Origin of the sequence: Micromonospora carbonacea, assembly GCF_014205165.1 — a bacterium.
GTDB lineage: Bacteria > Actinomycetota > Actinomycetes > Mycobacteriales > Micromonosporaceae > Micromonospora > Micromonospora carbonacea.
Genome location: NZ_JACHMZ010000001.1, coordinates 1,718,843 through 1,834,185, shown reverse-complemented (window position 1 = coordinate 1,834,185; position 115,343 = coordinate 1,718,843). Strand labels below are relative to the sequence as shown.

Annotated in this window: 97 protein-coding genes and 2 pseudogenes (1 of these 99 cut by a window edge); 43 read left to right on the top strand and 56 right to left on the bottom strand. The window is 73.6% G+C overall.

Annotation, left to right across the window (positions count from 1 at the left end):
* The first annotated feature begins 97 nt into the window (after window positions 1-97).
* Both HDA31_RS08260 and HDA31_RS08255 read left to right on the top strand, forming a co-directional pair.
* On the top strand, window positions 98-523 hold the full coding sequence (locus HDA31_RS08260) for a thioesterase family protein (protein ID WP_178065722.1): 426 nt from the start codon (window positions 98-100) through the stop codon (window positions 521-523).
* Complete coding sequence (locus tag HDA31_RS08255) at window positions 520-1,350, top strand: MBL fold metallo-hydrolase (RefSeq protein WP_178065723.1); 831 nt, start codon at window positions 520-522, stop codon at window positions 1,348-1,350. The genes HDA31_RS08260 and HDA31_RS08255 overlap by 4 nt, the downstream gene beginning before the upstream one ends.
* Before the next feature lie 36 nt (window positions 1,351-1,386).
* On the opposite strand, the gene HDA31_RS08250 is transcribed toward HDA31_RS08255, so the two are convergent.
* Window positions 1,387-2,322 carry a carbohydrate kinase family protein gene (locus tag HDA31_RS08250; RefSeq protein WP_178065724.1) on the bottom strand — a complete coding sequence of 312 codons (936 nt, stop codon included), beginning with the start codon at window positions 2,320-2,322 and terminating at the stop codon, window positions 1,387-1,389.
* A gap of 360 nt (window positions 2,323-2,682) precedes the next feature.
* Between HDA31_RS08250 and HDA31_RS08245 the strand changes: the two genes are divergently transcribed.
* Window positions 2,683-3,798 (top strand): lytic polysaccharide monooxygenase, encoded by a 1,116-nt coding sequence (locus tag HDA31_RS08245; protein WP_178065725.1) that lies wholly within the window; start codon window positions 2,683-2,685, stop codon window positions 3,796-3,798.
* A 127-nt stretch (window positions 3,799-3,925) separates the two neighbouring features.
* Here HDA31_RS08245 and asnB read toward each other — a convergent pair whose 3' ends face one another.
* Entirely contained in the window at window positions 3,926-5,887 is a 1,962-nt protein-coding gene (asnB, locus tag HDA31_RS08240) for an asparagine synthase (glutamine-hydrolyzing) (RefSeq protein WP_178065726.1), read from the bottom strand.
* Window positions 5,888-5,999: 112 nt separating this feature from the next.
* Here asnB and HDA31_RS08235 point away from each other — a divergent pair, with 112 nt between their 5' ends.
* The 3 genes from HDA31_RS08235 (at window position 6,000) to HDA31_RS08225 (ending at window position 11,054) form a co-directional block, all read left to right on the top strand.
* On the top strand, window positions 6,000-7,481 hold the full coding sequence (locus HDA31_RS08235; protein WP_074474298.1) for an aminopeptidase P family protein: 1,482 nt from the start codon (window positions 6,000-6,002) through the stop codon (window positions 7,479-7,481).
* Between the two features lie 274 nt (window positions 7,482-7,755).
* Window positions 7,756-9,303: an autotransporter outer membrane beta-barrel domain-containing protein gene (locus tag HDA31_RS08230; protein WP_184871944.1), complete on the top strand. Its 1,548-nt coding sequence runs from the start codon at window positions 7,756-7,758 to the stop codon at window positions 9,301-9,303.
* Window positions 9,304-9,569: 266 nt separating this feature from the next.
* Window positions 9,570-11,054: an autotransporter outer membrane beta-barrel domain-containing protein gene (locus HDA31_RS08225; RefSeq protein ID WP_178065728.1), complete on the top strand. Its 1,485-nt coding sequence runs from the start codon at window positions 9,570-9,572 to the stop codon at window positions 11,052-11,054.
* Between the two features lie 90 nt (window positions 11,055-11,144).
* On the opposite strand, the gene pulA is transcribed toward HDA31_RS08225, so the two are convergent.
* From pulA to HDA31_RS08205, 4 genes are all read right to left on the bottom strand, one after another.
* A complete protein-coding gene (pulA, locus tag HDA31_RS08220; RefSeq protein WP_178065729.1) occupies window positions 11,145-16,643 on the bottom strand; it encodes a pullulanase-type alpha-1,6-glucosidase in 5,499 nt (1,832 codons plus the stop codon).
* Between the two features lie 205 nt (window positions 16,644-16,848).
* Entirely contained in the window at window positions 16,849-17,604 is a 756-nt protein-coding gene (locus HDA31_RS08215) for a cellulose binding domain-containing protein (RefSeq protein WP_178065730.1), read from the bottom strand.
* A 143-nt stretch (window positions 17,605-17,747) separates the two neighbouring features.
* Window positions 17,748-18,137: a DUF6841 family protein gene (locus tag HDA31_RS08210; RefSeq protein ID WP_178065731.1), complete on the bottom strand. Its 390-nt coding sequence runs from the start codon at window positions 18,135-18,137 to the stop codon at window positions 17,748-17,750.
* A 78-nt stretch (window positions 18,138-18,215) separates the two neighbouring features.
* Window positions 18,216-18,974 (bottom strand): hypothetical protein, encoded by a 759-nt coding sequence (locus HDA31_RS08205; RefSeq protein ID WP_178065732.1) that lies wholly within the window; start codon window positions 18,972-18,974, stop codon window positions 18,216-18,218.
* A 57-nt stretch (window positions 18,975-19,031) separates the two neighbouring features.
* Between HDA31_RS08205 and HDA31_RS08200 the strand changes: the two genes are divergently transcribed.
* From HDA31_RS08200 to HDA31_RS08180, 5 genes are all read left to right on the top strand, one after another.
* Complete coding sequence (locus HDA31_RS08200) at window positions 19,032-19,235, top strand: hypothetical protein (protein ID WP_246384015.1); 204 nt, start codon at window positions 19,032-19,034, stop codon at window positions 19,233-19,235.
* 389 nt (window positions 19,236-19,624) lie between these two features.
* The gene (locus tag HDA31_RS08195) at window positions 19,625-20,086 is read left to right on the top strand and encodes a DUF5956 family protein (protein ID WP_178065733.1); all 462 of its coding nucleotides are present in this window, start codon (window positions 19,625-19,627) and stop codon (window positions 20,084-20,086) included.
* A 173-nt stretch (window positions 20,087-20,259) separates the two neighbouring features.
* Window positions 20,260-21,267 carry a helix-turn-helix domain-containing protein gene (locus HDA31_RS08190; protein WP_178065734.1) on the top strand — a complete coding sequence of 336 codons (1,008 nt, stop codon included), beginning with the start codon at window positions 20,260-20,262 and terminating at the stop codon, window positions 21,265-21,267.
* 166 nt (window positions 21,268-21,433) lie between these two features.
* The gene (locus tag HDA31_RS08185) at window positions 21,434-21,682 is read left to right on the top strand and encodes a hypothetical protein (protein ID WP_178065735.1); all 249 of its coding nucleotides are present in this window, start codon (window positions 21,434-21,436) and stop codon (window positions 21,680-21,682) included.
* 156 nt (window positions 21,683-21,838) lie between these two features.
* Entirely contained in the window at window positions 21,839-22,993 is a 1,155-nt protein-coding gene (locus tag HDA31_RS08180; RefSeq protein ID WP_311774346.1) for a helix-turn-helix domain-containing protein, read from the top strand.
* A 74-nt stretch (window positions 22,994-23,067) separates the two neighbouring features.
* On the opposite strand, the gene HDA31_RS08175 is transcribed toward HDA31_RS08180, so the two are convergent.
* Window positions 23,068-24,411, bottom strand: a complete 1,344-nt coding sequence (locus HDA31_RS08175) for a CBM96 family carbohydrate-binding protein (protein WP_178065736.1) — start codon at window positions 24,409-24,411, stop codon at window positions 23,068-23,070.
* 241 nt (window positions 24,412-24,652) lie between these two features.
* Between HDA31_RS08175 and HDA31_RS08170 the strand changes: the two genes are divergently transcribed.
* Window positions 24,653-25,696 (top strand): glycerophosphodiester phosphodiesterase family protein, encoded by a 1,044-nt coding sequence (locus tag HDA31_RS08170; RefSeq protein WP_246384016.1) that lies wholly within the window; start codon window positions 24,653-24,655, stop codon window positions 25,694-25,696.
* A gap of 45 nt (window positions 25,697-25,741) precedes the next feature.
* Here HDA31_RS08170 and HDA31_RS08165 read toward each other — a convergent pair whose 3' ends face one another.
* Window positions 25,742-26,401, bottom strand: coding sequence for a DedA family protein (locus tag HDA31_RS08165; RefSeq protein ID WP_178065738.1), 660 nt, complete (start codon window positions 26,399-26,401; stop codon window positions 25,742-25,744).
* 241 nt (window positions 26,402-26,642) lie between these two features.
* Here HDA31_RS08165 and HDA31_RS08160 point away from each other — a divergent pair, with 241 nt between their 5' ends.
* Window positions 26,643-29,498: an aconitate hydratase gene (locus HDA31_RS08160; protein ID WP_178065739.1), complete on the top strand. Its 2,856-nt coding sequence runs from the start codon at window positions 26,643-26,645 to the stop codon at window positions 29,496-29,498.
* A gap of 62 nt (window positions 29,499-29,560) precedes the next feature.
* On the opposite strand, the gene HDA31_RS08155 is transcribed toward HDA31_RS08160, so the two are convergent.
* From HDA31_RS08155 to HDA31_RS08120, 8 genes and pseudogenes are all read right to left on the bottom strand, one after another.
* The gene (locus HDA31_RS08155) at window positions 29,561-30,169 is read right to left on the bottom strand and encodes a GTP-binding protein (protein WP_074474310.1); all 609 of its coding nucleotides are present in this window, start codon (window positions 30,167-30,169) and stop codon (window positions 29,561-29,563) included.
* On the bottom strand, window positions 30,150-30,536 hold the full coding sequence (locus HDA31_RS08150) for a DUF742 domain-containing protein (protein ID WP_043967572.1): 387 nt from the start codon (window positions 30,534-30,536) through the stop codon (window positions 30,150-30,152). Before HDA31_RS08150 ends, HDA31_RS08155 begins: the two co-directional genes overlap by 20 nt.
* A gap of 5 nt (window positions 30,537-30,541) precedes the next feature.
* On the bottom strand, window positions 30,542-30,964 hold the full coding sequence (locus HDA31_RS08145) for a roadblock/LC7 domain-containing protein (RefSeq protein ID WP_007072006.1): 423 nt from the start codon (window positions 30,962-30,964) through the stop codon (window positions 30,542-30,544).
* Window positions 30,965-31,071: 107 nt separating this feature from the next.
* Window positions 31,072-33,684 (bottom strand): sensor histidine kinase, encoded by a 2,613-nt coding sequence (locus HDA31_RS08140; RefSeq protein ID WP_178065740.1) that lies wholly within the window; start codon window positions 33,682-33,684, stop codon window positions 31,072-31,074.
* A gap of 97 nt (window positions 33,685-33,781) precedes the next feature.
* Window positions 33,782-35,487 (bottom strand): annotated as a pseudogene (locus HDA31_RS32895) (prenyltransferase/squalene oxidase repeat-containing protein).
* The gene (locus tag HDA31_RS08130; protein WP_246384018.1) at window positions 35,484-36,398 is read right to left on the bottom strand and encodes a terpene synthase family protein; all 915 of its coding nucleotides are present in this window, start codon (window positions 36,396-36,398) and stop codon (window positions 35,484-35,486) included. The pseudogene HDA31_RS32895 and the gene HDA31_RS08130 overlap by 4 nt, the downstream one beginning before the upstream one ends.
* The gene (locus HDA31_RS08125; protein WP_376701367.1) at window positions 36,395-37,774 is read right to left on the bottom strand and encodes a cytochrome P450; all 1,380 of its coding nucleotides are present in this window, start codon (window positions 37,772-37,774) and stop codon (window positions 36,395-36,397) included. The genes HDA31_RS08130 and HDA31_RS08125 overlap by 4 nt, the downstream gene beginning before the upstream one ends.
* Window positions 37,775-37,936: 162 nt before the next feature.
* Window positions 37,937-38,851 carry a GNAT family N-acetyltransferase gene (locus HDA31_RS08120; RefSeq protein ID WP_178065741.1) on the bottom strand — a complete coding sequence of 305 codons (915 nt, stop codon included), beginning with the start codon at window positions 38,849-38,851 and terminating at the stop codon, window positions 37,937-37,939.
* A 106-nt stretch (window positions 38,852-38,957) separates the two neighbouring features.
* Here HDA31_RS08120 and HDA31_RS08115 point away from each other — a divergent pair, with 106 nt between their 5' ends.
* On the top strand, window positions 38,958-39,203 hold the full coding sequence (locus HDA31_RS08115) for a DUF2630 family protein (protein ID WP_178065742.1): 246 nt from the start codon (window positions 38,958-38,960) through the stop codon (window positions 39,201-39,203).
* An 88-nt stretch (window positions 39,204-39,291) separates the two neighbouring features.
* On the opposite strand, the gene HDA31_RS08110 is transcribed toward HDA31_RS08115, so the two are convergent.
* Together HDA31_RS08110 and HDA31_RS08105 are read right to left on the bottom strand one after the other, a co-directional pair.
* Window positions 39,292-40,239 carry a serine protein kinase RIO gene (locus HDA31_RS08110; RefSeq protein ID WP_178065743.1) on the bottom strand — a complete coding sequence of 316 codons (948 nt, stop codon included), beginning with the start codon at window positions 40,237-40,239 and terminating at the stop codon, window positions 39,292-39,294.
* Window positions 40,240-40,459: 220 nt separating this feature from the next.
* Complete coding sequence (locus tag HDA31_RS08105; protein WP_178065744.1) at window positions 40,460-41,104, bottom strand: HAD family hydrolase; 645 nt, start codon at window positions 41,102-41,104, stop codon at window positions 40,460-40,462.
* 231 nt (window positions 41,105-41,335) lie between these two features.
* Between HDA31_RS08105 and HDA31_RS08100 the strand changes: the two genes are divergently transcribed.
* The 7 genes from HDA31_RS08100 to HDA31_RS08070 all read left to right on the top strand — a co-directional run bounded on the left by HDA31_RS08100 (window position 41,336) and on the right by HDA31_RS08070 (window position 47,828).
* On the top strand, window positions 41,336-41,908 hold the full coding sequence (locus HDA31_RS08100; RefSeq protein ID WP_074474316.1) for a TetR/AcrR family transcriptional regulator: 573 nt from the start codon (window positions 41,336-41,338) through the stop codon (window positions 41,906-41,908).
* 64 nt (window positions 41,909-41,972) lie between these two features.
* Entirely contained in the window at window positions 41,973-42,896 is a 924-nt protein-coding gene (locus HDA31_RS08095; protein WP_178065745.1) for a TIGR04222 domain-containing membrane protein, read from the top strand.
* Window positions 42,893-43,717, top strand: a complete 825-nt coding sequence (locus tag HDA31_RS08090) for an MbnB/TglH/ChrH family RiPP precursor modification enzyme (protein WP_178065746.1) — start codon at window positions 42,893-42,895, stop codon at window positions 43,715-43,717. Before HDA31_RS08095 ends, HDA31_RS08090 begins: the two co-directional genes overlap by 4 nt.
* A 50-nt stretch (window positions 43,718-43,767) precedes the next feature.
* Window positions 43,768-44,229: an SCO6045 C-terminal-like domain-containing protein gene (locus HDA31_RS08085; protein ID WP_178065747.1), complete on the top strand. Its 462-nt coding sequence runs from the start codon at window positions 43,768-43,770 to the stop codon at window positions 44,227-44,229.
* 51 nt (window positions 44,230-44,280) lie between these two features.
* Window positions 44,281-45,042, top strand: a complete 762-nt coding sequence (locus HDA31_RS08080; RefSeq protein WP_074474318.1) for an SDR family oxidoreductase — start codon at window positions 44,281-44,283, stop codon at window positions 45,040-45,042.
* A complete protein-coding gene (gene mug / locus HDA31_RS08075) occupies window positions 45,042-45,677 on the top strand; it encodes a G/U mismatch-specific DNA glycosylase (RefSeq protein ID WP_376701366.1) in 636 nt (211 codons plus the stop codon). Before HDA31_RS08080 ends, mug begins: the two co-directional genes overlap by 1 nt.
* Window positions 45,678-45,758: 81 nt before the next feature.
* Complete coding sequence (locus tag HDA31_RS08070; protein WP_178065749.1) at window positions 45,759-47,828, top strand: hypothetical protein; 2,070 nt, start codon at window positions 45,759-45,761, stop codon at window positions 47,826-47,828.
* Here HDA31_RS08070 and HDA31_RS08065 read toward each other — a convergent pair.
* The 3 genes from HDA31_RS08065 to HDA31_RS08055 all read right to left on the bottom strand — a co-directional run bounded on the left by HDA31_RS08065 (window position 47,825) and on the right by HDA31_RS08055 (window position 50,998).
* On the bottom strand, window positions 47,825-49,804 hold the full coding sequence (locus HDA31_RS08065; protein ID WP_178065750.1) for an ABC transporter ATP-binding protein: 1,980 nt from the start codon (window positions 49,802-49,804) through the stop codon (window positions 47,825-47,827). The two genes, HDA31_RS08070 and HDA31_RS08065, sit on opposite strands and share 4 nt — an antisense overlap.
* A 152-nt stretch (window positions 49,805-49,956) precedes the next feature.
* The gene (locus HDA31_RS08060) at window positions 49,957-50,724 is read right to left on the bottom strand and encodes an enoyl-CoA hydratase/isomerase family protein (RefSeq protein WP_074474320.1); all 768 of its coding nucleotides are present in this window, start codon (window positions 50,722-50,724) and stop codon (window positions 49,957-49,959) included.
* Between the two features lie 46 nt (window positions 50,725-50,770).
* A complete protein-coding gene (locus tag HDA31_RS08055) occupies window positions 50,771-50,998 on the bottom strand; it encodes a helix-turn-helix domain-containing protein (protein WP_007072022.1) in 228 nt (75 codons plus the stop codon).
* Between the two features lie 204 nt (window positions 50,999-51,202).
* On the opposite strand from HDA31_RS08055, the gene HDA31_RS08050 reads away from it, so the two are divergent.
* A complete protein-coding gene (locus tag HDA31_RS08050) occupies window positions 51,203-51,805 on the top strand; it encodes a cadmium resistance transporter (protein WP_246384020.1) in 603 nt (200 codons plus the stop codon).
* A 154-nt stretch (window positions 51,806-51,959) separates the two neighbouring features.
* Here the strand turns inward: HDA31_RS08050 and HDA31_RS08045 are convergent, their stop codons facing one another.
* Window positions 51,960-53,564 carry an ABC-F family ATP-binding cassette domain-containing protein gene (locus tag HDA31_RS08045; RefSeq protein WP_074474321.1) on the bottom strand — a complete coding sequence of 535 codons (1,605 nt, stop codon included), beginning with the start codon at window positions 53,562-53,564 and terminating at the stop codon, window positions 51,960-51,962.
* 244 nt (window positions 53,565-53,808) lie between these two features.
* Between HDA31_RS08045 and ypfJ the strand changes: the two genes are divergently transcribed.
* Together ypfJ and HDA31_RS08035 are read left to right on the top strand one after the other, a co-directional pair.
* The gene (gene ypfJ, locus HDA31_RS08040) at window positions 53,809-54,726 is read left to right on the top strand and encodes a KPN_02809 family neutral zinc metallopeptidase (RefSeq protein ID WP_074474518.1); all 918 of its coding nucleotides are present in this window, start codon (window positions 53,809-53,811) and stop codon (window positions 54,724-54,726) included.
* Between the two features lie 315 nt (window positions 54,727-55,041).
* A complete protein-coding gene (locus tag HDA31_RS08035) occupies window positions 55,042-56,112 on the top strand; it encodes a polysaccharide deacetylase family protein (protein ID WP_178065751.1) in 1,071 nt (356 codons plus the stop codon).
* Between the two features lie 131 nt (window positions 56,113-56,243).
* Here the strand turns inward: HDA31_RS08035 and HDA31_RS08030 are convergent, their stop codons facing one another.
* From HDA31_RS08030 to HDA31_RS07985, 10 genes are all read right to left on the bottom strand, one after another.
* On the bottom strand, window positions 56,244-56,885 hold the full coding sequence (locus HDA31_RS08030) for an acVLRF1 family peptidyl-tRNA hydrolase (protein WP_221486586.1): 642 nt from the start codon (window positions 56,883-56,885) through the stop codon (window positions 56,244-56,246).
* A gap of 163 nt (window positions 56,886-57,048) precedes the next feature.
* On the bottom strand, window positions 57,049-57,672 hold the full coding sequence (locus tag HDA31_RS08025) for a LysE family transporter (RefSeq protein ID WP_178065752.1): 624 nt from the start codon (window positions 57,670-57,672) through the stop codon (window positions 57,049-57,051).
* Window positions 57,673-58,155: 483 nt separating this feature from the next.
* Window positions 58,156-58,635 carry a metal-sulfur cluster assembly factor gene (locus tag HDA31_RS08020; protein WP_178065753.1) on the bottom strand — a complete coding sequence of 160 codons (480 nt, stop codon included), beginning with the start codon at window positions 58,633-58,635 and terminating at the stop codon, window positions 58,156-58,158.
* The gene (sufU, locus tag HDA31_RS08015; protein ID WP_074474326.1) at window positions 58,632-59,105 is read right to left on the bottom strand and encodes a Fe-S cluster assembly sulfur transfer protein SufU; all 474 of its coding nucleotides are present in this window, start codon (window positions 59,103-59,105) and stop codon (window positions 58,632-58,634) included. The genes HDA31_RS08020 and sufU overlap by 4 nt, the downstream gene beginning before the upstream one ends.
* Complete coding sequence (locus tag HDA31_RS08010) at window positions 59,105-60,409, bottom strand: cysteine desulfurase (protein WP_074474327.1); 1,305 nt, start codon at window positions 60,407-60,409, stop codon at window positions 59,105-59,107. The genes sufU and HDA31_RS08010 overlap by 1 nt, the downstream gene beginning before the upstream one ends.
* Before the next feature lie 6 nt (window positions 60,410-60,415).
* The gene (sufC, locus tag HDA31_RS08005; RefSeq protein WP_074474328.1) at window positions 60,416-61,189 is read right to left on the bottom strand and encodes a Fe-S cluster assembly ATPase SufC; all 774 of its coding nucleotides are present in this window, start codon (window positions 61,187-61,189) and stop codon (window positions 60,416-60,418) included.
* Window positions 61,189-61,533, bottom strand: coding sequence for a non-heme iron oxygenase ferredoxin subunit (locus tag HDA31_RS08000; protein ID WP_178065754.1), 345 nt, complete (start codon window positions 61,531-61,533; stop codon window positions 61,189-61,191). Before HDA31_RS08000 ends, sufC begins: the two co-directional genes overlap by 1 nt.
* The gene (gene sufD / locus HDA31_RS07995; protein ID WP_178065755.1) at window positions 61,533-62,732 is read right to left on the bottom strand and encodes a Fe-S cluster assembly protein SufD; all 1,200 of its coding nucleotides are present in this window, start codon (window positions 62,730-62,732) and stop codon (window positions 61,533-61,535) included. Before sufD ends, HDA31_RS08000 begins: the two co-directional genes overlap by 1 nt.
* Window positions 62,733-62,781: 49 nt before the next feature.
* Window positions 62,782-64,212: a Fe-S cluster assembly protein SufB gene (gene sufB, locus HDA31_RS07990; RefSeq protein WP_178065756.1), complete on the bottom strand. Its 1,431-nt coding sequence runs from the start codon at window positions 64,210-64,212 to the stop codon at window positions 62,782-62,784.
* Window positions 64,209-65,000 carry a helix-turn-helix transcriptional regulator gene (locus HDA31_RS07985; RefSeq protein WP_178065757.1) on the bottom strand — a complete coding sequence of 264 codons (792 nt, stop codon included), beginning with the start codon at window positions 64,998-65,000 and terminating at the stop codon, window positions 64,209-64,211. Before HDA31_RS07985 ends, sufB begins: the two co-directional genes overlap by 4 nt.
* A gap of 98 nt (window positions 65,001-65,098) precedes the next feature.
* Here HDA31_RS07985 and HDA31_RS07980 point away from each other — a divergent pair, with 98 nt between their 5' ends.
* Window positions 65,099-66,067 (top strand): COX15/CtaA family protein, encoded by a 969-nt coding sequence (locus HDA31_RS07980; RefSeq protein WP_178065758.1) that lies wholly within the window; start codon window positions 65,099-65,101, stop codon window positions 66,065-66,067.
* Window positions 66,068-66,085: 18 nt separating this feature from the next.
* Here HDA31_RS07980 and HDA31_RS07975 read toward each other — a convergent pair whose 3' ends face one another.
* The 3 genes from HDA31_RS07975 to HDA31_RS07965 form a co-directional block, all read right to left on the bottom strand.
* A complete protein-coding gene (locus HDA31_RS07975) occupies window positions 66,086-67,012 on the bottom strand; it encodes an ATP-grasp domain-containing protein (protein ID WP_178067646.1) in 927 nt (308 codons plus the stop codon).
* Window positions 67,013-67,020: 8 nt separating this feature from the next.
* On the bottom strand, window positions 67,021-67,356 hold the full coding sequence (locus HDA31_RS07970) for a hypothetical protein (protein ID WP_074474333.1): 336 nt from the start codon (window positions 67,354-67,356) through the stop codon (window positions 67,021-67,023).
* A gap of 229 nt (window positions 67,357-67,585) precedes the next feature.
* Window positions 67,586-68,545 (bottom strand): heme o synthase, encoded by a 960-nt coding sequence (locus HDA31_RS07965; protein ID WP_178065759.1) that lies wholly within the window; start codon window positions 68,543-68,545, stop codon window positions 67,586-67,588.
* 264 nt (window positions 68,546-68,809) lie between these two features.
* Here HDA31_RS07965 and tkt point away from each other — a divergent pair, with 264 nt between their 5' ends.
* The 7 genes from tkt (at window position 68,810) to pgl (ending at window position 77,473) form a co-directional block, all read left to right on the top strand.
* Window positions 68,810-70,948 carry a transketolase gene (gene tkt, locus HDA31_RS07960; RefSeq protein ID WP_178065760.1) on the top strand — a complete coding sequence of 713 codons (2,139 nt, stop codon included), beginning with the start codon at window positions 68,810-68,812 and terminating at the stop codon, window positions 70,946-70,948.
* Between the two features lie 17 nt (window positions 70,949-70,965).
* Window positions 70,966-72,144, top strand: coding sequence for a transaldolase (gene tal, locus HDA31_RS07955; RefSeq protein WP_178065761.1), 1,179 nt, complete (start codon window positions 70,966-70,968; stop codon window positions 72,142-72,144).
* Window positions 72,141-72,269, top strand: a complete 129-nt coding sequence (locus HDA31_RS32040) for a hypothetical protein (protein WP_260422022.1) — start codon at window positions 72,141-72,143, stop codon at window positions 72,267-72,269. The genes tal and HDA31_RS32040 overlap by 4 nt, the downstream gene beginning before the upstream one ends.
* Entirely contained in the window at window positions 72,266-73,897 is a 1,632-nt protein-coding gene (locus tag HDA31_RS07950) for a glucose-6-phosphate isomerase (RefSeq protein ID WP_178065762.1), read from the top strand. The genes HDA31_RS32040 and HDA31_RS07950 overlap by 4 nt, the downstream gene beginning before the upstream one ends.
* Window positions 73,898-74,021: 124 nt before the next feature.
* Window positions 74,022-75,536 (top strand): glucose-6-phosphate dehydrogenase, encoded by a 1,515-nt coding sequence (gene zwf, locus HDA31_RS07945; protein ID WP_074474338.1) that lies wholly within the window; start codon window positions 74,022-74,024, stop codon window positions 75,534-75,536.
* A 31-nt stretch (window positions 75,537-75,567) separates the two neighbouring features.
* A complete protein-coding gene (locus HDA31_RS07940) occupies window positions 75,568-76,584 on the top strand; it encodes a glucose-6-phosphate dehydrogenase assembly protein OpcA (protein WP_178065763.1) in 1,017 nt (338 codons plus the stop codon).
* Window positions 76,585-76,702: 118 nt separating this feature from the next.
* Window positions 76,703-77,473, top strand: coding sequence for a 6-phosphogluconolactonase (gene pgl / locus HDA31_RS07935; protein ID WP_074474340.1), 771 nt, complete (start codon window positions 76,703-76,705; stop codon window positions 77,471-77,473).
* A 99-nt stretch (window positions 77,474-77,572) separates the two neighbouring features.
* Here the strand turns inward: pgl and HDA31_RS07930 are convergent, their stop codons facing one another.
* The 8 genes from HDA31_RS07930 to rapZ form a co-directional block, all read right to left on the bottom strand.
* Window positions 77,573-77,917, bottom strand: coding sequence for an RNA polymerase-binding protein RbpA (locus HDA31_RS07930; RefSeq protein WP_178065764.1), 345 nt, complete (start codon window positions 77,915-77,917; stop codon window positions 77,573-77,575).
* Window positions 77,918-78,050: 133 nt separating this feature from the next.
* Window positions 78,051-78,317, bottom strand: a complete 267-nt coding sequence (gene secG / locus HDA31_RS07925) for a preprotein translocase subunit SecG (protein WP_043967510.1) — start codon at window positions 78,315-78,317, stop codon at window positions 78,051-78,053.
* Window positions 78,318-78,412: 95 nt separating this feature from the next.
* Window positions 78,413-79,204, bottom strand: a complete 792-nt coding sequence (gene tpiA / locus HDA31_RS07920; RefSeq protein ID WP_074474342.1) for a triose-phosphate isomerase — start codon at window positions 79,202-79,204, stop codon at window positions 78,413-78,415.
* Window positions 79,204-80,403 carry a phosphoglycerate kinase gene (locus tag HDA31_RS07915; protein WP_074474343.1) on the bottom strand — a complete coding sequence of 400 codons (1,200 nt, stop codon included), beginning with the start codon at window positions 80,401-80,403 and terminating at the stop codon, window positions 79,204-79,206. The genes tpiA and HDA31_RS07915 overlap by 1 nt, the downstream gene beginning before the upstream one ends.
* A complete protein-coding gene (gene gap / locus HDA31_RS07910) occupies window positions 80,400-81,404 on the bottom strand; it encodes a type I glyceraldehyde-3-phosphate dehydrogenase (RefSeq protein WP_043967506.1) in 1,005 nt (334 codons plus the stop codon). Before gap ends, HDA31_RS07915 begins: the two co-directional genes overlap by 4 nt.
* 315 nt (window positions 81,405-81,719) lie before the next feature.
* A complete protein-coding gene (whiA, locus tag HDA31_RS07905) occupies window positions 81,720-82,700 on the bottom strand; it encodes a DNA-binding protein WhiA (protein WP_074474344.1) in 981 nt (326 codons plus the stop codon).
* Between the two features lie 54 nt (window positions 82,701-82,754).
* Window positions 82,755-83,783: a gluconeogenesis factor YvcK family protein gene (locus HDA31_RS07900; protein ID WP_074474345.1), complete on the bottom strand. Its 1,029-nt coding sequence runs from the start codon at window positions 83,781-83,783 to the stop codon at window positions 82,755-82,757.
* The gene (gene rapZ / locus HDA31_RS07895; RefSeq protein WP_178067647.1) at window positions 83,780-84,685 is read right to left on the bottom strand and encodes an RNase adapter RapZ; all 906 of its coding nucleotides are present in this window, start codon (window positions 84,683-84,685) and stop codon (window positions 83,780-83,782) included. The genes HDA31_RS07900 and rapZ overlap by 4 nt, the downstream gene beginning before the upstream one ends.
* A gap of 394 nt (window positions 84,686-85,079) precedes the next feature.
* Here rapZ and HDA31_RS07890 point away from each other — a divergent pair, with 394 nt between their 5' ends.
* The 4 genes from HDA31_RS07890 to HDA31_RS07875 all read left to right on the top strand — a co-directional run bounded on the left by HDA31_RS07890 (window position 85,080) and on the right by HDA31_RS07875 (window position 88,548).
* Complete coding sequence (locus tag HDA31_RS07890; protein ID WP_178065765.1) at window positions 85,080-86,165, top strand: hypothetical protein; 1,086 nt, start codon at window positions 85,080-85,082, stop codon at window positions 86,163-86,165.
* Between the two features lie 29 nt (window positions 86,166-86,194).
* Window positions 86,195-87,058, top strand: a complete 864-nt coding sequence (locus HDA31_RS07885; RefSeq protein ID WP_178065766.1) for a DUF3592 domain-containing protein — start codon at window positions 86,195-86,197, stop codon at window positions 87,056-87,058.
* Window positions 87,059-87,120: 62 nt separating this feature from the next.
* Window positions 87,121-87,420 carry a hypothetical protein gene (locus tag HDA31_RS07880; protein ID WP_178065767.1) on the top strand — a complete coding sequence of 100 codons (300 nt, stop codon included), beginning with the start codon at window positions 87,121-87,123 and terminating at the stop codon, window positions 87,418-87,420.
* Between the two features lie 135 nt (window positions 87,421-87,555).
* Complete coding sequence (locus HDA31_RS07875) at window positions 87,556-88,548, top strand: hypothetical protein (protein WP_178065768.1); 993 nt, start codon at window positions 87,556-87,558, stop codon at window positions 88,546-88,548.
* A 100-nt stretch (window positions 88,549-88,648) separates the two neighbouring features.
* Here HDA31_RS07875 and HDA31_RS07870 read toward each other — a convergent pair whose 3' ends face one another.
* The 3 genes from HDA31_RS07870 to HDA31_RS07860 form a co-directional block, all read right to left on the bottom strand.
* Window positions 88,649-89,548 carry an SWIM zinc finger family protein gene (locus HDA31_RS07870; protein ID WP_178065769.1) on the bottom strand — a complete coding sequence of 300 codons (900 nt, stop codon included), beginning with the start codon at window positions 89,546-89,548 and terminating at the stop codon, window positions 88,649-88,651.
* A gap of 65 nt (window positions 89,549-89,613) precedes the next feature.
* The gene (locus tag HDA31_RS07865; RefSeq protein WP_178065770.1) at window positions 89,614-89,817 is read right to left on the bottom strand and encodes a DUF397 domain-containing protein; all 204 of its coding nucleotides are present in this window, start codon (window positions 89,815-89,817) and stop codon (window positions 89,614-89,616) included.
* A 21-nt stretch (window positions 89,818-89,838) separates the two neighbouring features.
* Window positions 89,839-90,687 (bottom strand): helix-turn-helix domain-containing protein, encoded by an 849-nt coding sequence (locus tag HDA31_RS07860; protein ID WP_178067649.1) that lies wholly within the window; start codon window positions 90,685-90,687, stop codon window positions 89,839-89,841.
* Window positions 90,688-90,828: 141 nt separating this feature from the next.
* Between HDA31_RS07860 and HDA31_RS07855 the strand changes: the two genes are divergently transcribed.
* Window positions 90,829-91,338, top strand: a complete 510-nt coding sequence (locus HDA31_RS07855) for a hypothetical protein (protein ID WP_221486583.1) — start codon at window positions 90,829-90,831, stop codon at window positions 91,336-91,338.
* Between the two features lie 20 nt (window positions 91,339-91,358).
* Here the strand turns inward: HDA31_RS07855 and HDA31_RS07850 are convergent, their stop codons facing one another.
* From HDA31_RS07850 to HDA31_RS07840, 3 genes are all read right to left on the bottom strand, one after another.
* Window positions 91,359-93,590, bottom strand: a complete 2,232-nt coding sequence (locus HDA31_RS07850; RefSeq protein ID WP_178065772.1) for a S8 family serine peptidase — start codon at window positions 93,588-93,590, stop codon at window positions 91,359-91,361.
* Between the two features lie 142 nt (window positions 93,591-93,732).
* Window positions 93,733-95,685 carry an excinuclease ABC subunit UvrC gene (gene uvrC, locus HDA31_RS07845; RefSeq protein ID WP_178065773.1) on the bottom strand — a complete coding sequence of 651 codons (1,953 nt, stop codon included), beginning with the start codon at window positions 95,683-95,685 and terminating at the stop codon, window positions 93,733-93,735.
* Between the two features lie 10 nt (window positions 95,686-95,695).
* Window positions 95,696-97,039, bottom strand: a complete 1,344-nt coding sequence (locus HDA31_RS07840; protein WP_178065774.1) for a jacalin-like lectin — start codon at window positions 97,037-97,039, stop codon at window positions 95,696-95,698.
* Window positions 97,040-97,272: 233 nt separating this feature from the next.
* On the opposite strand from HDA31_RS07840, the gene HDA31_RS07835 reads away from it, so the two are divergent.
* Window positions 97,273-100,518: a penicillin acylase family protein gene (locus HDA31_RS07835; RefSeq protein ID WP_178065775.1), complete on the top strand. Its 3,246-nt coding sequence runs from the start codon at window positions 97,273-97,275 to the stop codon at window positions 100,516-100,518.
* A gap of 51 nt (window positions 100,519-100,569) precedes the next feature.
* Here HDA31_RS07835 and HDA31_RS07830 read toward each other — a convergent pair whose 3' ends face one another.
* The 3 genes from HDA31_RS07830 to rsgA all read right to left on the bottom strand — a co-directional run bounded on the left by HDA31_RS07830 (window position 100,570) and on the right by rsgA (window position 105,535).
* Window positions 100,570-101,037 carry a Rieske (2Fe-2S) protein gene (locus HDA31_RS07830; protein WP_178065776.1) on the bottom strand — a complete coding sequence of 156 codons (468 nt, stop codon included), beginning with the start codon at window positions 101,035-101,037 and terminating at the stop codon, window positions 100,570-100,572.
* Between the two features lie 217 nt (window positions 101,038-101,254).
* A complete protein-coding gene (uvrA, locus tag HDA31_RS07825; RefSeq protein ID WP_178065777.1) occupies window positions 101,255-104,200 on the bottom strand; it encodes an excinuclease ABC subunit UvrA in 2,946 nt (981 codons plus the stop codon).
* 282 nt (window positions 104,201-104,482) lie between these two features.
* Window positions 104,483-105,535 (bottom strand): ribosome small subunit-dependent GTPase A, encoded by a 1,053-nt coding sequence (gene rsgA, locus HDA31_RS07820; RefSeq protein WP_074474355.1) that lies wholly within the window; start codon window positions 105,533-105,535, stop codon window positions 104,483-104,485.
* A gap of 179 nt (window positions 105,536-105,714) precedes the next feature.
* On the opposite strand from rsgA, the gene HDA31_RS07815 reads away from it, so the two are divergent.
* Together HDA31_RS07815 and HDA31_RS07810 are read left to right on the top strand one after the other, a co-directional pair.
* Window positions 105,715-106,431, top strand: a complete 717-nt coding sequence (locus HDA31_RS07815) for a maleylpyruvate isomerase family mycothiol-dependent enzyme (protein WP_178065778.1) — start codon at window positions 105,715-105,717, stop codon at window positions 106,429-106,431.
* Window positions 106,432-106,438: 7 nt separating this feature from the next.
* Complete coding sequence (locus HDA31_RS07810; protein ID WP_178065779.1) at window positions 106,439-107,092, top strand: MBL fold metallo-hydrolase; 654 nt, start codon at window positions 106,439-106,441, stop codon at window positions 107,090-107,092.
* 25 nt (window positions 107,093-107,117) lie between these two features.
* Here the strand turns inward: HDA31_RS07810 and HDA31_RS07805 are convergent, their stop codons facing one another.
* Together HDA31_RS07805 and HDA31_RS07800 are read right to left on the bottom strand one after the other, a co-directional pair.
* Window positions 107,118-107,741 (bottom strand): DedA family protein, encoded by a 624-nt coding sequence (locus HDA31_RS07805; RefSeq protein ID WP_178065780.1) that lies wholly within the window; start codon window positions 107,739-107,741, stop codon window positions 107,118-107,120.
* Between the two features lie 10 nt (window positions 107,742-107,751).
* A complete protein-coding gene (locus HDA31_RS07800) occupies window positions 107,752-108,525 on the bottom strand; it encodes a class I SAM-dependent methyltransferase (protein ID WP_178065781.1) in 774 nt (257 codons plus the stop codon).
* Window positions 108,526-108,707: 182 nt separating this feature from the next.
* Here HDA31_RS07800 and HDA31_RS07795 point away from each other — a divergent pair, with 182 nt between their 5' ends.
* The gene (locus HDA31_RS07795; RefSeq protein ID WP_007462771.1) at window positions 108,708-108,911 is read left to right on the top strand and encodes a cold-shock protein; all 204 of its coding nucleotides are present in this window, start codon (window positions 108,708-108,710) and stop codon (window positions 108,909-108,911) included.
* A 134-nt stretch (window positions 108,912-109,045) separates the two neighbouring features.
* Here HDA31_RS07795 and HDA31_RS07790 read toward each other — a convergent pair whose 3' ends face one another.
* On the bottom strand, window positions 109,046-109,561 hold the full coding sequence (locus tag HDA31_RS07790; RefSeq protein WP_178067651.1) for a MarR family winged helix-turn-helix transcriptional regulator: 516 nt from the start codon (window positions 109,559-109,561) through the stop codon (window positions 109,046-109,048).
* 182 nt (window positions 109,562-109,743) lie between these two features.
* Here HDA31_RS07790 and HDA31_RS07785 point away from each other — a divergent pair, with 182 nt between their 5' ends.
* Window positions 109,744-111,897, top strand: a complete 2,154-nt coding sequence (locus HDA31_RS07785; protein ID WP_178065782.1) for an MMPL family transporter — start codon at window positions 109,744-109,746, stop codon at window positions 111,895-111,897.
* A gap of 75 nt (window positions 111,898-111,972) precedes the next feature.
* Here HDA31_RS07785 and HDA31_RS07780 read toward each other — a convergent pair.
* Window positions 111,973-113,391 (bottom strand): annotated as a pseudogene (locus HDA31_RS07780) (DedA family protein).
* A 137-nt stretch (window positions 113,392-113,528) separates the two neighbouring features.
* On the opposite strand from HDA31_RS07780, the gene typA reads away from it, so the two are divergent.
* Window positions 113,529-115,343 carry the 5' portion of a translational GTPase TypA gene (gene typA, locus HDA31_RS07775; RefSeq protein ID WP_178065783.1) on the top strand. 54 nt of this gene lie beyond the right edge of the window, so only the first 1,815 of its 1,869 coding nucleotides appear in the window; its start codon is at window positions 113,529-113,531; the stop codon falls past the right edge of the window.

The window sequence follows — 115,343 nt, the reverse complement described above, 5'->3', positions numbered from 1 at the left end:
GGCGCGGGCGGCGGTCCTCCCCGTGGCGCGGGCGACGGCCCCGCCCCGTGCGTGGCGGCGACCGGAACGGCGGACGCCGACCACCTAGGCTGTGGCCATGCAGGAGCAGTCGGAGCACTCCCTCGCGCCGGGCCGGTCCGCCCGCGTCGAGCTGACCGTCACCGACGCCGACACCGCGCTCGCCGCCGGCTCCGGTGACGTCGAGGTGCTGGGCACCCCCCGGGTGGTCGCGCTGGCCGAGGCGGCCACGGTCGCGGCGACCGCCGGGGCGCTGCCGCCCGGCGGCACGACGGTCGGGACGCGGGTCGAGCTGGACCACCTCGCCGCCACGCCGGTCGGGCGGACGGTGGTGGCGCAGGCGCGGCTCACGGACGTCGACGGGCGGCGGCTGGGCTTCGAGGTGACGGTCACCGACGACGCCGGCCGGGACGTGGCGCGGGGGCGGGTGGAGCGGGTGCTGGTCGACCGGCGGCGCTTCGTCGCGCGGGCCACCGGCGCGCCGGCCGGGGCGGGCACGCCGTGACGGCGCGGTTCGTCGAGGCCGCCGACCGGGTGTACGTGCTGCGCGAGCCGCTGCTCGACGTCAACGTCACGCTGGTCGTCGGCGACGACGCGGCGCTGGTGGTGGACACCCTCTCCACCGCCGGGCAGGCCGCCGAGCTGGTCGCCGCCGCCCGCGCGGTCACCCCGCACCCGTGGACGATCGTGAACACCCACCACCACTTCGACCACTGCTTCGGCAACGCCGTCGTCGCCGGTGACCCGGCCCGACCGGTCTACGCGCACGAGGCCGCCGCCGTGGCGCTGCGGGACCGCCCCGACGAGCTGCGCCGGGCCGCGTACGAGGAGATGCGCGCCGACCGGCCGGAGCTGGCCGCCGAGCTGGCCGGCACCCGGCTGCTGGCCCCGACCCACGTCGTGCGGGCGGAGACGGTGCTGGACGTGGGCGGCCGGCGGGTGGTGCTGCGCCACCCGGGCCACGGGCACACCGACGCCGACCTGGTGGTGCACGTGCCGGACGCGGACGTGCTGGTCGCCGGGGACCTCGTGGAGCAGAGCGGCCCGCCGGCCTTCGAGGAGTCGTATCCGTTGCAGTGGCCGGACGCGCTGGCCGAGGTGCTGCGGCTCACCACCCCGGGCACGGTGGTCGTGCCGGGGCACGGCGAGCTGGTCGACCCGGAGTTCGTCCGGGCCCAGCACGCGCAGCTTGCCGAGCTGTCCTGGCTGATCCGGGCCGGTCACACCGGCGGGGCCCCGCCGGAGCGGGTGGCCGCCGAGGCGCCCTTCGGTGCCCGCGCCGCCCTCACCGCCGCCCGCCGCGGCTACGCCGAACTGGACGGCACCGGCTGACGTTCCGCCCGCCGGCACGGGCCGCCCCGCGCCGGGTCAACCGGGGAAGCGGGTCAGGACCTCGGCGCGGGTGGGCATGGCGACCGCGCCGCCCGGCGACTCGCAGACCAGGCCGGCCACGCGCAGCGCGAACGCGACCCGGCGGTGCCAGTCGGCGGGGTCGGTGGGCTCCCCGTCGGCCAGCAACCCGGCGACGAGCGCGCCCATCACCGAGTCGCCCGCGCCCGTGGCGTCGACCGCGTGCACCTTCGGCGCGGGCACGCGTACCGGATCGGCGGTGGCGGCGGCGACCAGCGCGCCGTCCGCGCCGAGGGTGACCACGACGGTGGCCGCCCCCAGCTCCCGCAGGTACGCCGCGACCCCCTCGACCGGCTCGCCGGGATAGAGCAGCTCCGCGTCGGCGGCGCTGAGCTTGACGAGGTGGGCGGAGGCGGCGAACTCCGCGACCGTCCCGCGCAGGGCGGCCAGCGCGGCCGGGCCGTCGAGCAGCCGGGGCCGGACGTTCGGGTCGAACACCCGCAGCCCGCCCGCGACGGACCAGGCGCGGCGCGCGGCGGCGAGCACGCCGGGCGACAGCAGCACGATCGAGCCGCAGTAGAGCACGTCCGCTGCCCCGACCAGGTCCACGTCCAGGGCGTCGGCGGTGAGCAGCCCGTACGACGGCGGCTCGCCGTAGAAGCGGAAGTCCGGCTCCGCGCCGGAGTGGGTGGCCACCGCCAGGGCGGTCGCGGCGGGCAGGGTGACCGCGCCGGCCAGCCCGACGCCCGCGTCGGTCAGGAAGGCGCGGATCCGGTCGGCGAGCGCGTCGTCGCCGAGCGACCCGACGAACTGCACCGACCCGCCGAGGCGGGCCACCCCGACGGCGACGTTGAGCGGGCCGCCGCCGATCGCCTGCCGGAAGACGGGCTGCCCGTCGCACTCCCCGTCGAGCAGGTCGATCAGTGCCTCGCCGAGCACCACCGCGTATCCCATCGTGGCCCTTCCGTCGCCTCCGCTGTCGTACCCCGATCCTTTCCTACCTGGCGGCGACGCCGGCACCGAACCCCCACCTGGCAGGGCCACGGACCGGGCGGGACCCGGATATCATCGACAGTCAACTATTGCGGCGGTCGGCTTCGGCGTGGTGAGATGACGCTGCCGGTCGATGCGAGGGGCTGTCGCGTCCGCCGGCGCCGGGAGAGAGCCAGCGCGAGGGGCACACCGGTCCGCCGAGGCGGACCGTCGGTGACGCGCGCCGTCGGCCCACGGGCATGGGCGCGGCACCGCGATCGTGACATCCGCTCGTCCCAGCGGAACGGCCGGTGCGGTCGTTCCGCGAGTCAGGAGAACCCCGTGACCCGTTCCCGCACGGCCGCGCTGCTCATCGCGGCCGCAACCCTCGCCGCGGGTGCCGCCACCGTGGTGGCCAGCCCCGACCCGGCAGAAGCACACGGCGCGTCGATGACCCCCGGCGCCCGCACCTACCTGTGCTGGAAGGACGGCCTCGCCCCCACCGGTGAGATCAAGCCGAACAACCCGGCCTGCTCGGCCGCGGTCGCCCAGAACGGGGCCAACTCGCTGTACAACTGGTTCAGCGTGCTGCGCTCGGACGCCGGCGGCCGCACCGTCGGCTACATCCCCGACGGCAAGCTGTGCAGCGGCGGCAACACCGGCTTCAGCGGCTACGACGCCGCCCGCAGCGACTGGCCGCTGACCCACCTGACGGCCGGCGCCCGGTTCAACTTCACGTACAGCAACTGGGCCCACCACCCGGGCACCTTCTACTTCTACGTGACGAAGGACAGCTGGAGCCCGAACCGGCCCCTGGCCTGGAGCGACCTGGAGGAGCAGCCCTTCCTCACGGTGACCAACCCGCCGCAGAGCGGTGGGCCGGGCACCAACGACGGGCACTACTACTTCAGCGGCAACCTGCCCTCGGGCAAGAGCGGCCAGCACATCATCTACTCGCGCTGGGTCCGCTCGGACAGCCAGGAGAACTTCTTCGGCTGCTCGGACGTGACCTTCGACGGCGGCAACGGCCAGGTGACCGGCATCGGCCAGGGCGGCACCCCGAACCCGACCACCCCGGCGCCGACCACCCCCGCCCCCACCACGCCGGCTCCGACGACGCCGGCGCCCACCACCCCCGCCCCGACGACGCCGCCGGCCGGCGGTGACTGCATGGCGACCTACAAGGTGGTCAGCTCCTGGTCCGGCGGGTTCCAGGGCGAGGTGGCCGTCATGAACCACGGCTCGACGCCGTTCACCGGCTGGAAGGCGACCCTGACCTGGTCGACCGGCCAGACCATCAACAGCCTGTGGAACGGCACGTACACCACGTCGGGCTCGACGGTGACGGTCACCAACAGCCCCTACAACGGGACGGTCGCGCCGGAGGGGACCACCGCCTTCGGCTTCGTCGCCAGCGGCACGAGCTCGCTGCCGACGGTGAGCTGCTCCCGCGTGTGACCCCGCGCCCGCCCGTCGGCCGAGCCGGCGCGCGGTGAGCGGAAAGGGCCCCCGCCGCAAACGGCGGGGGCCCTTTGGCGTGCCGGCCCCCGGCCACCCCGCTCAGCGGGGCGCGGGGCCGCCGGGCTCAGCGGACCATGGAGCCGACGACCGGCTTCGTCAGCAGCGCCGACTGGTTGCGCTGGATGCCCGGGTCGAGCGTCTTGGCCACGAAGATCGCGTGCCAGATGCAGAAGATCAGCACCGTCCACACCTTGCGGGAGTGGTCGGCCTCCTCCCGCTTGTGCTCCTCCAGCAGCCGCATCGCGTACGACAGGTCGATCAGGTCGCCCGCGCCGGAGTTGGACAGCACCCAGCGGGCCCACTCGTACATCTCGCCGCGCAGCCAGACCCGCGTCGGGGTGGGGAAGCCCAGCTTCTTGCGGTTGACGATGGCCGGCGGCACGACGCCCTGGAGGGCCTGGCGCATGGCGTACTTGGTGGCGTCGGAGCGCGGCGGGAGCTTCAGGTCCACCGGGATGGTGGCCGCCACGTCGAACACCTCCTTGTCGAGGAACGGCACCCGGACCTCCAGCGAGTGCGCCATCGAGATCCGGTCGGCCTTGACCAGGATGTCGCCGCGCAGCCAGGTGTAGAGGTCGACGTACTGCATCTTGGTGACGTCGTCGAGCTCGGTGCACTCGGCGTAGATCGGGGCGGTGACGTCGGTGTAGCGCACCGAGGGGTCGTAGCGGCGCAGCAGGTGCTGCTTCTCCTCCTCGGTGAACATCCGGGCGTTGCCGTAGTAGCGCTGCTCGATCGGGGTGGTGCCGCGCTCCAGGAAGCTCTTGCCCTTGACCCCCTGCGGGATGGCCTTGGAGACCGCGCGCAGCCCCTTCTGCACCCCGCCGGGCAGGCCGTTGACCGTGCCGAGCGACAGCGGCTCGCGGTAGATGGTGTAGCCGCCGAAGAACTCGTCGGCACCCTCGCCGGAGAGGACCACGGTGACGTGCTCGGCGGCCTTCTTCGCCACGAAGTACAGCGGCACGAGCGCCGGATCTGCCACCGGGTCGTCGAGGTGCCAGACGATCTTCGGCAGCGCGCCGATCATGTCCTGCGGCCCGATCTTGGTCGGGATCGTGGTCACGTCGAGGTGCCGGGCCGAGTCCTGGGCGACGTCGATCTCCGAGTAGCCGGGGACGTCGTAGCCGACGGTGAAGGTGAGGATGTGCGGGTTGAACTCGCGGGCCAGGGCCACCACGGCGGTGGAGTCGATGCCGCTGGACAGGAAGGAGCCGACCGGCACGTCCGAGCGCATGTGCATCCGGACGCTCTCCCGCAGCGTCTCCCGGATCTGGTGGTAGAGCCGGGACTCGTCGCTGACCGGGGTGGGCCGGAACACCGGGCGGTACCACCGGCGCACGTCGATCCGGCCGCCCGGGGTCCAGGTGAGGTACTCCCCCGACCCGATCCGGCTGATCCCCTGGTGCAGGGTGCCGGGCTCCGGGACGTACTGGAGGGTCAGGTAGTGGCTGAGGTTGGCGGTGTCGATGCCGGCGTCCCCGGCGAACGCCGACTGGGCGAACGGCAGCAGCGCCTTCTTCTCGGAGGCGAGGTAGAGCCCGTCGACGGTCTCCAGGTAGTGCAGCGGCTTGATGCCGAAGTTGTCGCGCGCGCCGAACGCCCGGCGCTCCTGCCGGTCCCAGATGACGAAGGCGAACATGCCGCGCAGCCGGGTGAGCACCTGCTCGCCCCAGTAGTGGTAGCCGGCGACGATCACCTCGCCGTCGCCCGCGGTGGCGAACTGCGCGCCGAAGTTGCGCACCAGCTCCTCGCGCAGCTCGATGTAGTTGTAGATCTCGCCGTTGAAGGTCAGCAGGTAGCGCCCGCCCGCGTAGGGCAGCGGCTCGTGGCTGGACGCCACGTCGATGATCGCCAGGCGCTTGTGCGCGAAGACCCCGTCGGCGTACTGACCGCCCGCGTCGCCGACCACCTCGACCCCGGTCTCGTCCGGTCCGCGGTGGTGCAGGCATTCCAACGCCCCCGCGATGTGGTCGCGGTGGGCGGCGGCGTTGCCGTTAGCGCTGAAGAAGGCCAGAAGTCCGCACATGGTGGTCATCTTTCCACGCGGCGCGGGCGACCGTCGCGGGCACCGCAGGGTCTCCGCTCGCGCCTGCGCCGGGGTACCGTCTGGACCAGCGACGAGGCGGAGGGAGCGGATCATGAGCGAGGACCGGACGGACGGCCAGCCGGCGGACGGCACCGAGTCGCACGACCCGGATTTCCCGGAGGCGTTCCTGTCGTTCATGCGCCAGGGCTGGCGGGACACCACCCTGCCGGTCGGCCCCCGGGTGGAGGTGCCCAACCACGCCAAGCGGCGGGCCGCGCTCTCCGCGGCCTTCCCCGGCGAGACGCTGGTCATCCCCACCGGCGGGGAGAAGACGCGCGCCAACGACACCGAGTACCGGTTCCGGCCGGGCAGCGACTTCGCGTACCTGACCGGCGACCCCGACCCCGACAGCGTGCTCGTGCTGCGCCCGAACGGCTCGGGGCACGACGCCGTGCTCTACGTGCGGCCCCGCTCCTCGCGGGACAACGACGAGTTCTTCCGCAGCCGGCACGGCGAGCTGTGGGTGGGCCGGCGGCACACCCTCGCGGAGAAGTCGACCGAGCTGGGCCTGCCCACGGCCGACCTGGCCGAGCTGGACGCGGCGCTGGCCAACCTGGCCCCGGGGCGCACGCGGGTGCTGCGCGGCTTCGACGCCCGCGTCGACGCGGCCGTGCGCCCCTACGACGGGCCCCGCGAGGAGGGCCAGCCGGCCCGCGACCGGGAGCTGGCCATCGCGATCTCCGAGCTGAAGCTGGTCAAGGACGAGTGGGAGATCGCCCAGCTCCAGGACGCGATCGACGCCACCGTGCGGGGCTTCGAGGACGTGGCCCGGGTGCTGCCGGCCGACCGGGGCGTCTCGGAGCGGCTGCTGGAGGGCATCTTCGCGCTGCGGGCCCGGCACGACGGCAACGACGTCGGCTACGGCTCGATCGTCGGGGCCGGCGAGCACGCCACGATCCTGCACTGGGTGCACAACCACGGCACCACCCGGCCGGGCGAGCTGCTGCTGATGGACATGGGGGTGGAGAACCGCAACCTCTACACCGCCGACGTCACCCGGGTGCTGCCGGTCGGCGGCCGGTTCACCCCGCTGCAACGCCAGGTCTACGACATCGTGTACGCCTCGCAGCAGGCCGGCATCGACGCGGTCCGGCCGGGAGTGGCGTTCAAGGACGTGCACCGCACCTGCATGCGGGTGCTCGCCGAGGGGCTGCACGAGCTGGGCCTGCTGCCGGTGAGCGTGGACGAGGCGATGGACGAGAAGTCGACGGTCTACCGCCGCTGGACGCTGCACGGCTTCGGGCACATGCTCGGCATCGACGTGCACGACTGCTCGAACGCCCGTAAGGAGACGTACCGCGACGGCACCCTGGGCGAGGGCTACGTGCTCACCGTGGAGCCGGGGCTCTACTTCCAGCCCGAGGACGACCTGGTCCCGGAGGAGCTGCGCGGCATCGGCATCCGGATCGAGGACGACGTGCTGGTCACGGCGACCGGCGCGGTCAACCTGTCGGCGGGGCTGCCGCGCCGGGCCGACGAGGTGGAGACCTGGCTGGCCGAGCAGCGCGAGGCGGGCCCCCGCCTGCCCGGCTGATCCCGGTCCCGGCCCCGACGGGCCCCGCCGCGGGCGTGTGACGGTCCCGACCGTCGCCGCGCCCGGGGCGGGGCCCGTCGCCGTGTGGCGACCGGTCCGGCGGGTGCCGTTGATGCCCCTTTCGGGGCGGATGCGGGCTTTACTCGGATATGACCTCCTCGCGAGGAAACCTCTCATACGGTGGGCATCAGAACGCTGCAACCGATTTGTAGCTGGTCGCGCCCCTTCGCGCGGTGCGGCCCCTTCTGGTAGCAGGAAAGGGCGGAAGGCTCTGATGTCCCACGACGAAACGACTCCCGAAGGCGGGGTGCACACCGTCCCGCCGGCACCCGCGAAGAGGCGGCGGGCGCTCTGGGTCGCCACCGGCGTGGCCGGCTTGACCGGCGTCGTCGGCCTGGCGGCGCTCGGCGGGCTGGCCGCCCGCGACGACCCGTCGGACGACGCGCAGCGGCTGTCCGACCAGCACTCCGCGACGGCCCGGCAGAACGTCAGCGACGCCGGCCGGGCGCAGGACGAGGGCAGGAACGCCGACGAGGACGCCGAACGGCACGGCGGCCAGGATCCCGGCGGGGAGGACGAGTGGTCCGGGCAGGACGACTGGTCCGCCGGAGGCGGCCGGGCCGACGGCAAGGGCGAGGACCGCAGGGACGCCGAACAGGCGCGGGTGCAGGACGTGCCGTGCGACCCGGACCGGTTGATCGCGGCGATCACCCGGGCCAACGCCGACAACGGCGGCACCCTCAAGCTGGCCCGGGGCTGCACCTACACCCTGACCGTCAACAACGGCCCCGGCGGCAGCGGCCTGCCACCGATCACCCAGAACATCACCATCAAGGGCGAGGACTCCACCCTCGTCCGCGCCGCCAACGCGGCACCGTTCCGCTTCTTCGACGTCGTCTCCGGCGGCCACCTGCGCCTTGCCGACGTCACCCTCACCGGCGGCCAGGCACCCCAGGGCGGCGCGATCCGGGTCGCCTCCGGCGGCGCGGCCGACCTGGAGAAGGCGAAACTGGTCAACAACAACGCCATCGCCCTGATCGGCACCGGCGGCGCCGTCGACAACGCCGGCACCACCACCCTCGACCACACCACCGTCACCGACAACGCGGCCGTCCTGGCCGGCGGCGGCATCAACAACACCGGCCTGCTCAAGGTCAGCGACTCCAAGATCGCCGGCAACGCCGCCGGCGCGGCCGGCGGGGCGATCAACAACTTCACCGGCACCGTCGTGGTCCACAAGACCGCGATCACGGGCAACCGCTCCGTCGGCGCCGGCGGCGGCATCGCCAGCGAGGGCGGCATCGTGAACCTCGACGACACCGAGGTCACGGACAACACCACAGGCGTCACCGGCGGCGGCATCGGCGTGCTCAACAGCCAACTCACCCTGCGCCACAGCACCGTCGCCCGCAACGCCTCCGTCGGCGGAGGCGGCGGCATCGCCAACACCTCCGGCCTCCTGCTGTCCAGCACCGTCACCATCGAAGACAGCAAGATCGCCGAAAACCTCACCGACGGCATCGGCGGCGGCGGCATCCTCAACGTCGACCTCACCCCGGCAGGACCCGGCGGCACCGCCAGCCTCACCGTCCGCAACAGCGAAATCGTCAAGAACAAGGCCACCCTCGGCGGCGGCATCCGCAACATCAACGGCACCGTCGCCCTCACCAACGCCAAGATCGTCAACAACACCGCCCTCGCGCCCAACGGCGGCGGCGGCATCAACACCAACACCAACATCACCGCCGTCGACCCCACCACGGTCATCGTCGGCAACCGACCCAACAACTGCACCGGCACCGTCACCAACTGCTTCGGCTGAGACACATAGCGATCGGGCCCCTCCCGCCGTCCGGCGGGAGGGGCCCGACACCGTCGCCCGGCCCGCCGCCGCGCCGACCGATCCGGAGGGCGGTAGCGCCGCCACCGGGAGCCGCGTACCGAATGTGGGGTTTCTTCTGATAAGCGCCCGTAGTGAAGAAGACTCTCATACGGTGTTCTTCAGTAGCTACAACCGATTTGTAGCAAAGGGCGCCTCGCCGTAGCGGAGCGACCTTGTCTGATACGAAGAGAGGGCAGAGAACTCCGATGTCCAATTTCCTTCGGAAGAACCACGACGCCGCCGGGGAGACGACCTCCCGGACACGCGGCCGGAAGCTGTGGCTGGCCTCCGGCGTCGCCGGCCTGACCGGCGTGGTCAGTCTCGCCGGGGTCGGCTTCGCCACCAGCGCCGGCGCTGCCGGCATGGACCGGCTGACCGACCTGAAGTGGTCGACCGCCGAGCAGGTCGCCAAGGACGACGGCGGCTACGGTCGGGACGAGCGCGAGGGCCGCAAGGAGCGCGACGAGCGCGACGAGCGCGGTGGCCAACGGCCGGGCGAGGACGGCAAGGCCGAGGACGGCAAGGGCGAGGACTGGGGTCGGGTGCAGGAGGTGCCGTGCAACCCGGACCGGTTGATCGCGGCGATCACCCGGGCCAACGCCGACAACGGCGGCACCCTCAAGCTGGCCCGGGGCTGCACCTACACCCTGACCGTCAACAACGGCCCCGGCGGCAGCGGCCTGCCACCGATCAGCCAGAACATCACCATCAAGGGCGAGGACTCCACCCTCGTCCGCGCCGCCAACGCGGCACCGTTCCGCTTCTTCGACGTCGTCTCCGGCGGCCACCTGCGCCTGAGCGACCTGACCCTCACCGGCGGCAACGGCCTCACCGGCGGCGCCATCCTGGTCGAGCGCGGCGGCACCGCCGAGATCGCCAAGTCCAGGCTCGTCAACAACGACGCCCTGGCCGCCGGCGGCGCCATCGAGAACGAGGGCACCACCGTCCTCGACCACAGCGTCCTCACCAACAACACCGCGATCCTGGCCGGCGGCGCCATCAACAACACCGGCCTGCTCAAGGTCAGCGACTCCAAGATCGCCGGCAACGCCGCCGGCGCGGCCGGCGGGGCGATCAACAACTTCACCGGCACCGTCGTGGTCCACAAGACCGCGATCACGGGCAACCGCTCCGTCGGCGCCGGCGGCGGCATCGCCAGCGAGGGCGGCATCGTGAACCTCGACGACACCGAGGTCACGGACAACACCACAGGCGTCACCGGCGGCGGCATCGGCGTGCTCAACAGCCAACTCACCCTGCGCCACAGCACCGTCGCCCGCAACGCCTCCGTCGGCGGAGGCGGCGGCATCGCCAACACCTCCGGCCTCCTGCTGTCCAGCACCGTCACCATCGAAGACAGCAAGATCGCCGAAAACCTCACCGACGGCATCGGCGGCGGCGGCATCCTCAACGTCGACCTCACCCCGGCAGGACCCGGCGGCACCGCCAGCCTCACCGTCCGCAACAGCGAAATCGTCAAGAACAAGGCCACCCTCGGCGGCGGCATCCGCAACATCAACGGCACCGTCGCCCTCACCAACGCCAAGATCGTCAACAACACCGCCCTCGCGCCCAACGGCGGCGGCGGCATCAACACCAACACCAACATCACCGCCGTCGACCCCACCACGGTCATCGTCGGCAACCGACCCAACAACTGCACCGGCACCGTCACCAACTGCTTCGGCTGACGGACGACGCAACACAGCCGGCCCCCGCCACGGAAGTGGCGGGGGCCGGTCGCGTCCACCCGGGGTACGCCGGGCGGACGCCGACGGCGGTTACCGCTGCACGAAGACCGCCACGCTGCGCGCCGGCACCGTGAACGTCCCGCTGCCCCGGTCGAACGAGGCGGTGCGCAGCACCGGATCGGCCGAGGCCCGCAGCACCGGGTGCAGCGCCACGTCCGACCCGCGCAGCCCGGTCACGGTCTGCTGCGCCGCCTGCGGGGTCGCGTTGAACACGACGGTCACCGACCGCCACTGTCCGCCGAGCCCCCGGGCGTCGAGGGTCATGGTGAGCACGCCCGGCGTCTCGGTGACGCCGGACAGCGGGAACGCCACGCGCTTCTGCACCTGCTCGGCGGTGTCCAGCCCGAACACCGGCGACGACTCGCGCACCCGCAGCAGCTCCGCGTACCGGGCGTCGGCCAGGTCGATCGCCGCGCAGTCCGGCACCAGCTTCGCATCCGCCAGCAGCGGCTTCGCGTACGGCCACTTGTCCTGGTTGTCCTGCGCCGGGGGCAGGCCCGCGCCGAACCCGTTGCCCTGGGCGCAGTCCCAGCGGATCTGGTTGAACCAGTCGCCGGAGTTGTAGGAGTTGCGGTCCAGCGACTTCGACCGCAGCCGCTCCGAGCCGGCCGTCACGAACCCGGTCCCCTGCCCCAGCGCCACCGTACTCAGGGCGAGCACCTGCATCCGGGCCCGATCCGTCGCCGAGGTGGCCTGCGGCAGCTTGTACGCCAGCGCGTCGTACAGGATCTCGTTGTCGTGCGCGTCGACGTAGGTGACCGCCTCGCCGGGCGCGGCCGTGTAGCCGGCCGGCGAGCCGTTGTAGTCGACCTGGCCCCCGGTGACCTGCCTGCCCGACGAGTCGGTGAACCGGTAGCCGCGCAGGTTGCCGGTCAGCCCCACCTTGATCAGGTCGTGGGCGTGCAGCAGCCGGGCCTTCTGCTCGGCGGCCGTGCCGTTGACGGGGTCGCCGTTGGGGTCGGTGAACAGGCCGGAGGCGAAGCCCTGCACGCGCGGGTTGGCGTCGAACGGGCCGCCGCCGCGCACCGCGTCGCGCAGCCGGTCGTTGAAGGTGCCGACGCCGGTGCCGGCCATGTTGGCCTGGGTGGCCTGCGTGAACCGGGCGTCGTCGGCGACCTCGCCGAAGTTCCAGCCCTCGCCGTAGAGCAGGATCTTCTTCCCGTCGACGCCGTCGCGGGCGACGGTGAGCTGGTCCAGGGCGGCGCGCACGGCCAAGATGTTGGCCTTCGGGTGGTGGCCCATCAGGTCGAACCGGAAGCCGTCCACCTTGTACGCCTTGGCCCAGGTGACCAGTGAGTCGACCACGAGCTTGCCCATCATGGCGTGCTCGGGGGCGGTGTTGGCGCAGCACGTGGAGTTGGCGACCGCCCCGTCGTCGAGCAGCCGGTGGTAGTAGCCCGGCACCACCTGGTCGAGCACCGACCTGGCGTCGGTGCCGGCGGCCGAGGTGTGGTTGTAGACGACGTCCATGACGACCCGCAGGCCCGCGCCGTTGATCCCGGCGACCATCCGGCGGAACTCGGCGGTGCGCGCCGCCCCGGCCGGGTCGACGGCGTAGCCGCCCTCCGGCACGGTGTAGTGCAGCGGGTCGTACCCCCAGTTGTAGCCGTCGGTGTCGGCGACGGCCGCGACGCAGCGCTGCTGCTCGTCGGAGTCGGCCGGCAGCGTGGCCAGGTCGCACGCCGGCTGCTGCTGGTCGGCCCGCCGCTCGGGGATGGTGGCGAAGTCGAACGCGGGCAGCAGGTGCAGGTAGTCGACGCCGGCGTCGGCGAGCGACCGCAGGTGCTTCATGCCGGTCGTGCCCGGGTCGGTGAAGGCCAGGTAGGTGCCGCGCCGCTCGGCCGGCACGCTTGCGTCGGCGACGGAGAAGTCCCGCACGGAGACCTCCTGGATCTGCGCCTTCGCCGGGGGCACGGCGGCCGGCTTGCGCAGGCCCGCCCAGCCGGCCGGGGCCAGGGCCGGGTCGGCCAGGTCGACGAGCTGGCTGTGCGTGGAGTCCGGCGCGAGGGCCACCGAGTACGGGTCGGTCACCGACGCGGTGACGACCCGCTGCGCGGCCGGCTGCCACGCGGACACCCGGTACCGGTAGTACTTGCCGGTCCAGCCCGGCTCGCCGCGCACCGACCACACGCCGGTGCGGTCGTCGCGGCGCATCGCCACGACCCGTGGCGCGGCGGTCGGGGCGTCGGAGAGCTCCAGCGCCACCGACCGGGCGGTGGGCGCCCAGACCGACAGCGTGGGCACCCGGCCGGCGAAGGTGGGGCCGAGCCTGGCGGCGGTCGCGGCGGCGTACACGTCGTCGAGCACGCCCGGGACCTGCACGCCGGTCGCGCCGAGCAGCTTCCCCTCGGCGTCCCGCTCGGTCACCACGAGCTGCCCGCGCAGCGCCGCCGGCACCTTCGCCAGGTCGCCCCGGTCGAGGGTGAAGGCGCGGTGCGCCCACAGGTGCGGGAACCGCGCGCGCTGGGCCTCGGTGAGCCCGTCGCGCTGCGCCCGCAGCGGCAGCGAGGTGTACGTCCCGGACAGCTCTCCGTCGACGACGCTCACCCCGCTGGAAGGGGCGGTGACCAGGGCGTACGTCCGGCCGTCGGTGTCGGGAGTCTGCCAGGCGACGGTGGACCGGTCGATCCACTGCGCCCGCTGCTTGGTGATGTCCACGTCCCTGGATACCCCGGAGGAGGTCGTCGGCAGTAGCCGGCCCGGCGTGGCGGCGAGCAGCCACACCTCCCGGCCGGCGGTGGCGAAGTCGAGCCGCTGGTCGTCCGGCAGGTCCTTGGTGTCGCCGTTGTGGACGATGTAGCTCAGGCCGGTCGCCCCGGCGGCCAGCGGCACCCGGAAGACCGCGCCGAAGGGGTCGACCTTCTCCGGCTTCAGCGGGCTGGCCCAATCGGTGGGGTTGGCCGCGCCGTCCCACAGGTGCAGGCCCCAGCCGTCGTAGTCGTTGTCGGCGCGGCGGTAGTGGATCAGCGCGGTGTCCTCGGCGACGGGCGGGTCGGGCTCGCCGGTGGCGGCCTGCCTGCTCGGATAGAGCGCGGCGTCGCCCTGCTTCACCCACACCTCGCCGGTCTGCGTCACGTCGACGGTGCGGTCGGTGGCGACGTCCTTGTTGCCGGCGGAGTCCACCACGAGGAACCCGACGGACTCCGCGCCGGGCTTCAGCTTCACCCAGGCGAACCGGCCGTACGAGTCCTCGCCCGCGAACGGCTGCCCCTTGGGCCACTCGGTGACATACGCGGGGTCGATGTCGCCCCACGCGTACAGGCCCCAGTCGGCGTAGCCGCCGGCCGGGCGCTGGTAGTGCACGACCAGCCAGTCCCGCGACGCGCTCTGGGCGGGGGTGCCGACGGTCGCGGTGGAGCGGGTGGCGGCGACGCGGCCCCGGCCGTCGCGGACGACCGCCTTGTACTCGACCTTCGTGCCGCCGGCCAGGCCGGTCAGGTCGTGGTGCACGGTGTACGGGGCGGTGTGCGCGCTGCCCAGCAGGGTCCACCGGCCGCCGGCGACCCGGGCAGCGACGGTGATGGTGGCGAGGGGATCGCCGGTGACCTTGGCGGTGACGGCGGCCCGGGTGGCGACGGGCGTGCCCGGGGCGGGGGCGGTGACGGCGATCGTCGGCTTCGCGGCGGCCTGCGGGATGGCCCTGGCGGCCCGGTGGACCACGGCGGACATCGCCGGCACGGTGACGGTGAGCTTGCCGTCCGCCCCGGCGGTCGAGGTGCCGGTGCCGCCGTGGATGCCCGCGAACGCGGTGCCGGGCGACCAGGTGTCCACGGTGACGGTCTGCGCGGTGTCGGCGTTGTTGACGGCGACGACGTACTCGACGCGCTGGCGGGGGTCGACGCGGGAGAACGCGAAGACGCCGGGACCGTCGGCGGCGTACCGGGTGACCTGCACGCCGTCGCGCAGCGCCGGGTGGGCCTGGCGCAGCGCGCCCAGCCCGGCGATCGTGCGGTAGAGCGGGTGCGTCGCGTCGTACTGGTCGGCGGCGTGGGTGCGGTCGGTGCCGATCAGGTCGTCGTCGAGGTAGTCGGCCGTCTTCGAGGCGAACATGTCCTGCCGGGCGTCCTTGTCGCCGCCGGGGCCGGTGAAGCCCTGCTCGTCGCCGGAGTAGACCACCGGCTGTCCCCGGGTGAGGAACATCAGCTCGTGGGCGAGGGTGGCGCGGCGCAGCTGCGCGGCGTCGTCCCCGCCGGCCGCGGCGACGAACGAGCCGATCCGGCCCATGTCGTGGTTGCCGAGGAAGGTCGTCAGCCGGTTGGCGTCGGTGTCGCGGGCGGCGTACAGGTCGTCGCGGGCGTACACGTCGGCGAGGGCCTTCGCGGAACCACCGGCGGCGGTGTAGCCGCGCGCGGCCTCCTGGAACGCGAAGTCGAGGGTGGCGGGCAGGCCGCCGCGCCGCACGTACGTGGAGGTGATCTCCGGGTCGGCGCTGTAGACCTCGCCGAACATGAAGAAGTCCTTCTTGCCGGCCTTCTCGGCGGCCCGCTCGATGCCCCGGCTGAACTGCGGCCAGAACTCCAGGTTGGCGTGCTTGACGGTGTCGAGCCGGAACCCGTCGACGCCGGTCGCGCCGATCCAGTCGCCGTAGACCTTGGTGAGGCCGGCGACGACCTCGGGGCGCTCGGTCCACAGGTCGTCCAGGCCGAAGAAGTCGCCGTACTCGCTGTTCTCGCCGGCGAAGGTCGAGTCGCCCCGGTTGTGGTACATGGTGGCGTCGTTGAGCCACGCCGGGACCTTGACCTTCGCGTCGGCCGGGCTGTCGAAGGTCGGGGTGTACGGAAACGAGTCGGCGTCCACCTTGGGGAAGCCCCGGGTGCCGTCGGCGTAGTTGCGGTCCTCGAAGGCGCGCCCCTGCGCGTCGGTGTAGGGCGCGGTCAACTTGTCGATGTAGGCGTACTTGTCCTCGGCGTACTTGATGACGTCGGCGGTGTGGTTGACGATGACGTCGAGGTAGACCTTGATGCCCCGCCGGTGCGAGAGCTGCACCAGCTTCTTCAGCTCCTCGTTGGTGCCGAAGTGCGGGTCGACCTGGGTGAAGTCGGTGATCCAGTAGCCGTGGTAGCCGGCGGAGACGTCGTCGCCGGCGCCCTGCACGGGCCGGTTCTTGAAGACCGGGGCGAGCCAGATGGCCGTCGTGCCGAGCCCCTGGATGTAGTCGAGCTTGTCGATGACGCCCTTGAGGTCTCCGCCGTGGTAGAAGCCCTTGTCGGTGGGGTCGAGGCCGGTGGTCAGCCGGTCGCCGGTGAGGCCGCCGGCGTCGTTGCGCGGGTCGCCGTTGGCGAACCGGTCGGGCAGGACGAAGTAGAACTGCTCGGCCCGGGCATCGGCGGAGCCGGCCGCGAGCAGGGCATCGGCGGAGGGTTCGGCGCGCCACTGCGTCGCGCCGGCGGCGGCGAGGGGGTCGGTGCGGGTGCCACCGTCGGCGTCGCCGCCGAGCTGGCGCACGGCGACGGGGGTGCCGACGAGGGCGAGGGTGAGGGTGGAGACCAAGGCGAGCATCGCCTTACGGGACATCGGCGGGGGTGTCATCGACGGCCTTCCTCTGGTCGTGATTGGCCCGCACGCTAGCCCTTGCCGAAACGTTCTGCAATACCTTGCAAACGGAGTCGCAACAAAGCAGTCATCTTGCAAGCGCCTGCGGACGACGGCGTGCCCGCCCGCCCCCGGGGACGGCAGACGCGTGCCTACGGCGCAGGAAGGAGCCGGCCACGGCCGGTGGCGACGGAGCGGGCCGTCAGCGCAGGCCGGAGCAGCCGGCCCCGTCGACGGTGCAGGTCGTCGGCCGGGTGGCCCGCGTCTGGTCGAAGTGGAACCGCAGCGGCACCGACGCGCCCGCACCCAGGTCGACGCCGCTGGTGAAGGTCCAGGTGTCGCCCGAGCGGCTGATCCGGCCCTGCGGCGCGCCCTCGATCCACGCGGTCACCAGGTGGGCGCCGGGGAAGGTCATCCGGACCGTCCAGTCCTGCGCGGACCGGGACGCGTTGCGCACCAGGACCTCGCCGATGAACGCCCCGTCGTAGGAGTTCATCACCCGGTACGCGCCGCTGACCGACGGCGACGCGGGCGGCCTGGCCGGGGTGGTCGGGGCCGGCGGCTCGGGTTCGGGCGCGGGCGGGGCGGCCGGCGGCGCGGCCGGCTCCGCCGGCAACGGCGCGACGCCGCCCCCGCCGACCGGGGTGGTCGCCACGGCGTGCCCGGCGGGCTGCGCCCCGCTGGGCGACAGGGTCGAGCGCGGGGAGAGGCCCGGCACCACCGGCGCGGGCGGCTCGGTCACCGACCGGCTCACCGTCGGCGGCAGCGTCGGCAGCGGCATCGTCCACTCGGGAGCCGGGAACGCCTCACCGACGGGACCCCGGCTGCGGTACGTGCCGAGCGCCACGAACAGCAGCACCACCATCACCACCACCCCGACCGAGACCACGATCCAGGGCGAACTGGCGATGGCGGCGTTGGTCCCGGGGGTGGGTTGCGCGCGACGTGTGCCCGACATGTCCCTCCCTCATCGGTCCCGCCGGGAGAGCGTAGCGATCATCGGCAATGTCGGAAAGGGCCGGAGCCCACTGAACCGTCCTAACAGTCCAGTGAGCCCGGTTCCGGCGATGCCGCGGGCCCCCGAAGGTCGCCGCGACGCGGTCAGGCGGTGCGGATCACCGTACAGATGGCCGGGCCGTCGTCGGTACTCCGCAGCAGGTAACGGTACCGCTCGCCCGGAACGCGCCGGCCCCGGCCGTCCAGGAACTCCCACTCGACGGCGACCTCGGTCAGCAGCGCCGACACCGGCTGCACGTCCCCGATCACGGCGTGCGCCGCCACCAGCTCACGCTCCCGGTAGTCCGGGGCCGCGCCGACGAACGACAGCGCCACCGCCGCCGGGGACGCGAACGAGAAACTGTAGGTGTCGGCGACGACCAGTCCCGGCAGGGCGTAGCAGGCGGCCACGGCCGCCACGTCGCCGGTGGTCAGGGCCACGCCGTACCGGTTGAAGAAGTCGGTCAGCGCGTCGAGATCGGTGGATGCTGTCACGAGGACTCTCAGTTGCCGGGCGTCCGCCCCGACAAACCCCGTCGGCGGCGGCACCCCGCAGCGCGCCGCCCCGACCGCTCACCGTGGCGGGATCCGCACCTCGATCTCGGCACCGAGCTGCGCCCCACCGGTCAGCCCCAGGTCGTCGCCGCTCCAGAACCGGCCCGGGTCGTACCAGTTCGGCCGGCGGCCCGCCGGCAGCAGGCCCATCGCCTCGTACGTCACCGCGACGACCTCGGCGCAGTATGCCGTCTCCAGCGCCCGGTCCCGCACCGCGACCCCGCCCGCCCGCTCCGCCTGCGCGGCTCCCCGGTCCGGCTGGTCGACTGCCCGCTGCGCCTGGTCGGCTCCCCGCTGCTCCGACAGGTCGGCCGCCCGGTCGCGCCGGCCGGGCAGCGGCAGCGGCAGCCGCACCTGCGGCACCCGGCCCCGCGCCCACCGCCAGGCGAGCTGGGCGGTCGACGGGAACGGCGTGCCGTCGAGGCGGGCGACGGTGCGCAGCACCGCCTGCTCCATCGTCGCGTCGGCCGGCGGTTCGAGCTGGCGCAGCCAGGCCCGCTGGCCGTACCGGTTGGCCCAGACGCAGACCGCGTCCCGCAGGTCGTGCAACTGCACGCCGCGATGGTGGGTGCCGGTCCACATGTCCCGCAGCGACCGGCCCAGCTCGGCGTGCCACATCAGCGGCGGCAGGTCGTCCAGGACCACCGCCATGCCCACGTGGTTGACCGGGCTGTTGGTGGTGAGCTGGATGGCGCGGTCGGGCACGCTGCGACCCCGGAACACCCACACGTCACCGGTGCGGGTCAGCTCCACGGCCTCGTCCAGGCCGATGCTCATGCCGTCACCCCGTCGCCGCCGACGATCTGCTCGCTCATGGAGGTCTACCCTAGGCGCATGCGGCAACGGATGCAGTGGTGGAAGTGGCTCGGGCTGGCCGGTCTCGCGGGTGTCGCCGCGACCGGCGTGGTCGTGGCCCGCGCCGAGCGGCGGCGGCGGGCGTACACCCCGGAGGAGATCCGGGCCCGGCTGCGCGACCGGCACGCGGAGGCCACGGCCACCGGCGCGGTCGGCACCCCGCCACCCGACAGCCCGGCCTGACCGACAGCCCGGCCTGACCGGCGGGCCGGCCTGACCGGCGGGCCGGCCTGACCGGCGGGCCCGCAGGCCGGCGGAACAAGGTCACGCTCGATCAGGGAAAGAGTGGCAACGCCCGGAATGGGAGGCCACTGGATCCACGATCGAGCACGACCTTGGCCGGGCCGTCCCGGCTTGCATCCCGAGGTCGCCGGTGATCAGCCCATCGACCCCGCGATGGGATAGCGACGCCGCCTACGGCAACAAGCCGATGGACGCCAACGACTACTTCGTAACCGTGACCACGCAACGACGTGAACTGCGTGTTTCCCGCACCCCTCGCGGTCCTCAGGAGCACACTGGGCTGAGGTTCGCCACGTCGGCGGGCCCAGCCCTCGTGTCGAGAGGTGATCATGAACAGCCGCTCGGACGCGGGCCGTTGGGACGACGTGCCGCTGTCACCCACGCCCCTTACAGGCGACGAGTACGTCGAACTAACGGAGAACGGCTGGGGGGCCCTGATCGGCTGGTACGCGGGCCCAGCCAGGCTCATCCGCGTCCCCGATCAGGTTGAGGCGCACACCACGCGCGTGTCCTGCAGCAGCCCGGCCGGCGATAAGCAGTACAGCCGCCCGCGCACCCATGAGGAGCAGGTCGACATCGACGCCGACATCAACGACTACCTGCACGACTGCGGCGCTCCAGCCCGGCCGGCGGGGTACCGATGGTTCCTGCGCCTGCCCGGCGGGTACGGCCAGGACCGGTTGTGGGCCGACCTGAACGCAGCCCTACCCTCATCAGCGATTCACCCGGCCGACATCGCCCCCCGAATCAGCGAAGTCGTGCAGGGGATCTACACCGACAGCGGGCGTTAGCGGCGCTCCTGCAATCCGATCGGTCTCCCGGTAGCGGTGCGCCCACGGCCCATGTCACGCCCGTCTCACCGCATCGAGCAGGGTGACCGTACGGGGGCGTACCGTTGCAGAAGGTGGGCCGCCGGTGTTAGCGGTGGGCAGCCCGCCGCCCAGACCGCTACCTGGGAGCCCCGATGCCTGCTCGCATTCGTACCGTCGTAGACCCTCGCTTCCCCGCCGAGCTGGGCCGCCTGCGCCGCGCTCATGGCATGTCGCTGCGGGACCTGGCCCGGCGCGCCTTCTACGGCAAGAGCTACCTGCACGACCTCGAATCGGGGCGCACCCGTCCCACCCTCGACGTCGCCCACCAGCTCGACGAACTTCTGCACGCTGGCGGCTCCCTCGCCGCCATGGTTACCGCCCTGCCGACCGTCACCACACCCGACGACGACGAGCGACTCGCGTACGTGAGCGCGGAACCGACCAGGCTCGACGGCACCAGCGTGCGACTGCTCGCCGATGTGCTGGCCGCGCAGCGGCGTCTCGACGACGTGCTGCCGGCCCCGGTGACGCTGCCCGCAGTCCTCGCGCACTGGCACACCGCGCAACAGCTCGCCCGACATGCCGCCGGGTCGCACGCCACCGAACTGCACTACGTGGTTGCCGAGTGGACGCAGTTCGTCGGGTGGCTGTATGCCGAGGCGCGCAACGACGCCGAGGCCGTGCGGGTCCTGACCGAGGCCGCTGCCCAGGCCGACGCGGTCGACAGCGGGCCGCTCGCAGCCCAGGTCGAGAACTTCCGCGGCTACCTGGAGCGCCAGCGCGGCAACGCGCGGGGCATCGTGCGGCACTTCATCGCCGCCTACCACACCCCGGGCGCGACAGCCCTGCAGCGCGTCGGCGACGCGGTGCAGGCCGCCCACGGGTACGCCCTGCTCGGCGACCGGACCGCCGCCGGGCGGCTACTCGCCGAGGCGAGCGACCTGACCACGGTTGCGGAGTCGCAGCAGGCACCGGCCCTCGCGTACTGGCTGACGCCGACGTTCTCCCGGATGGGCCTTGGGCTGGCCTACCTCGCGCTCGGCGACGTCGTGGCGGGTGCGGACAACCTGCGTGCGGGCCTGGCTGGCCTGCCCGCCGACCAGGCACGCGCGGAGTGGACGCAGGAGTACCGGCAGGCGCTGGCGGTCGCCACTGGCTGACGTGTCCGCCATCCGTTCCGGACGTGTCGCGGACACCTGCCGTCGCCACGGATGCGCTCTGTCACCGCAGGATTCTCCTGGGTGGCGGCGGCCCTTCCCGTATCCCGCACAATGTATACGAACCGCCGTCGCCGCCCATCCCACTCCGCGAGCAGAGGGAGGCGACGTGGCAGCCTGGTCCAGGGTCTGCACCGAAGTCCGGGCCATCACCAGGTGGGCGCTGCGGCGGCCCGAGCCGCCCCCGCCGCCCGGCACCGGGCAGGCAATCCAGGTGGCCGAGCAGGCGGCTGCCCGTCGGCAGATCCTCGCCGACGCCCAGGCGGCGCGCGCCACCCCGCAGCACTGCCAACCGACCGAGATCCTCCCGACCGTAGCTCTCGATCCCGAGGCCACCCACGGCAGGGCCGACCGGTGAGTCAGGCTGTCAGCGACCGGGAAGCGACGTGGTGGCAGCGGGACCTGGACGCCCACCGGCAGCGCGACGGCCGGTGCCCGGTCTGCCGTACCCCGAAACGGTGCTGGCCATGGGCGAACGCCAACTCGGCGCGCATCGTGGCTCGGCTGGTGCAGGGTGGGTGAGCTGCCGGTGGGTCGCCGGGTGGCGTACTGGCGGAGGCGGCGGAACATGTCGCAGCAGGTGTTCGCCGACCGGCTGGGCAGGTCGAAGTCGTGGGTGGACAAGGTCGAGCGGGGCGTCCGCGCCCTGGACAAGGTGTCGACCCTGCGGGAGGTCGCCGCTGTGCTGCGTATCGACCCGGACGTGCTGATCGCCCGCGACGAGGCCGTCGGGCCCGAGCGTGAGCCGGCCGCCGACGGCATCGAGGTGGTCCGGGCCGCGCTCACCCGCCATCCCGGCCTGCTGAGCGCGCCGGCCGCCCCGACCGATCCGGTCGTCTACCGGACCCGGGTGGCGCACGCCGGTGCCACCTATGGACACGGCCGGTACGCCGATCTGCTGCGGCTGGCCCCCGCGCTGCTCGTCGACGGCCACCGGCTCCCGGGCGGGCAGGGTGAGCAGCTCGTCTGGGCGTACCGGCTCGTCGCATTCGTGCTGGTGAAGTTCGACGCTGCGGAGCTGGCGTGGTTGGCTGCCGACCGGGCGCTGGCCGCCGCGGGCGACGATCCGGTGCTGGCGGCGGTCGCCGTCGTGCCGCTCGGTCAGGCCCTGCGGGCCAGCGGTCGGCCGCAGGCCGCGTTCGAGCTGGCCGTGGTCGCTGCCCATCAGGTCGCCCCGCTGGAGCCGGGCGGGGGCACGGCCGCCGAACGGGCGGCGTGCGCGGCGGCGCTGCTCCAGGCCGCGCTGGCCGCCGCCGGGGCGGGTGACCGGTCGACGGTGGAGGAGATGCTCGACGACGCCACGGCGGTCACCGAGCCGGACGGGCCGGAGCGGGCGGCGGTCGACGCCGCCCGGGTCGCCGCCGCCGTTCTGCTCGGGGACGGCCGGCGCGCGGTCGACCTCCACGAGGCGTTCGTCGGTGGCCCGGCGTGGGGGCGGCTGCCCATCGAGCATCGGGCCGCGCACCTGGTCGACGTGGCCGGCGCGTACGTGCGGGCGGGCGACGCGGCCGGGGCGGGCGCGGCGCTGCTGCACGCGGACCGCCTGGTGTCCGCCGAGGTTCGGATCAGGCCCGCCGGGCGGACCGCGCTGGCCGACGTGCTGGCCGGGGCACAGCGGCCGGATCCGCACCTGCTCGCGCTGGCGGAGGCGACCGGGGTGGCACGGTGACCGAGCACGCGGACGTGCGGACCGGGCGGTCGCACCGCATGTCTGTTGTGGTCCTGGCGTGATCCGCGGTGGAGTCAGTGGCAGGTGCCGGCGCCGCTCTCGGTGAAGGTCTGGTTCGCCACCGGCAGGAAACGCCACTGGTAGATCCCGGGGACCAGGGTCAGCTTGAGCACCCCGTAGGTGGTGCCGTTGCGGACCTCGCTGTTCGGCACGATGGTCCCGAAGTCCGGTTGGAGGGAACGGCCGCCGGTGCCGACCACGAAGTTCCGGATGCCCTGCGTGGGATCGTCCACCCGGTTCGGGGTCTGCGGGGCGAACCGCTCGTACTGGTGGGCGTGGCCGCTGAGGAGGATCTCGACGTCCGCCTCGTAGAGCGCCCGGAAGAGCGGGAGCAGTTCCGGGCGTTCCCGGTCACCGGAGCTGAAGATCGGGTGGTGCCAGTACGCCAGGGTGCACCGGGCCGGGTTGGCGGCCAGGTCGGCGCGGAGCCAGCGTTCCTGGGGCGAACCGACCTGACATCCGCCGACCTTGCTGCAGTTGGAGTTCAGCACGATGATGTGCCAGCCGCCCGCCGGCATGTCGTAGGAGTACCAACCCTGGCTCGGCGGGCCGGCCTGGGGGCCGAAGTATCCGAAGTAGCCGGCCGCGTTGGCGGTGAGGTACTCGTGGTTGCCGACGGCGGGTCTGGTGCGTGCCTTGTGCCGCCCCCACGTCGGCCCGTAGCAGTTGGTGAACTCGGCCGGGGTGCCCGTCTCGTAGACCAGGTCACCGAGGGCCGCCACCGTGCCGGGTTCCCGGTCGAGGATCCGCGCGGTCTGCTCGTCGTTGTCCCGGTCGCAGGAGGCGATGTCGCCGGCCGCCAGCAGCACGTTCTCGCCGGTGCCCGGAATACCGGTCTCCACGAGTAGCTGCGGTGCGGTGGTCGAGCCGCTCTCCCGGGTGTCGTAGTAGGCGCCGTTGGCGTCGGCGGAGCTGATCCCGAAGCTGACGATCCCGTTGACCACCGCCGCGGTGACCTCGACGTCGTACCAGGTGTTGGCGGCCACCTGACCGTAGGTGCCGAGCGGCGCGCCGGTCAGGGCGGGACGGTTTGCGTAGGTCAGGGTCGTCTCCAGCCAGCTGGTCCCGGACCGATAGACGGTGCCGCCGGTGCGGCTGCCGGCGTCGGGGATGGCCGACACGTGGATGCGCAGCCGGGCGTGGATGACGGGATCGAGGAGACCGGTGACCGCGAACTTCAGGTAGGAGATCCGGGTCGGGTTGGCGGCCACCGCCAGCACCGACTGGTTGTCGAAGTTGCTGTTCGGCGAACCCGCACTCACGTAGCTGTCGTTGGTGGGAAAGAAGACGAAGTTTCCGTTGGCCCGCGCCGCAGGGGCGAAGGTGAGGGTTCCAGCCAGGACTACGAGAGCCAGCACCGCAGCGTATCGGGATCTAGGCACCTGTCGTCACCTCTTCAAGCGAGTTGTGCAGCCAGTCCACTCCTCTCCCCGTCACAACCGGGGCACGAGGTGACCCCGCCGGTTGACGGCGGATTGACGATCGGGGCGGCCGACCGGTGGAGCCCCTTGAATGCCTGCGGTGGCCCCTGGCCAGAAGCGACGGCGCCTCGGCCTGCGCCGCTTGCCGGTGGCCGGTGCCCGCTGGCAGGCTGCCTCGGTGACCGAACGGGGAACGGGATCTACCGCAAGTGACAGCGCGCCCGGGGGCGAGCGGCCGGGGCGGGGCCGGCGGTGGCGACGTCGGCTCGAGGTCGCGCTGGCCGTCGTGCTGCTCGCCGCCGCCGGCCTGTACGTCGGCAACAGCTCCACACTGGCCGGGACGCCACCGGGCGGGCCGTTCCTGCTGGCGCACCGGGGGCTGGCCCAGACGTACGACCTGGCTGGCGTCACCAACGACACCTGCACCGCCGAGCGCATCCACCCGCCGCAGCATCCGTACCTGGAGAACACGCTCGCGTCGATGCGGGCGGCGTTCGCGGCGGACGCCGACCTGGTGGAGTTCGACGTGCAGGTCACCCGCGACGGCCGCCTGGCGGTCTTCCACGACGCGACGTTGCAGTGCCGCACCGACGGCACGGGGACGGTGCGCGAGCACACCCTCGCCGAGCTGCGCGGGCTCGACCTCGGCTACGGCTACACCAGCGACGGCGGACGGACGTTCCCGTTCCGGGGCATGGGGGTCGGGCTGCTCCCGACGGTCGAGGAGGTGCTGGCCGAGTTTCCCGACCGGGAGCTGTTGATCCACCTGAAGGTCGAGGGGGCCGCCGAGGGCGAGGCGCTGGCCGATCTCCTGGCGACCCTGCCGCAGCAGCGGCGCGACACCCTCACCGTGTACGGGGGCGACGTGGCGGTGGCCGCGTTCGCCGCCCGGCTGCCCGACGTCCGGGTCACCTCGAAGAAGATCATGAAGGACTGCATGGTGGCGTACCTGGCGGTCGGCTGGACGGGGCACGTCCCGGACGCCTGCCGCCACCGGCAGTTGCACCTGCCGCAGCGTTACGGGCGGCTGATGTGGGGCTGGCCGAACCGGTTCGTGGCCCGGATGCGGGAGGCGGACACGCGGGTGATCGTGGTGAACGGGTCGGGCGAGTTCTCGGAGGGCTTCGACGACCCGGGCGACGTCGACGCGATCCCGACTGGCTGGACGGGCGGGGTGTGGACCAACCGGATCGACGTGGTCGCGCCGCTGCTGCGCCGGTGAGGCGTGGCCGCGCCCCTGCTGGGCAGGTGACCGGCCACCGCCGGGTCAGCGGTCGCCGGCGGTCGCGCCGACGGGCTCGGCCTCGCCGGACGTGTCCGCCTGCTCCAGGCGGCGGGCCCGCCGCCGCAGCCACCAGGTGCTGCCCAGGCCGGCGAGGACGGCGAGGACCAGCCCGGCCCAGGAGATGTCCTTGAGCCAGTGCTCGGCGGCCCGGCCGACGCTGTAGAGCAGGTAGGTGGTGCCGAAGGCCCAGACCAGGCCGCCGGCCGCGTTGGCCAGCAGGAACCGCCGGTACGGCACGTGCAGCGCGCCGGCCAGGGGGCCGGCGAGGATGCGCAGCAGCGCCACGAACCGGCCGAAGAAGACGGCCCACACGCCGTGCCGGGCGAAGCTCTGCTCGGCGCGGGCGAGCTGGGCGGGGCCGAGGTGTTTCGGGAAGCGCCGGCCCAGCCGGGCGAGCAGGGGCCGCCCGCCCCGGCGGCCGACCGCGTACCCGATGGAGTCGCCGACGATCGCGCCGAACGCCGCGGCGGCGGCCACCCACTCGGGTTGCACGACGCCGGTGGCGGCGAGCAGGGCGGAGCTGACCAGGACGATCTCGCCGGGCAGCGGGACGCCCATGCTCTCCACGCCGATCACCCCGGCGACGATCAGATAGACCGCGACCGGGGGCAGCGCGGTCAGCCAGTGCTGTACGTCGACCACGGAGCATCCCTTCAGGTCCGGCCTCGAACCCTACCCGGGCCGCCGGGACGGGGCGGCCCCTCGCCGCCGGGCCACCCGGGCGGGCGCTCGCGGGCCCGTCCCGAAGCCTGGCGTCAGGTTGCGCGACTAGCAAGACGGACGTACGGTTTTGTTGAAACGGGAATCGCGGTAAGTGTCACCTAACCGGGGCGTCGCCCCGGCCGGTGCGACAGACTGCTCAGGACTACTCACGGTCGCTGGTGTGAAGGAGTACGACGTGGCGAGCCTCGACACCTTCGGTGCGAAGACCCAGCTACGCGTCGGAGACGCGAGCTACGAGATTTTCAAGATCAGCAAGGTGGAGGGGCACGAACGGCTCCCCTACAGCCTGAAGATCCTGCTGGAGAACCTGCTGCGGACCGAGGACGGCGCGAACATCACCGCCGACCACATCCGCCAGCTCGGCGGCTGGGACGCGACCGCCGACCCGAGCGTGGAGATCCAGTTCACCCCGGCGCGGGTGCTGATGCAGGACTTCACGGGCGTACCCTGCGTGGTCGACCTGGCCACCATGCGCGAGGCGGTCCGCGAACTCGGCGGCGACGCCACCAAGGTCAACCCCCTCGCGCCCGCCGAGCTGGTCATCGACCACTCCGTCATCGCCGACCTGTTCGGCCGTGCGGACGCCTTCGAGCGCAACGTCGAGCTGGAGTACGAGCGCAACAAGGAGCGCTACCAGTTCCTGCGCTGGGGCCAGACCGCGTTCAACGAGTTCAAGGTCGTCCCGCCGGGCACCGGCATCGTGCACCAGGTCAACATCGAGTACCTGGCCCGCACGATCATGGAGCGCGGCGGCCAGGCGTACCCGGACACCGTGGTCGGCACCGACTCGCACACCACGATGGTCAACGGCCTGGGCGTGCTGGGCTGGGGCGTCGGCGGCATCGAGGCCGAGGCCGCGATGCTCGGCCAGCCGGTCAGCATGCTGATCCCCCGGGTCGTCGGCTTCAAGCTGCACGGCGAGATGCCCGCCGGCACCACCGCCACCGACCTGGTGCTCACCATCACCGAGATGCTGCGCAAGCACGGCGTCGTCGGCAAGTTCGTCGAGTTCTACGGCCCCGGCGTGAGCGCCGTGCCGCTGGCCAACCGGGCCACCATCGGCAACATGTCGCCGGAGTACGGCTCCACCGTGGCGATCTTCCCGATCGACGCCGAGACCGTCCGCTACCTGGAGCTGACCGGGCGCGACCCGCAGCAGGTGGCGCTCGTCGAGGCGTACGCCAAGGAGCAGGGCCTCTGGCACGACCCGGCCGCCGAGCCGGACTACTCGGAGCGCCTGGAGCTGGACCTGGGCACCATCGAGCCGTCCCTGGCCGGGCCGAAGCGCCCGCAGGACCGGGTGCCGCTGGGCAGCGCCAAGACGCTGTTCCGCTCGGCGCTGACCGACTACGTGGCCGCCGATGCCACCGGCGGCGACGCCGGCCGCACGCCCGGCGTGCCGCAGCAGGAGAAGCCGCTCGGCGTCGCCGGCCCGGCCGACGAGGCGTCCGCCGAGTCCTTCCCGGCCAGCGACGCCCCGGCCAACGGGGTCAACGACTCGGCCGACGCGCCGCGCGACCTGGTCACCGCCGCCGTGGGCGCGGGCGGCCGGGCCAGCAACCCGGTGCGCGTCACCGGCGCCGACGGCGTGGAGTACGAGCTGGACCACGGCGCCGTGGTGATCGCCGCGATCACCTCCTGCACCAACACCTCCAACCCGCAGGTGATGATCGGGGCGGCGCTGCTGGCCCGCAACGCCGTCGACAAGGGCCTGGCCCGCAAGCCGTGGGTGAAGACCACCCTCGCGCCGGGCTCGAAGGTCGTCATGGACTACTACGACCGCGCCGGCCTCACGCCCTACCTGGAGAAGCTCGGCTTCAACCTGGTCGGCTACGGCTGCACCACCTGCATCGGCAACTCCGGCCCGCTGCCGGAGGAGGTCTCCGCCGCCGTGAACGAGGGCGACCTCGCCGTCGTCTCGGTGCTCTCCGGCAACCGCAACTTCGAGGGCCGGATCAATCCGGACGTGAAGATGAACTACCTGGCGTCCCCGCCGCTGGTGGTGGCGTACGCGCTGGCCGGCACGATGGACATCGACCTGGCCAACGAGCCGATCGGCGAGGACGGCGCGGGCGAGCCCGTCTACCTGCGCGACATCTGGCCCAACAGCGCCGAGATCCAGGACGTCATCGCCCAGGCGATCGGCGCGACCGGCTTCAGCGCCGCGTACGCCGACGTGTTCGCCGGTGACGAGCGGTGGCAGTCGCTGCCGACCCCGACGGGCGACACGTTCGCCTGGGAGGGCGAGAGCACCTACGTCCGCAAGCCCCCGTACTTCGAGGGCATGCAGCAGGAGCCCGCCCCGGTGCAGGACATCGCCGGCGCGCGGGTGCTGGCCAAGCTGGGCGACTCGGTCACCACCGACCACATCTCCCCGGCCGGCTCGATCAAGGCCGACTCCCCCGCCGGGAAATACCTGGCCGAGCACGGCGTGCCGCGCCACGAGTTCAACTCGTACGGCTCGCGCCGGGGCAACCACGAGGTGATGATCCGGGGCACCTTCGCCAACATCCGGCTGCGCAACCAGCTCGTGCCGGGCGTGGAGGGCGGCTTCACGGTCAACCACCTGACCGGCGAGCAGACCACCATCTACGACGCCTCCACCGCCTACCAGGAGGCGGGCGTCCCGCTGGTCATCCTGGCCGGCAAGGAATACGGTTCGGGCTCGTCGCGGGACTGGGCGGCCAAGGGCACCATGCTGCTCGGCGTGAAGGCGGTCGTCGCCGAGTCGTACGAGCGGATCCACCGGTCGAACCTGATCGGCATGGGCGTCCTGCCGCTGCAGTTCCCGGTGGACACCACCGCCGAGTCGCTGGGCCTGACCGGCACGGAGACGTTCTCGATCAGCGGGGTGACCGCGCTGAACGACGGCGAGACCCCGCGCACGGTGAAGGTCACCACCGACACCGGCGTCGAGTTCGACGCGGTGGTCCGCATCGACACCCCCGGCGAGGCGGACTACTACCGCCACGGCGGCATCCTCCAGTACGTCCTGCGCCGCATGATCGCCAGCTGAGCGCAAGGAAGGGCCCCTTGTTAACAGGCGTCTGTTAACAAGGGGCCCTTCCTTGCGTGCGGTCAGTTGCCGGCGGCGCGGCGGCGGGACTCCCGGATCTTCAGCGCGTGCTCCATCAGCGTGATGAGCACCTCCTTGCTCGACTCCCGCTGCCGCGCGTCGCAGAGCAGCACCGGCACCCCCGGGTCGAGGTTGAGCGCGGCCTGCACCTCGTCGAGCCGGTAGCGACGGGCGCCCTCGAAGCAGTTCACCGCGACCACGAACGGGGTGCCGCGCCCCTCGAAGTAGTCGATCGACGGGAAGCAGTCGGCCAGCCGCCGGGTGTCGGCGAGCACCACCGCGCCGAGCGCGCCGAGCGCCAGCTCGTCCCAGACGAACCAGAACCGGTCCTGCCCCGGGGTGCCGAACAGGTAGAGCACCAGGTCGTCGCTGATCGTGATCCGGCCGAAGTCCATCGCGACGGTGGTGGTCGTCTTGCCCTCCACCCCGGACAGGTCGTCGATGCCGACCCCGGTCTCCGTCAGCACCTCCTCCGTCCGCAACGGCCGGGTCTCGCTGACCGCACCGACCATCGTGGTCTTGCCGACGCCGAAGCCGCCCGCGACCAGGATCTTGATCGCGGTGGGCAGCGGCACGGCTCCCGCCGGCCGCTCAGAGGGCCCGTAGTCCATTGATAACCGCCTCGAAGATGCTGTCGTCGGGAAGGCCCGCAGTCGTCCGCGGCTCGCGTACCTGCACGAGGTCGCGCGCCATCAGGTCGCCGAGCAGAACCCGGATCGTACCCACCGGCAGGTCCAGGTGGGCGGCGACCTCCGCCACGGACTGGATCCGCTGGCAGAGCGCGACGATGGCCAGGTGTTCCGGGCCCAGCCCGACCTCCGGCGACACCTCCGAGCGGGTGGCCGTCACCAGGGAGATCAGGTCGAACGTGCCGGTGACCGGGCGCGCCCGGCCACCGGTCACCGCGTACGGTCGGACCACCGGCCCGGCATGGTCGTCGACCCACCGTTCCTCCGTGGACTCCCCCGGGACCGTCATCGCGGCTACTTCTCGCCGACCGGCTGCTCGGGAAGCCGGGTCGGGGAGGCCACGTACTTGCCGACCCGGGTCACCAGCATGGCCATCTCGTACGCGATGAGGCCGACGTCGGCGTCCTCGGAGGCCAGCACCGCGAGGCACGCGTTGCGGCCGGCGGCGGTGACGAACAGGAACGACGACTGCATCTCGATGATCGTCTGCTGCACCTGGCCGCCGCCGAACCGCTTGCCCGCGCCCCGGGCCAGGCTCTGGATGCCGGCCGCCATCGCGGCGAGGTGCTCCCCGTCGTCCCGGCTCAGGCCCTGTGACGAGGCCATGAGCAGGCCGTCTGTGGAGAGCGCGACCGCGTGCTCGGCCTGCTTCACCCGGCCGACCAGATCGTCCAGCAACCACGTCAGATCGGCGCTCGAAGCCGTCTTCTGCCCCACTCGTCGTCCTCTTCTCCCCCGGCTGGTGTCGCCGTTTGTCGTCTGGGACCTGCCGTCCCGCCACGGGCGCGGGTCGTCCGCGCCGCTCTCAGGTCGTCGCGCCGTCCTCAGGTCGCCTCGTGCTCGTCCTCAGGTCGCGGGTGCCCGTCGCCGGCGTCGCCGGCGGGCTCCGCGCCGCCGGCCCCACCGAGCAGGCGGGCCGCGTCGGTGCGGCCCCGTCGGGTGCCGCGCTGGTAGGAACTCATCATCTTGAGGACCTGCTCCGGCACCCGGACCGTGTCCTCCTCGTCGTCGGGCTGCGCGGCCGGATCCTCGCGCAGCTCCGGCACGATGTTGGCCTGGCGCACGCGCACCGGCAGCCCGGAGCCGGTCCGCTGCACCGGCGCGGACGCCGGGGCGGGGGCCGGGGCCTCGGGCGCGGACTCGCCGTCGGCGGTGGTCCCGTCGGGCCGGCCGGCCGGCTCCGCCCGCTCCACGGTGGAGCCCGGTGCCGCGCCACCGCTCGCGGGCCGGGGCGCGGTGATCGGCAGGCCGGTCGGCACGGTCGGCGCGTCCAGCGCCGACAGCCCGGCGGGACGCCGGGGGCGTACCGGCAGCTCGGTCTCCCCGCCCGGGGCGGCCGGTGCCGGCGGGACGGTGCGGGGCCGCGCGCGGGTGGGCAGGCCCTGCGTGCCGTCGTCCTCGACGGGCGGCTCGGCGGGCGGGGCCGTCGGGGCCTCCGCCAGGGCCACCGGCGTGGCCGGGCGGGCCGCCGGCCGGTCGCCCGACGGGCCCGGCCGGGCCGGCACGACCGGCGTGCTCGGGTCGGTCCGGCCGGTGCGCCCGGGGCCGCCGTCCCCGTCGGAGCCGGTCACCAGCTCCGCCGGGATCAGCACGACCGCGGTGGTGCCCCCGTACGCCGACTCCTTCAGCCGCACCCGCACGCCGTGCCGGTCGGTGAGGCGGCTGACCACGTACAGGCCGAGTCGGGCGGCGTTGGCCAGGTTGAGCTCGGAGCGGTCCACGATGCGGTGGTTCGCGGCGGCGAGGTCCTCCTCGCTCATGCCGAGGCCCCGGTCCTCGATCTCAATGACGAACCCGTTGGCCACCGCCTGACCGCGCACCTCCACCGTGGTGTGCGGCGGCGAGAACGACAGGCCGTTCTCGATCAGCTCGGCCAGCAGGTGGATGATGTCGCCGACCGCCCGGCCCGCCAGCGAGACGTTGCCCAGCGGCAACACGTTGACCCGGGTGTAGTCCTCCACCTCGGCGACCGCGCCACGGACCACGTCGACCATCGGGACGTTGCGCCGCCAGGCCCGGCCCGGCGTGGAGCCGGAGAGCACGATCAGGTTCTCGGCGTTGCGCCGCATCCGGGTGGCCAGGTGGTCGACCCGGAACAGGTCCTCCAGCTCCTCGGCGTCCTGCTCGCGGCGCTCCATCGCGTCGAGCAGGGTGAGCTGGCGGTGCACCAGCGCCTGCGTGCGCCGGGCCAGGCTGAGGAAGACCTCGCGGACGTTGCGGCGCAGCTCCGCCTGCTCGACGGCGGTGCGCAGCGCGGTCTCCTGGACCGCGTTGAACGCCTTGCCCACCTGGCCGACCTCGTCGTCGCCGAACTCCAGCGGCGGGGCCTCCCGGGCGACGTCGACGTCCTCGCCGTGACCGAGCCGCTCCACCACGCTGGGCAGGCGGTCGTTGGCCAGGGTGAACGCCGCGTCGCGCAGCCGCTCCAGCTGCCGCAGCAGCGCCCGGGCGGTGGTGATCGACACGATGATCGACGCGACGACGGCGAGCAGGCCCAGGCCCGTGGCGAGCACCAGGCGGATGATCACCGTGACGGCGACCGGGGTGGCCCGCTCGACCACGTCGTCGCCGCCGGCGATCACGACCTCGCTCCACTGGGCCAGCGCGGGCGCCACCGCCGCGTCCCAGTCGGCGGCCTCGAAGCCCAGCCGGGGGTCGACGCCCCGGCCCTCCAGGATGCCGTCCTCCAGGTCGCGCAGGTTCTCGAACGCCTCGCTGCCGACCATCGCGTCGTAGCGTTCCCGGTCGGCGGCGGGCAGCCGGCTCACCGCCAGGTCGGCCGCGAACCGCTGCGCGCCGATGAGCTGGGCGAGCTGGGACCGCTCCACCGTGGTCATCCGCCCCGCCGAGAGCGCGCCGGTGAGCATGGCGTCCTCCTGGGACAGCAGCTCACGGGCGCGGTTGAGCTCGATCAGGGCGGTGGTGTCCTCGCCGACCTGCTGGTCGTCGAGGAGGCCGAGGGCCGAGTAGACGTCGAAGATGGACCGGACCACCTGCCCGTACGCGGCGAGGGTCGACGACCGGTCGACGCTGCGGGCGTCCACCCCGGAGCGGGTCTCGCCCAGCCGGGACAACTGCCCGTACGCCGCGTCGAGGCGCTGCTCCAGCGTGTCGCTGGCGGCGACGGTGGCGCGCCAGCTGGTGGACGACTCGCGGAACGTCGACGCCAGCTCGTCCGTGCGCCGCCGTTCCGCCCCGAGCGCCTCCCGACGCGGCTCGTCCGGCCGCCCCAGGTAGGCCAGCGACAGTTTCCGTTCCCGCTGGAGCTGGAGCACCAGCGCCTCACTCGGCTCGGACACCGACTCGTTGAGCGCCTGCACCCCGAGCAGGTTGGCGCCGTCCCGCATGGTCACCCATGCCGCGAAGGCCCAGAGCGCGACGAGCGACACCAGCAGAGCGACGATTTTCGTACGGAGATTCGTACTGCGGGAACGCATCACACCGTCCTGGCCGGCTGTTCGGGGGGCTGCCGGAGCGCGTGTGGCCGGTACACCGTCGACCACGCGCGCACGCTAGCAGTGTCGGTTTGTTCACTCAAGCGGCACTGATCAGGGGGGCCCTGCCGTACCCGGGCCCGGTGAAGGCGTCACCGGAGGCCCCGGCGCGGAGGAGATGACGGGCCGCGGCGACGGTGGCGCGGACGATCAGGACGGGCCGGTAGAGGTCCTTGTCGTGCCAGAGCGCGGGCGCGCCGTCGCGGCCCTCCATGGTGGACAGGTAACGTCGCGCCCGCCCCAACGCCGCCTCGACGCCGGCCGGCGCGGCGGACCGGGCGGCGCGCAGGACCTGCACCGCGTAGGCGGTCTCCTCGACGGTGCCGCCCCACCGTCCCCAGGAGCCGTCGGCGCGCTGCCCGGCGAGCACCCAGTCGGCGGCCCGGCTCACCGCACCCACGGCCGCCGCGCCCCGGCCGTGGCCGGCGAGGGCGAGCACCACGCAGCTCGTGGCGTAGAACGGCGAGGCGTGCCAGCGGTCGGTCCACGCCCCGTCGGACGACTGCCGGTCGGCGAGCCAGCGGGTGAGCCGCCGCGTCACGGCGGTGAGCCGGGCGTCGGCCGGCGCGCGGTGGGCCAGGTGCCAGCCGAACGCGTCGAGCACGTGGGCGTTGGTGGTGACCGACGCGCCGTCCTCCCCCGGCCAGGTGCAGAAGTGCTCGCCCGTGTCGTACCCCCAGAGGCTCGCCGGGTCGACCGGGCGGCCGAGGCGGGCCAGCGCGTAGAGGGTCACCGCCGTGGTGTCGGCGTCGGCGGGCAGGCCGGGCGCGGTGGCGGTGCCGGCGGGGCCGACGGTGGCCGCGAGCCCGGCGAGCAGCCGGGGCGGCACGGGCGGCGTCAGGCCCGCCCGGCTCAGGGTGCTCAGCGACCAGGCCCGTTCGAAGACGGTGATCCCGGTCGCGCACGGCACCGGGCCGCCCTGCTGGCGGGCGACGTCCTCCAGGTAGGACATTGCGGCGGCGTCGGGCCCCGGACCGGGCCCGCCGAGCCAGGCGGCCGTCGCCGCCGGGGACGCGCCCACGGTGCCGGGCCCCACCGGGGTCACCCCGGCGGCCCGCCGGGCCGCCGGCCCGGCCACCTCCAGGGCGTGCAGCAGCTTCACCGGCAGCGGGCCACCGGAGGCGACCAGCGCGCGGACCCGGCCGAGCCGGGTGCCGTCCAGCCCCGACGGCAGGGGCAGCGGGCCGGCGTCGCGCCAGGCGGCGAGGCCGGGCGGCGGGTCGGCGCGCACCGCGTCGAGGTGCGCGCCGACCGCGCCGACCAGCGACGGGACCGTCAGGTCGGCGGCCGGCAGGTCGGGCGCGGAGAACGGGGCCGGGCCGGCGAGCCACCGGTAGAGGATGCGCAGCCCGCCGTCGACGGCCCGGCCCAGCCGCTCGGCGGCCCGGGCGTCCGCGAGCACGTCGGCGTCGCCCCGGCGCAGCGCGGTCAGCAGCGCCTCGGTGGCGCTCAGCGTCGGCACCAGGGCGTACCCCTGCGGGCCGCCCCACGCGCCGTCGGGGCGCTGGCCCGCGAGCAGGTACGCGACCCGCTCGGCGTGGTGCGTCAGCCACGGCGCGAGGCTGACCAGGCGCGCCGTCTCGTAGACCGAGGCGGAGGACTGCCCGCCCGGGGTGAGGGTCATCGCGGCGACCAGCTCGCGGGCGTCCGCGGCGGACTCCGGGTCACGGGTCGGCCGGTCGGCCCGGCCGCAGGCGGCCGTCCGCTGCCGGACGAGCGTCACCGCCGCCCCCAGCAGATCGTCACCGCGGCCCCCAGAAGTCGGCGGAGCGGTAGAAGCCGCTGCTGAACCCGATCTGCCGGGCCAGGTACGCCGCCTGGAGCGGGCAGCCGCCCGACAGCGGGGCCAGCAGCTCGGTGCACCGCTCGACCAGCTCCACGATCCGCTGGTCGACCTCGGCGCGGTCGTCGACCAGCAGCAGCGCGTTCAGGTCGCCCCATTCGAGGTCCCGCTCGTAGGTGGCGAGGTCGTTGACGAGCCGGAGCACCCGCTGCACCTCGTCGCTGACGGTCACCAGCCGGTCCAGCCGCCGGTGGGTCTCCGCGTCGCCCGTGGAGATCCAGTGCGCGACGTTGACCACCGTGCAGGCGAGGTTGTCGGCGTTGGCGAGGTATTCGGTGAAGCCGGGCAGCGGCGCGCCGTCGCGGTCCCGGGCGGTCTTCCAGTCCCACTCCCGGGCCATCGCCGTCACGGTGCGGCGCACCGCCGCGCGCCAGGCGTCGCCCAACTCGGCGAAGGCGGGGACCTCCGCGAGGTCGTCGCGGAGCCCGGCGAGCAGGCGGCCGAGCGGGTCGCCGGCGTCGGGGCTGGCCCCCTCGGCGACCGCGAGGGCCCCGGCGACCACCCGGTCGACGTCCGCCCGGGACGTCGCCAGATAGTCGATCCGCCAGTCGAGGGCGAAGCCCCAGAGCACCATCCGGTTGGTCACCCGCAGCTGCTCGGCCGTGCACCAGGGCGCGCCGAAGGCGATGGCCAGGGCGATGCTGCTGAACAGCGTGGCGTCGAAGGCCCGGCCGGCGAAGAGGTCCGGGTAGCGGTCCGCGTGCCGTTGCAGGTCGCGCTGCCCCTGTGCGGCGAGCGCGCAGATGCGGCCCTGCTCGGCGGCGACGGAGAGCTGGTCGGGCAGCACCGTGGACGGTGGCGTGACGACGTTCACGCGACGACCCCGGCGTGGGCGGGGAGCACGTCCAGCTCCACGCGGTCGCGCGGGCGCAGCGCGGCGGCGAGCTGCACGGCGGGCAGCCGGGGGCTGCGCACCCGCAGCCGGTAGCGGGCCAACAGGTTCGCCACGATGAGCTGCGCCTCCAGATAGAACAGGTGCATCCCCAGGCACTGGTGCGGGCCGCCGCCGAAGGGGAAGTACGCGTAGCGGTGCCGGGCCCGGACCCGCTCCGGGGTGAACCGGTCCGGGTCGAAGGCGTCGGGGTCGTCCCAGTGGCGGGCCAGCCGCTGGGTGACCAGCGGGCTGACCAGCAGCGTCGCCCCGGCCGGCAGGCGCACGCCGCCGAGCGTCGTCGGCCGCAGCACCTGCCGGGGCGCCAGCCAGCCCACCGGGTAGAGCCGGACCAGCTCGTCGAGCACCATCCGGGTGTAGCGCAGCCGCGGCAGGTGCTCGGGGCCGACCGGGTGGCCGCCCGCCACCGAGTCGATCTCCTCCTGCAACCGGGCCGCGACCCGGGGCGAACGTGCCAGGTGCGGCCAGAGCCAGGTCAGCACGTTGACGGTGGTCTCGGTGGTCACGGCGACCATGGCGACGGTGTCGTTGCGGACCTGCCGCTCGTCCAGCGGCCGGCCGTCGGCGGTGCTGCCCCGCCACAGCGTCGCGATGACGTCGTCGCCGTCGCTGCCCCGTGCCGCCCGGACGGCCGGCGTCAGCACCTCGTCGATGCGCCGGGCGGCGTCGCGGAACGCCCGGTCGCCGGGCATCGGCAGCGCGAGCGGGGCGAACGGCACCAGCACCCGGGGGATCACCGAGGTGGCGATCGCGTCCTGGGCCTGGATGACGCGCAGCGCGTCGGTGGCCGAGATCCGGTCGCCGAAGAACGTCTCCATGACGGCCCGGCACACGATCCGGGCCTGCTCGGCACCGATGTCGACGGGCCGGCCGGCGCGGGCCGGCGCGTCCAGCTCGGCGACCGCGTCGACGATCGTGGCGGCCATCCGGGGCAGCACCGACTCGACCCGCCGGGCGGTGAACAGCGGCTGGAGGATGCGCCGGCTGTCCGACCACACGGGACCGTCGCCGAGGATGCCGTCGCCGAACAGCCGGCGCAGCGGACCCCAGAACGCGCCGTCGCCGGCCCGGCCGAAGTTGTCGGCGCGGTCGCCCAGCACCTGCTGCACGTGGTCGGGATCGGTCACCAGGTAGGGCCGGAACGCGCCGACGTTGAGCCGGACCACCTCGCCGCCGGCCCGCTCGCCGAACCCGACGAGGGCGCGGACGGGGTCGCGGAGCAGGCCGGGCGCGACGTGCCGCAGCGGAACGGATCTCGCCCGCCGAGCACGGGTGGGGGCCGGGTGTGGGGTTACCACGTGTGGTGCACTCCCCTGGTCAACTGTGCGTCGCGGAACGACCGTGGAAAGTAACGGTCCCGCCCGAGCATGCCATTGAGCAGGTCAACTTCTCCAGGGGAGAGAGGAATAATTTTCGCGGGCGAAATTCCCCGCGCCCACAAGGGACCCGCCGCGGGCCTGCTAGCTGGGCAGATCCCGCCGGTAGCGCCACTGTGCCGCAACCGGCCGGTAACCGAGCGTCTCGTTGAGGCCGAGCATCGCCGCGTTGCCGGCGTCGTTCACGGTCACCGAGTGCCGGAACCCGGCCGCCGCCGCCCGCCGCAGGGCGGCCTGCTTGACCAGTCGGGCCAGGCCCCGCCGGCGATGCGGCCGACGGGTGCCGGTCATCCCGCACCGGTGGTCGTGGCGGCTGTCGGTCAGCCCCACCGTGAACGCGACCACCTCGCCGTCCGCCACGGCCACCGTGGTCAGCTCCCGGTCCAGGTCCGGGCGGTGCCAGTACGCCGCCAGCCAGTCCGCGTACGCGATCTCGTCCATGCTGACCTCGCCCGGCTCGTCGCGCGAGACGTCCAGGTCGGCCGCGTAGAGCGCGCGGGGGTCGGGCAGGTCGGCGGCGGCGAGCAGCCGCACTCCGGGCCCGGGGGCCGGGGGCGGCGGCGGCACGGACAGGTCGCACCGCAGCAGCAGGGACCGCCGGCCCCGCCGGTAGCCGTGCCGCTCGGCGAAGGCCAGGTCCGCCGGGGTGTCGTCGACCATCGCGTACGCCGTGGTCACGCCGAGCCCCACGAGCCGCCGTTCGGCGGCGGCGAGCAGGGCCGAACCCGCGCCCCGGCCGCGTCGGTCCGGCCGCACCGTCAGGTTGACGAAGCCCCGCCCCGGCTCCGCGCTCTCGTGCAGCAGCCCGGTGCGGGCCACCCCGACCGGCACCCCGTCGACCTCGGCCACCAGCGCGCCGAACCGCTCGGGGGTCTGCGCCCGGGCGACCTGCCAGCGCAGCAGCTCCGGCGTGGCCAGCAGGTGCGGCAGCCCCGCCCGCAACACCCCGGACACGGCGTCGGCATCGGCGTCGGCGAACGGCCGCACGGTCGGCGTCATCGCGTGGCAACCTACCGCAGCGCTCCGGCCTCCGCGACCCCGTCCGCCGGACCCGACGCGCGGGAGAAGCGGGCGCGACCCGACCCGCTGTGCCAGGCTCAGGGGCATGGACGACAAGACCATCCTGAACCGGATCTCCGAACTGGTGGACGAGGAGCACCGGCTCCGCGCGGCCGCGCAGACGAAGGAGTCCGGCACCGCCGACGAGCAGGACCGGCTGCGCGCGTTGGAGGAGTCCCTGGACCAGTGCTGGGACCTGCTGCGCCGGCGGCGGGCCGCCCGCCAGGCCCATGGCGACCCCGAGGCCCAGGGCGTACGCCCGGTCCCGGAGGTGGAGCGCTACCTCCAGTGACGGCGGGGGCGGCCGGCTGTCGCCGACCGCCCCGACCCCAGGCTCCCGCCCCCGCGTGGGTGCCCGGCCCGGCACCCACGCGGGTGGCTCAGCGGATGCCGGCCTCGCGCAGCAGCAGCGCGGTCAGCGCCGCCGGGTCGGTGTCGCCGGCCGGCAGGCCGCGCGAGGTGAACCAGGCCCCCACCACCCGCACGTCGCGGGCCAGGAACTCGGGGCCCTGCGGGTTGGCCACCACGTCGACCACCTGCGGCAGGTCGATCATGACCAGCCGCCCCGCGTGCACCAGCAGGTTGTACGGCGACAGGTCGCCGTGGGCGAAGCCGGCCCGGGCCAGCACCACCAGGGCGTCGACCAGTTGCTCCCACAGCGAGCGCAGCTCGGCCGGCTCGGGCCGGCACTGGGCCAGCCGCGGCGCGGCCAGCCCCTCGTCGGGGTCGCCGACGAACTCCAGCATCAGCTCGGTGCCGAGCAGCTGCACGGGGTACGGCACGGCGATCCGGCCGTGCTCGGCGCCGATCTCCCAGAGCCGGGAGAGGGCGGCGAACTCGGCGGCGGCCCACTGCCCGGCGATCATCTGCCGGCCGAAGGCGGTGCGCCCGGCCATCGCCCGGTTCTCCCGGGACCGGCGCACCCGACGGCCCTCCAGGTAGCCGGCGTCGCGGTGGAACAGCCGGTGCTGGGCGTCGCGGTAGCGCTTGACCGCCAGCAGGCAGGACCGGTCGGTGTCCGGCACGGCCCGGCGGAGCAGGTGGACGTCCGCCTCCTTGCCGGTCTTGAGCACCCCGAGGTCGGTGTCCCGGGCGGCCAGCTCGGTGACCAGCCAGCCGGGGTGTGGCTCGGGGCCGTGCACGGCCTGGTCCCAGGTGGACCAGGCGTCGCCGGCGGGGGCGTCGTCGTCCGGGCCCGCCTCCGGGTCCGGGTCGGTCAGGACCGGCTCGGCGGGCCGGCCACGCTTCAGGAAGTGGGGTTCGTCGTCGTCGAAGCGGCTCTTGCCGCGGCCACGGCGCCCGCGCGCCGGGAAGTCGTCGTCACGCACTGTGCTGGTGATCCCTTGATCGAGGCTGGTGTAGGCAGGTGGAAGATCCCTGCGAAGACGGCCATGACCGACCTCCCCTCCTCGACCGGGACCACCCGGCTACGCCCGATGCGCGGCACCATGCTGAACCACACCCCCAGCCCCCGGCAACCGATTAACCCCCGCTCCCACCCCGCCCGTGTCCCGCGCCGGGGGCAGGGGGATCCGGTTGGGGGCGGGGTCAGGCGGCGAGGACGGTGGCTATGGCGGCGATGAGGCCGTCGACCGTGAAGGTGGGGGCGAAGCGGGTGTCCGTCCAGGGGCGGCCCCGGTGCAGCCAGACGCTGGGCAGGCCCACGGCGGCCGCCCCGCCGATGTCGGCCTCCGGGCTGTCCCCCACCACCCACGCGCCGCGCAGCGGCATCCGGACCCGCCGGGCCGCCAGCGCGAAGATCCTCGGGTTGGGCTTGCTGACCCCGGCCTCCTCGGAGATGACCCAGTCGGCCACGTACCGGTCGAGGCCGGTGCGGCGGATCTTCGCGTCCTGCTGGCGGACGCTGCCGTTGCTCACCACCACCGGCACCCAACCGGCGTCGTCGGCGATCCGCAGGGCGCAGGCCACCAGCGGGTCGAGCCGGGTGTTGGCCACCACCCCGTCGTGCAGCTCCTCCACCAGGTCCAGCGAGGAGATGAGCAGCCCGTACCGGTCGCGGATCGCGTCCGCCACGTCCCACCGGTCGGTCAGTCCGTCGGCGTCGATCGACACCAGCCAGTCGATGTCGGTGACCGGCGCGCCGATGCCGTCCAGGAAGCGCTCACCCCAGGCACGGAACGACCCGGCCCGGTCGAGCAGGGTGTTGTCCAGATCCAGCAGGAGCAGCGGCACTCGGGCACCTTAAGGGAGACGGGCCGCCCGCCGACAGGGCCGGCAGGCACGGCGTCACCGGGCGATGGTAGCCGGCCACCCGTCGGCCGATCACCCATCGGGGCCCCGCCGACACCGCCCGTGGCCAGGGCCGGGTCGGAGTTCGCGGCCCGGGGGCGGGGCACGTTGCCGGCACGTTACAAGCCGTACGTACGGTTTGCGTGGCGGCGGGCCACCTGACACGATCGTGCCGTGCCCAGAGTAAGTCAGGACCAGCTCGACGCCCGCCGGCAGGAGATCCTCGCCGCGGCGCGGGCCTGTTTCGCCCGGCACGGCTACGAGGGCGCCACGGTGCGGCGGCTGGAGGAGGCCACCGGGCTGTCCCGGGGCGCGATCTTCCACCACTTCCGGGACAAGGACTCGCTGTTCCTCGCCGTCGCCGAGGACGACGCGGCGGCCATGGTGGAGACGGTCGCCCGCAACGGCCTGGTCCAGGTGATGCGGGACCTGCTCGCCCGGGCCGTCTCCCCCGACACGACCGGCTGGCTGGGCAGCCAACTGGAGGTCTCGCGGCGGCTGCGCACCGACCCGGCGTTCGCGCGCCGCTGGGCGGAACGCTCCGCCGCCATCGCCGAGGCCACCCGGGACCGGCTGGCCCGGCAGCGGGACGCCGGGGTGCTCCGCGAGGACGTACCCATCGACGTGCTGGCCCGGTTCCTCGAACTCGCCTACGACGGCCTGGTGCTGCACCTGGCGATGGGCCGCCCGGCCGGCGACCTCGGCCCGGTGCTCGACCTGGTCGAGGAGGCCGTGCGCCGCCGCTGACGGCCGCGTGGCGGGCCTGCCCCACAATGGGCCCGCGACCCCCTCGCGCGACAGGAGCAGCAGCATGAGAGTCCTCGCGGCGCCCGGTGACACCTGGGGCATCCCCGGGCCCACCTTCCTCGGTTTCTACCTGTTGGCCGGCCTCGTCGTCGTGATCGGCGCGATCGTCCACCGGCGGCGGGTCCTCGCCGGCCCGTCGTCCGTCGGCGGCGGCCAGCTCGGCCCCCAGCAGGTGGCCTACCTCAACGGCGGCAACCAGCTCGCGATCTGGACCGCGCTGGGTGGGCTGCGCGGCACCGGCGTCGTCGGCGTACGCACCGACCGGCGGCTCGCCGTCGGCGGCTCCCTGCCGGCGGGGGCGACCCCGCTGGACCGGGCGGTCCACCACGCCGCCAACCAGGGCCTGTACGCCCGCGAGCTGGGCCGCGACCGCTGGGTGCAGCAGGCCCTCGACCAGCTGCGCCAGGGCCTCGAACAGCAGGGCCTCGCGCTGAGCGCGGCCCGGCGCCACTCCGCCCAGCGCGGGTCCTTCCCGGTGTTCCTCCTCGTCCTGCTCGGCGGGTTCCGGATCTTCGCGGGGCTGTCCAACGGCCGGCCGGTCGCCTTCCTGGTGCTCGCCGTGATCCCCCTCGCCATCGCCTCCGCGCTGCTGGCCCGGGTGCCGTGGCGGACCAGGGCGGCCGACCGGGCCCTGCGCGAGCTGCGCCGCACCAACGTGCACCTCGCTCCCGCCGCCGGCCCGGCGTACGCGACCTACGGGGCGGCCGGCGCGGCGATGGGCGTGGCCCTGTTCGGCACCGCCACCCTGTGGGCCATGGACCCGGGCTTCGCCGAGCAGGCCGAGATCCAGCGGCAGGCCCTCTCCGGCACCGGCAGCACCTCGACCGGCGGGTGCAGCAGCGGCTCGTCGGACAGCGGCAGCTCGTGCAGCGGCGGCAGCTCCTGCGGCGGGGGCGGTGGCTGCGGCGGCGGGGGCTGCGGCGGATGACCGGCGCGGGTCCCACCGGCGTCGGCATCGGCTGGCGGCCCGAGATCGCCGGGTTCGTGGCCGAGCTGCCGGGGCTGCGGTTCGTCGAGGTGGTGGCCGAGGCCGTCGCCCCGCACGGGCCGCCGCCGCCCGGCCTCGCCACGCTGGTCGAGCGCGGCGTCACCGTCGTACCGCACGGGGTGCGGCTCTCCCTCGGCGGCGCGGAGCCGGTCGACCCGGCCCGGGTGGCCCACCTCGCGCGGGTGGCCGAGCTGGTCGGCGCGCCGCTGGTCAGCGAGCACATCGCGTTCGTGCGGGCCGGCGGCCTGGAGGCCGGGCACCTGCTGCCGCTGCCGCGCAGCCGGGAGGCCGTGGCCGCGGTGGTGGCCAACGTGCGCCGCGCCCAGGCCGACCTGCCGGTGCCGCTGGCCCTGGAGCCCATCGCGGCGCTGTTCGACTGGCCCGACGACGAGCTGGACGAGGCGGACTTCCTCACCGAGATCCTCGACGCGACCGGCGCGACGCTGCTGCTGGACGTCGCCAACGTGCACGCCAACGCCCGCAACCGGGGCACCGACCCGCTCGCCCTGCTGGACCGGCTGCCGCTGGACCGGGTGGCCTACGTGCACGTCGCCGGGGGCGCCGAGCAGGGCGGCTTCTACCACGACACGCACACCGACCCGGTGCCGCCGGCCGTGCTCGACCTGATCGGCGAGCTGTGCGCCCGGCACCGCCCGCCCGCGCTGCTGCTGGAACGCGACGGCCGCTGGCCGCCCGCGCCGGCGCTGCGGGCCGAGCTGGACGCGATCGCCGCCGCGTCCGGACACCCGGCGGTGACGTGAGCGCGCCCGGGGCCGGTGGTGAGGCGGGCACGCCCGACCCCGGCGGTGACATGAGCACGCCCGGGGGCGGCGGCGACCTGGCCGCCCGCCAGTCGGAGCTGGTGGCGGCGCTGGTCGCGGGCGGGCCGCTGCCGCCCGGGTTCGCCCCGGCCCCCGTCGACGCCGCCCGGCGCGCCCTGCTGCGCAAGCGGGCCGGCGACGTGGCCCGGCACTGGCCGCTGCTCGCCGCCGGCCTCGGCGACGCGTGGCCGGCGACGTTCGCCGGCTGGGCCGACGGCCGCCCCACCAACGGCTCGCTGCGCGACGGCTGGGACCTGGCCCGCGAGCTGCACCGCCGGGGCGAGCTGCCGCCGCTGGGCGCAGAGGAGCTGGCGGTGCGGGAGGCGGCCAGCCGCTACGACGGCGCGACGCCGCCGCGACCGCGCCGCCTGCCGGCCCTGGCCCGTGCCGGCGGCGCCGTCGCGGTGCGGCTCGCCGGCCGGGTACGCCTGCTGCGCCCGGCCCGCCGGTAGCCGCCCGGCCCGCCGGTGGCCGCTGGCCCGGGCGTACGGCAGGATCGGCGCATGGATCTGGGACTCACCGACCGGGTGTACGTGCTGACCGGGGCCTCCCGGGGGTTGGGCTTCGCCACCGCCGAGTGCCTCGTCGCCGACGGGGCGCGGGTGGTCGTCTCCGCCCGGGCCCCCGAGCAGGTGGCCGAGGCGGTGCGGCGGCTCGGCGGCCCCGAGCGGGCGATCGGGCTGGCCGGCGACCTCAGCGACCCGGCCACCCCGCAGCGGCTGGTCGCCGCCGCCCGGGAGCAGTTCGGCCGGCTCGACGGCGCGCTGGTCTCCGTCGGCGGGCCGCCGCCGGGCACCGCGGCGGGGACGACCGACGCGCAGTGGCGGGAGTCCTTCGAGACCGTCTTCCTCGGCACCGTCCGCACCGCCCGCACGGTCGCCGAGGCGCTGACCGACGGCGGCGCGATCGGGCTGGTCCTGTCCACCTCGGCCCGCAGCCCGCTGGCCGGGCTGGGCATCTCCAACGGGCTGCGCCCCGGCCTGGCCGGGGTGGCCAAGGACATGGCCGACGAGTACGGCCCGCGCGGCGTGCGGGTGCTCGGGCTGCTCCCCGGCCGGATCATGACCGACCGCAACCGGCAGCTCCTGGCCGCCTCCGGCGACCCCGAGCGGGCCCGGGCCGAGGCCGAGGCGGGCATCCCGCTGCGGCGCATCGGCGAGCCCGCCGAGTTCGGCCGGGTCGCCGCGTTCGTCCTCTCCCCCGCCGCCGGCTACCTGACCGGGATCACCCTCCCGGTCGACGGCGGCGCGCTGCGCGGCCTGTGATGGCCGTCCCGGCGGATGGTTCCCGCGCGACGGACCGCACCCGCGCGCCGGCCGGGCGGACCGCCGTGCCGGTCGGTGGGCCGGAGCGCCGCCGGCCGACACGCGAGGAGCTGGCCGCGGCGGCGGAGCGGACCCTCCCGGACGTCATCGGGCCGGGGCTGACCGTGCTCTTCGTCGGGATCAACCCGGGGCTGTGGTCGGCGGCCACCGGCTGGCACTTCGCCCGGCCGGGCAACCGGTTCTGGCCGGCCCTGCACCGGGGCGGCTTCACCCCCCGCCAGCTGCACCCGAGCGAGCAGGACGCGCTGCCCGGGTACGGGCTGGGCATCACCAACATGGTGGCGCGGGCCAGCGCCCGCGCCGACGAGCTGACCGCAGCGGAGCTGGTCGAGGGCGCGCGGATCCTGACGGCGAAGGTGCGCCGGCACCGGCCGGCGTGGGTGGCGGTGGTCGGGGTGACCGCGTACCGGATCGGGTTCGGCCGGCCGAAGGCGGCCTTCGGGCCGCAGCCGGAGCTGCTCGGCGACGCCCGGCTGTGGGTGCTGCCCAACCCGAGCGGGCTCAACGCCCACTTCACCGCCGAGACGCTGGGCGCGGCGTTCGGCGAGCTGCGCGCCGCCACCGCCGCCAGGTAGCTTCCCGCCTCACCTAAGAACAGCCCCAGCACAGTAATCACGAGAAAACGCACCGTGTTCACTTCTGTCATAATCACGGCCATGCGTTGGTGGGTCTGGATCGGCCGGGTCGGTTTTGTACTCGTCATCGGGGCCACCGCATGGTGGTGCTGGCACCTCACTCGGCTCGACCAGACGGAACAGGCCACCGCCATCACCACCCAGCAGGCGGTGGTGGCCGCCGTTGGGACAATAGGCGCGATTGCCAGCCTGTTTCCCAAGCTATTCGCTCGGGCCGTGTTGCCGCCGCTGGAGACCCGGGCCGACAACTTGGCCAACGCACTGCTCCCACAGTGGCGCAGAGCCATTGAGGAACGGAATTTGAACGCGCCTCTGCCGATCCGCTGGCGCCGGGCCACCCGTCCGGTCGCCGCGCCGGTGACAGATCCCGCCACCGCTGGGTTCCCGCCACTTCCCGGCGCGGTCAGCGTGGCTGCGCACGAACTGAAGACAGGTACCCAGGACGACCTGTTTGCGCTCTACGCGGGGCTACCCTCCGGCCGGCTCATCATCACCGGCAGCGCCGGGGCAGGCAAGAGCGCGGCGGCCGTTCTGCTAATGAGGGACGCGCTGGAGATCAGACAGGGAGCTAGTCCCGAGGATCGGGCAAGCATGCCGGTGCCCATCCTGGTCAACCCACACGGCTGGGACCCGAGAACCACGTCGGTGGAGTCCTGGCTCACCGGCCAGGTGGCCGAGATCTCCGGCTCCCGCAGGGGCTCGGCGGAACTCGTCACGCAGCGCAAGATTGCGGTGTTCCTCGACGGGCTGGACGAGGTCGGCAAAGACCTGCGGCCCGAGCTCTTGCGGGCGCTGAGCCACAAGACCGGCTTCCGGCTGGTGCTGCTCAGCCGCGACGACGAACTGGTGCACACCGCACAGCGGCATGTGCTGCTCGGCGCGACGGCGGTCGCACTCCGGCCCGTAGACGGGGGCGAGGCGGCCGACTACCTGCTGAGCCGGCTGGTGTCCCCGGCGCCCCCCGCCTGGCAGAAGCTAAGCGACCAGCTCCGAAAAGGCGGCCGCAGTCCGCTCGCCGACGTGCTCCGGACACCATTTATGCTCACCTTGCTGCGGGACGCCTACGACGCGACCGGGCCGGTCGACGAGCTCCTAAACCATCGCCGCTTCCGCAAGGCCGCACATATCGAACATCATCTGCTCGATCGGGCGCTGGAGGCGGCCTACACTCCCGGACCGGATCGGCCACCACAGCGCTATTCCCTGGCCACGGCGCAACGGACCCTCGACTTCCTCGCCCACTACCTGAGCCACAAGGACGGCGGCGATCTCAAATGGTGGAAGTTCGCCCGGTTGACCGTGCCCTCCGCCGTCGCGATGACACTGCTCACCTGGGCCGCCTGGGCAGCCGTCGCGATACCGTACAAGCTCCTTGCCGGGCTGCCCTACCGGCTGGCGGACGGACTCCTCGCCATACTGCCGGTCGGGCTGAACTTGGGAGCCGTGTCTGCCTACCTCGCCGCCAAGAACTGGGCGCCGCCGCCGAGGCGGGTTCCGCGATTCTGGTGGCGTGTGCCATTCACCGGCAGCAGCTTGCTGTTCGCCCTGCCTCTCGGACTCGGCATGGCCCTGGTATTCAAGCTGTTTGGCACGACTCTCCCCGGCCTGGCCGGCTGGCTCGTCACTGGGCTGGCTCTGTGGCTCACGGCCGCGTTCGGTGGAATGCTCATCGCAACGACGCAGGACGACGACTACGCGTTCGATCCGCCGCAATCCTGGCGTGATGACGCCGTAGCAAGCCTGATCCTGGCGATCGCCTCAGCGCTCGGAGGTTTCGTGATGGGGACCGGCTTCGGCATGCAGTTCCGGGTGAGCCTGGTCAACGTGTTGGCGATCGGCGCGATCGGAGGGCTCACCGCTACGCTCTGGGTCTGGCCCTTGAGCAGCACCGGCCGGTTGCTCTGCCATCAGGTCGAGCTGAGACTGCGCTACCGGACTCCGCTGCGATTGATGCGGTTCCTGGAAGACGCACGGCAGCGACAGGTCCTGCGAACCGCCGGACCGGTCTACCAGTTCCGGCACGCGAAGCTCCAGGAACGCCTCAACGAGAGGTGGCTGGAGTCCCGCCGGTCGGTGCCGGGAAACAACTAGTTCGCGGCGGCCGGGGGCAGCGCCTCGTCGGCGACGTAGGGTGCCATCGGCATGGTGATCACGGTCTCGGGGCCGGTCGCGTCCACGTACGGGGTGGGCGAGTCGGCCACCGCGAACTGGGTGCGGTACAGCTCGGCGTAGAGGCCGCCGACGGCGACCAGCTCCTCGTGCCGGCCCCGCTCGACGATCCGCCCCTCGTCGAGGACGAGGATCTGGTCGGCCTCGCGGACGGTGGAGAGCCGGTGCGCGATGACCAGCGCCGTACGCCCCGTCAGCGCCACCGCCAGGGCCCGCTGCACCGCCGCCTCGCTCTCCGAGTCCAGGTGCGCGGTCGCCTCGTCGAGGATCACGATGGAGGGGGCCTTGAGCAGCAGCCGGGCGATCGCGATGCGCTGCTTCTCGCCGCCGGAGAAGCGGTAGCCCCGCTCGCCGACGGTCGTGTCGAGCCCGTCGGGCAGCGACCGCACCAGATCGGCGACCTGCGCGCCCGCGAGGGCCGCCCAGATCTCGTCGTCGGTGGCGTCCGGCTTGGCGTAGCGCAGGTTCTCGGCGATCGTCTCGTGGAACAGGTGGGAGTCCTGGGTGACCACGCCGATCTCGTCGCGCAGGGAGGCGAGCGTGGCGTCGCGCACGTCGACGCCGCCGACGAGCACCTGGCCGTCGGTGACGTCGTAGACCCGGGGGATCAGCATGGACAGGGTGGACTTGCCCGCGCCGGACGGGCCGACCAGGGCGATCATCTGCCCCGGCTCGACGGCGAACGAGACGCCCCGCAGCACGGGCTCGGTGACGGTGCGGTCGAGGGTGGTGACCTCCTCCAGCGAGGCGAGGGACACCTCGGCGGCGGCAGGGTAGCGGAACCGCACGTCGCGGAACTCCACCCGGCCGTTGCCGCGCGGCACGGCAACGGCGTCCGGCTTCTCGGCGATGCCGGGGCGCAGGTCGAGCACCTCGAAGACCCGGTCGAAGGAGACCAGCGCGCTCATCACGTCCACCCGGACGTTGGACAGCGCGGTCAGCGGGCCGTAGAGCCGGGTGAGCAGCAGGGCGAGGGTGACCACGGTGCCGGCGCTGACGCTGCCGGTGACCGCGAGCCAGCCGCCGAGGCCGTAGGTCAGCGCCTGGGCCAGGGACGCGACCAGCAGCATCGCCACGAAGAACGTCCGCGAGTACATCGCGGACTGGATGCCGATGTCGCGGACCCGCTCGGCCCGGCCGGCGAACCGGCGCGCCTCCACCTCGGGCGCGCCGAACAGCTTGACCAGCAGCGCCCCGGCGACCCCGAACCGCTCGGTCATCGTGGCGTTCATGCTGGCGTTCAGGTTGTACGACTCGCGGGTGATGTCGGCCAGCCGCCGGCCGACCCGGCGGGCCGGGACGATGAAGATCGGCAGCAGGATCAGCGACAGCACGGTGATCTGCCACGAGAGGGTGAGCATCACCCCGGCGGTGAGCACGAGCTGGATGACGTTGCTGACCACCCCCGAGAGGGTGGAGGTGAACGCCCGCTGCGCGCCCATCACGTCGTTGTTGAGCCGGCTGACCAGCGCGCCGGTCTGGGTGCGGGTGAAGAACTGCAACGGCATCCGCTGCACGTGGTCGTAGACCCGGGTGCGCAGGTCGAGGATGATGCCCTCGCCGATGCGCGCCGAATACCACCGCTGGACCAGCGAGAGCAGCGCGTCGGCGACGGCGAGGGCGGCGATGACCAGTGCGAGGCGGACGACGGTCGACCCGGCCTCCGCGCCGCCCCTGCTGATCGCGTTGATCACGTCACCGGCGAGCACCGGGGTCGCCACGCCGATCACCGCGGCGACCACCACCGTGACCAGGAAGACGACGATGTCGCGCCGGTAGGGCCGGGCGAACTCGACGATCCGCCGGGCGGTGCCCCGGCTGAGCCGGTGGGCGGAGACCTCGTCCTGGTTGCGCATCGACCGGATCATGCTCCAGCCGCCCATGCCACCGTCGGACATCACGCGTCACCTCCGGGTCGTGGTCGGCTCGTGCCGTCAGGTCGATTGTCCCGACGGCTACGACAACCTTGGCCGTAAGCCGGTTCTTCCCGGAAAGCCCTTACCGGTCGCCCCACGGGGCGGGCCGGGCCGACCCCGGGCCGACGGCCCGGCTACTCGCCCCGGCCGGCGAGATCGCGGAGCCGGCGGGTCTGCGCCTCGCGCTCGGCCCGCTGCTGCTCGGCGTGGGAGCGGCCGGCGGCACCCGCGAGCAGCGCCTTGATCTCCACCACCGCGTCCCGGGGGTGGGCGAGCAGCCCGGCGGCCAGGTCCCGCACCGTGGCGTCCAGCTCGGTGGCGGGCACCACCAGCGTGGCGAGGCCCAGCCGGTCGGCCTCGGCGGCGTCCATCCGTCGGCCGGTGGCGCAGATCTCCAGGGCGCGGGCATAGCCGACCAGCTCGACCAGGCGCTTCGTGCCGGCCAGGTCGGGAACGAGGCCGAGGGTCACCTCGGCCATGGAGAGCTTGGCGTCGGCCGCCAGCACCCGCAGGTCACAGGCGAGCGCGAGCTGGAATCCGGCGCCGATGGCGTGGCCCTGCACGGCGGCCACCGAGACCACGTCGGGCCGGTGCAGCCAGGTGAAGCCGGCCTGGAACCCGGCGATCCGGTCGGCGCACTCCTGCTCGGGCAGGGTCGCCAGCTCGGCGAACGAGCCGGGGCCGGACGCGCCGGCCACGGACAGGTCGAGACCGGCGGAGAAGGCCCGCCCCTCGCCGCGCACCACGACGACGCGTACGTCACCGGGCAGGTCACGGGAGAAGTCGCTCATCGCGCGCCACATCGCCGGGGTCTGCGCGTTGAGCACGTCGGGCCGGCACAACGTCACCGTCGCCACCGGCCCGTCGCAGTCGAGTCGTACCCCGACCGCGCCAGGGGTCACCGGGCGGCCCGGGGGACGGCGCTGATGGACGACGTCGGTGGGCGGGTCACGCCTTCTTGCGACGCCGGGCGCCGCCGCGCTGACGCAGCTGCACGCCGGACTCGGTGAGCACCCGGTGGATGAACCCGTAGGAGCGGCCGGTGGAGGCCGCGAGCGCCCGGATGCTCTCTCCGCCGGTGTACCGCTTTACCAGGTCCTTGGCGAGCGTCTGACGCTCGGCTCCGACGATCCGGCGACCTTTCTCAGTGCTGGTGGCTGTGCCAGTGGCTGCCATGCTGATTCCTCACGTCCCAGACTGTGCGCTTCGGATACGGTCCCACCTATTAGACCGTCTCGAACGATCATGCGCCAGATATCAACTATTCGCCAACCGACACGCTATGCATTGTCAGCTACCCGATAGGGTGACGGCCGCCGGTCGTCGTACCCCGTACGGGCGGGTCGGGGCGGCGGGCGCGGCGGCCGTACCCTGCCTGGCGTGACCGACCTGATCGCGACCGCCACCGGCGCGGCGCTGGTGTTCGCCGCCACCAACCTCGACGACGTCGTGGTGCTGACCGTGCTGTTCGTGGCGGCCCGGGGCACCGGTCGCCCCCGCCCCGGGCACATCGTCGCCGGGCAGTACCTGGGCATCGGCGCCCTGGTCGCCGCCGCCGCGGTCGCCGCCGCCGGGCTGCTCGTGGTGCCCGACCCGTGGACCGGGCTGCTCGGCCTGCTGCCGGTCGCGCTCGGCGTGCGCGCCCTGCTGGCCCGCTCCGACGACGACGGGCCGCCCGTCGTGGTGGGCGGGCTGCTCGGCGTGGCCGGGGTGACCATCGCCAACGGCGCCGACAACATCGCCGTCTACGTGCCGGTGTTCCGCTCCCTCGCCCCCGCCGACGCCCTGGTCTGGCTGGTGGTGTTCGCGGCGCTGGTCGGGCTCTGGTGCGCCGTCGCCGCCGGCCTCGGCGGCCACCCGGCCGTGGTGCGGTGGGTCGGCCGGGTCGGCCACTGGCTGGTCCCGGCCGTCTTCATCGTGATCGGCGCGTTCATCCTGGTCACCTCGGGAGTGCTCGCCCGGCTCGGCGACGCGCTCGGCTGAGCGCGTCGCCGGCGCGCGGAGGGTGCAGAGAGTGACGGCCCACCGCAAAAGACGCGGAAATTCCCATTTCGCCCACAGCCCCCGCGGTCGCCCGCCCGGACCGCCAGCTTCCGGGGCGGCCCACCTCCCGGGCGGCCGCCGGGTCCGAGGCCGGTCAGGCCAGCTCGACCAGTTCGAGCAGGTCGTCGCTCCAGGCGTCCTCGTCGCCGTCGGGGAGCAGGATCGCCCGGTCCGGCTTGAGCGCCAGCACCGCGCCCGGGTCGTGGGTGACCAGGACGATCGCCCCCGGATAGCGGGCGATCGCGTCGAGCACCTGCTCCCGGCTGACCGGGTCGAGGTTGTTGGTCGGCTCGTCGAGCAGCAGCACGTTGGCGCCGGAGCAGACCAGGGTGGACAGGGCCAGCCGGGTCTTCTCGCCGCCCGAGAGCACGCCGGCCGGCTTGTCGACGTCCTCGCCGGAGAAGAGGAACGCGCCGAGGATCTTGCGCAGCTCGGTGTCGGTCTGCTCGATCGCGGCGGCCCGCATGTTCTCCAGCACCGTCCGCTCCACGTCCAGGGTCTCGTGCTCCTGGGCGTAGTAGCCCAGCCGCAGCCCGTGCCCGGCGTGCACCTCGCCGGTGTCCGGCTCCAGCAGGCCGCCGAGCATCCGCAGCAGGGTGGTCTTGCCCGCGCCGTTGAGGCCCAGGATGGCCACCCGGGACCCCCGGTCCACCGCCACGTTGACGTCGGTGAAGATCTCCAGCGACCCGTACGACTTGGACAGGCCGGTCGCCGTGAGCGGCGTCTTGCCGCACGGCGCCGGGTTCGGGAAGCGGACCTTGGCCACCTTGTCGGAAACCCGGACCTCCTCCAGCCCGGAGATCAGCTTCTCGGCCCGGCGGGCCATGTTCTGCGCGGCGACGGTCTTGGTGGCCTTGGCCCGCATCTTGTCGGCCTGGGCCATGAGTGCGCCGGCCTTCTTCTCGGCGTTGGCCCGCTCCCGGCGGCGGCGGCGCTCGTCGGTCTCCCGCGCCTCCAGGTACGCCTTCCAGCCCAGGTTGTAGACGTCGACCACCGAGCGGGTGGCGTCGAGGAACCAGACCTTGTTGACCACCGACTCCAGCAGCGAGCCGTCGTGGGAGATCACGATCAGCCCGCCCTTGTGGTTGGCGAGGAACCCGCGCAGCCAGGTGATCGAGTCGGCGTCGAGGTGGTTGGTGGGCTCGTCGAGCAGCAGGATGCCGCCGCCGTTCTCGCCCGCGTCGCGGAACAGGATCCGGGCCAGCTCGACGCGGCGGCGCTGGCCGCCGGAGAGGGTGCCGATGGTCTGGGCGAGGGCCCGGTCGGGCAGGCCGAGGTTGGCGCAGATGCGGGCGGCCTCGGCCTCGGCCGCGTACCCACCGAGGGCGGCGAACTGGTCTTCGAGCGCGCCGTAGCGGCGGACCAGCTTGTCGTCGGCGTTCTCGGCGAGCCGGGCCTCGACCTCCTTCATCTGGGCCATCAGCACGTCCAGCCCCCGGGCGGAGAGCACCCGGTCGCGGCCGGTGACCTCCAGGTCGCCCGTGCGCGGGTCCTGCGGGAGGTAGCCGATGGCGCTGCGCCGGTCGATCTGCCCGGCGTAGGGCTGCCCCTCCCCCGCGAGCACCTTCAGCGTGGTGGTCTTGCCGGCGCCGTTGCGGCCGACCAGGCCGATGCGGTCGCCCGGCTGCACCCGCAGCGTGGTGTCGGACAGCAGGATCCGGGCGCCGGCGCGCAGCTCCAGGCCGGTGGCAGTGATCATGTCAAGGACTCGCTCTCGGGGTCTGGAAGGGCTGACTCAGGGCACGCGAAAGCGCCGGCGGGTCGATGTTTCCCGTCGGCGCGGGGCGGTTCAGCCTTCGCAGCGCAGCACGGGGCAAGTGTACCGGGCCGCCCGATGTGCGTTGCCCGGATTACCGGTCAAGATCATCGGGTACGGAGGCGTCGTCCGGACCCGGTCCGGCACCGCAACCACCACACGTGACGAATCGGTGATCGGGGTCAACATGGAGCTGAACGAGAACGCGCGGATCGACACCAGCCAGGTGGACGACCGGCGGGGGTCCGGCGGGGGCGGTGGGCTGGGCGGGATCCCGATCCCGATCGGCGGCGGACGCGGCGGCATCGTCGGCCTCGTCGTCGCCGTGCTGGTCGCCCTCGTCGGCGGCGGGTTCGGCCTGAATGCGGCCTTCGACGGCGGCGGGTCCGGGCAGGGCGACAACACCTCGCTGGAGCAGAAGTGCTCCGCCGACGACGCCCTCAAGCAGCTCGACTGCCGCAACACCCTGTACGTCAACTCGATCCAGGCATACTGGCGCACGGCGCTGCCGGAGACCTTCGGCGAGCAGTACCAGCCGTCCAAGACCGTCTTCTTCAGCCAGGGGGTCAACACCGCCTGCGGCCAGGCCGACTCCGGCGTCGGCCCGTTCTACTGCCCGGCCGACGACCTGGTCTACATCGACCTGACCTTCTACAACCTGCTCGCCGACCAGCTCGGGGCGCAGGGCGAGTTCGCCCAGCCGTACGTGCTCGCCCACGAGTACGGCCACCATGTGCAGGACCTGCTCGGCACCGAGGCGCAGATGCGCCGCCAGCAGCAGCGCGACCCGGGCAACGCCAACGCGCTGTCGGTGAAGCTGGAGCTCCAGGCCGACTGCTACGCGGGCGCGTGGGCCAAGAACGCCACCGGCACCGCCGACGAGCAGGGCCAGAAGATCTTCAAGAGCATCTCGGAGCAGGACATCCAGCAGGCCATCGACACCGCCGAGAAGATCGGCGACGACGCCATCCAGCAGCGTTCGGGACGCCCGGTCAACCCGGACGAGTTCACCCACGGCACCTCCGAGCAGCGCCGGCAGTGGTTCACCAAGGGGTACGAGACCGGCGACCCGAAGCAGTGCGACACCTTCGGCAGCGGCGCCTGACCCTCACACCCGGCCGACCGCCGCTCCGGAGCCCGACCCGCACGCCCCGCCGGCTGCCGCCGCGGAGCGCTCCGTCAGACCCGGTCAACGGCCGGTAGCCAAGCCCACCCCGCACGCCCCGGCCGGTGCCGTCGCCGGCTGGGGCGGCCTGCTCACGGGGCCGCCATCCCCCACCCTCGAAAACTTTCCGAAAACTTCCGGAATTCGTTGACCGGTTCGAAATGCCGCTGCAATACTCCGAGCCACCACGACATCCATCCACACCTGTTGATGTCGAGCATCGTCGAACGTCACCGTCCCCGGGAGGACCTGCGCATGTTCGCCAGCATCAGCGGCCCCCGCCGCCCGTCCCCACCCCGAGCAGCACGTCACGCCCGCCGACTGGCGGTGCTCGCCACCGCCGCCGTGGCGCTGGCAGCGACCGGTCTCGCGGTCGCCGCCACCCCGTCCAGCGCCGCAGCCTGCAACGGCTACGTCGGCCTCACCTTCGACGACGGGCCGACCGGCAGCACCGGCGCCCTGCTGTCCGTGCTCCGGGCCAACAACGTCCGGGCCACCATGTTCAACGTCGGGCAGAACGTGCAGGGCAACCCGTCCGCCGCACGGGCCCAGGTCGACGCCGGCATGTGGGTCGCCAACCACAGCTGGAACCACGCGCACATGACGTCGATGAGCCAGAGTCAGATGCAGTCGGACCTCTCGCAGACCAACTCGGCGATCCAGTCGGCGACCGGCGTCCGGCCCCAACTGTTCCGGCCGCCCTACGGGGAGACCAACTCGACCCTCCAGTCGGTCGCCTCGTCGCTCGGCCTGCGCCAGGTGATCTGGGACGTCGACTCCCAGGACTGGAACGGGGCCAGCGTCAGCCAGATCGTCTCCAACGCCAGCCGGCTCCAGGCCGGCCAGGTGATCCTGATGCACGACGGCATCCAGAACACCCGCGACGCGATCCCGCAGATCATGGCCAACCTGAACAGCCGCGGCCTCTGCCCGGGCATGATCTCCCCGAGCACGGGCCGGGCGGTGGCCCCGGACGGCACCCCGCCGCCGACCACTGCGCCGCCGACCACCGCGCCGCCGACCGGGTCCCCGACCACCCCGCCCCCGGGCGGCGGATGCACCGCTACGGCGACGTTCCCCAACGTCTGGGGAGACCGGTACAACACCTCGGTGACGGTCCAGGGGGCCAGCCCCTGGACGGTGGTCGTGGCGGTGACCGCGCCGCAGCGCATCAGCACCACCTGGAACGGCACCCCCAGCTGGGACAGCACCGGCTACGTGATGACGATGCGCTCCAACGGCAGCGGCAACACCTTCGGCTTCACCACGATGACGAACGGCAACAGCAGCGCCCGGCCCCAGATCCGGTCCTGCACCGCCGGTTGACCCGGCGGCTCCCCGCCCGGGCCGGTCACGGTGGCCCGGGCGGGGAGCCCTTTCCGCGCCGAGACCGGCCGGCCGCGGGATGATTGCCGGGGCCCCTTCCTATACCGAAGGCGTTAACAGGGTGCCCTTCCTTACCCCCGGACCAGGATCCGGACGGCGCGGGCGGCGGCGACCGCGTCGACCAGCACCGCGAGGCGGGGCTCGGGGACGTCGAGGAGGCGGTCGGCGCGCCGCTCGGCGAGCGGGGCGAGCCGCCGGTCGGCCAGCACCGTGTCCACCGCCCGCCGGTCCCCACCGCAGACCACGGCGGCGAGGTGCGCGGCCTCGGGCAGCAGCAGCCGCACGGCCAGCTCGGCCGCGTCGCCGAGGGCCGCCTTCGCCTGGTTGTCCCGCCGCCGGGCGAACCGCTGCTGGGACCACCCGCCGGCGGCGGTGCGGCCCTGCACGTAGCGGGTGTCCACCTTCGACACGACCAGCTTCTCCCCCTCGGCGACGCCGACGGCCACCGCGCCCTTGCGGGCGAGCAGCAGACCGATCCGGCGCGGCGCGCGGGCGGCGGCCACGAAGGTGGGCACGTCGGCCCCGGGCGGCGCGCCCGGCGGGGCGTGCAGCGCGGCGGTGGCCCCGTCCGGGGCGGTGAGCAGCAGGCCGTACTCCTGCGTCGTCTCGGTGGGCGGGCCGTGCCGGTCGGCGAAGCCGTCGACCCAGCGGTCGACGCGGGCCGGCGTCACCTCGACCCAGCGCCCGCCGCCGGCCGCCGGTCTGCTGCTCATGGCCCCGAACCTACGGCACCGGCGACCGGCCGGCCGCCCCACCCGCCCCGGAACTTGGACAGTTGCCGTTCCGCTCGAACGGCAACTGTCCAAGGTCGGCAGCATCAGGCCGGCGCAGCCGGCGGGGAGGCGACGCGACGGCGGGGAGGCGGCGGGGACGTGGTCAGCCGGTCAGCAGGACGGCGACGGCCAGCGCGGCGATGATCGCGCTGGACACCAGGCCGGTGATCCGGCGACCGCGCGGGCCGGTGAGGGCCCGGCCGACCATGCTGCCCCCGCCGGCGACCAGCAGCTGCCAGCTCGCCGAGGCGAGGAAGGCGCCGGCCACGAAGGCGACCGCCGCCGCCGGGCCGACCCGGTGGCCGTCGTTGCGGGCGAGCACGAGCGCGGCGAAGTAGACGACCGTCGCCGGGTTGAGCATGGTCAGCGCCAGCAGGCCGGCGAAGGCCCGACCGGGGCTCTCCAGGCCACGCCGCGGACCCGCCGCACGCACCGGAGCGGGATGCCACGCCTGCCACGCGCCCCGCACCGCCAGGGCGAGCAGCACCGCCGCCGCCACCAGCCGCAGCGGCCCGGCGACCGGGGCGACCAGGCCGGCGACCGCCGCCCCGCCCAGGGTGGCCACGGCCGCGTAGACGCCGTCGGCGGTGGCCACCCCGAGGGCGGCGGCGGCGCCGACCCGGAACGAGGTCCGCGCGCTGAGCCCCATGATCAGCACGGCGATCGCGCCGACGGGCACGGCGACGCCGTAGCCGGCCGCGAGACCGGCCAGGAACGCCCCCGTCACGACGGGCGGGGCGCGACCGTGGCGGCCGGCGACACCGCCCGCTGTCGCCAGGCGGCCACGGCCGTCGGGGCAGGGGCGGGCATCATCCGGTACGTCTTGATCACCCGCCCATGGTGCGCCCCGACCGCTTGCCTGACCAGCGGATTATCGCGGGCCGAGAGGGCCCGGTCGCGCTCGATCCTGGATCGAGTGGCCTCGGGCGCGATCGCAGACCACTCGATCCGCGATCGAGCACGATCTTGGGTAAGTCACGGCCGAGCGCGGCCAAGCACGGCCGAAAGCGGCCAAGCACGGCCGAGCGCGGCCAAGCACGGCCGAGCGCGGCCAAGCACGGCCGAGCGCGGCCAAGCACGGCCGAGCGCGGCCAAGCACGGCCGAGCGCGGCACCCGGGAACGGATGCCGCGCTCGACGGAATCCCGCAGGGACACGCTCGACGGAACCCGCTCCACGGGAATCCGCGGGAACGCCCGCGACGGGAGGTGTCAGACGTTGAAACCGAGGGAGCGGAGCTGGTCGCGCCCCTCGTCGGTGATCTTGTCAGGGCCCCACGGCGGCAGCCAGACCCAGTTGATCCGGATGTCGTTCACCAGCCCGCCGCCGGGGCCGGTGGTCAGCGCCTGCCGGGCCTGGTCCTCGATCACGTCGGTCAGCGGGCAGGCCGCCGAGGTCAGCGTCATGTCCAGGGTGGCCACGTTGTCGTCGTCCACGTGCACGCCGTAGACCAGGCCGAGGTCGACCACGTTGATGCCCAACTCGGGGTCGACGACGTCCTTCATCGCCTCCTCCACGTCGGCGACGGCGGCCTTCCCGCCGGCGGCGGGGGCGGCGTCGGCAACGCCGGCCGCACCGGCGTCGCCACCGCTGCCGGCGGCCGGCGGGGCGGTGCCCCCGGCGGCCGGGACCGCGGCGTCGGTCGCCACCGCGCCGTCCTGCGGCGCGCCGGCGGTCTGGTCAGAACTCATGCCTTCACCTCCGGGCTCGCGCCCACCCCGGCGCGTGCCGCGGCGTCCTTGAACGCCATCCACGGCAGCAGCGCGCACTTGACCCGGGCGGGGTAGCGCGCGACACCCGCGAACGCCACCCCGTCACCGAGCACGTCCTCGTCCGGCGTGACCTGGCCACGGCCGGACATCAACTCGACGAACGCCTCGTGCACGGCGAACGCCTCCCCCGCCTCCCGGCCGCGCAGCAGCTCGTGCAGCACGCTCGCCGACGCCTGGCTGATCGAGCAGCCCATGCCGTCGTACGAGACGTCGTGCAGCACGACACCGTCGGTGGCGACCCGGACGGTCACCTCGTCGCCGCAGGTCGGGTTGACGTGGTGCGCCTCGGCGACCCGGTCGGCCGGGTCGTCGGCGTCGCGCAGGCCACGGCCGTGGGGGCGCTTGTAGTGGTCCAGGATGATCTCCTGGTAGAGCTGGTCGAGCTGCATCAGTCGAACACCTTCCGCACCTGTTCCAGGCCACCCACCAGGGCGTCGATCTCGCCCGTGGTGGTGTAGAGGTAGAACGAGGCCCGCGTCATGGCCGGCACGCCGAACCGGGTGCACACCGGCTTGGCGCAGTGGTGCCCGACGCGCACCTGCACGCCGAGCGAGTCGAGCACCTGCCCGACGTCGTGCGGGTGGATGTCGCCGAGCGCGAACGAGATCGTCCCGCCCCGGCCCACCGGCACGGTCGGCCCGAAGATCCGCAGGCCGGGCACGGTGGCGAGGGCGTCCAGCGCGTACGCCGTCAGCTCCTTCTCGTGCCACTGGACGGCCCGCATGTCCAGGCCGGTGAGGTAGTCCACCGCCGCGCCGAGCGCCACCGCCTCGGCGATCGGCGGGGTGCCCGCCTCGAACCGGGCCGGCGGCGCGGCGAACGTCGACCGGGCCATGGTGACCGTCTCGATCATCGAGCCGCCGCCCATGACCGGGGGCATGGCGGCGAGCAGCTCGCCCCGGCCCCACAGCACCCCGATGCCGGTCGGGCCGCACATCTTGTGCCCGGTGAAGACGACGAAGTCGGCGTCGAGATCGACCACGTCGATGGGCAGGTGCGGCACGGACTGCGAGCAGTCCAGCAGCAGCAGCGCGCCGACCTCGCGGACCCGGGCGGTGATCCGGGCGGTGGCGTTGACGGTGCCGAGGATGTTGGACATGTGCACCAGCGAGACGATCTTCGTCCGCTCGGTGACCAGGTCGTCCAGCCCGGACTCGTCGAGCCGGCCGGCGTCGGTGACCGGGAACCAGCGCAGGGTCGCGCCGGTGCGCTCCGCGAGGAGCTGCCACGGGACGATGTTGGAGTGGTGCTCCATCTCGGAGATCACGATCTCGTCGCCGGGGCCCAGCCGGAACCGGGGGTCGGCGTCGGCGCGCAGCGAGGCGTTGGAGAACGCGTACGCGACGAGGTTGATCGCCTCGGTCGAGTTCTTGGTGAACACCACCTCGTCCACGCTGGGCGCGTTGACGAACCGGGCGATCTTGGCCCGGGCCCCCTCGTACGCCTCGGTCGCCTCGGTGCCCAGGGTGTGCACCGAGCGCGACACGTTGGCGTTGTGCCGCGCGTAGTGCTCGGCGAGCACGTCGAGCACCTGCCGCGGCTTGTGCGAGGTGTTCGCGCTGTCGAGGTAGACCAGCGGGTGCCCGTTGACCTCCCGGTCGAGGATCGGGAAGTCGGCGCGCACCGCCGCCACGTCGAAGCGCGGCACGTCGTCGAACTGCGGCATGCCGGCCGGGATGGTCAGGGAGGACATCGTCGGTCAGGCCCGCGCCGCGCCGGCCCCGGCGACGTACCGCTCGTAGCCCTCGTCCTCGAGCTTGTCGGCCAGCTCCGGGCCGCCCTGCTCGACGATCCGGCCGGCGACGAAGACGTGCACGAAGTCGGGCTTGATGTAGCGCAGGATGCGGGTGTAGTGGGTGATCAGCAGCAGGCCGGTGTCCCCGGTGTCGCGGACCCGGTTGACCCCCTCGCTGACCACGCGCAGCGCGTCGACGTCGAGGCCGGAGTCGGTCTCGTCGAGGATCGCCACCTTCGGCTTGAGCAGCTCCAGCTGCACGATCTCGTGCCGCTTCTTCTCGCCGCCGGAGAAGCCCTCGTTGACGTTGCGCTGGGCGAAGGCCGGGTCCATCTGGAGGCGCTGCATCGCGCCGCGCAGCTCGCCGCCCCAGGTGCGCAGCTTGGGCGCCTCGCCGTCGATCGCGGTCTTGGCGGTGCGCAGGAAGTTGGCCACCGACACGCCGGGGACCTCGACCGGGTACTGCATGGCCAGGAAGAGGCCGGCGCGGGCCCGCTCGTCGACGGACATCGCCAGCACGTCGACGCCGTCGAGGGTCACCGAGCCGCCGGTGATCTCGTACTTCGGGTGGCCGGCGATCGAGTAGGCCAGGGTGGACTTGCCGGAGCCGTTGGGGCCCATGATCGCGTGGGTCTCCCCCGACCGCACGGTCAGGTCGACGCCGGACAGGATCGGCTTGAGCTCACCCTCGGGCAGCTTGACCGACACCTTCAGGTCGCGGATCTCCAGGGTGCTCATTATCGGGTCACTCCATTGCTCGGCGTCGGGCGGCCGTCGGCGCCCACGGGAAGGTAGATGTCGCCGTCGCGGACCTCGACGGCGTAGACGGGAACGGGCTCGGTGGCGGGCAGCCCGGTGGGTTCGCCGGTGCGCAGGTCGAACCGGGAGCCGTGCAGCCAGCACTCCAGCGTGCAGCCCTCGACCTCGCCCTCGGAGAGGGCCACGGCGGCGTGCGAGCACTCGTCGTAGGCGGCGTAGAACTCGCCGTCGGTGCCGTGCACCAGGGCGATCGGGGTGCCGTTGACGTCGGCGCTGACCACGGTGCCCTCCGGCACGTCGTCGGCCGCGCAGATCCTGATCATCAGGAGCCCGCCTTCGCAGCGACGTCTTCGCTCGCGAGTGCGGGGCTCGCAAGCTCACTCCTCCCGCTCGCCAGCCGGGCCTCGATGGCGTCGCCGAGGCGGTCGCGCAGCTCCTCGACGGGGATCTTGTTGATCATCTCGGCGAAGAAGCCGCGGACGACGAGGCGGCGGGCCTCGCTCTCCGGGATGCCGCGCGCCATCAGGTAGAACAGCTGCTCGTCGTCGAACCGGCCGGTCGCGCTCGCGTGCCCGGCACCGGCGATCTCGCCGGTCTCGATCTCCAGGTTGGGCACCGAGTCGGCCCGGGCGCCGTCGCTGAGCAGCAGGTTGCGGTTGATCTCGTACGTCTCGGTGCCGGTCGCCCCGGCGCCGATCAGCACGTCGCCCACCCAGACGGTGTGCGCGTCGGCGCCCTGCAACGCGCCCCGGTAGCCGACGTAGCTGCGGCAGTCGGGCACGTTGTGGTCGACGAGTTGGCGGTGCTCCAGGTGCTGACCGCCGTCGGCGAAGTAGAGCCCGTACAGCTCGGCCTCGCCGCCCCGGCCCGTGTACTCCACCGAGGTGTACTGCCGGACCAGGTCGCCGCCGAGGGTGACCTGCACGTGCACGGCCTTGGCGTCCCGACCCAGTCGGATCTTCAGGTGCTGGGCCTGCACGGCGTCGGCGGCCCAGTCGGCCACGGTGACCAGGGTCAGCTTCGCGCCGTCGGCCACCGACACCTCGACGTTGTCGGCCAGTGTGGCCGAGCCGGCGTGCTCCAGCACGAGGGTCACCTCGGCGAACCGGCCCACCTCGACGAAGGTGTGCCCGAACGCGAGCCCCTCGGCGGAGTCGCCGACCACCCGCAGGCGCACCGGCTCGGCGACGACCGCCTCGCGGGCCACCTCGACCAGCAACGCCTGCCCGGCACCGCCGTACGCCAGGGCGCTGACCCGGTCGACCGGGGTGAGCACGCTGCCCACCCGGGGGTCGTCGGAGCCGGCCCGGGAGACGGTGACCCCGGCCGGCAGGTCGCCGTGCTCGTGCCGGACGACGCCGGTGGCGGCCTGCGCGTCGCCGCCGACCAGGCCGCGCAGACGCTTGAGCGGGGTGAAGCGCCACTCCTCCTCCAGGCCCGTGAGGGCCGGGAAGTCGGCGACGTCGTACGAGCGGAGCGCCTGCGACTTGGTGCTGGGCGGCGCGGAAGCCTGGGTAGTCATCTCTTCCTTGGTCTGTGCTGAGGCGACGGTGTCTGGCTGGGCGGCGGCGTCAGCCGACCGCGCCCTCCATCTGGAGCTCGATCAGGCGGTTGAGCTCCAGGGCGTACTCCATCGGGAGTTCCTTGGCGATCGGCTCGATGAAGCCACGGACGATCATCGCCATCGCCTCGTCCTCGCTCAGGCCCCGGCTCATCAGGTAGAAGAGCTGGTCGTCGCTGATCTTGGAGACGGTCGCCTCGTGCCCCATCGACACGTCGTCCTCGCGGATGTCGACGTACGGGTAGGTGTCGGAGCGGGAGATGGTGTCGACCAGCAGCGCGTCGCACTTGACCGTGCTGCGGCTGCTGTGCGAGCCCTCCAGCACCTGCACCAGGCCCCGGTACGAGGTGCGGCCGCCGCCCCGGGCGATCGACTTCGACACGATGGTCGAAGAGGTGTGCGGGGCGGCGTGCACCATCTTCGCGCCCGCGTCCTGGTGCTGGCCCTCGCCGGCCATGGCCACCGAGAGCACCTCGCCCTTGGCGTGCTCGCCGGTCATGTAGACCGCCGGGTACTTCATGGTGACCTTGGAGCCGATGTTGCCGTCGACCCACTCCATCGTCGCGCCCTCGTGGCACACGGCGCGCTTGGTGACCAGGTTGTAGACGTTGTTCGACCAGTTCTGGATGGTCGTGTAGCGGCAGCGCGCGTTCTTCTTGACGATGATCTCCACGACCGCGCTGTGCAGCGAGTCGGACGAGTAGAGCGGCGCGGTGCAGCCCTCGACGTAGTGCACGTACGCGCCCTCGTCGACGATGATCAGGGTCCGCTCGAACTGGCCCATGTTCTCGGTGTTGATCCGGAAGTACGCCTGCAGCGGGATCTCCACGTGCACGCCCTTCGGCACGTAGATGAACGAGCCGCCGGACCACACGGACGTGTTCAGCGCGGCGAACTTGTTGTCGCCGACCGGGATCACGGTGCCGAAGTATTCCTTGAAGATGTCCTCGTGCTCCTTGAGGGCGGTGTCGGTGTCGAGGAAGACGACGCCCTGCTCCTCCAGGTCCTCGCGGATCTTGTGGTAGACGACCTCGGACTCGTACTGCGCCGCGACGCCGGCGACCAGCCGCTGCTTCTCCGCCTCGGGGATGCCCAGCCGGTCGTAGGTGTTCTTGATGTCCTCGGGCAGGTCCTCCCAGCTGGTGGCCTGCTTCTCCGTGGAGCGGACGAAGTACTTGATGTTGTCGAAGTCGATCCCGGTGAGGTCGGCCCCCCACGCCGGCATCGGCTTGCGGCCGAACAGCCGCAGGCCCTTCAGTCGCAGGTCGAGCATCCAGGCGGGCTCGTTCTTCTTCGCCGAGATGTCCCGCACCACCACCTCGCTGAGGCCGCGCTGGGCGGCGGCCCCGGCGACGTCGGGGTCGGCCCAGCCGTACTCGTAGCGACCGAGGGCGGCGAGCTGCTCCTCCTGGGTCAGGGGCTGAACGATCTGCTCGGTCATCTATCTGTCCTCACAGTGGTGACGGTGTTACGGGACTGCGCGGGGATGTGCGTGGTGCACACCCCGTCGCCGTGCGCGATGGTGGCGAGGCGCTGCACGTGGGTGCCGACCAGACGGGAGATGACCGCCGTCTCGGCCTCGCACAGCTGGGGGAACTCGGCGGCCACGTGCGCCACCGGGCAGTGGTGCTGGCAGAGCTGGCCGCCGGAGGCGATCGTGGACGCGTTGGCAGCGTAGCCCTCGGCGGTCAGCGCCCCGGCGAGCGCCTCGGCCCGCGCCAGGGGATCGTCGCCGGCGTCCTCCATGGCGGCGCGGCAGCGGTCCTCCAGGGCGGCGACCTGCTCGGCGGCGAACGCCTCCACCGCGGTCGAGCCGCCGTTGCGGGAGATCCAGCGCAGCGCGGCGGTGGCGATGTTGTCGTAGTGGTGGGTGCCGCAGCGGCCCCGGGCCGCGTCGGTCAGCACGAAGACCTTCGCCGGGCGGCCCCGCCCCCGGCTGCCCCGGACGGCCTGCTCGCGGGCGAGCACGTCGCCGTCGGCGAGCATCGCGTCGAGGTGCCGGCGGATCGCGGCCGGGCTCAGGCCCAGCGCCGAGCCGAGCTGCCCGGCGGTGGTCGCCCCGCGCTCCAGCAGGAGCTGGGTGACCCGGTCCCGGGTCGACAGGTCGGCCGCGGCGGAACCGGGCGAACCGGACGCGGGCGGAGCAGACTCCGGGCGGGCGGACGCGGACGCACCGGCGACCGGGCCGGCCGCCGGCTGCTGCCCGGAGAGCGCCGCCGCGTTTTTCACAACGCCCACGTTACGTAATTCGTCCGGGGGCCGCAAACCCGGGTGCCGGTGATCCGAACCACCGCAGCGCCGGAGTCACCCGATCGGGTTCCACTACGGTGCGTAGGATTCGCTCCGTGAAGCGATCCGTCCGGTTCCCGGTCTCCGCCACCCTGCTGCGCCGCCTCGCGCTCGCCTCGATCATTGCGAACGTGGCCATCGTGGTCACCGGCGGGGCGGTCCGGCTGACCGCCTCCGGCCTCGGCTGCCCCACCTGGCCCCGGTGCACCGACGCGTCGTACACGACGACCCAGGAGATGGGCGTGCACGGGGTGATCGAGTTCGGCAACCGGCTGCTCACCTTCGCCGTGGGCCTCATCGCCCTCGCCGTGGTGGTGGGGGTGCTGCTGCACGGGGCGCGGCGGCGGGAGCTGCTGCCGCTCGCGGTGGCGGTGCTGTTCGGCATCCCGTTGCAGGCGGTGATCGGCGGGATCACCGTGCTGACCAACCTCAACCCGTGGGTGGTGGGGCTGCACTTCCTCGCCTCGATGGTGGTGATCGCGGCCGCGTACGCGCTCTGGCGGCGCGTCGGCGAGCCGGACGGCCCCGCGACGCCCACCGTGCCGGGGCCGCTGCGGGCGCTGGCGCTGGTCACCACCGTCGTCAGCGCCGCGGTGCTGGTGATCGGCACCTGGGTCACCGGCAGCGGCCCGCACGCGGGCGACCACGGCGCGGCCCGCAACGGCCTCGACCCGGAGGCGATCTCGCAGGTGCACGCCGACGGGGTGTTCCTGCTGGTCGGGCTGTCGGTGGCGCTGGTCTTCGCGTTCCGCGCGGTCGGCGCGCGCCGGGCGGAACGCGCCGCCGTCGTGCTGGTCGCCGTGGAGCTGGGGCAGGGCGTGATCGGCTTCGTGCAGTACTTCACCCACCTGCCCGCCGTGCTGGTCGGCGCGCACATGCTCGGCTCGTGCCTGGTCCTGCTGGCCACCCTCGCCGTGCAGTGGTCGACCCGGGAGCGCCGCCCGGTCCAGGCGGACCGGGCGGCCGCGACGCCGCCGGCCGAGGTTCCCGTCCCGGTCGGCGCCTGACGCCCCGCCCCGGCCGCCCTAGCGGGGACGGGGCAGGCGGGCGAGGTGGGTGACGACGGCGTCGGCGAGCCGCTCGGGGGCCCCGTCGGCGTGCCCGAGGAACAGCGACGGCTCGGTCAGCTCCAGCTCGACCAGGACGGGCGCGCCGTCCGGGCCGGGGATCAGGTCCACCCGGGCGTAGAGCAGCCGCCGCGTGCCGCCGGGGACCGCCGCGAGCACCCGCTCGGCGACGGCGAGCTGCGCGGGGGTGGCCGTGCGGGGGGTGATCTCCTCGGCCTTGTAGAGCCCGTCGGGGCCGAGGTCGGGGCCGGTGAGCATCGGACCCTTGCGGATCGCGTGGCTGAAGGCGAGCCCGTCGGGGCCGGCGAGGAACAGCAGGGCCGTCTCCCCGGCGGTGTCCACCGCGGTCAGGTACGGCTGGACCATGGCGACCCGGCCCGCGTCCGACAGGCGGCGCAGGTGGGCCAGGGCCAGCTCGCGGTGCTCCGGGTCGGCGAGGTCGTAGCGGCCGGTGTCCTGGCTGCCGGCGCTGACCGCCGGCTTGATCACGTGCTCGCCGGTGGCGGGGGGCGTCCACGGCTCCCCCGGGGCCACCCAGCCCGTCGGCACCGTGGGCACGTGGGCCGCCGCCAGCTCGTCGAGGTAGCGCTTGTCGGTGTTCCAGCGCACCACGTCGGCGGGGTTGACCAGCCGGGGCACGGTGTCGGCCCAGGCCACGAACTCGTCGCGGCGCAGCGCGTAGTCCCACGGCGAGCGGAGCACGACCAGGTCGTACGCGGCCCAGTCGGCCGCCGGGTCGTCCCAGGCGGCGACGGTGGCCGCGATCCCCCGGGCGGCCAGGGGGGCCAGCAGCAGCCGGTCGTCGGGCTCCAGGTCGGGCAGGTCGGCGCAGGTGACGATGGCGACCCGGGGTTCCCCCCGGGTCGACTGGTGGTGGTCGGTCAAGTTGTCGGTCAACGGGCCATCGTGCGCCGGGCCATCGACCGCCAGAGGTCGTTGCTCGGGCGCATCTGGTCCATCAGCTCGCGCTCCCAGGCGTTCTCGACGGTGACCCCCGCCCTGGCGCACGCCTCGCGCGCGACGACGGTGTCGTCCGCGAACTGGTCGCCCCAGACCCCGTCGGAGCCGACGAGGACGATGCGTGCGCCGCGCTTGCCGACGTACTCGATGACGGCCTTCGCCCCGCCGTGCCCGGCGGCGAACGACTTGATGCCCGCGACCAGGCCGTCAGGGGTCTGGTCGGCGACGGTCTGCTGAGCCGTCAGCGTCGTATCGGAACCTTCTGCCATGACGCGAAGCCTAAGCAGAGTTCCATCCGGACGTGCGAGAACCATGAACTATTTGTGATGCCGATTACCCCGTGGTTTAAGGAGAACCACAGGTGTTTTGCCCGGTTATATGGGGACTCGGTGCGCCAAAGCGGCCTGGCAAAGTTACACGATCGTCACAAGTCGCGCGCGCCCGACCCAAGTCGGGAATGTCGCCCCGGATCGATGGCTCGGACGCCGGATCGACGGCTCAGACGAGCGCGTCGACGGCGACGGCAGCGAACAGGATGGTGAGGTAGACGTACGACCAGTGGAACAGCCGCATCGGCCGGACCGCGCCACCGGAGGCCACCTGCCGGCACAGCCGGTGCGCCTCGTAGACGAAGACCCCGCCCGACAGCAGCGCGGTCACGCCGTAGATCGCGCTCATCCCCAGCGGCCAGACGGCCAGCGAGGAGAGCAGCGTCAGCCAGGCGAAGCCGATGATCTCGGCGTTGACCCGGCGGGCCGAGGCCACCACCGGCAGCATCGGGATGCCGGCGCGGGCGTAGTCGGCCTTGTACTTCATCGCGAGCGGATAGAAGTGCGGCATCTGCCAGAAGAAGACCACCGCGAACAGCGCCCACGCCGCCGGGGCCAGCGAGCCGGTCACCGCGGCCCAGCCGATCAGCACCGGCGCGGCCCCGCACGCGCCGCCCCAGAAGGTGTTCTGCGGCGTGGTCCGCTTCAGCCACAGCGTGTAGACCAGGTCGTAGTAGGCGATCGCGGCCAGGGTCAGCCCGGCGGCCAGCAGGTTGGTGAACACCGCCATCAGCGTCACCGAGACCACCGCGAGCGCCAGGCCGAAGACCAGCGCGCTGCGCGGCGACACCGTGTGCGTCGGCAGCGGACGCCGCTTGGTGCGCCGCATGAGCTGGTCGATGTCCCGGTCGATGTAGCAGTTGAGGACGCTGGCCGCACCGGCGGCGAGCGAGCCGCCCACCAGGACCACCGCCATCAGCCACAGCGACGGCAGCCCGCCCTCGGCGAGCATCATCGCCGGGACGGTGGTCACCAGCAGCAGCTCGACGATGCGCGGCTTGGTCAGCGAGACGTACGCCGAGACCACCGCCCGGACGTCCCGCCGGGGCGCCACCGGGGCGCCTGGCACCGTGCGCACCGGCGGCTGCCCGGCAGAGTTGCTGACGGGGCGCTCGGTGATCGTGCTCACGGATTGCCACCTTCCGGCGTCGGCAGGGGGAGTCGGGTCGGTCGGACCCGTCGGGCCCACACACCGTCCCCACACACTACGCGTCGTCGTTTTCGCTGCCCGCGCGACCCGACCACGGTGCGGACCGTCACACCCCCGGTTGAACGGCGGAAACGCCCAACCGCGTAAAGAAGAGCATGCACAGATCCCGGGGCGGGGGTTTACCCCCGCTCGATAGGGTCATCCGAGAGGGTTCCGCCCAACTGCCGAGGAGTACGACACATCGTGGCTGCCAACCGACCTGAGCAACCCGCACTCAACTGGTCCGACCTCGACCGCCGGGCCGTGGACCTCGTCCGCGTGCTGGCCATGGACGCCGTGGAGAAGTCCGGCAACGGTCACCCGGGCACCGCGATGAGCCTCGCGCCCGCGGCCTACCTGCTGTTCAACCGCGTGATGCGGCACAACCCGGCCGACCCGAACTGGCCGGGCCGGGACAGGTTCGTGCTCTCCGCCGGCCACTCCAGCCTGACCCTCTACATCCAGCTCTTCCTCTCCGGCTACCCGCTCTCCCTGGACGACCTCAAGTCGCTGCGGCAGTGGGGCTCGCTCACCCCGGGCCACCCCGAGCACGGGCACACCCCGGGCGTGGAGACCACCACCGGCCCGCTCGGCCAGGGCCTCGGCAACGCGGTCGGCATGGCCATGGCGGCCCGCCGCGAGCGCGGCCTGTTCGACCCGGAGACCGAGCCGGGCGCGTCGGTCTTCGACCACGACGTGTGGTGCATCGCCTCCGACGGCGACATCGAGGAGGGCATCACCCACGAGGCCAGCGCCCTCGCCGGGCACCAGCAGCTCGGCAACCTCTGCGTGATCTACGACGACAACGAGATCTCGATCGAGGACGACACCCGCATCGCCAAGAGCGAGGACGTCGCGGCCCGCTACGAGGCGTACGGCTGGCACGTGCAGACCGTCGACTGGCGCGCCGGCGACGCCGACCAGGGCGACTACCACGAGGACGTCGAGGCGCTGCACCGGGCGCTGCTGGCGGCGAGGGCCGAGACCGGCCGACCCTCCTTCGTCGCGCTGCGCACCATCATCGGCTGGCCCGCGCCCAACAAGAAGAACACCGGCAAGATCCACGGCTCGGCGCTCGGCGCGAGCGAGGTGGCCGCCACCAAGGAGCTGCTCGGCTTCGACCCGGCGCAGAGCTTCCAGGTCGACGAGGACGTCCTCGGGCACGCCCGCCGGGTCCTGGAGCGCGGCGCGGCGGCGCAGCAGGAGTGGGAGCGGACGTACGCGGGCTGGGCCGAGGCCAACCCGGAGCGCAAGGCGCTGTGGGACCGGATGGCGCAGCGGGCGCTGCCGGAGGGCTGGACCGAGGCGCTGCCGACGTTCCCGGCCGACGCCAAGGGCGTGGCCACCCGGGCCGCGTCCGGCAAGGTGCTGGAGGCCCTCGCCCCGGTGCTGCCGGAGCTGTGGGGCGGCTCGGCCGACCTGGCCGAGAGCAACAACACCACCATGAAGGGCGAGCCGTCGTTCGTCCCGGCGGTGCACGCCACCAAGGACTTCCCGGGCCACGAGTACGGCCGCACGCTGCACTTCGGCATCCGCGAGCACGCGATGGGCGCGATCCTCAACGGCATCGCCCTGCACGGCGGCACCCGCCCGTACGGCGGCACGTTCCTGGTGTTCAGCGACTACATGCGCCCGTCGGTGCGGCTCGCCGCGCTGATGAAGCTGCCGGTGGTCTACGTCTGGACGCACGACTCGATCGGCCTCGGCGAGGACGGCCCGACCCACCAGCCGGTGGAGCACCTGACCGCGCTGCGCGCCATCCCCGGCCTGGACGTGGTCCGCCCGGCCGACGCCAACGAGACCGCGTGGGCGTGGCGGCAGGCCCTGGAGCACACCGACCGGCCGACCGCGCTGGCGCTGAGCCGGCAGGCCCTGCCGACGCTGGACCGGTCGACCCTGGCCGGCGCCGAGGGCGTCGTCAAGGGCGGCTACGTGCTGGCCGAGGCGTCGGGCGGCAAGCCGCAGGTGATCATCATCGGCACCGGCTCGGAGGTGCAGCTCTGCCTCACCGCCCGGGAGCGGCTGGAGGCCGACGGCACCCCCACCCGGGTGGTGTCGATGCCGTGCCAGGAGTGGTTCTACGAGCAGGACGAGGCGTACCGCGAGTCGGTCCTGCCGCGCGGGGTCAAGGCCCGGGTGAGCGTGGAGGCGGGCATCGCGATGTCGTGGCGCGGCATCGTCGGCGACACCGGCGAGAGCGTCAGCATCGAGCACTACGGCGCGAGCGCCCCGCACACGGTGCTCTTCGAGCAGTTCGGCTTCACCCCCGACCGGATCGTGGCCGCCGCGCACGCGGCGCTCACCCGGGTGGGCGACATCACCGGTTTCACGACCGGCAACTGAAGGGGAGCGAGGACGACATGACGGACAGGCTCAGCGAACTCACCGCCGCCGGGGTGGCGGTCTGGCTCGACGACCTCTCCCGGGTGCGGCTGAGCTCCGGCGGGCTGGACCAGCTCCGCCGGGAGCAGCACGTGGCCGGGGTGACCACCAACCCGACGATCTTCGCGAAGGCGCTCGCCGACGCCGACACCTACGACGGGCAGCTGCGCGACCTCGCCACCCGTGGGGTGGAGGTGGAGGAGGCGGTGCGCATGCTCACCACGTACGACGTGCGGTGGGCGTGCGACGTGATGCGCCCGTCGTACGACGGCAGCCAGGGCGTCGACGGCCGGGTCTCCATCGAGGTGGACCCGCGGCTGGCGCACGAGACGGAGAAGACGGTCGCCGAGGCCAAGGCCCTGTGGTGGCTGGTCGACCGGCCCAACCTCTACATCAAGATCCCGGCCACCGAGGCGGGCCTGCCGGCGATCACCGCGACCCTGGCCGAGGGGATCAGCGTCAACGTCACGCTGATCTTCGGCCTGGACCGCTACTCGCAGGTGATGGAGGCGTTCCTCGCCGGCCTGGAGCAGGCGAAGGCCAACGGCCACGACCTGTCGAAGATCGGCTCGGTGGCGTCGTTCTTCGTCTCCCGGGTCGACAGCGAGGTCGACAAGCGGCTGGAGAAGATCGGCTCCGAGCAGGCGAAGGCGCTGCGCGGCAAGGCCGCCGTGGCCAACGCCCAGCTCGCCTACGAGCGCTACAGCGAGGTGTTCTCCTCCGACCGGTGGCAGGCCCTCGCCGACGCCGGGGCGCACCCGCAGCGCCCGCTGTGGGCGTCCACCTCGACGAAGAACCCGGACTACCGGGACGTCATCTACGTCGAGGAGCTGATCGCCCCCGGCACGGTCAACACGATGCCGGAGTCGGTGATCCACGCGTACGCCGACCACGGCGAGACGCGCGGGGACACCGTCACCGGCGCGTACGACGCGGCCCGCCAGGTCTTCACCGACCTGGGGTCGGTCGGCGTCGACATGTCCGACGTGATCGGCGTCCTGGAGCGCGAGGGCGTGGAGAAGTTCGAGGCGAGCTGGCAGGAGCTGCTCGACGGGGTGCGCAAGTCGCTCGCCGCGGCGGGCCAGGGCACCGGGCGGCCCGGCCAGGCCGCCCAGGGCAACGCGGACAAGGCACAGCAGGTGGGTGGCAACGCGTGACAGACGGTCGTGGCGACGCCCCGGGGCACCGCCCCGCGGCGTCCCGCGCCGTCGACCCGTCGCCCCCGGGTCACCCCGTCGGCCCGCCCCCGGCGGACCGGTGGTGGGCCGGGGTGGCGACGTGAGCGACGCGCCGACGGCCAGCCCGGCGGACGCGTCCGCCGGGCTGGCCGTGCACGGCGCGGACCGGGTCGACCGGTCCGCGCCCGTCCGGCAGGCCCTCGTCGCCGGGGGCGTGCCGGCGCGGCTGGCGGCGCAGGACCCGACGCTGTGGGGGCCGGCGGCCGAGGCGACGGCGCGGACCCGGCTCGGCTGGCTGGACGCCCACCGCCGCGGCGTCGAGCTGCTGCCCCAGCTCGCCGAGCTGGCGGCCGAGCTGGGCGACCTCGACCACGTGGTGGCGGCCGGGACGGGCGGCTCCACGCTGGCCGCCGAGGCCGTCACCCGGGCCCTGGGCCGGCCGCTGACCGTGCTCGACACCACCGACGCGGGCCAGGTCCGCCGGGCGCTGGCCGACCGCCTCGACCGCACGGTGGTGGTGCTGGCCGGCGGATCCGTGGAGACCGACGGCCACTGGCGGGTCTACCGGCAGGCGTTCCTGGACTCCGGGCTGACCGCGGCGGAGGCGGGCCGGCACTTCGTGGTGGTCACCGACCCGGGTTCCCCGCTGGAGGCGGTGGCCGCCGGGCTGGGCGCGGTCACCGTGCCCGCCGACCCGCGGGTGGGCGGCCCGTACGCGGCGCTGACCGCGTTCGGGCTGGTGCCGGCGGCGCTGGCCGGCGTGGCCGTCGACGAGCTGCTGGAGCAGGCCGGCGCGCTCACCGGGGCGCTGGGCCGCGACGTCGACAACCCGGGGCTGGCGCTCGGCGCCGCCCTCGGCGCGGCGGCCACCGGCGGCCGGGACACGGTGGCCCTCGTGCCCGACGGCACGGGGCTCGACGGGCTCGGCGACTGGATCGAGCAGCTCCTCGCCGGGTCGACCGGCAAGGCGGGGCGGGGCCTCCTGCCGGTGGTGCTGGAGTCCCCCGCCGCCCCCGGCGGCGCGGGGCCCGACGTGCTCGCCGTCAGCTACGGCGGGTCGCTCTCCCCCGGCGCGGTGCCCGGCGGGGGCCGCGCCCCGGACGTGGCGGTCAACGGCCCGCTGGGCGCGCAGTTCCTCACCTGGCAGTACGCCACGGCGATCGCGGGGGCGGTGCTCGGGGTGGACCCGTTCGACCAGCCGGACGCCGCCGCGGGCCGGGAGCAGGTCGAGCGGTGCCTCGCCTCGGCCACGCCGGCCCGGCCGCCGTCGTCGACCGAGGGCGCGATCGAGGTGTACGCCCCGGCAGGCGGCCCGGCCGACCTGGCCGGCGCGCTGCGGCACCTGGTCGACGGCATCGACGCCAGCGGATACCTGGCGGTCCTGGCCTATCTCGATCGGCTCGGCGACGCCGAGGTCACCGGCCTGCGGCCGCTGCTCGCCGGGGCGACCGCCCGGCCGGTGACGTTCGGTTGGGGGCCGCGCTACCTGCACGCCACCGGCCAGTACCACAAGGGTGGTCCACAGGTAGGGAGTTTCCTTCAGTTGACCGGTACGGTCGGGGATGATCTGCCGGTGCCCGGAAAGCCGTACTCCCTCGGGAGGCTCCAGGCCGCCCAGGCCGCCGGCGATCGGTGGGCCCTGGCCCGCCGGGGCCGCCCGGTGCTGCGGCTGCACCTGACCGACCGGTCGGCGGGGGTGGCCCAGCTGCTCGCCGCGGCCCGGCAACTGTGAGCGTGACGATGGACGATGTGGAACCAGCGGAGCTAGGAGGCACCGTGCGTGCGAGGAGTGGGCCGGTCTTGCGAGCCCCGCAGTCGCGGACCGAGGTGACCCTGGTGGGTCCGGAGGTGATCCGGTGAACCCGCTGCGCGACCCGCAGGACCGGCGGCTGCCGCGGATCCCGGAGCCCTGCGCTCTGGTGATCTTCGGGGTGACCGGTGACCTGGCGCGGAAGAAGCTGCTGCCGGCGGTCTACGACCTGGCGAACCGGGGGCTGCTGCCGCCCGGCTTCGTGGTGCTGGGCTTCGCCCGGCGCGACTGGTGCGACGGCGACTTCGAGTCGCTGGCCCACGACGCGGCGAAGGAGCACGCCCGGACACCGTGGCGGGAGGAGGTCTGGGGCCGGCTGGCCGGCAACATCAAGTTCGTCGGCGGCTCGTTCGACGACGACGCCGCCTTCGACAAGCTCGCCCAGACCCTGAACAACCTGCGCGAGAGCCACGGCATCCACGGCAACGCGGCGTTCTACTTCTCGATCCCCCCGGCGGCGTTCCCCGTGGTGCTCAAGCAGCTCGCCCGCACCGGGATGGCCGACAACGAGAAGTGCGGCGGCTGGCGTCGGGTGGTGGTGGAGAAGCCGTTCGGGCACGACCTGCCGTCGGCCAAGGAGCTCAACGACCTCGTCGACGACGTCTTCACCCGGCAGGACGTCTTCCGGATCGACCACTACCTGGGCAAGGAGACCGTCCAGAACATCCTGGCCCTGCGGTTCGCCAACAGCCTGTTCGAGCCGCTGTGGAACTCCAAGTACGTCGACTCCGTGCAGATCACCATGGCCGAGGACGTCGGCATCGGCAGCCGGGCGGGCTTCTACGACTCGGTCGGCACGGCCCGCGACGTGCTCCAGAACCACCTGCTCCAGCTCCTCGCGCTGGTCGCGATGGAGGAGCCGACCAGCTTCGACGCCGACGAGATCCGCGCCGAGAAGCTGAAGGTGCTCAAGGCGATCACCCTGCCGAAGGACGTCTCGCGGGGCACTGTGCGCGGCCAGTACCTGCCCGGCTGGGTGGGCGGCCAGCGGGCCGTCGGCTACCTCGACGAGGACGGCGTGCCGGCCGACTCGACCACCGAGACGTACGTGGCGGTGGAGCTGGGCATCCAGAACCGGCGCTGGGCCGGGGTGCCGTTCTACATCCGGGCCGGCAAGCGGCTGCCCCGGCGGGTCACCGAGGTCGCCATCATGTTCAAGAAGGCCCCGCACCTGCCGTTCAACCAGGCCGACATGGAGTCCCTCGGCCCCAACCAGCTCGTCATCCGGGTGCAGCCCGACGAGGGCGTGGTGCTCAAGTTCGGCTCGAAGGTGCCGGGCACCACGATGGAGGTCCGCGACATCGCGATGGACTTCCAGTACGGCGAGGCGTTCACCGAGTCCAGCCCCGAGGCGTACGAGCGGCTGGTGCTGGACGTGCTGATCGGCGACCGTACCCTCTTCCCGGACGCCGCCGAGGTCGAGCAGAGCTGGGCGGTGGTGGACCCGCTGGAGCACGCCTGGGAGGGCACGAAGCCGGAGCCGTACCGGTCCGGCGAGTGGGGTCCGCGCGCCGCCGACGAGATGCTGGCCCGCGAGGGTCGGGCGTGGCGCAGAGCGTGAGCGAGCACAGCGAGCAGACCAGGAGGCTCCATTGATCGGGCTGTGGGACACCACCGGCAACGAGGTGGTCAAGGCGCTCGCCGCCGAGCGGCGCAGCGCGGGCGGGGTGGCCAGCGGCATGGCGCTCACCCTGATCGTGGTGGTCGACGAGAAGCGGGTCCGCGAGGCGGAGGCGGCGGCGACCATCGCCGCCGCCGCCCACCCGTGCCGGCTGCTCGTGGTGGTCCGCTCCGACATCGAGCGGGACCGCAACCGCCTCGACGCGGAGATCGTCGTCGGCGGGCGGCTCGGCCCGTGCGAGGCCGTGGTCACCCGGATGTACGGCCGGCTGGCGCTGCACGCCGAGTCGGTGGTGATGCCGCTGCTGGTGCCGGACGTGCCCGTGGTGACGTGGTGGCACGGCGAGCCGCCGGCCGAGATCGCGACGGACTTCCTGGGCGTCGTCGCCGACCGGCGGATCACCGACTCGGCGCAGGCCGACGACCCGATCGCGGCGCTGCGCCAGCGGGCCCGCGACTACGCGCCGGGCGACACGGACCTGGCGTGGACCCGGATCACCCCGTGGCGCACGCTGGTCGCCGGGGCGTTCGACACCACCGAGGCGCGGGTGACCGAGGCCCGGGTGGTGGCCCCGCCGACCGACCCGACGGCGGCGCTGATGTGCGGCTGGCTGACCAGCCGGCTCGGCATCGCCCCGCGCTGGGAGCCCGCGCCGGACGCGCCCAGGATGCGCGAGGTGCAGCTCAGCTGCGCCAACGGCGACGAGCTGACCCTCACCCGGGACGACAGCGTGGCGACCTTCCGGCGCACCGGGCAGGACGACCGGCAGTTGCCGCTGACCCGCCGGCCGCTCGGCGACGAGCTGGCCGAGGAGCTGCGCCGGCTGGACGCCGACCAGGTCTACGCCGAGGCGCTGGGGGCGATGGCCGGCCTCCGGGGGTTGCAGCAGCGACCCGCCCAGCGGGTGCACGTCTGGAAGGACCCGGCGACGGCGAAGCGGGCCGAGGCGGGGATCAGCGCCCACGCCGGCACGAGCACCAACGAGTGACGGGGTGGCCCGGGCCGACCACGGCGGTCGGCCCTGGGCCGCCGCCGACGCGACGGAGGGCCGGGTGGCCCGAGGGCACGACGGACCGCGAGGGCGGTCGGGAGGCGAAGGCACATAGATGAGTGAGGCGAGTGTCGCCGTGCACGCCGATGCCGACCTGCTGGCGCAGGCGGTGGCGGCCCGGCTGGTGGTGAGGCTGCTCGACGCGCAGGCCGAGCGGGGCCAGGCGTCGATGGTGCTGACCGGCGGGCGGATCGCCGCGGCCGTCTACCGCGCGGTGGCCGTGCTGCCGGCCCGGGACGCGGTCGACTGGTCCCGCGTCGACGTCTGGTGGGGCGACGAGCGGTTCCTGCCCGCCGGCGACCCGGAGCGCAACGAGACGCAGGCCCGCGCGGCGCTGCTGGACGGGCTGCCGCTGGACCCGGCGCGGGTGCACCCGATGCCCGCATCCGACGGCCCGACCGGCGACGACCCGGAGGCCGGGGCGGCCGAATACGCGGCCGAGCTGGCCCGCGCGGCCCGCCCGGGGCACGCCGCGCTCCCCCACTTCGACGTGCTGATGCTGGGGGTGGGCGAGGACGGGCACGTCGCGTCGGTCTTCCCCGAGCACCCGGTGCACCACGACACGCGGCCGGTGAGCGCCGTGCGGGGCAGCCCCAAGCCGCCGCCGGTGCGCACCACGCTGACCCTGCCGACGATCAACACGGCCGAGGAGGTCTGGCTGGTCGCCAGCGGCGCGGACAAGGCCCGCGCGGTGGGCATGGCGCTGGCCGGGGCCGGCCCGGTGCAGCTCCCGGCGGCCGGGGCGCAGGGCGTCAGCCGCACCCTGTGGCTGCTGGACCGGGCGGCGGCGGCCGAGGTTCCGCCGCGCCTGCGCAGCCTCCGCTGAGGCGTAAGGAAGGGCCCCCTGTTAACGCTTTCCGCATAGCAGGGGGCCCTTCTTAACGCTCCCGGCCCGGCAACCGGCCGGGCGCGGCGGGAGCCCCGCTCAGGAGCCACCCCTGCGGCGGCGCAGGGCGGCCAGGGCCTCCGCCAGCAGCGCCTCCCCCTGCTCGGGGGTGCGCCGCTCCTTCACGTACGCCAGGTGGGTCTTGTAGGGCTCGGGACGGGCCCGGCCCGGCGGGTCCGCCGGGTCCTGGCCGGCGGGGAGCCCGCAGCGCGGGCAGTCCCACAGCGTCGGCGGCGCCGCGTCGGCCGCGATGGGCACGTCGACCCGGTGGTCGTTGCGGCACCAGTAGCTGACCGGCCGGCGCGGGGCCGGCACGTGCCGCTCGCCGAGGCGTTCCGGCCCCGACCCGACCCGGGTGCCCCGGATGACGTTGCCACTCGTCACGCTGCTCGCTCCTGTCGTCGGAGGGGACCGCCGCGCAGGCGGGCGGCGGCGACGCGGTGCAGCACAGAAACAACTGCGCGCGGTCCGTCGGTGACGGACCGCGCGCAGATTGTACGACTCGGCGGGCTCGCTCTCAGGCCCCGCTGCCGCTGCCGACCTGGAGGCGCAACCAGAGCCCCAGCCCGACGATGCAGGCGAACCAGACGATGCCCACCAGGACCGTGTAGCGGTCGAGGTTCTTCTCGGCCACGGAGGAGCCGGCAAGGCTGGAGCTGACCCCGCCGCCGAACATGCTCGACATACCGCCGCCCTTGCCGCGGTGCAGCAGGATCAGCATGGTGAGCATGATGCTCGTGATCGTCAGCAACACGATCAACGTGTATGCGAACCAGATCGGCATGGCTGGGGTCAGTCCTCTCGTAGCGATCCTCGCCCGGACAGGTCGGGCACTGCGGCACCGGCCGGTGGACGGGCGGAGTCAAGGATAGCGAGCCTTCAGCGGCTGATGTGCTCCGGGAACCGGCAGATCTTGGCGAATTCCTCGCCGTCGAGGCTCGCGCCGCCCACCAGGGCCCCGTCCACGTCCGGCTGGGCCATGATCGAGGCCACGTTCGAGGACTTCACCGACCCGCCGTAGAGGATGCGCACCTGGTCGGCGGTCGCCTGGTCGTAGGTCTCGACGAGGCGCTTGCGCACCTCACCGCACACCTCCTGGGCGTCCTCCGGGGTGGCGGTCTTGCCCGTCCCGATCGCCCACACCGGCTCGTACGCCACGACGACCTTGGTGACCTGCTCCGGGGTGAGCCCCCGCAGCGCGCCGTCGAGCTGGTCGCAGCAGTGCGGCACGTGCCGCAGCTGCTCGCGCACCTCCAGGCCCTCGCCGATGCACAGGATCGGGGTGAGCCCGTGGGCCAGCGCGGCGGTCACCTTGTCGTTGACCAGCGCGTCGTCCTCGTGGTGGTACTGCCGCCGCTCGGAGTGGCCGACCACCACGTAGGTGCAGCCGAGCTTCGCCAGCATCGCCCCGGAGATGTCCCCGGTGTACGCCCCCGACGGGTACGGCGACAGGTCCTGCCCGCCGTAGCCGATGAGCAGCTTGTCGCCCTCGATCGCGGTCTGCACGGTGCGCAGGTCGGTGAAGGGCGGCAGCACGACGCACTCGACGTCGGTGAGCTGCTGCGCGGTGAGGCTCGCGGCCAGCTTCTGCACCAGCAGGTTGGCCTCGAGGTGGTTGAGGTTCATCTTCCAGTTGCCAGCCATCAGCGGCCGGCGGGTGATCGCCGCCATCAGTCCTCCAGCGCCGCGATGCCGGGGAGGGTCTTGCCCTCCAGGTATTCCAGCGACGCGCCGCCGCCGGTGGAGATGTGCCCGAACGACGACTCGTCCAGCCCGAGGGCACGGACCGCCGCCGCGCTGTCGCCGCCGCCGACCACGCTGAACGCGTCGGCCTTGGTGATCGCCTCGGCCACGCCCCGGGTGCCGTTCGCGAACGCCGCCATCTCGAACACGCCCATCGGGCCGTTCCAGAAGATCGTCTTCGCGTCGGCGAGCGCGGCGGCGAAGCCGGCCACCGTCTCCGGGCCGATGTCCAGCCCGAGCCGGTGACTCGGGATGGCGTCGGCGCGGACCGTGTCGTGCGCCGCGTCGGGGGCGAAGGCGTCCGCCGCCACCACGTCGACCGGGAGCAGGATCTTGCCGTCGGCCCGCTCCAGGAGGTTGCGGCAGGTCTCGACCATCTCCTCCTCCAGCAGCGAGGTGCCCACCTCGTGGCCCTGGGCCTTGAGGAACGTGAAGCACATCCCGCCGCCGATGAGCAGCCGGTCGACCTTCGGCAGCAGCGCCTCGATCACCGCGAGCTTGTCGGAGACCTTCGAGCCGCCGAGCACCACCACGTACGGGCGCTCCGGCTCGCCGGTGAGCTTGGCCAGCACCTCCACCTCGCGCAGCACCAGGCGGCCCGCGACGTGCGGCAGCCGGGCCGGCACGTCGAAGACGCTGGCGTGCTTGCGGTGCACCGCGCCGAACGCGTCGTCGACGTACGCCTCGCCGAGGGCGGCGAGCTGGTCGGCGAACGCGCCCCGCTCCGCCTCGTCCTTGCTGGTCTCGCCCTTGTTGAAGCGCAGGTTCTCCAGCAGCGCGACCTCGCCGTCGGCGAGCGCCTCGACCGTGGACCGGGCGGACTCGCCGACGGTGTCCTCGGCGAACCGCACCTGCGCGCCGAGCAGCTCGCCGAGGCGGGCCGCGACCGGACGCAGGCTGAACTGCGGGTCGGGCGCGCCCTTCGGGCGGCCCAGGTGCGAGAAGACCACGACCTTCGCGCCCGCCCCGGTCAGGGCGGTCAACGTCGGCAGCACCGCGCGGATGCGGCCGTCGTCGGTGATCGCGCCGGTCTGCTTGTCGAGCGGGACGTTCAGGTCGGCGCGCACGAGCACGCGCCGACCCGACACCCCCTCGGCGAGCAGGTCGTCGAGGTTGCGGATGGTCACAGCGACTGACCCACCAGCTTGACCAGGTCCACCAGGCGGTTCGAGTAGCCCCACTCGTTGTCGTACCAGCCGACGACCTTGACCTGGTTGCCGATGACCTTGGTCAGCGGCGCGTCGAAGATGCACGACGCCGGGTCGGTGACGATGTCGGCGGAGACGATCGGGTCCTCGTTGTAGACCAGGACGCCCTTGAGCGGGCCCTCGGCGGCGGCCTTCAGCGCGGCGTTGACCTCGTCGACCGAGGTCTCCCGGCCCACCTCGACGGTGAGGTCGGTGGCCGAGCCGGTGGGGATCGGCACCCGCAGCGCGTACCCGTCGAGCTTGCCCTTCAGCTCCGGCAGCACCAGGCCGATGGCCTTCGCGGCGCCCGTGGAGGTCGGGACGATGTTCAGCGCGGCGGCCCGGGCGCGGCGCAGGTCCTTGTGCGGCGCGTCCTGGAGGTTCTGGTCCTGGGTGTACGCGTGGATGGTGGTCATCAGACCCTTGGTGATGCCGAACGTGTCGTGCAGCACCTTCGCCATCGGGGCCAGGCAGTTGGTGGTGCAGGAGGCGTTCGAGATGATCGTGTGCTTGGCCGGGTCGTACTGGTCGTGGTTGACGCCCATGACGACCGTGACGTCCTCGTTCTTCGCCGGGGCGGAGATGATGACCTTCTTGGCCCCGCCGTCGACGTGCGCCTTCGCCTTGGTGCCGTCGGTGAAGAAGCCGGTCGACTCGATGACCACGTCGGCCCCGACCTCGCCCCACGCCAGCTTCGCCGGGTCGCGCTCGGCGAACGCCTTGATGGTCTTGCCGCCGACGGTGATCTCGTCGGCCGTCGCCTTGACCTCGTGCGGGAGGCGACCCAGGATGCTGTCGTACTTGAGCAGGTGGGCGAGCGTCGCGTTGTCGGTCAGGTCGTTGACGGCCACGACCTCGATGTCCGCGCCGGACGCCAGCACGGCCCGGAAGAAGTTACGGCCGATGCGGCCGAAGCCGTTGATGCCAACCCGGATGGTCACAGGTCCCATCTCCTCGCGTTCTTATCCGCCGGCGTGGAATCGGACCGGCGAAGTGGTGTGCGCCGACCGTTGGAGTCGGCCGTTGACAGTTCGTGTCGGCCACCCCGCCGCGGCCCGAGAGAACCTGACCGCCCGAGGCGGTGTGCACGGCGAGAGTGCCGGTGCCGGCCCCCTTGCCGTACGCAACGACCCTATCCGAGCGCGTGGCGGCGCGGTGCGCCGGGTGGTGATCCGCTGCGCGCTCCCGGGGCCGGCGCGCGCTCCGGTCGACGCGCGGCGGGACGGGCCCGCCGCCCGCCCACCGCCACCGTCCTATCAGACCACGAGCATGTCGGGCGTGACGGCCGCTTCCGTATCCGGGATGCCCAGGTCACGGGCCCGCTTGTCGGCCAGGGCCAGCAACCGGCGGATCCGGCCGGCGATCGCGTCCTTGGTCAGCGGCGGGTCGGCGAGCGCCCCCAGCTCCTCCAGGGACGCCTGCCGGTGCTCCAGGCGCAGCCGGCCGGCGGAGGTGAGATGGTTCGGCGCGTCCTCGGCGAGGATCTCCAGCGCCCGCGTCACCCGGGCGGCGGCGGCCACGGCCGCCCGCGCCGAGCGGCGCAGGTTGGCGTCGTCGAAGTTGGCCAGCCGGTTGGCGGTGGCCCGCACCTCGCGGCGCACCCGGCGCTCCTCCCAGGCCAGCACGCTGGAGTGTGCTCCTATGCGGGTGAGCAGCGCCGCGATGGCGTCACCGTCCTTGACCACCACCCGGTCCACCCCGCGCACCTCGCGGTTCTTCGCGGTGATGCCGATGCGCCGGGCCGCGCCGACCAGCGCCAGCGCCGACTCCGGGCCCGGGCAGGTGATCTCCAGCGCGCTGGAGCGGCCGGGCTCCGTCAGCGAGCCGTGCGCCATGAACGCCCCCCGCCACGCGGAGACCGCGCAGCAGACGTTCGCGGCCACCACGTGCGGCGGCAGGCCCCGCACCGGGCGGCCCCGCACGTCCAGCAGCCCGGTCTGCCGGGCCAGGGCCTCGCCGTCCTTGACCACCCGGACGATGAAGTGGCTGCCCTTGCGCAGCCCGCCGGAGGCGAGCACGTGGATCTCGCTGGAGTAGCCGTAGACCTCCGCGATCTCCCGGCGCAGCCGCCGGGCCACCGCCCCGGTGTCCAACTCGGCCTCGACCACCACCCGGCCGGAGACGATGTGCAGCCCGCCGGCGAAGCGCAGCAGCGCCGCCATCTCCGCCCGCCGGCAGCAGGGCTTGGGCACGTCGACCCGGCTCAGCTCGTCCTTGACCGCAGCCGTCATCGCCATTGTGCGCCCCCTCACGGACCGGTTCCGGCGTGTCGCCGGAGATTACGTACGTGCTTAACGATCGGCGCCCAGGACAGGCACCAGGGCGGCACCCAAGGCGGCCGGATCGTGACGGGGTTCGCCGTCGGTGACGGCGACCGGGGCGAGGACCAGCCGGGCACCCAGCGATTCTGCCGCACGTTCGACCGGCGCGGGATCGCCCACCGCCTTGGAGTCCGCCAGCACCAGGTCCACCGCCAGCTCGGGCAGATAGTGCCGCAGGGTGGCCAGGTGGTCGGCGAGGGAGAGCCCGAGGGTCTCCTTCTCCGCCGCGAGGTTGAGCGTGACCAGCCGACGGGCCGGGCTCGCCACGATCGCCGCCGCCAGCCCCGGCACCAGCAGGTGCGGCAGCACGCTGGTGTACCAGCTACCCGGCCCGAAGATCAACCAGTCGGCCTCGGCCGTCGCCGCCACCGCCTCCGCGCAGGCCGCCGGGGTCGTCGGGGTCAGCCGCAGCGACTCCACCCGTCCCCCGGTCACCGCCACCTGGTGCTGGCCGCGCACCCTGCGCACCTCGTCGGGGTACGCCGGGTCGGCGCCGCGCACCCGGGCCTCGATGCCGACCGGCTGGCGGGACATCGGCAGCACCCGGCCCACCGCGCCGAGCATCGCCCCGGCGTGCTCCAGGGCGGCCACCGGGTCGCCGAGCAGCTCGATCAGCCCGCAGAGCACCAGGTTGCCCACGGCGTGCCCGGCCAGCCCGTCGTCGGTGTCGGCCGGGTCGCCGGGGGTGTCGGCGAAGCGGTGCTGGAACAGCCCGGCGGTGCGCCGGGTGGCCGGGTGGTCCCCGGCGAGGGCCACCAGCGCCTGCCGCAGGTCGCCCGGGGGCAGGCCGCCCCGGCGGGCGCGCAGCCGGCCGCTGGAGCCGCCGTCGTCGCCGACGGTGACCACGGCGGTGATGTCCAGGTCCAGCTCCGGCACGCACCGGCGCAGCGCCCGCAGGGACACCGACAGGCCGTGCCCGCCGCCGAAGGCGACCACCCGGGTACGCCGCCCGTCGCCCCGCCCGCCGCCCGCTCCCGGGGGCTCCGCCGGCGGCGTCATTCCCGTCCCAGGTCGCGGTGTTGCGCGTTGGCCGCCAGCCCGGCGTGGCGCAGCCGGGCGGCCAGCTCCTCGGCGATGGCCACGCTGCGGTGCTTGCCGCCGGTGCAGCCGACCGCCACGGTCAGGTACCGCTTGCCCTCCCGCTCGAAACCGGCGGTGGTGGCGTTGACCAGGTCCGCGTACGTCCCGACGAAGGCGTCCGCGCCCTCCTGACCCAGCACGTACGCGCTGACCGCCCCCTCCCGCCCGGTGTGCTCCCGCAGCTCGGGCACCCAGTACGGGTTCGGCAGGAACCGGGCGTCGAGGACGAAGTCGGCGTCCGGCGGGAGGCCGTACTTGAAGCCGAAGGAGAGCACGGTGATCCGCAGCCGGCGGGCGTCCTCGCCGCCGAACAGCTCCTCGATCCGGCGGCGCAGCTGGTTGACGTTCAGGTGGCTGGTGTCGATGATCACGTCGGCCTGGTCGCGGGCCTCCTCCAGCAGGCCCCGCTCCACGGCGATGCCGTCGGCCAGCCGCCCGTCGCCCTGCAACGGGTGCGAGCGCCGGACGCTCTCGAACCGGCGGATCAGCACCTCGTCGTCGGCGTCGACGAAGACCACGCGCGGGGAGAAGCCCCGGTCCTTCAGCTCCCGGATCGCCCCGGCCAGGTCCGTGGAGAAGGCGCGGGAGCGCACGTCCAGCACCATCGCCGTGCGCCGGGCCGCGCCGCCGGCCTTGACGGCCAGCTCGGCCATGTCGAGCATGAGCGCCTGGGGCAGGTTGTCGACGACGTAGTAGCCGACGTTCTCCAACGCCCGGGCCACCGTGCTGCGCCCGCCGCCGGACACGCCGGTCACCACCACCAGGGTGGTCTCCGCCTCTGCCTCCGTCGCCGGCCGCGCCGCCGCCGCGGCCACGGGCAGCGTGTCCGTGGCCGCCCCCGCCGCCGCTGTCGGGCCGTCGCCGGCCGGAACCTCGGGCGTCCGCGCCTCGTTCACTGCCCACTCCCCACGGATGACGCACGGCCGACCTGACCGCGGTGGCCGACCTAGAACTCTATCCCGCCCGCCCCTCAGGATCCGGCAACCACCCCGCCGCCCGTCCCCGCCGCTCCACCCCTCGCTCCCTCCCCGCGCTCCCCCGCCCTCCCGCCGCCCGCCTGCCCCGCCAAACCTGCCCTGCCGATCTTGCACTTGCGGGCCCCCGAGGGAGGGTGGCGTCTCCGGCTCTGACTCACATCCGGTGGTGACCGTCATGTCCTCGGTCAAGGTTGCCGGCTGCTGTGGGCTGTCGCTCGTGACGTGCACAATCGACCGCATGACGAGCACCGTGGGCAAACCGCCCACGCACAATGCGCCCGCCGTTCTCGCCAGGGGGTTCCTGACGGGCTCGGTGATCGGGGCGTCGCTGACCGCCTTCATCAGCGGGTGCGTCGTCGAAAGCGCACAGCTGGCCATCCTGGGGCTACTCCTGCCCGCGGTCTACGGGCTCCTCTTCTTCCTCTTCACGCTGCCGCGTCGTGCCCGGGAGGCGGCGGTCGTGCCGCGCACGGCACTCGCAGTGGTCGAGAGTCTCAAGGCCGTCGGGGGTGAGACGAGCGATGTGCCGGTGCGCTTCGAGCTGTCCGTCGCGCCGGACGACGCGCCCGCGTTCCGTGTCGAGGTGAGGCAGGACATCAACCTCGTCGAGCTTCCCGACTACCGGGTGGGCGGGATCGTGGTGGTGGAGTATCCGCCGGACCGGCCATGGAAGACGCGGATCGTGAAGCGGCCGACGCCGGAATGGGAGGAGCGGGCGGCCACGACCCGCGTGGACTCTGCGCCCGGTCCGGCCATGAAGAGCGATTCCCCGGCGGGCTGCGCCGACGGTCTCCTGACGCTGTTCGGCCTGCTGCTCGGCGTGGCCGCCGTGCTCCTGCTGTTCCGGGCCGACCTGTTCGACGTCGACGCAGAGGAGGGCGAGAGCGGCCCCTTCCGCAGACCGGCCATCTCCGCCTCGTCGTCCACGACCGTCGTGACGTCGGCGACGGGCACCGTCAACCTGGGGCCGGGCCAGTCGATGCTCGACGAGGGCGAGCTACGTAGGGCCATCGAGTCGTTGACGCGGGGTGCGAACACGCGCCGGGCTCTGACCGTCGTCGTGCAGGATCGTTCGCTGACGGTCGTCTTCGCCCCCGCCGGCGTGGAGACCGCCGGGTTCGACCCGCGTTCCCTGCCCTACGATCGCGTCCCCGGTCTGGTCCAGAAGGCCGGGGCCGGCGTCGGCTCCCCGCGGGGCTGGCAGCTGGCCGTCGACGGCGTCACCGGCTCGCTCACGCTCAGGGTCGTGGTGACCGGCGACGGGGGCACGGGAGTGCTGGAGGCGGACGGGCAGGGCAGGGTGCTGCGGCGCAGCGGCGGTTGACCGTGCCTGGGTGAGGTGGGGAGTCGCGCATGGGGTGGGAAGAGTTTCTGGTCCTGTGGTGTGCGGTGTGGGGTGTGGTGGCGCTGGCGGGTTACGGCATGTCGCTGGCCGGGGTGACCAAGGCGCAGCGGACGGTGCGGCTCACGGGGCGGATCGAGCGGGTGCGGGAGCCCCGGCACGGCGGGTCCCGCAAAGGCGGGATATCGGTGGTCGTCTCCTACCGTGACCCGGCCTCCGGTCGAGAGGTCACCGTGACGAACGACGGCGAGCGCGGCGAGATGATCACCGCAGCGTGGGAGGGCCGGGAGATCGGGGTCAGCCACCTGCGGGGCAGACCGCACGACTACCGGTTCTCCAACACTCCCGAGGAGCCCGGTCGTGGGCTGTTCTGGCCTGGTTTCGCACTCTTTCTGGTCTATGTCGGGCTGGTGGCCCTCGCCGCGTTCGACCGGGGGTGGCCGTGGGCGCTGATCGGCTTCGGCGGGCCCTGGGCGGTCTTCGCCGCCGCTCACCTGCCCGGGACCGTACGCGCCAAGAACGACCGCCTCGCCAGGCTGGCCGCGATGGACACCGTGCAGGGGCGGGTCGTCGCGGTCCTGAAGGACGTCAGCGTCGACCAGGACGACGGCCACACCCGGACCACCATCACCCCTGTCGTGTCGTTCACCACGCGCGAGGGCGTAGTGGTCACCACCCACTGCACGTCGCATCTCGCGGACCCCGCCAACTCGTACGGTCGCGACGTCACGGTCAACTACACACCCGCTGATCCGGCCGACTTCACCTTGGACCGCGCGGCCGAGCAACGCTCGCAGCGGCAGGATGTGACGTTCAACGTCCTGGCGGTCGTCGTGCTGGCGGCGACGGCCGCGGCGGGGGCGGTGCTCCTCTGAGGACCAAAACGGGCGCCGGTGAGGCCCAGGAAGCTGCCGGGCCAACTGGGTCACCTCTCTCCATGGGCGTGGACAGGGAGCCGCTGACGTTCGATTACGGGAACCTGCACGTGCGGGTGGACCGGGGGGTGTTCGAGCTGTTCGTCCTGGACGGCTCCGGCGCCGATCACACGTTCCGTGTCCCACTGCGCTGGCTCGGGGTGGCCCTGCATTACAAGAAGCCGGGCAAGCCGGGCACGTTGCCCTTCGGACAGGAACTGTCCAAGAACCCCGACGGGGCGGGAGGCGGGCGGTGGGCAGGATTGGGCACGATCGAAGAAGTCGGTCGGTCGACCCGACGCCATACTGCGGTTGGACATTGACCCTACTCGATGAATATCGGTGGCGGGCGGTGTCCACCCGGCCGGCGGTGCCGGCCTCCCGGTCCGGGCGTCGTCGTCGGCGTCGCCGACGCGCCCCCGCCGGGGTCTCGTCCCCCTCGGCATGAGGAGCGCAGCGTGACGCAGACCCATCGTTCGTCCCGATCCCCCGTGGACCTCCGGCCCGACAGCGCAGGCGCGGGAACGTCCACCTTCGTCAACGGGCACTTTCCCCGGCGACGGGCACTGATCGTCCTGCTCAGTGTGCTCGGCGGCTTCCTGCTGACCGTGGTCTGGTCGGCCGAGTTCGTGGACCAGACCATCGGCGACAACGTCGCCAACACGCTGCTGGGCCACGACGCCAAGGAGACACCCATCCAGGGCATCGCGGCGGGCATCGTGTTCGCCTTCGTCTCCGGCATCGCGGGCACGTTCACCGCCTGCAACATCGCCGCCTTCGGCGCCATCGCCCCGCTCACCGGCACCGCGGCCGGGAGCCGCCTGCACCGGTTCGCCCAGCCGCTGAAGCCGCTGGGCTGGATGTCGGTCGGAATGATCACGGTGTCGGCGACGTACGGTGCGATCGTCGGCCTCGTCGGCACCGCCATGCCGCAGTTCTCCACGGCCCCGACCACGCCCGGCGGCCTGTCGCCGCGCAGCATCCAGTCGATGGTCGTCTTCGGCCTGATCGGCCTGGTGATGGTCTACCTCGGCCTGGCCTCGCTCGGCATCGTCGCGGACCCGTTCGCCCGCATCGCCCGCCGGTTCCCCAACGCGCCCATGGTGTTCATGGGCGCGCTGATCGCCGGCTTCCTGATCGGGCGGCCCTTCCCGCTGTTCCGGCAGATGTTCCGCGACGCCGCCGAGAGCGGAAACCCGTTGTACGGTGCGGCGGCGTTCACGCTCCAGTCCCTCGGCAACATCGTCATCATGGCGGTGCTGTTCCTGCTGCTGGCCTGGCTCGCCGGCTCCCGCCTGCAACGGTGGTTCGCCGAGCGGCCGAGCCGGCTGGCGGTGCTGACGGCGGTCGCGTTCATCGTCGCCGGCGCGTTCACGTTCCTCTACTGGGACGTCCGGCTGCTCGCCCGCCGCGAGATCATCCCCTGGTACCCGCTCGCCCCCTGGGCCTAGCGCAAGGAAGGGCCCCCTGTTAACGCATTTTGTTGCACAGGGGGCCCTTCCTAACAAGCACGCGCGGCGGCAGCAGCGTCGGCGTCGGGCGCGGCGGTCGTCAGTGGAGCTGCCGCAACGCCTTGACGCGTTGGCGGCCGAGCACGGCGAGGTAGTCCCACGGCTCGTCGAGGCAGGAGTCGACCTCGGCCGCCTCGATGATCTCCCTCAGCCGGGCGGCGAGTTCGTCGGGGTCCGGCTGCACCTGCTCGCAGAGCTGGACGTGGACCGCCCGTAGCGCGCCGCCGATCTCGGCCACTTCCTCCTCGTACGTCTCCCGGGCGTCCAGCAGCGGCGGGACGATGCGGTCCCAGGCGCGGGCGGCCTCCTCGACCACCAGCAGCGCCTCCGGGGTCGGCGGCCGTTGGGCGAGCACCTCGATCTCCTCGACGATCGCCCGGCCGGCCTTCTCCACGTCGTGCAGATCCCAGTACCGGTCGTCGGTCGCCTCGTTGGCCAGGCCGTCGATCGTGCGACGGAGATCGTCGAGTTCGGCGGCGCTCGGGGGCGCGAGCCGGCCGGCGCGCGCCAACAGCGCGCTCTCCAGCACGCGATCCGTGGCCGCCCACTCGGCGACCAGCATCGTGAGCCGACGCGCGGGGATGCCGCGCGCGACCTCCGCCAGCTCGGCGACCCTGGTGTCGATGCTCAGGACCGACGGCGGGGTGGCCGCCGAGGACCACGGCAGGTCGTCCGCCAGGGCGACGAGGGTGAGGGCCACCGCGTGCGCGCACAGCCCAGCGCCGTCCGGGCAGTCACACTCGGCGGTGAAGCCGTCCGCCGTGACGCCCACCCAGACCTCGTACGGCGGCTGCCCGGCCTCCCTGATCACGCCGGATGCTCCCCCGCCGGCCGGCGCGAACTCCGCCGGCTGACCGGCTGCCCGCAACGTGTCCGCCGCTGCGCAGGCCACGGGACCGGCCGCGTCCCGCAGGGCTTCGATGTCGATGCTCACCGCCATCCGGTCATCTAACCGGGCGTGGGTGATGCCGCCGGCATCGGGGCGACGACCGACTCGGCGAGGGATCAGCCGCGCAGGCCGCGCCGCAGACCGACGACGAACGACGACCAAGCGCCCCGGTCGAAGCGGAGTGCAGGGCCACCAGGGTCCTTGGAGTCCCGCACCGCCAACGCGTCAGAGAAGTCGGCTACCTCGACGCAGTTGGAACCGCTCGCGCTGCTCCGGCTGCTCTTGCGCCACTTCCCCGCGTGAACGTCCGGAGCGGTCATCGTGAAGCCCCTCAGGTGAAGTCAATACTCATCAGCCACCCGAGCCAGGAAGTCGGCCGACTCGTCAGGGTCGAGCGCCTTGGCCATGAGGTGATCGAACATGAGTCTATATCGGGCGACGTGTCTCTCCTCTTCCAAGAGAAGCGTGCTGGAGTCGTTGTCGAGATAGACGACGGTGGGGTCCAAGATCGGATCGGAGTAGTCAAGCAGGGTAAACGGGCCGCCCATCGCTGCATGTGCCCCAGCGGCGAAGGGCAGGATCTGGATCTCTACGGTGGGCAGCCCGCACGCTTCGATGAGGCGAGCAATCTGGGCTTGCATAACCTTCGGTCCACCCACGACGCGACGCACGGCCGCTTCGTCAAGAACCATCCACAACCTCGGCGGCGCATCTCTCGACAACAGGGTCTTGCGGCCGAGCCGAGCCGCCACACGCCGGTCGGTCTCGTCCTGGTCGGCGGTGCTGCGCCCCGCCTTGACGATCGCGCGGACGTACTCCTCCGTCTGCAACAGGCCGGGCACGTACAGGCTCTCGAACGCGCTGATCGACGTCGCCTCCGCCTCGAAGCCGACGTAGTCGTCCGGCAGCACGTCGCCGTACGCGCTCCACCAGCCCTTCTGGCGCGACTGCCGCAGCAGCGCGGTCAGCGACTCCCGTTCCTCCTCGGAGGCGTCGTAGAGGTCGAGCAACGGCGGCAGGTCCTTGGGCATCACCCGGGAGTGCCCGAGTTCGAAGCGGATGATCTTGGTGCGGTGCCAGCCCAGGAGCTTGGCCACATCCTCGGCGGTGCGCCCGGTGCGGTCCCGCAGGCGACGCAGCTCGCATCGCAGACGACGGGCCCTGATCGTCGGACTCGGCACCTGCGCCATCTCCACACCACCTCCACTGGGGGTAACCGATTCTCACCTGAGAGCTACCCCGGATCAAGCACCCTACGGATAAAAGTGCGACGTTGCGTTTTGCGCCTCCATGGGTCAGTCTCTTGCTACTCACCCACTACGGAGAGGCACATGACAGTGACTGACGATCAAGCGTCGCGGTGGCCCGAGTCCGACTTTCACCGTGACCTGGCGGCCATGCTCGACGGGGCCGACGTGTCCGAGCGGGTCCGGGCCGCCGTCGCGCACGCGCTGACGAAGCCGGACGCCCTCTCGTCGTACGTCAATTCCCTGGTCAACCGCTACACGACGGACCGCGAGCGGGGCGCGGGGCGCAACCGGCCGCCCGCCGGGGCGTACGAGACGCACCGCCGGTGGACGCTGCACCTGTCCTACCCGGCACCCGACCTGCGGGAGGCCCGCGACCAGGCCGTCGTCTACACGGAGGGCCTGACGATCCTGCGCCCCGAGCTGCCCGCGAGCGCCGCGCTGCTGTCAAGGGCCGACGCCTGGAACCACGTCGAGCCGGTGTTCTGCGGCCGGATCGGCCCCGACGGCGAGGTCTGCCTGGACGTCACCGGGCACCCCGGCTTCCACAGTGCGGCCGGCATCGGCGGGCTGTGCTGGGGCGACGGCGACTAACAGCCATCGTTGAAGCGCCGTCAGAGGGTCAGCTTCCAGCCCTCGATCAGGCCCTCGTAGCCGGCGACGTTCTCGACCCGCAGCTTCCAGGTGCCACGGGTCGGCTTCCCCGACAGGTCGGCGATGTAGGCCTCGCGGGCGTTCGCCTTGTACGACCCCACGAGGCTCTCCTTGAGCAGGACCACCTGCCCGCCCGGCGCGACGAGGGAGATCTGGAGGTCGCGGCCGTACTGGTGCGCGATGCTGACCTCGACGTAGCTGGTGGTCGACGGGGCCCGGCCGCAGTCGGGGACGCTGATCGGCGACTCGACCGTGCCGGAGGCGGGGATCCGCACGTCGGCGGTGGCGACCCCGCCGCACGCGGGCGCGGGCAGGTCCGCGCCCGCCACGTTGATCTTCCAGGAGTCGAGGAACCCGGTGCCCTGGGCCAGGTTGTCGCTGACGTACAGGTTCCAGGTGCCGTTCGCCGGCTCGGCCGACAGGTCGTAGGTGAACGTGTAGTCGATGCGGTCGCTGTCGCCGCCGGTGTGGTCCATCAGGAAGTACCAGGTGCCCCGGGGCGAGATCAGCCGCACGTCGAGCTCCCCGATCACGGCGTGCTCGATGTGCACCTCGACCGTGCTGTTGCGGGCGGCGTTGCCGGGGCAGCCGGTGACGGTGATCGGGGCGTAGAGGTTCTGGGAGTCGGTGATCGCCCGGTCGGTGCCGTCGGAGCGGACGCAGGCGGCCGGGTCGTCGATGCGCAGCTGGACGGCCACCGCGCGGGTCGCGGCGGTCCCGGTGCCGATCACCGTGACGGTGTACGTGCCGGCCAGCGCCGTCGACGCGGTGCCGACCGTGAGCGTGGTGCCGGCGTTCGAGGAGATGCTGGCGGACTGGAACGTGGCCGTGACGCCCGCCGGCAGGCCCCGGACCGCCAGCGCGACCGGCTGGGACGCGCCCCTGGTGACGCTGCCGGCGATCGTGGTGGTGACCGTGCCGCCGGCGGTGACGGTGACGTTGGCCGGGGTGGCGGTCAGGGTGAAGTCGTTGGCCGGGGTGGTGGGGTCGACGTGCAGCAGCCGGTTCGGCGTGCCGACGCCCGCGTCGGTCACCACCCCGACGCCTGCGTCGGCCAGGAGCGCCTGGGTCACCTGGGCCGGCGTGTAGGTCGGGTGTTCGGCCAGGATCAGCGCGGCGGCCCCGGCGACGTGCGGGCTGGCCATCGACGTCCCGGAGGCCGTGCGGGTGGTGGCGGTGCCGCCGATGTAGGCCGAGGTGATGTCGACGCCCGGCGCGAACAGGTCCACGCAGGTGCCGATGTTGGAGAACGAGGCGCGCGCGTCGTTGGCCCCGGTGGCGGCCACGGTGATCGCCTCCGGCACGGAGGCCGGGGTGGTCGTGCAGGCGTCGGCGCCGTTCTCGTTGCCCGCGGCCACCGCGTAGGTGACGCCGTCGGCGATGGACCGACGCACGGCCTCGACCATCGGCGCGTACGCCGCGCCGCCGAGGCTCATGTTGGCCACGGCCAGCTCGCCGGGGTCGTGGTCGCCGGTGACCCAGTCGACCCCGGCGATGACCTGCGAGGCCCAGGCGCCGCCGGTGCAGCTCAGCACGCGCACGGCGACCAGTTGCACGTGCTTGGCCACCCCGAAGGTGGACCCGCCGAGCGTGCCGGCCACGTGGGTGCCGTGGCCCTGGCAGTCGGTGGCGTCGGCGTCGTTGTCCATGAAGTCCCAGCCGGACACCGCCCGCCCGGCGAACTCGCCGTGGGTGAGGTTGATGCCCGAGTCGATCACGTAGGCCCGCACGGCCGCCGTGGCGCGGGGGTAGGTGAACGAGTTGTCGAGCGGCAGCGCGCGCTGGTCGATCCGGTCGAGGCCCCAGGACGCGGTCGGGGTCTGCACGTCGGACGCGGACACCGTGCGGTTCTGCGTCACCGAGGCCACGGCCGGGTCGGCGGCGAGCCGGCGGGCGCCCCGCTCGGACAGCCGGGCCTCGAAGCCGCGCAGGGCGTGCCGGTAGACCAGGCCGACGTGGCCGCCCTGCCGGGTGGCGAGGCGGCGGGCGGTGGCGGGCACGGCGTCGGCCGGGACGGCGGCGTCCCGCAGCACGACGACGTAGGAGCCGGGAACGGCGTCCGGGCCGTTGACGGCGACGACCTCGCCCTCGGCCGGGGCGGCGATCGCCGGGGCGGCCGCGGTGAGGGCCAGCAGGGTCGCTGTGGCCACGCTGCCGAGCAGGGAGGTCCTGCGGCGTCCTGCCGGTGTCATGGTTGCCTCCCCAGACGGCGTGCGCGACGCGGCCCCGGCCCGTCACGCGTCGGGCGCACGCGCGGACGGCCGTACCGCCGACATCATGGACACACGAACACCCTCGACGCCATAGATTAGCGTCAATTATTTGCGCCGGACGCTAACTGCCGTCGGCCGCGGCGGGCCGGGCGTCCGCCGCGGGGTTGAGGGCGGCGATGATCGCCTCGGCGGTGCGCCGGCCGACGCCGGGCACCTCGGTGATCTCCTCGGTCGAGGCCGCCGCGAGCCGCTTGAGCGAGCCGAAGTGGCGCAGCAGCGCCTTGCGCCGCACCTCGCCGAGGCCGGGCACCGAGTCGAGCGCCGACTCCGTCATCCGCTTGGAGCGGCGCTGCCGGTGGAAGGTGATGGCGAACCGGTGCGCCTCGTCGCGCACCCGTTGCAGCAGGTAGAGCCCCTCGGAGGTGCGCGGCAGGATGACCGGGAACTCGTCGTCGGGCAGCCACACCTCCTCCAGCCGCTTGGCCAGCCCGCACAGCGCCACGTCGTCGACGCCCAGCTCCGCGAGGGCCTGGGCCGCCGCCGCGACCTGCGGCGCGCCGCCGTCGACCACGACCAACTGCGGCGGGTACGCGAACCGGCGCGGCCGGCCCGTCGTCGGGTCGATGCCCGGCCGGTCGGGGTCGGCGGCCGTCTCCTCCCCCAGCTCGCCGGTCTCGGCGCGGGCCTCCAGGTAGCGGGCGAAGCGGCGGCGCAGCACCTCCGACATGGCGGACAGGTCGTCGGTGGCCCCCCGCACGATGAACCGGCGGTATTCGCTCTTGCGGGGCAGGCCGTCCTCGAAGACGACCATGCTGGCGACCACGTCGGTGCCCTGGATCTGGGAGACGTCGTAACACTCGATGCGCAGCGGCGACGTGCGCATGCCCAGCGCGTCGCTGATCTCGTCGAGGGCCCGGCCGCGGGTGGTCAGGTCGCTGCCGCGCTTGAGCTTGTGCCGGGCCAGGGCGTCCTTCGCGTTGCGCTCCACCGTCTCCAGCAGGGAGCGCTTGTCGCCGCGCCGCGGCACCCGCAGCGACACCCGGCTGCCCCGGCGGCCGGTCAGCCAGTCGGCGAGCGCGTCGGCGTCGGCGGGCAGGGCGGGCACCAGCAGCTCGCGGGGCACGTCGGCCTCGCCCTGCTCGCCGCCGTAGACCTGGGTGCAGAAGTGGTGCACCAGGTCGCCGGCGCTCAGCTCCTCGGTCTTCTCCACCACCCAGCCGCGCTGGCCGCGCACCCGGCCGTCGCGGACGTGGAAGACCTGGACGGCGGCCTCCAGGGGGTCGTCGGCGAACGCGACCACGTCGGCGTCGGTGCCGTCGCCGAGCACCACGGTCTGCTTCTCCATGGCGCGGCGCAGCGCCGCGACGTCGTCGCGCAGCCGGGCGGCCTTCTCGAACTCCAGCGCCTCGCTGGCCTCGGTCATCTCGCGTTCGAGCCGGCGGACCATGGTGTCGGTGCGCCCGGCCATGAACTCGCAGAAGCCGTCGACGATCCCCCGGTGCTCCTCGGCCGTGACGCTGCCGACGCAGGGGGCGGAGCACTTGCCGATGTAGCCCAGCAGGCAGGGGCGGCCGACCTGCCCGGCCCGCTTGAACACGCCGGCCGAGCAGGTCCGCGCCGGGAAGACCCGCAGCAGCAGGTCGAGCGTCTCGCGGATCGCCCAGGCGTGCGAGTAGGGCCCGAAGTAGCGCACGCCCTTGCGTTTGGCCCCGCGCATCACCTGGAGCCGGGGGAACTCCTCGTCGAGGGTGACGGCGAGGTACGGATACGACTTGTCGTCGCGGTAGCGGACGTTGAACCGGGGGTCGTACTGCTTGATCCAGGTGTATTCGAGCTGGAGGGCCTCGACCTCGGTGCCCACGGTGACCCAGTCGACCGACTCGGCCGTGGTGACCATCTGCTGGGTGCGCTGGTGCAGCCCCCACAGGTCGGCGAAGTAGGAGTTGAGCCTGCTGCGCAGGTTCTTCGCCTTGCCGACGTAGATCACCCGGCCGGTGCCGTCGCGGAACCGGTAGACCCCCGGGGCCTCGGGGATGGTGCCGGGTGCGGGGCGGTAGGTCGAGGGGTCTGCCACGCTCCGAAGACTAGCCGCCCGCCCCGACACTCCAGAGCACGCCGAGCTGGTCCACCTCGCTGCCGCTGCGGCCGAAGAACCCGGCGAGCCGGCCGCCGGGCGGGGCGGTGAAGGTCACCGCGTCGGCGGTCGGGGTGCCCCCGGCGAGGGCGCGGCCGAGGTTGGTGGTGAGCCGGACGGAGAAGATCCGGGTCCGGCCGTCCTTCTTGCCCTGGGTGAGGGTGACCCGGTCGACGTACTCGCCGTCGGCCAGGGTCAGGGTGGCCGGGGTGCCGCCCGCGCCGCCGTGGGTGGGGCTCGCGCCGTCGGCGAGGAGGACGCCGATCTGGTCGAGGCGGGAGCCGGCGCGCAGCGAGACGGCGGTGACCCGGGGGCCGACGGCGTCGAGGTCGGTGAACGGGGTGCCGTGCGGGCCGCCCCAGGTGTCGCTGGCGCGCAGCCCGTCGGCGAGGGTCCAGGTGAACCAGGCGGCGTGCGGGTAGTGGTCGGACAGCGGCGCGCCGGCCGGGTCGAGGAACGCGGCGTGCTCGTTGCGGTAGCGGTCGAGGTCGAGGTCGATCAGCCGGTTGCCCCGGTAGAGGATCTTGTCGACGACCTCGCAGGCGTTGGTGACGTTGGCCGGGTCGCAGGTCAGCGCCGGGCTGCCGGCGGCCGGGGGCACCCCGCCGCGCTCCTGCTGCACCCACACGTCGGTGAGGCCGTTGGCGGCCACGAGGTCGCGGATGTTGTCGCCGGTGCGGGTGTATCGGGCGTTGAGGTCGCCGGCCACGATCACCGCGTTGCCGGCGGAGTTCGCCTGCACGTACGCGGAGAGCTGGTCGATGTTGGACCGCCGGGCGGCCAGGTCCGGCTCGTCGCTGCCGGCGTTGGTGTGCACGTCGTAGAAGTCCACGTAGACGCCCTCGGCGAGCCGGATGCGGGACCGGCTGAAGCCCTTCGGGGTGAGGCAGTCGGTGCCGTGGCAGTCGTCCCAGCGCACCCGGACGAAGTCCGACACCGGGTAGCTCGACATCGTGTTGAGGCCGTCGCCGAAGGGCACGCCCCCGCTGGTGGCGGTGCGGTACGGGTGCCGGTCGGTGGCGTACAGGTCGGCGTGGTAGTTGAAGTCCTCCTGGACGTGCACGATGTCGTAGGCGTTGACCCGCTCGCCGATGGGCCGGGTGTTGGTCGCCGGGCTGCCGCCCGACAGCGGCTCGGGCAGGCCGGCGACGTTGTAGGTGAGCACCGAGAAGCCGCCCGAGGCGGCGGCGGGCGCGGGGGCGGCCCCGGCGGCGGGCGCGGCGGCGGCCGGCGTGGCCGGGGGCAGCAGGGCGGCCAGCAGCGTCACGGACGCGAGCAGGCGGGTGGGTCTCATCCGACGTCCCTTCCAGACAGTGGGGTCCGGTGTGGCCGGCACCAGCCCGGGGGATCGAAGGTTATCCAAGGAAGGCGGCCGGTTCAATACTCGCGGGTAACCGGCGCGCGACATGCCGATCGACGTCTTCCAATCTCACGGCGGGACGCCTACCATCCGGTAACTGAATGTTCTTCACGTAATGATCGTCACTCCCCCGCACCCGTCATGATCCCCACCGCTCGGAGGATCACATGCCCCGTCCCACCGCCCCGCGTCGCCTGCTGGCCGGCGCGACCGCCGCCGTCGGCGTCGCCGCCCTGCTCGTCGCCGCACCCGCCCCGACCCCGACGCCCGCGAGCGCCGCCGCGAAGGCGCCCGGCCTCACCAGCACCTTCGCCGCCAACGACTACTGTCTCGGCGAGTGCGGCGACATCGTGCCGCCCGGCCAGAACGGCAGCGCCACCCTCGTCGAGATCCTGGCCAACCAGACCCTCGGCACGCTGCCCCGGCACTCCGCCGACCAGCTCGGCAAGTACGCCGACCTCGTCTACGGCTACGCCGGGCTGCGCCCCGAGCAGATCGGCTCCTTCTTCAACGACGCCTCCTTCGGAGTGCCGTCCGGGCAGGTCGAGCGGGACTACTCGCCCCGCGCCGACGTGCGGATCGTGCGGGACCGGGCCACCGGCGTCCCGCACGTCACCGGCACCACCCGGGGCGGCACCATGTACGGGGCCGGCTACGCCGGCGCCGAGGACCGGCTGTTCACCATGGACCTGATGCGCCACGTCGGCCGGGGCACCCTCACCCCGTTCGCCGGCGGGGCCCCCAGCAACCGGGAGCTGGAGCAGAGCGTCTGGCGCAACTCGCCGTACACCGAGGCGGACCTGGCGGCGCAGGTCGAGGCGCTGCGCGCCAAGGGCCCGCGCGGCGAGCAGCTCTACGCCGACGTCCAGGAGTACATCGCGGGCGTCAACGCCTACATCGGCGTGTGCATGGCCAACCGCAACTGCCCCGGCGAGTACGTCCTCACCGGGCACCTCGACGCGATCACCAACGAGGGCGGCCCGGAGCCGTTCACGATGACCGACCTGATCGCCATCGCCGGCGTCGTCGGCGGCCTGTTCGGCGGCGGTGGCGGCACCGAGATGCAGTCCGCGCTGGTCCGCATCGCCGCCCGCGCCAAGTACGGCCCGACCGAGGGCGACAAGGTGTGGGCGGGCTTCCGCAACCAGAACGACCCGGAGACGGTGCTGACCCTGCACGACGGGCAGAGCTTCCCCTACGGTTCCGCCTCCCCCGACGCGGCGAGCGTGGCGCTGCCCGACGCCGGCACGGCCACGGTCGAGCCGATCTTCACCGACCCGACCGGCTCCGCCGCCAGCCGGGCCACCGGCAGCAGCGGCTCGGAGCTGGCCGCGGCGCTGTCCGGGCTGACCATCGACCCGGCCCACCGGGGCATGTCCAACGCGGCCGTGGTCTCCGCCGCCAACTCCGCGACCGGGCACCCGGTGGCGGTGTTCGGGCCGCAGACCGGCTACTTCTCCCCCCAGCTGCTGATGATCCAGGAGTTGCAGGGCCCCGGCATCAGCGCCCGGGGCGCGGCGTTCGCCGGCCTCAACCTCTACGTGCTGCTCGGCCGGGGCCAGGACTACGCCTGGAGCGCCACCTCGTCGATCCACGACATCACCGACACGTACGCGGTGCCGCTGTGCACCACCGACGGCAGCGCGCCGACGCTGGCCAGCGACCGCTACCTCTTCCGGGGGCAGTGCGTGGCGATGGAGCAGCTCGCGCACACCAACAAGTGGAAGCCGACGGCGGCCGACACCACGCCCGCCGGCTCGTACAAGCTGGTGGCCTGGCGCACGAAGCTCGGCCTGGTCGCCTGGCGCGGCACCGTCGGCGGCAAGCCGCACGCGTTCACCCACCTCCGCTCCACCTACCGGCACGAGGCGGACTCCGCGATCGGCTTCCAGATGTTCAACGACCCGACGGAGATGGGCACCGCCGACGCCTTCCTCGCCTCGGCGGGCAACGTCGAGTACGCGTTCAACTGGTTCTACGTCAACTCCACCCAGTCGGCGTACTTCAACTCCGGGCTCAACCCGCTGCGGGCCGCCGGGTCCAACCCGAACCTGCCGATGAAGGCCGAGCCCGCGTACGAGTGGCAGGGCTTCCAGCCCGACACGAACACCGCCAGCTACGCGCCGCGCTCCGCGCACCCGAACTCGGTGGACCAGGACTACTACGTCAGCTGGAACAACAAGCAGGCCAAGGACTTCGGCGGGGCCGACGGCAACTTCAGCTTCGGCGCGGTGCACCGGGGCGACCTGCTGGACAAGCCGCTGAAGGCCGGCATCGCCGCCGGCAGGAAGTACGACCGGGCCACGCTGACCAGCCTCGTCGAGCAGGCCGGCGTGACCGACCTGCGCGGGGTCGAGGTGCTCGACGAGCTGATCCGGGTGCTGGAGAGCCAGCCCGTCGGCGACGCCGCCCTGGCCGCCGAGATCGCGAAGCTGAAGGCGTGGCGGCAGGCCGGCGCGCTGCGGGTGGAGACGGCCAAGGGCTCGAAGGTCTACCAGCACGCCGACGCCATCCGCACCTTCGACGCCTGGTGGCCGCTGCTGGTGCGGGGCATGTTCCGCGACCAGCTCGGCACCGACCTCTACCAGGCGCTGATCAACGCCATCCAGATCAACGAGTCCCCCTCCGGCCAGCAGCAGGGCGACAAGTCGACCCTGCCCACGTCCGCCAACGAGGCCCAGGCGCACAAGGGCTCGTCGTTCCAGTACGGCTGGTGGGGGTACGTCGACAAGGACCTACGGGCGGTCCTCGGCGACCCGGTCGCCGGGGGCCTCGGCCGCAGTTACTGCGGCGGTGGCGTCCTCGCCGGCTGCCGGCAGGTCCTGCTCGACACGCTGAAGGCCGCCGCCGCGACGCCGGCCACCACCACCTACCCGGGCGACAGCACCTGCGCGGCCGGCGACCAGTGGTGCGCCGACACGATCGTGCAGTCGCCGCTGGGCGGGATCAAGCACGCCCCGATCGCCTGGCAGAACCGGCCCACCTACCAGCAGGTGGTGTCGTTCCCGGCGCGGCGCGGTGACGACGTGTCGAACCTCGCCGCCGGGAAGGCGGTGACCGCGTCGAGCGCCCAGCTCGGCTACGCCGCCAGCAAGGCCGTCGACGGCGACCTGGGCACCCGGTGGGCCAGCTCCTGGGCCGACGACCAGACGTTGACGGTCGACCTGGGCTCGGCCCGGCCGGTGGGCCGGGTGGCGCTGGCCTGGGAGTCGGCGTACGCGAAGTCGTACCGGATCGAGGTCTCCACCGACGGCACGACCTGGCGCACGGCGTGGTCCACCACGGCCGGCGACGGCGGCACCGACGTGGTCGCGTTTCCGGTCGAGACCGCGCGGTACGTGCGGATGCGGGGCCTGACCCGGGCCACGACCTACGGCTTCTCGCTGTGGGAGATGTCGGTCTACGCCCGCTGACGGGCGACGGCGGCGGCCGGTCCGGGGTTGCCCGGGCCGGCCGCCGCCGGTTCAGGCGAGGGTGATCTGGTCGCCGTCGACCTTCAGCTCCTTGGCCGCGAGGGCCGTCGTCGCCGGGCCCGACTTCACCGAGCCGTCGGTGATGGAGAACTTGCTCATGTGGCAGGTGCAGTTGATGGTGCCGCCGTCGACGTTCGACACCGGGCAGCCCTGGTGGGTGCAGATCGGGTCGAAGCCCTTGAACGTGCCGGCCTCCGGCTGGGTGATCACCACGCCCTTCGCGGCCAGGATCAGGCCGCCGCCGACCGGGACGTCGGCGGTGCTGGCCAGCGCGCCGGAGTCGCCGGTGCCGCCGGTCGCCGCCGCGCCGCCGCTCGGGGCGGAGTCACCGCCGGCGGAGTCGTCGGAGTCGTCGCCGCACGCCGACAGGACGACCGCCGCGCCCAGCGCGCCGGCGCCGGCGAGGAGGGCGCGCCGCGTCTGCGTGGCCGGCCCGGTCTGCACCTGCTCGTCACTCATGTCTGGCCTCTCTGTCGACTGCCCGGTCCGGAAGGGGTGCCCGGGCCTCGGTGGGGTCCACGGATCACTGTGCCTGAAGGTTCAACAAATTGACCACAGTGATCGTTTGGCGGGGACCGCCGAACGGGCCGGGCGGAGGGCGGGCGGAGCAGGGCGGCGACGACGCGCGAGGGGCGTCCCGAGTCCTCCGGGACGCCCCTCGCCGTGCGCGGTCGCCTCAGCGGGCCGCAGCCGCGACCTTGCGGGCCCGGGGGCGGGCCGGGGTGCCGTTGGCCTTCGCGGCCCGCCCGGTGGCCGCCTTCGCGCCCCGGGCCTCCCCGTCGAGCCCGAGCACCGGGCGCAGGAACCGGCCGGTGTGGCTCTCGGGCACCTCGGCGACCTCCTCGGGGGTGCCGGTGGCCAGCACCGTGCCGCCCCGGTGGCCACCCTCGGGCCCCATGTCGATCAGCCAGTCGGCCGTCTTGATCACGTCGAGGTTGTGCTCGATGGTGATCACCGTGTTGCCCTTGTCGACCAGCCCCTCCAGCACCATCAGCAACTTGCGGATGTCCTCGAAGTGCAGGCCGGTGGTCGGCTCGTCCAGCACGTAGACCGTCCGGCCGGTGGAGCGCTTCTGCAACTCGGAGGCGAGCTTGACCCGCTGCGCCTCGCCGCCGGAGAGCGTCGGCGCGGGCTGGCCCAGCCGGACGTAGCCCAGGCCGACGTCGACAAGCGTCTTCAGGTGCCGGTGGATGGCCGGGATCGCGGAGAAGAACTCCGCCGCCTCCTCGATCGGCATCTCCAGCACGTCGGAGACCGTCTTGCCCTTGTAGTGCACCTCCAGGGTCTCCCGGTTGTACCGGGCCCCCTTGCACACCTCGCACGGGACGTAGACGTCGGGCAGGAAGTTCATCTCGATCTTGATGGTGCCGTCGCCGGAGCACGCCTCGCACCGGCCGCCCTTGACGTTGAACGAGAACCGGCCCGGACCGTACCCCCGGACCTTGGCCTCGGTGGTCTCGGCGAACAGCTTGCGGACGTGGTCCCAGACCCCGGTGTACGTCGCCGGGTTGGACCGGGGCGTGCGGCCGATCGGCGACTGGTCGACGCCGACGACCTTGTCCACGTGCTCCAGGCCGCTGACCCGCGTGTGCCGGCCCGGCACGTGCCGCGCGCCGTTGATCTGGTTGGCCAGCACCGCGTGCAGGATGTCGTTGACCAGCGTCGACTTGCCCGAGCCGCTGACCCCGGTGACCGCGATGAGCTGGCCCAGCGGGAACGACACGGTCAGGTTGCGCAGGTTGTGCTCCCGCGCGCCGTGCACCACCAGCTCCCGGCCCGGGGTCTGCGGCCGGCGGCCCTTCGGCGTCGGGATCTCCCGCCGTCCCGACAGGTACGCCCCGGTCACCGACTCCGGGTTGGCCAGCAGGTCCGGCACCGACCCGGAGTGCACGATGCGCCCGCCGTGCTCGCCCGCGCCCGGCCCGATGTCGACGATCCAGTCGGCGGTGCGGATGGTGTCCTCGTCGTGCTCGACGACGATCAGGGTGTTGCCCAGCCCGCGCAGCCGCACCAGCGTCTCGATGAGCCGGTGGTTGTCGCGCTGGTGCAGGCCGATGGACGGCTCGTCGAGCACGTAGAGCACGCCGACCAGGCCGGAGCCGATCTGGGTGGCCAGCCGGATGCGCTGCGCCTCGCCGCCGGACAGCGTGCCGGCCGGGCGGTCCAGGGAGAGGTAGTCCAGCCCGACGTCGAGCAGGAACCGCAGCCGGGCGTTGATCTCCTTGAGCACCCGCTCGGCGATCATCTTCTGTCGGTCGGTCAGCTCGATGCCGGCCAGCAGCTCGGCGCACTCGCCCACCGACAGGTTGCACACCTCGGCGATGCTCTTGCCGGCCAGGGTGACCGCGAGGACCTCGGGCTTGAGCCGCGCGCCGCCGCAGGCCGCGCAGGGCACGTCGCGCATGTAGCCCTCGTACTTCTCCCGCGACCACTCGCTCTCGGTGTCGGTGTGCCGGCGCTCGATCCACTGCACCACGCCCTCGAAGCCGGTGTAGTAGGAGCGCTCGCGGCCGAACTTGTTGCGGTAGCGCACGTGCACCTGGTCGCCGGAGCCGTGCAGGATCGTCTTCTGCGCCCGCGCCGGCAGCGCCCGCCACGGGGTGTCGACGTCGAAGTGCTCGGCCTCGCCCAGCGCCTCCAGCAGGCGCAGGAAGTATTCCAGGTTGTGCCCGGACGACCAGGGCTGGATCGCGCCCTCGCGCAGGGTGCGCTCCGGGTCGGGGACGACCAGCTCCGGGTCGACCTCCTTCTTGGTGCCCAGGCCGGTGCACTCGGGGCACGCGCCGTAGGGCGCGTTGAACGAGAAGACCCGGGGCTCCAGGTCCTCGATCGCGAGGGGGTGGTCGTTGGGGCAGGCCAGGTGCTCGGAGTAGCGGCGCTCCCGGTCGGGGTCGTCCTCGGCGAGGTCGACGAAGTCGAGCAGGACCAGGCCACCGGAGAGGCCGAGCGCCGCCTCGACCGAGTCGGTCAGCCGCTGCTTGGCGCCCGGCTTGACGGTGAGCCGGTCGATCACCACCTCGATGGTGTGTTTCTCCTGCTTCTTGAGCTTCGGCGGCTCGGTCAGCGGGTGCACCACGCCGTCGACCCGGGCCCGCGCGTAGCCCTTGCCCTGGAGCTCGGCGAAGAGGTCGACGTACTCGCCCTTGCGGCCGCGCACCACCGGGGCGAGCACCATGAACCGGGTGCCCTCGGCCATGGCGAGGACCCGGTCGACGATCTGCTGCGGGCTCTGCCGGGAGATCCGCTCGCCGCAGACCGGGCAGTGCGGCTCGCCGACGCGCGCGTAGAGCAGCCGCAGGTAGTCGTAGACCTCGGTGATCGTGCCGACGGTCGAGCGCGGGTTGCGCGAGGTGGACTTCTGGTCGATGGAGACGGCGGGGCTGAGGCCCTCGATGAAGTCGACGTCCGGCTTGTCCATCTGGCCGAGGAACTGCCGGGCGTACGACGACAGCGACTCGACGTAGCGGCGCTGCCCCTCGGCGAAGATGGTGTCGAAGGCCAGGCTCGACTTGCCGGACCCGGAGAGCCCGGTGAAGACGATCAGGGCGTCCCGGGGCAGGTCGAGACTGACGTCACGCAGGTTGTGCTCGCGCGCGCCACGGATGATCAGTCGGTCGGCCACTGTCCGTGTACTCCCGGTGAAGAAGGCGAGGAGGATCTGGGCGCTCGGGGCGGCCGGGAGGCTTCCGGGACGGCCCCGAACGGTCGTGCGGGCGCAGAAGAAGCGCCTCGGCAACTCTAGCCCCGAGGTACGACAACTTTCCGCGCCCGCACATTCCCCCAGCTCAACACGGTCGCGCCGGGCCGCGTCACGGCCCCGGCCCGCCGCTTCCTCCCCGGCGCGGCGCCCCGACGGCCGACCGCCGCCGCGATCAGCTCCGCGCCACCTCACCGACACCGACAGTCACGGCCGGGCCGTCCGCCGCCGCCCGCCGCGCCAGCCGCCCCGGCGCTCGGCGGCCAGCCGGGTCTCCCGACGCCGGCTCTCGAAGGCGACCTCCCGCTGCAACCGCCGCCAGCTGTCGTAGCGCCGGACGGCCAGCTCGCCGGCGGCCAGCGCGTCACGGACCGCGCAGCCCGGCTCGGCGTCGTGCGCGCAGTCGCCGTACCGGCAGCCCGCCGCCAGCGCGGCGATGTCGGCGAAGGCCCGGTCCAGGCCCGCCGCGCCGTCGAGCAGGCCGACCGCGCGGACCCCCGGGGTGTCCAGCACCGCGCCGCCGCCCGGCACCGGCACCAGCGCCCGCCAGGTGGTGGTGTGCCGGCCCTTGCCGTCGACCCGGCGGATCGCCTGGGTCGGCATCACCACCGCCCCGGCCAGGGCGTTGACCAGGCTCGACTTGCCGGCCCCGGACGGGCCGAGCAGGGCGAGGGTGCGGCCCGGCGCGACGTGCGGGCGCAGCGCGTCGAGGCCGTCGCCGCGCTCGGCGCTGACCGGCAGCACCGGCACCCCCGGGGCGACGCCGGCGAGCTGCCGGGCGATCGCCGCCGGGTCGGCGGCGAGGTCGGCCTTGGCGAGCACCACCAGCGGCGTCGCGCCCGACTCGTGCACCAGGGACAGCAGCCGCTCGATGCGGCCGACGTCCGGCTCGGGGTGCACCGGCTCGACGACGGCCGCCGCGTCGAGGTTGGCGGCGAGCACCTGCCCGCTGGCGTCCTTGCCGGCGGTGCGGCGCACCAGCGCCGTGCGCCGGGGCAGCACGGACTCGACGGTGACCGGCCCGTCGGGCCAGGAGCGCAGCAGCACCCAGTCGCCGGCGCAGGGCAACCGGGTCAGGTCGCGGGCCGCGTCGGCGAGCACCGCCGCGCCGAGGGTGGCGCGGACCGGCCCGTCCGCGTCGAGCACGGTGCACACGCCCCGGTCGACGCGGGCCACCCGGCCCGGCCGGCGGCCGGGGCGGGTGCGGGCGTGGGCCGCCCGGTCGGCGTCCCAGCCGAGGGCGGTCAGATCGATGGACATGGCAACCCCTTCAGGGTCGGTGGATACGGTGGGGCGACACGCGTGCTACGACCGGCATGGGCACCACCTCCTCCACGTCCCCGGTGTCGCGGTGCAGCACCGACGGTAGGGGCCGGGCCGACGCGCCGAAAGCGATTTCCACGGCGACGCCGGGGCCGCGGGCGGCTAGGGTTCGGAGCGTGACCGCGGACCCGCTGCTGCTGACCGGTGACCTCGACGACGCCACGACCCGGCTGCTGCGCACCGCCGCCGCCCTCGACGACGCGGACGTCGCCGCGTCGTCGCTGCTGCCCGGCTGGACCCGGGCGCACGTGCTGACCCACCTGGCCCGCAACGCCGACGGGTTCGTCAACCTGCTCACCTCCGCCCGCACCGGCGAGCGGATCCCGATGTACGCCAGCACCGCGGCCCGCGCCGCCGACATCGAAACCGGCGCGGCCCGCCCGCCCGGCGCCCTCCTGGACGACCTGCGCCGCTCGGCGGAGCGGTTCGCCGAGGCGGTCGCCGCGATGCCCGTGCAGGCGTGGGCGGCGACCGTGGAGACCCGGCGCGGCCCGTGGCCGGCGGCCATGCTCGTCTGGGGGCGGCTGCGGGAGGTCGAGGTGCACCACGTCGACCTGGCCGCCGGCTACGCGCCGGCCGACTGGCCGGAGGCGTTCGCCCAGCGGCTGCTGCACGAGGTCACCTCCGGCCTCGCCGACCGGGACGACGCGCCGGCGCTGGTGCTGCGCTTCGACGGCAGCAGTCACGAGGTGGCCGTCGGCGACCCCGACGGCGCGCCCACCGTCACCGGTCCCGCCCACGGGCTCGCCGCCTGGCTGATCGGCCGCGGCGGCGCCGACACGCTCGCCGTCACCCCCGACGGTCCCCTGCCGACCCCACCGGAATGGATGTGACCAGCGCATGACCTACAGCGGAGACGTCAGCCCCGGCGGCGCGCCGGCCGTACGCGAGCTCGACGGGCTCACCATCACCAAGGTGTCGGTGGGGCCGATGGACAACAACGCCTACCTGCTGCGGTGCCACGACACCGGCGAGCAGCTGCTGATCGACGCGGCCAACGAGGCCCCCCGGCTGCTGGAGCTGGTCGGCGACGGCGGCCTGGCCACCGTGGTCACCACCCACCAGCACATGGACCACTGGGTCGCGCTGGAGGAGGTCGTCGCGAAGACCGGCGCGCGGGCGCTGGTGCACGCCGACGACGCCGCCGGCCTGCCCATCCCGGCGCAGCCGCTGACCGACGGCGACACGGTGGCCGTCGGCGGCCGCGCGCTGGAGGTGATCCACCTGCGGGGGCACACGCCGGGGTCGATCGCCCTGCTCTACCGCGACCCGGCGGGCGTGCCGCACCTGTTCACCGGCGACAGCCTCTTCCCGGGCGGGGTCGGCAACACCGACCGGGACCCGCAGCGCTTCGGTCAGCTCGTCGACGACGTCGAGCACCGGCTGTTCGACCGGCTGCCCGACGAGACCTGGTTCTACCCGGGGCACGGCCGGGACAGCACCCTCGGCGCGGAGCGCCCGTCGCTGCCGCAGTGGCGGGCCCGCGGCTGGTGACCGGCGGCGTCGCCCGCCCGGGGGCTCAGGCCACCGGGGCGGCGGGGACGGTGCCGCGCAGCCCGCGCCGGGTGACGAGCAGCACCACGCCGGCCAGCAGCAGGCCCACCGCCATGGTGACCAGCAGGGGCGAGACGTCCACCGGCAGCAGCCCGGCCAGCGAGCGGGACAGCGTGCCGAGGGCCACGTAGAGGCCGGCCCAGAGCGCGGCGCCGAGGCTCGCGCAGGCCAGGAACCTGCGGTACGACATCCGCAGGCCGCCCGCGGCCAGCGGCAGCAGCGCGTTGAACACCGGCAGGAAGGGCGCGACCAGCACCATCCGGCCGCCGCCCCGGCGCAGGACGGACTCGGCCGCCGCCCAGCGGGACTCCCCGATCCAGCCGCCGACGCGGCTGTGCCGCAGCCGGTCGCCGTAGCGCCGGCCGACGAGGAAGCTCAGCGACCAGCCGGCCACGCAGCCGGCGACCACGGCGGCGACGGTGCTCGCGGCGGTGGCCGGCCGCCCGACGCCGACCGCGGCGAGGACCGCGACGTCGCCGGGGACCAGCACCCCCACCAGCGGCACGGCGTCGAGGAGCATCACCACCCCGAGCACCCCCGCCAACAGGATGGTGGGCAGCTCCCCGACCTGGTGCGTCCATTCCGCCATGGTCCGTACGCTACGGCCGGTCCGCCACGTCCGGCATCGGGTTTGATCCCCTAGCCGACCCTGATCCCGCCTCGGGGTCGACCCCGCCGGCCCGGGGCCGCAGCACCTCCACCCGGCGCACCGGGGAGTCGACGGCCGGCTCGGTGGTGGGCACCCGGTAGCTGGCCACCGCGTCCAGCAGGTCCCGGGGCAGGTGGCCCCGGCCGGGGTCGCCCACCAGCACCCGGGCGCCCCGGGCCACGGCGCGGCGCAGGAACGGCAGCATCCGGTCGGCCAGTTCCCGGTCGTAGAAGGCGTCCCCGGCGACGAGCAGGTCCGCCTCCGGCCCGTCGGAGTCGAGCAGGTCCCCGCCCACGGCGGCGACGGCGACCCGGTTGGCGCGGGCGTTGACGGTGACCGCCGCGACGGCGTACGGGTCGATGTCGTTGGCCACGACCCGGGCCGCGCCGGCGAGCGCGGCGGCGATGGCGACGAGCCCCGAGCCGGCGGCCAGGTCGAGCACCCGGCGGCCGGCGGCCAGCTCGGGATGGTCGAGCAGGTGCCGGGCCAGGGCCTGGCCGCCGGCCCAGGCCGAGGCCCAGTACGGCGGGGGCAGGGCGTGGCCGGCGGCGGCCTCCATCCGGGCCCACCAGACGATGGCGTCCTCGGCGAGGTGCAGCCGCACCTCGGGCACGAAGGGGGTGGCGACGAGCCGCAGGCGGTCCAGCCCCTCGCCGGGCACGTCGATCTCCCGCTCCAGCACGGCCAGCGCGGCGGCTGCGGGACTTGTCATCGGGGCAAGCATGCCGCAGGCGGGGCGCCGCCGGGCGGGTTTTCCCAGGGCTGCGCCCGGGGCGCGGGCATTTTCGGGTACGCCCTGCGGCACTTCGCCCAGCAGATCCGGGTTTTGCCGGTTACTCTCGGGGAGGTACAGGGCGATCATCGACCAGTGGTCGGTGGTCACCCGCTTTGAACAGGGAGAGATGCATGGCTACCGGCACGGTCAAGTGGTTCAACTCGGAAAAGGGCTTCGGCTTCATCGAGCAGGACGGCGGAGGTCCGGACGTGTTCGTCCACTACTCGGCCATCGCGTCGAGCGGCTACCGGGAACTCAACGAGGGCCAGAAGGTCGAGTTCGAGGTGACCCAGGGGCAGAAGGGCCCGCAGGCGGACAACGTCCGCCCGATGTAGCTCCGTGCCGGTGGCGGCGGTCGGGTCGACGATCCCGGCCGCCGCCGCAGCGCACCCGCGCCCGCCGCGCCCGGCGTACGTCCGCCGCTTGCGGCGGGCGTTTCCGTTTCCGGGCCCGGTCAGCGGCCGGCGGGTCAGCGCGGCGCGCGGCGCGGCGGCTCCGGGCGGGTGGCCCGGACCTGGTCGAGGTGCTCCCGCATGGTGGCCACCATGGCCGTCAGGAAGCGGCGCACCACTTCCAGCTCGTCGTCGCCGAAGTCGGCCATCGCGGCGTCGGTGCGGCGGCCGAGCGGCTGGAAGAACTCCATGGCCAGCGCGGCGCCCGGGTCGGCGTAGCGCAGGAAGACCTTGCGGCGGTCGCCGGTGTCGCGGTCCCGGCGGACGTGCCCGGCGCGCTCCAGCCGGTCGATCAGCGCGGTCACCGAGCCGGAGGACAGGTTGAGCTTCTCCCCCAGGCGGCCCGGGGTGATCGGCGCGCCGGCGAGCTCGGCGTCCATGACGGCGATGAGGGCGTGCAGGTCGGTGCCGTTGAGGCCGTGCAGGGCGGCGAAGGCGTGCCCGACGTGCTGGGCGTCCGTCGAGTAACGCCGCAGGTCGTTGGTGATGTCGGCGACGAGCTGCTCGCGCCGGGTCTCCCGTCGCCGGTACATGCCGTGCGTTGCCACGACGCCGCTTCCCTCCCCCCGTGCCTGCCGGTTGCAGCATAGTCGAGCTGTCGATAATCTCGCTTATCAAGATACTCGGCAGGCGCGACATTCGGGTCCCTTCGAACCCGCCGGCCGAGCCCGCCACCGGCGCCCCGCGCCCACCCCGACAACCACGAGGGAACCCGATGTCTGTGTTCACCCGCGTCGCCCGCGGTCGGCTCGCCGCCTGGCTCACCGTGGCCGCCGCGATCGTCCTCGGCGCGGCCCTCTTCGGGCTCCCGAAGCCCGACAACCCCGCCTCGGTCTCGACCACCGGCCTGTCCGTGCAGTGGCAGTCGACCCAGGTCGAACGGCTCCAGGACGAGCTGCCCTCCCGCGACGTGCAACCCGCGGTCGTCGTCGTCAGCCGTACCGACGGCGGCCCGCTCACCGAGCCCGACCGCGCGGCGGTCACCGCCCGCGCCGGCGAGCTGGGCCGGTTCGCCGTCGGCGGCCGGGTCGGCCCGCCGCAGACCTCACCCGACGGCACCGTGGCCCTGCTCGCCGTGCCGATGTCCACCGCCGACGGCCAGGAGGCCGTCGCCGGCGCGGTGGCCGACCTCCGCGCGGCCCTCGACGGCCTGCCCACCGGCCTCACCGCGCAGATCACCGGCGCACCCGCGTTCACCGCCGACCTCACGCAGGTCTTCGAGGGCGCGGACGTCACGCTGCTCGCCGTCACCGCGGGCGTCGTGGCGCTGCTGCTGCTCGTCACCTACCGCAGCCCGTTCCTGTGGATCGTGCCGCTCGTCGTCGTCGCCGCCACCGAACAGCTCACGCTGCGGGCCGTCGACACCATCGTCCCGGCCCTCGGCATCCACCTCCAGCAGGGCGCGGTCACCGGCATCGCCAGCGTCCTCGTCTTCGGCGCCGCCACCGACTACGCCCTGCTGCTCATCGCCCGCTACCGGGAGGAGCTGCGCCGCGAGGCCGACCGCTTCGCCGCGATGCGCGCCGCCCTGCGCCGCACCGCCGAACCCATCCTCGCCAGCGGCGGCACCGTCGTGCTCGGCGTGCTCACCCTGCTGCTGTCGGAGCAGGAGAACAATCGGGCCCTCGCCGTGGCCTGCGCCACCGGCGTCGTGTTCGCCATGCTGTCGGCGCTGTTCGTCCTCCCCGCCGTGCTGGTGCTCTTCGGCCGGGGGCTGTTCTGGCCGTTCGTGCCCCGGGTCGGCGGCGCCGCGCGCGAGGGCCGGCTGTGGGGCCGGCTCGGCGCCGCCGTCGTCCGCCGCCCGCTGCCGGTCGCGGTGCTCGCGACGCTGCTGCTCGCCGGCCTCGCCCTCGGTGGGCTCGGCATCCGCACCGGCCTGTCGGAGACCGAGCAGTTCCGGGTCAAGCCCGAGGCCGTCGGCGGCGCGGAGACCCTCGCCCGGGCCTTCCCCGCCGGCACCACGCAGCCGGTCGCCGTCCTGACCACCCCGGCCGCGGCGCAGGCCGTGGTGGCGGCCGCCACCGCCGTCCCCGGGGTCGCCTCCGCCCGGCCGGGGGACGCGGGCACCGCCGTCGCCCAGGTCGACGTGGTGCTGGAGGCCGAGCCGGGCAGCGCCGCCTCGGACCGGGCGATCGAGGCGCTGCGCGCCGCCGTCGCCGCGGTACCCGGCTCCGCCCCGCCCGCCGTCGACGGCGTCGACCGGTTCGAGGGCGCCGTCGTCGGCGGCACGGTCGCCGCCACGTACGACTCGAAGGGGGCCGACGGCAGGGACCTGCGGCTGATCCTGCCGATCATCCTGCTGCTCGTCGCCGCGGTCCTCGTGCTGCTGCTGCGCGGCCTGCTCGCCCCGGCCCTGCTCGTGCTCACCGTCGTCGTCTCGTTCTTCGCCAGCCTCGGCGCGGCGTGGCTGCTGTTCGACCTCGTCCTCGGGTTCCCGGCGCTCGACAGCGGCGTCCTGCTGCTCGCCTTCGTCTTCCTCGTGGCCCTCGGCGTCGACTACAACATCTTCCTCGTGACCCGGGCCCGCGAGGACGCCCGGCGCACCGGCACCCGCGACGGCATGCTCTCGGCGCTGCGCGTCACCGGCGGCGTGATCACCAGCGCGGGGGTGCTGCTCGCGGCGGTCTTCGCCGTCCTCGGCGTGCTGCCGCTGATCCTGCTGACCCAGATCGGGGTCATCGTCTGCATCGGCGTGCTGCTCGACACGCTGCTGGTGCGCACGGTCCTCGTGCCGGCGCTGGCGTTCCTGCTCGGCGACCGCTTCTGGTGGCCCGGCCGGATCCCGCCGGCCGCCGACGCCGCGCCGCCGGCCGGCGAGCCGACGCACGCCGGCCACGACGGGGCCGAGCCGGCGGCGACCCGGAGCTGAGGACCGCGCGGGCGGCGGAGACGGGACCGCCGCCGCCCGCGCGCCGGTCCCGGCCGGGCGAACCGGTCCCGCCGCTCACCCCGGCGGCCCCGGGGCGGCCCGCCCGTCGGCCGGGCCGACCGCGCCGACCGCCCGGTCCCGCGTCGCCCAGGCGACCATGAACAGCGCGGTCCAGGCCAGCCCGAGCAGCACCGACGTGACCGTGCTGCTGGCGGTGCCCTGACCCAGGTAGAGCCGCGCGCCGGCGATCGCGGCCACCCCGGCCACGGCGGCCGTCCACGCGGCCACCGCCACCGGCCAGGGCGACCCCCGCGACAGCAGCCAGGCCAGCGTGCACAGGCTCGCCGCCAGCACGGCGTTCTGCGTCCCGAACAGCACGCCCTACTCGCCCGAGGCGAGCCGGCCCGGCGCCACCACCTCGGCGACCACGGCGAGCACCACCAGCGGCAGGAACGCGCCGACGGTGCCCAGCACGTCGAGCGGATCGGCCCGCCGGGGCGACCCGCCGCGCCCCGGGCGTCGGCGCTGCCACCACGACCGGCCGGCGGCCACCACCGCCACCAGCGCGATCAGCACCGACCCCCGCGACACGGAGACCACGGTCGCCGCGACCTCCGCCGCGCCGGGGGTACGCCGGTCGGCGAACCAGCCGGCGATCACGTCGTCGACCACCGCCAGCCCGCTCCACCGCATCGCCGCCCCGAGCAGCCAGGCGATCGCCACGCCGGCCACGAACAGCAGCACCAGCCCCACGGCCAGGTTGATCAGCAGCGTCCAGCCGGGGCCGACGCGCATCGTCAGCAGGAAGAACAGCACCCCGTACCGGGCGGAGAGCCAGCGCAGCGGCGGCAGCGCCACCGCCCGGGCCAGCAGCGCCCGCGCCGGGTCGGGGTGGCGGCCCAGCCAGCGGCCCACCAGCGCCACGGCGAGCACCCCGCCGAGCAGCACCAGCACCGCGCCGGTGGCCCGGCCCAGCAGCCGGGACACCGTCTCGTACGACTCCCCGGCCAGGTTGCCCGCCAGCACCGACCCGCCCACCCAGGTCACCACGCCGGCGAGGTTCCACGGCGCGAACCGGCGGTACGGCATGCCGGCCGCCCCCGCCAGGCGGGGCGCGAGGGTACGCGCGAACGCCACCCAGCGGGCGGTGAGGACCCCCCGCCCGCCGAGCCGCTCCAGCAGCGCGTCGGCGCGTCGCCACCGGTGCGGGCCCACCCGCGCCCCGAACCCGGACGCGCGCAGCCGGGGACCGTAGCGACGACCCGCGCGGAACGCCAACGTGTCCCCGGTCACGGCTGCGAGAATCATCACCAGCAGGGCGGGGCCGAGCCGCAGCGCGCCGGTGTACGTGAGGAAGCCGACCAGCAGCAGCGTCGCCTCGCCCGGCACCAGCAGCCCGACGATCACCGCCGTCTCGCCGGCCACGATCGCCGCGGCGACCAGGTAGACCAGCAGGGGCGGCAGGCCCTGCACCGAGTTCAGCAGATCGTGCACGACGGCCCCCGGCTCACGCGGCCAGCATGACAGCCGGGCCACGGGCACCGACAGCCGCACAGCCGCCGGATCCGGCCGGCGGCCGGGGGGCGACCCCGACTCGGCACCTGATCCGCGCAGGCGGGAGGATGGAGCCCATGCAGCTTCGCACCGACCTCCGCAACGTCGCCATCATCGCTCACGTCGACCACGGCAAGACCACCCTGGTCGACGCCATGTTGCGGCAGGCCGGCGCCTACGGCGCGCGCGGCGAGACGACCGAGCGGGTGATGGACTCGATGGACCTCGAAAGGGAGAAGGGCATCACCATCCTGGCCAAGAACACCGGCGTGCGCTACCTGCCGGCGGACGGGTCGGAGCCGGTCACCATCAACATCATCGACACCCCGGGCCACGCCGACTTCGGCGGCGAGGTCGAGCGCGGCCTCACCATGGTCGACGGCGTGGTGCTGCTGGTCGACGCCAGCGAGGGCCCGCTGCCGCAGACCCGCTTCGTGCTGCGCAAGGCGCTGCGCGCCCGGATGCCGATCATCCTGGTGATCAACAAGGTGGACCGCCCCGACGCCCGGATCAAGGAGGTCGTGGACGACACCTACGAGCTCTTCCTCGACCTGGACGCCGACGAGGAGCAGATCGACTTCCCGATCGTCTACGCCTGCGCCCGCGACGGCATCGCCTCCCTCACCCAGCCCGCCGACGGCTCCGTCCCGCAGGACAGCACCAGCCTGGAACCGCTGTTCCGCGCCCTGCTCGACACCATCCCGCCGCCCGCCTACGAGCAGGACGCGCCGCTGCAGGCCCACGTCACCAACCTCGACGCGTCGCCGTTCCTCGGCCGGCTGGCGCTGTGCCGGGTGCGGCAGGGCACCATCGCCAAGGGCCAGACCGTCGCCTGGTGCCGCACCGACGGCAGCACCCAGCGGGTCCGCATCTCCGAGCTGCTGATGACCGAGGGCCTGGAGCGCAAGCCCGCCGACTCGGCCGGCCCCGGCGACATCATCGCCGTCGCCGGGATCCCCGAGATCATGATCGGCGAGACCCTGGCCGACGCCGAGAACCCGATCGCGCTGCCGCTGATCACCGTCGACGAGCCGGCCATCTCGATGACCATCGGCACCAACACCTCGCCGCTGGTCGGCCGGGTCAAGGGCGCCAAGGTCACCGCCCGGATGGTCAAGGACCGCCTCGACAAGGAGCTGGTCGGCAACGTGTCGCTGCGGGTGCTGCCCACCGAGCGCCCCGACGCCTGGGAGGTGCAGGGGCGCGGCGAGCTGGCCCTGGCGATCCTCGTCGAGCAGATGCGCCGCGAGTCCTACGAGCTGACCGTCGGCAAGCCGCAGGTCGTCACCCGGGAGATCGACGGCAGGACCTGCGAGCCGGTCGAGCGGCTCACCATCGACGCCCCCGACGACTACCTGGGCGCGATCACGCAGCTCCTGGCCACCCGCAAGGGCCGGATGGAGCAGCTGGTCAACCACGGCACCGGCTGGATCCGGATGGAGTGGCTGGTCCCGGCGCGCGGCCTGATCGGCTTCCGCACCGAGTTCCTCACCGAGACCCGGGGCACCGGCATCCTGCACCACGTCTTCGAGTCCTACGAGCCGTGGTTCGGCGAGCTGCGTACCCGCAACAACGGCTCGCTGGTCGCCGACCGGGCCGGTGCCGTCACGGCGTTCGCGATGACCAACCTCCAGGAGCGCGGCCAGCTCTTCGTCGAGCCCGGCACCGAGGTGTACGAGGGCATGATCGTCGGGGAGAACTCCCGCTCCGACGACATGGACGTCAACATCACCAAGGAGAAGAAGCTCACCAACATGCGAGCCTCGACCTCCGACGAGACCGAGAAGCTGATCCCGCCGCGCAAGCTGTCGCTGGAGCAGGCCCTGGAGTTCTGCCGCGAGGACGAGTGCGTCGAGGTGACCCCCGCCGCGGTCCGCATCCGCAAGGTCGTG

Coding starts and splice junctions, on each gene's coding strand:
- HDA31_RS07900 (WP_074474345.1), bottom strand. CDS start 83,783: ATGACGCCGCCGGCGGAGCCCCCGGGAGCGGGCGGCGGGCGGGGCGAC.
- HDA31_RS07800 (WP_178065781.1), bottom strand. CDS start 108,525: ATGCTTGCCCCGATGACAAGTCCCGCAGCCGCCGCGCTGGCCGTGCTG.
- HDA31_RS07785 (WP_178065782.1), top strand. CDS start 109,744: ATGTCTGTGTTCACCCGCGTCGCCCGCGGTCGGCTCGCCGCCTGGCTC.
- pgl (WP_074474340.1), top strand. CDS start 76,703: ATGAGTGAGGCGAGTGTCGCCGTGCACGCCGATGCCGACCTGCTGGCG.
- whiA (WP_074474344.1), bottom strand. CDS start 82,700: ATGGCGATGACGGCTGCGGTCAAGGACGAGCTGAGCCGGGTCGACGTG.
- HDA31_RS08020 (WP_178065753.1), bottom strand. CDS start 58,635: ATGAGTTCTGACCAGACCGCCGGCGCGCCGCAGGACGGCGCGGTGGCG.
- HDA31_RS07795 (WP_007462771.1), top strand. CDS start 108,708: ATGGCTACCGGCACGGTCAAGTGGTTCAACTCGGAAAAGGGCTTCGGC.
- HDA31_RS08085 (WP_178065747.1), top strand. CDS start 43,768: ATGAGCACGCCCGGGGGCGGCGGCGACCTGGCCGCCCGCCAGTCGGAG.
- HDA31_RS07840 (WP_178065774.1), bottom strand. CDS start 97,039: ATGAGACCCACCCGCCTGCTCGCGTCCGTGACGCTGCTGGCCGCCCTG.
- HDA31_RS08055 (WP_007072022.1), bottom strand. CDS start 50,998: ATGGCAGCCACTGGCACAGCCACCAGCACTGAGAAAGGTCGCCGGATC.
- HDA31_RS08155 (WP_074474310.1), bottom strand. CDS start 30,169: ATGGACTACGGGCCCTCTGAGCGGCCGGCGGGAGCCGTGCCGCTGCCC.
- HDA31_RS07810 (WP_178065779.1), top strand. CDS start 106,439: ATGACCTACAGCGGAGACGTCAGCCCCGGCGGCGCGCCGGCCGTACGC.
- tpiA (WP_074474342.1), bottom strand. CDS start 79,204: ATGGCGGCGATCACCCGCCGGCCGCTGATGGCTGGCAACTGGAAGATG.
- sufU (WP_074474326.1), bottom strand. CDS start 59,105: ATGCAGCTCGACCAGCTCTACCAGGAGATCATCCTGGACCACTACAAG.
- sufD (WP_178065755.1), bottom strand. CDS start 62,732: ATGACTACCCAGGCTTCCGCGCCGCCCAGCACCAAGTCGCAGGCGCTC.
- rsgA (WP_074474355.1), bottom strand. CDS start 105,535: ATGTCCATCGATCTGACCGCCCTCGGCTGGGACGCCGACCGGGCGGCC.
- mug (WP_376701366.1), top strand. CDS start 45,042: ATGGCCGTCCCGGCGGATGGTTCCCGCGCGACGGACCGCACCCGCGCG.
- HDA31_RS07860 (WP_178067649.1), bottom strand. CDS start 90,687: ATGGCGCAGGTGCCGAGTCCGACGATCAGGGCCCGTCGTCTGCGATGC.
- HDA31_RS07830 (WP_178065776.1), bottom strand. CDS start 101,037: ATGAGTGACGAGCAGGTGCAGACCGGGCCGGCCACGCAGACGCGGCGC.
- ypfJ (WP_074474518.1), top strand. CDS start 53,809: ATGGAGCTGAACGAGAACGCGCGGATCGACACCAGCCAGGTGGACGAC.
- HDA31_RS07870 (WP_178065769.1), bottom strand. CDS start 89,548: ATGGCGGTGAGCATCGACATCGAAGCCCTGCGGGACGCGGCCGGTCCC.
- HDA31_RS08225 (WP_178065728.1), top strand. CDS start 9,570: ATGTCCAATTTCCTTCGGAAGAACCACGACGCCGCCGGGGAGACGACC.
- HDA31_RS08030 (WP_221486586.1), bottom strand. CDS start 56,885: ATGAGCAGCAGACCGGCGGCCGGCGGCGGGCGCTGGGTCGAGGTGACG.
- HDA31_RS08120 (WP_178065741.1), bottom strand. CDS start 38,851: ATGACGCCGACCGTGCGGCCGTTCGCCGACGCCGATGCCGACGCCGTG.
- HDA31_RS08250 (WP_178065724.1), bottom strand. CDS start 2,322: ATGGGATACGCGGTGGTGCTCGGCGAGGCACTGATCGACCTGCTCGAC.
- HDA31_RS08080 (WP_074474318.1), top strand. CDS start 44,281: ATGGATCTGGGACTCACCGACCGGGTGTACGTGCTGACCGGGGCCTCC.
- HDA31_RS08070 (WP_178065749.1), top strand. CDS start 45,759: ATGCGTTGGTGGGTCTGGATCGGCCGGGTCGGTTTTGTACTCGTCATC.
- HDA31_RS07885 (WP_178065766.1), top strand. CDS start 86,195: ATGGGGTGGGAAGAGTTTCTGGTCCTGTGGTGTGCGGTGTGGGGTGTG.
- HDA31_RS08200 (WP_246384015.1), top strand. CDS start 19,032: ATGCGGCAACGGATGCAGTGGTGGAAGTGGCTCGGGCTGGCCGGTCTC.
- HDA31_RS08010 (WP_074474327.1), bottom strand. CDS start 60,409: ATGTCCTCCCTGACCATCCCGGCCGGCATGCCGCAGTTCGACGACGTG.
- HDA31_RS08235 (WP_074474298.1), top strand. CDS start 6,000: ATGAGCGAGGACCGGACGGACGGCCAGCCGGCGGACGGCACCGAGTCG.
- HDA31_RS08150 (WP_043967572.1), bottom strand. CDS start 30,536: ATGACGGTCCCGGGGGAGTCCACGGAGGAACGGTGGGTCGACGACCAT.
- HDA31_RS08230 (WP_184871944.1), top strand. CDS start 7,756: ATGTCCCACGACGAAACGACTCCCGAAGGCGGGGTGCACACCGTCCCG.
- HDA31_RS08090 (WP_178065746.1), top strand. CDS start 42,893: ATGACCGGCGCGGGTCCCACCGGCGTCGGCATCGGCTGGCGGCCCGAG.
- sufC (WP_074474328.1), bottom strand. CDS start 61,189: ATGAGCACCCTGGAGATCCGCGACCTGAAGGTGTCGGTCAAGCTGCCC.
- HDA31_RS07790 (WP_178067651.1), bottom strand. CDS start 109,561: ATGTACCGGCGACGGGAGACCCGGCGCGAGCAGCTCGTCGCCGACATC.
- HDA31_RS07850 (WP_178065772.1), bottom strand. CDS start 93,590: ATGACACCGGCAGGACGCCGCAGGACCTCCCTGCTCGGCAGCGTGGCC.
- sufB (WP_178065756.1), bottom strand. CDS start 64,212: ATGACCGAGCAGATCGTTCAGCCCCTGACCCAGGAGGAGCAGCTCGCC.
- HDA31_RS07970 (WP_074474333.1), bottom strand. CDS start 67,356: ATGGCAGAAGGTTCCGATACGACGCTGACGGCTCAGCAGACCGTCGCC.
- HDA31_RS08115 (WP_178065742.1), top strand. CDS start 38,958: ATGGACGACAAGACCATCCTGAACCGGATCTCCGAACTGGTGGACGAG.
- HDA31_RS08190 (WP_178065734.1), top strand. CDS start 20,260: ATGCCTGCTCGCATTCGTACCGTCGTAGACCCTCGCTTCCCCGCCGAG.
- HDA31_RS08140 (WP_178065740.1), bottom strand. CDS start 33,684: ATGCGTTCCCGCAGTACGAATCTCCGTACGAAAATCGTCGCTCTGCTG.
- asnB (WP_178065726.1), bottom strand. CDS start 5,887: ATGTGCGGACTTCTGGCCTTCTTCAGCGCTAACGGCAACGCCGCCGCC.
- HDA31_RS08205 (WP_178065732.1), bottom strand. CDS start 18,974: ATGAGCATCGGCCTGGACGAGGCCGTGGAGCTGACCCGCACCGGTGAC.
- HDA31_RS08195 (WP_178065733.1), top strand. CDS start 19,625: ATGAACAGCCGCTCGGACGCGGGCCGTTGGGACGACGTGCCGCTGTCA.
- HDA31_RS07805 (WP_178065780.1), bottom strand. CDS start 107,741: ATGGCGGAATGGACGCACCAGGTCGGGGAGCTGCCCACCATCCTGTTG.
- HDA31_RS07835 (WP_178065775.1), top strand. CDS start 97,273: ATGCCCCGTCCCACCGCCCCGCGTCGCCTGCTGGCCGGCGCGACCGCC.
- HDA31_RS08215 (WP_178065730.1), bottom strand. CDS start 17,604: ATGTCGGGCACACGTCGCGCGCAACCCACCCCCGGGACCAACGCCGCC.
- secG (WP_043967510.1), bottom strand. CDS start 78,317: ATGCCGATCTGGTTCGCATACACGTTGATCGTGTTGCTGACGATCACG.
- HDA31_RS08065 (WP_178065750.1), bottom strand. CDS start 49,804: ATGTCCGACGGTGGCATGGGCGGCTGGAGCATGATCCGGTCGATGCGC.
- HDA31_RS08035 (WP_178065751.1), top strand. CDS start 55,042: ATGTTCGCCAGCATCAGCGGCCCCCGCCGCCCGTCCCCACCCCGAGCA.
- tal (WP_178065761.1), top strand. CDS start 70,966: ATGACGGACAGGCTCAGCGAACTCACCGCCGCCGGGGTGGCGGTCTGG.
- HDA31_RS08045 (WP_074474321.1), bottom strand. CDS start 53,564: ATGATCACTGCCACCGGCCTGGAGCTGCGCGCCGGCGCCCGGATCCTG.
- HDA31_RS07880 (WP_178065767.1), top strand. CDS start 87,121: ATGGGCGTGGACAGGGAGCCGCTGACGTTCGATTACGGGAACCTGCAC.
- HDA31_RS07855 (WP_221486583.1), top strand. CDS start 90,829: ATGACAGTGACTGACGATCAAGCGTCGCGGTGGCCCGAGTCCGACTTT.
- HDA31_RS08095 (WP_178065745.1), top strand. CDS start 41,973: ATGAGAGTCCTCGCGGCGCCCGGTGACACCTGGGGCATCCCCGGGCCC.
- HDA31_RS07890 (WP_178065765.1), top strand. CDS start 85,080: ATGACGAGCACCGTGGGCAAACCGCCCACGCACAATGCGCCCGCCGTT.
- HDA31_RS07865 (WP_178065770.1), bottom strand. CDS start 89,817: ATGACCGCTCCGGACGTTCACGCGGGGAAGTGGCGCAAGAGCAGCCGG.
- pulA (WP_178065729.1), bottom strand. CDS start 16,643: ATGACACCCCCGCCGATGTCCCGTAAGGCGATGCTCGCCTTGGTCTCC.
- HDA31_RS08000 (WP_178065754.1), bottom strand. CDS start 61,533: ATGATCAGGATCTGCGCGGCCGACGACGTGCCGGAGGGCACCGTGGTC.
- HDA31_RS08260 (WP_178065722.1), top strand. CDS start 98: ATGCAGGAGCAGTCGGAGCACTCCCTCGCGCCGGGCCGGTCCGCCCGC.